At 72.0% G+C, this 112428-nt stretch carries 105 protein-coding genes and 1 riboswitch (1 of these 106 only partly in view); of the genes, 59 read left to right on the forward strand and 46 right to left on the reverse strand.

What is annotated here, in order from left to right; genetic code table 11:
* Positions 1-164 precede the first annotated feature (164 nt).
* A complete protein-coding gene (locus tag ACFWBN_RS23665) occupies positions 165-1676 on the reverse strand; it encodes a YfcC family protein (RefSeq protein WP_385178895.1) in 1512 nt (503 codons plus the stop codon).
* Positions 1677-1801: 125 nt separating this feature from the next.
* Here ACFWBN_RS23665 and ACFWBN_RS23670 point away from each other — a divergent pair, with 125 nt between their 5' ends.
* Positions 1802-2221, forward strand: a complete 420-nt coding sequence (locus ACFWBN_RS23670) for a DoxX family protein (RefSeq protein ID WP_385178896.1) — start codon at positions 1802-1804, stop codon at positions 2219-2221.
* Between the two features lie 127 nt (positions 2222-2348).
* Here the strand turns inward: ACFWBN_RS23670 and ACFWBN_RS23675 are convergent, their stop codons facing one another.
* Positions 2349-3011 carry a response regulator transcription factor gene (locus ACFWBN_RS23675; protein ID WP_385178897.1) on the reverse strand — a complete coding sequence of 221 codons (663 nt, stop codon included), beginning with the start codon at positions 3009-3011 and terminating at the stop codon, positions 2349-2351.
* Between the two features lie 562 nt (positions 3012-3573).
* Here ACFWBN_RS23675 and ACFWBN_RS23680 point away from each other — a divergent pair.
* Both ACFWBN_RS23680 and ACFWBN_RS23685 read left to right on the forward strand, forming a co-directional pair.
* Positions 3574-3906, forward strand: coding sequence for a winged helix-turn-helix transcriptional regulator (locus tag ACFWBN_RS23680; RefSeq protein ID WP_385178898.1), 333 nt, complete (start codon positions 3574-3576; stop codon positions 3904-3906).
* 296 nt (positions 3907-4202) lie between these two features.
* The gene (locus ACFWBN_RS23685; RefSeq protein ID WP_385178899.1) at positions 4203-6134 is read left to right on the forward strand and encodes a multicopper oxidase family protein; all 1932 of its coding nucleotides are present in this window, start codon (positions 4203-4205) and stop codon (positions 6132-6134) included.
* Between the two features lie 73 nt (positions 6135-6207).
* Here the strand turns inward: ACFWBN_RS23685 and ACFWBN_RS23690 are convergent, their stop codons facing one another.
* The 3 genes from ACFWBN_RS23690 to ACFWBN_RS23700 are packed head-to-tail and all read right to left on the reverse strand — an operon-like array spanning position 6208 to position 8845.
* Positions 6208-7311 (reverse strand): NAD(P)/FAD-dependent oxidoreductase, encoded by a 1104-nt coding sequence (locus tag ACFWBN_RS23690; RefSeq protein ID WP_385178900.1) that lies wholly within the window; start codon positions 7309-7311, stop codon positions 6208-6210.
* A gap of 47 nt (positions 7312-7358) precedes the next feature.
* A complete protein-coding gene (locus ACFWBN_RS23695; protein WP_385178901.1) occupies positions 7359-8447 on the reverse strand; it encodes a questin oxidase family protein in 1089 nt (362 codons plus the stop codon).
* A complete protein-coding gene (locus ACFWBN_RS23700; protein WP_385178902.1) occupies positions 8444-8845 on the reverse strand; it encodes a hypothetical protein in 402 nt (133 codons plus the stop codon). Before ACFWBN_RS23700 ends, ACFWBN_RS23695 begins: the two co-directional genes overlap by 4 nt.
* Positions 8846-9062: 217 nt before the next feature.
* Here ACFWBN_RS23700 and ACFWBN_RS23705 point away from each other — a divergent pair, with 217 nt between their 5' ends.
* The 3 genes from ACFWBN_RS23705 to ACFWBN_RS23715 are packed head-to-tail and all read left to right on the forward strand — an operon-like array spanning position 9063 to position 11621.
* On the forward strand, positions 9063-9827 hold the full coding sequence (locus tag ACFWBN_RS23705) for an SDR family NAD(P)-dependent oxidoreductase (protein WP_385178903.1): 765 nt from the start codon (positions 9063-9065) through the stop codon (positions 9825-9827).
* Positions 9828-9852: 25 nt separating this feature from the next.
* Positions 9853-11427: an acyl-CoA carboxylase subunit beta gene (locus tag ACFWBN_RS23710; protein ID WP_385178904.1), complete on the forward strand. Its 1575-nt coding sequence runs from the start codon at positions 9853-9855 to the stop codon at positions 11425-11427.
* A complete protein-coding gene (locus ACFWBN_RS23715) occupies positions 11424-11621 on the forward strand; it encodes an acyl-CoA carboxylase subunit epsilon (protein WP_385178905.1) in 198 nt (65 codons plus the stop codon). The genes ACFWBN_RS23710 and ACFWBN_RS23715 overlap by 4 nt, the downstream gene beginning before the upstream one ends.
* Before the next feature lie 69 nt (positions 11622-11690).
* On the opposite strand, the gene ACFWBN_RS23720 is transcribed toward ACFWBN_RS23715, so the two are convergent.
* Genes ACFWBN_RS23720 through ACFWBN_RS23765 form a run of 10 tightly spaced genes read right to left on the reverse strand, consistent with a single transcriptional unit; the run spans position 11691 to position 21414 of the window.
* A complete protein-coding gene (locus ACFWBN_RS23720; protein WP_385178906.1) occupies positions 11691-12431 on the reverse strand; it encodes a DUF427 domain-containing protein in 741 nt (246 codons plus the stop codon).
* Positions 12432-12472: 41 nt separating this feature from the next.
* The gene (locus tag ACFWBN_RS23725) at positions 12473-13351 is read right to left on the reverse strand and encodes an alpha/beta hydrolase (RefSeq protein WP_385178907.1); all 879 of its coding nucleotides are present in this window, start codon (positions 13349-13351) and stop codon (positions 12473-12475) included.
* Entirely contained in the window at positions 13348-14805 is a 1458-nt protein-coding gene (locus ACFWBN_RS23730; RefSeq protein WP_385178997.1) for an FAD-dependent monooxygenase, read from the reverse strand. The genes ACFWBN_RS23725 and ACFWBN_RS23730 overlap by 4 nt, the downstream gene beginning before the upstream one ends.
* Positions 14806-14855: 50 nt before the next feature.
* Positions 14856-16442: an FAD-dependent monooxygenase gene (locus ACFWBN_RS23735; RefSeq protein ID WP_385178908.1), complete on the reverse strand. Its 1587-nt coding sequence runs from the start codon at positions 16440-16442 to the stop codon at positions 14856-14858.
* A 2-nt stretch (positions 16443-16444) separates the two neighbouring features.
* A complete protein-coding gene (locus ACFWBN_RS23740; protein ID WP_385178909.1) occupies positions 16445-17398 on the reverse strand; it encodes an aromatase/cyclase in 954 nt (317 codons plus the stop codon).
* A gap of 46 nt (positions 17399-17444) precedes the next feature.
* Entirely contained in the window at positions 17445-18230 is a 786-nt protein-coding gene (gene fabG, locus ACFWBN_RS23745) for a 3-oxoacyl-ACP reductase FabG (protein ID WP_385178910.1), read from the reverse strand.
* A gap of 45 nt (positions 18231-18275) precedes the next feature.
* A complete protein-coding gene (locus ACFWBN_RS23750; RefSeq protein WP_385178911.1) occupies positions 18276-18536 on the reverse strand; it encodes an acyl carrier protein in 261 nt (86 codons plus the stop codon).
* Between the two features lie 54 nt (positions 18537-18590).
* The gene (locus ACFWBN_RS23755) at positions 18591-19817 is read right to left on the reverse strand and encodes a ketosynthase chain-length factor (RefSeq protein ID WP_385178912.1); all 1227 of its coding nucleotides are present in this window, start codon (positions 19815-19817) and stop codon (positions 18591-18593) included.
* A complete protein-coding gene (locus ACFWBN_RS23760) occupies positions 19814-21088 on the reverse strand; it encodes a beta-ketoacyl-[acyl-carrier-protein] synthase family protein (protein WP_385178913.1) in 1275 nt (424 codons plus the stop codon). The genes ACFWBN_RS23755 and ACFWBN_RS23760 overlap by 4 nt, the downstream gene beginning before the upstream one ends.
* A complete protein-coding gene (locus ACFWBN_RS23765) occupies positions 21085-21414 on the reverse strand; it encodes a TcmI family type II polyketide cyclase (RefSeq protein WP_385178914.1) in 330 nt (109 codons plus the stop codon). The genes ACFWBN_RS23760 and ACFWBN_RS23765 overlap by 4 nt, the downstream gene beginning before the upstream one ends.
* A 627-nt stretch (positions 21415-22041) precedes the next feature.
* Between ACFWBN_RS23765 and ACFWBN_RS23770 the strand changes: the two genes are divergently transcribed.
* Positions 22042-22632, forward strand: a complete 591-nt coding sequence (locus tag ACFWBN_RS23770; RefSeq protein WP_385178915.1) for a hypothetical protein — start codon at positions 22042-22044, stop codon at positions 22630-22632.
* Positions 22633-22678: 46 nt separating this feature from the next.
* The gene (locus ACFWBN_RS23775) at positions 22679-23455 is read left to right on the forward strand and encodes a hypothetical protein (RefSeq protein WP_385178916.1); all 777 of its coding nucleotides are present in this window, start codon (positions 22679-22681) and stop codon (positions 23453-23455) included.
* 11 nt (positions 23456-23466) lie between these two features.
* On the opposite strand, the gene ACFWBN_RS23780 is transcribed toward ACFWBN_RS23775, so the two are convergent.
* From ACFWBN_RS23780 to ACFWBN_RS23790, 3 genes are all read right to left on the reverse strand, one after another.
* A complete protein-coding gene (locus ACFWBN_RS23780) occupies positions 23467-24654 on the reverse strand; it encodes an MAB_1171c family putative transporter (protein WP_385178917.1) in 1188 nt (395 codons plus the stop codon).
* On the reverse strand, positions 24651-25208 hold the full coding sequence (locus ACFWBN_RS23785) for a toxin-antitoxin system, toxin component (RefSeq protein ID WP_385178918.1): 558 nt from the start codon (positions 25206-25208) through the stop codon (positions 24651-24653). Before ACFWBN_RS23785 ends, ACFWBN_RS23780 begins: the two co-directional genes overlap by 4 nt.
* A 64-nt stretch (positions 25209-25272) precedes the next feature.
* The gene (locus ACFWBN_RS23790) at positions 25273-25941 is read right to left on the reverse strand and encodes a helix-turn-helix domain-containing protein (protein WP_385178919.1); all 669 of its coding nucleotides are present in this window, start codon (positions 25939-25941) and stop codon (positions 25273-25275) included.
* A 218-nt stretch (positions 25942-26159) separates the two neighbouring features.
* Here ACFWBN_RS23790 and ACFWBN_RS23795 point away from each other — a divergent pair, with 218 nt between their 5' ends.
* The 3 genes from ACFWBN_RS23795 to ACFWBN_RS23805 all read left to right on the forward strand — a co-directional run bounded on the left by ACFWBN_RS23795 (position 26160) and on the right by ACFWBN_RS23805 (position 30754).
* The gene (locus ACFWBN_RS23795; RefSeq protein ID WP_385178920.1) at positions 26160-27146 is read left to right on the forward strand and encodes a helix-turn-helix domain-containing protein; all 987 of its coding nucleotides are present in this window, start codon (positions 26160-26162) and stop codon (positions 27144-27146) included.
* Positions 27147-27265: 119 nt separating this feature from the next.
* The gene (locus tag ACFWBN_RS23800) at positions 27266-28621 is read left to right on the forward strand and encodes a 6-phospho-beta-glucosidase (RefSeq protein WP_385178921.1); all 1356 of its coding nucleotides are present in this window, start codon (positions 27266-27268) and stop codon (positions 28619-28621) included.
* 36 nt (positions 28622-28657) lie between these two features.
* On the forward strand, positions 28658-30754 hold the full coding sequence (locus tag ACFWBN_RS23805) for an MDR family MFS transporter (protein WP_385178922.1): 2097 nt from the start codon (positions 28658-28660) through the stop codon (positions 30752-30754).
* Positions 30755-30823: 69 nt separating this feature from the next.
* Here the strand turns inward: ACFWBN_RS23805 and ACFWBN_RS23810 are convergent, their stop codons facing one another.
* A complete protein-coding gene (locus ACFWBN_RS23810; protein WP_385178923.1) occupies positions 30824-31321 on the reverse strand; it encodes an NUDIX domain-containing protein in 498 nt (165 codons plus the stop codon).
* A gap of 213 nt (positions 31322-31534) precedes the next feature.
* Between ACFWBN_RS23810 and ACFWBN_RS23815 the strand changes: the two genes are divergently transcribed.
* A complete protein-coding gene (locus ACFWBN_RS23815; protein ID WP_385178924.1) occupies positions 31535-32935 on the forward strand; it encodes an NAD(P)/FAD-dependent oxidoreductase in 1401 nt (466 codons plus the stop codon).
* A gap of 92 nt (positions 32936-33027) precedes the next feature.
* On the opposite strand, the gene ACFWBN_RS23820 is transcribed toward ACFWBN_RS23815, so the two are convergent.
* The gene (locus tag ACFWBN_RS23820; protein ID WP_385178925.1) at positions 33028-34110 is read right to left on the reverse strand and encodes an ATP-dependent DNA ligase; all 1083 of its coding nucleotides are present in this window, start codon (positions 34108-34110) and stop codon (positions 33028-33030) included.
* 75 nt (positions 34111-34185) lie between these two features.
* Between ACFWBN_RS23820 and ligD the strand changes: the two genes are divergently transcribed.
* The 6 genes from ligD (at position 34186) to ACFWBN_RS23850 (ending at position 41086) form a co-directional block, all read left to right on the forward strand.
* Positions 34186-35205, forward strand: coding sequence for a non-homologous end-joining DNA ligase (ligD, locus tag ACFWBN_RS23825; RefSeq protein ID WP_385178926.1), 1020 nt, complete (start codon positions 34186-34188; stop codon positions 35203-35205).
* Positions 35206-35382: 177 nt separating this feature from the next.
* Entirely contained in the window at positions 35383-36648 is a 1266-nt protein-coding gene (locus ACFWBN_RS23830; protein WP_385178927.1) for a serine hydrolase domain-containing protein, read from the forward strand.
* 121 nt (positions 36649-36769) lie between these two features.
* A complete protein-coding gene (locus tag ACFWBN_RS23835) occupies positions 36770-37348 on the forward strand; it encodes a carboxymuconolactone decarboxylase family protein (protein WP_385178928.1) in 579 nt (192 codons plus the stop codon).
* A complete protein-coding gene (locus tag ACFWBN_RS23840; protein WP_385178929.1) occupies positions 37345-38214 on the forward strand; it encodes an RNA polymerase sigma-70 factor in 870 nt (289 codons plus the stop codon). The genes ACFWBN_RS23835 and ACFWBN_RS23840 overlap by 4 nt, the downstream gene beginning before the upstream one ends.
* A gap of 239 nt (positions 38215-38453) precedes the next feature.
* Complete coding sequence (locus ACFWBN_RS23845; protein ID WP_385178930.1) at positions 38454-39551, forward strand: alpha/beta fold hydrolase; 1098 nt, start codon at positions 38454-38456, stop codon at positions 39549-39551.
* 173 nt (positions 39552-39724) lie between these two features.
* Positions 39725-41086: a DHA2 family efflux MFS transporter permease subunit gene (locus ACFWBN_RS23850; protein ID WP_385178931.1), complete on the forward strand. Its 1362-nt coding sequence runs from the start codon at positions 39725-39727 to the stop codon at positions 41084-41086.
* Here the strand turns inward: ACFWBN_RS23850 and ACFWBN_RS23855 are convergent.
* Positions 41070-41732, reverse strand: coding sequence for a TetR/AcrR family transcriptional regulator (locus tag ACFWBN_RS23855; protein ID WP_385178932.1), 663 nt, complete (start codon positions 41730-41732; stop codon positions 41070-41072). The two genes, ACFWBN_RS23850 and ACFWBN_RS23855, sit on opposite strands and share 17 nt — an antisense overlap.
* Before the next feature lie 130 nt (positions 41733-41862).
* Between ACFWBN_RS23855 and ACFWBN_RS23860 the strand changes: the two genes are divergently transcribed.
* On the forward strand, positions 41863-42657 hold the full coding sequence (locus ACFWBN_RS23860) for a VOC family protein (RefSeq protein WP_385178933.1): 795 nt from the start codon (positions 41863-41865) through the stop codon (positions 42655-42657).
* A 57-nt stretch (positions 42658-42714) separates the two neighbouring features.
* Complete coding sequence (locus tag ACFWBN_RS23865; protein ID WP_385178934.1) at positions 42715-42963, forward strand: WhiB family transcriptional regulator; 249 nt, start codon at positions 42715-42717, stop codon at positions 42961-42963.
* Here the strand turns inward: ACFWBN_RS23865 and ACFWBN_RS23870 are convergent, their stop codons facing one another.
* The 7 genes from ACFWBN_RS23870 to ACFWBN_RS23900 all read right to left on the reverse strand — a co-directional run bounded on the left by ACFWBN_RS23870 (position 42964) and on the right by ACFWBN_RS23900 (position 47988).
* A complete protein-coding gene (locus tag ACFWBN_RS23870) occupies positions 42964-43443 on the reverse strand; it encodes a hypothetical protein (protein ID WP_385178935.1) in 480 nt (159 codons plus the stop codon). It abuts the gene before it with no gap.
* 104 nt (positions 43444-43547) lie between these two features.
* Positions 43548-44093 carry a hypothetical protein gene (locus ACFWBN_RS23875; protein ID WP_385178936.1) on the reverse strand — a complete coding sequence of 182 codons (546 nt, stop codon included), beginning with the start codon at positions 44091-44093 and terminating at the stop codon, positions 43548-43550.
* A gap of 80 nt (positions 44094-44173) precedes the next feature.
* Positions 44174-45310, reverse strand: a complete 1137-nt coding sequence (locus tag ACFWBN_RS23880; protein ID WP_385178937.1) for a hypothetical protein — start codon at positions 45308-45310, stop codon at positions 44174-44176.
* Positions 45303-45602 carry a hypothetical protein gene (locus ACFWBN_RS23885; RefSeq protein ID WP_385178938.1) on the reverse strand — a complete coding sequence of 100 codons (300 nt, stop codon included), beginning with the start codon at positions 45600-45602 and terminating at the stop codon, positions 45303-45305. The genes ACFWBN_RS23880 and ACFWBN_RS23885 overlap by 8 nt, the downstream gene beginning before the upstream one ends.
* A 108-nt stretch (positions 45603-45710) precedes the next feature.
* A complete protein-coding gene (locus ACFWBN_RS23890; protein ID WP_266939876.1) occupies positions 45711-46682 on the reverse strand; it encodes an acyl-ACP desaturase in 972 nt (323 codons plus the stop codon).
* Positions 46683-46892: 210 nt separating this feature from the next.
* A complete protein-coding gene (locus ACFWBN_RS23895; RefSeq protein WP_385178939.1) occupies positions 46893-47105 on the reverse strand; it encodes a hypothetical protein in 213 nt (70 codons plus the stop codon).
* Positions 47106-47136: 31 nt separating this feature from the next.
* Positions 47137-47988, reverse strand: coding sequence for a helix-turn-helix domain-containing protein (locus ACFWBN_RS23900; protein ID WP_385178940.1), 852 nt, complete (start codon positions 47986-47988; stop codon positions 47137-47139).
* Between the two features lie 227 nt (positions 47989-48215).
* On the opposite strand from ACFWBN_RS23900, the gene ACFWBN_RS23905 reads away from it, so the two are divergent.
* Positions 48216-48677, forward strand: coding sequence for an ATP-binding protein (locus tag ACFWBN_RS23905; RefSeq protein WP_385178941.1), 462 nt, complete (start codon positions 48216-48218; stop codon positions 48675-48677).
* Between the two features lie 57 nt (positions 48678-48734).
* Here ACFWBN_RS23905 and ACFWBN_RS23910 read toward each other — a convergent pair whose 3' ends face one another.
* On the reverse strand, positions 48735-50375 hold the full coding sequence (locus tag ACFWBN_RS23910) for an ABC-F family ATP-binding cassette domain-containing protein (protein WP_385178942.1): 1641 nt from the start codon (positions 50373-50375) through the stop codon (positions 48735-48737).
* Positions 50376-50565: 190 nt separating this feature from the next.
* Positions 50566-50982 (reverse strand): SsgA family sporulation/cell division regulator, encoded by a 417-nt coding sequence (locus tag ACFWBN_RS23915; RefSeq protein WP_385178943.1) that lies wholly within the window; start codon positions 50980-50982, stop codon positions 50566-50568.
* 307 nt (positions 50983-51289) lie between these two features.
* On the opposite strand from ACFWBN_RS23915, the gene ACFWBN_RS23920 reads away from it, so the two are divergent.
* Positions 51290-52381, forward strand: a complete 1092-nt coding sequence (locus ACFWBN_RS23920) for a WD40/YVTN/BNR-like repeat-containing protein (protein ID WP_385178944.1) — start codon at positions 51290-51292, stop codon at positions 52379-52381.
* A gap of 43 nt (positions 52382-52424) precedes the next feature.
* Here the strand turns inward: ACFWBN_RS23920 and ACFWBN_RS23925 are convergent, their stop codons facing one another.
* The gene (locus ACFWBN_RS23925; RefSeq protein WP_385178945.1) at positions 52425-52724 is read right to left on the reverse strand and encodes a YciI family protein; all 300 of its coding nucleotides are present in this window, start codon (positions 52722-52724) and stop codon (positions 52425-52427) included.
* 26 nt (positions 52725-52750) lie between these two features.
* Here ACFWBN_RS23925 and ACFWBN_RS23930 point away from each other — a divergent pair, with 26 nt between their 5' ends.
* On the forward strand, positions 52751-53431 hold the full coding sequence (locus ACFWBN_RS23930; protein WP_385178946.1) for an endonuclease V: 681 nt from the start codon (positions 52751-52753) through the stop codon (positions 53429-53431).
* A gap of 10 nt (positions 53432-53441) precedes the next feature.
* On the opposite strand, the gene ACFWBN_RS23935 is transcribed toward ACFWBN_RS23930, so the two are convergent.
* A complete protein-coding gene (locus tag ACFWBN_RS23935; protein WP_385178947.1) occupies positions 53442-54650 on the reverse strand; it encodes a saccharopine dehydrogenase family protein in 1209 nt (402 codons plus the stop codon).
* 93 nt (positions 54651-54743) lie between these two features.
* Here ACFWBN_RS23935 and ACFWBN_RS23940 point away from each other — a divergent pair, with 93 nt between their 5' ends.
* From ACFWBN_RS23940 to ACFWBN_RS23965, 6 genes are all read left to right on the forward strand, one after another.
* Positions 54744-55145 carry an MmcQ/YjbR family DNA-binding protein gene (locus ACFWBN_RS23940; protein WP_385178948.1) on the forward strand — a complete coding sequence of 134 codons (402 nt, stop codon included), beginning with the start codon at positions 54744-54746 and terminating at the stop codon, positions 55143-55145.
* A 94-nt stretch (positions 55146-55239) separates the two neighbouring features.
* Positions 55240-56370: a CaiB/BaiF CoA transferase family protein gene (locus tag ACFWBN_RS23945; protein WP_385178949.1), complete on the forward strand. Its 1131-nt coding sequence runs from the start codon at positions 55240-55242 to the stop codon at positions 56368-56370.
* Positions 56370-57395, forward strand: a complete 1026-nt coding sequence (locus tag ACFWBN_RS23950; RefSeq protein ID WP_385178950.1) for an LLM class F420-dependent oxidoreductase — start codon at positions 56370-56372, stop codon at positions 57393-57395. The genes ACFWBN_RS23945 and ACFWBN_RS23950 overlap by 1 nt, the downstream gene beginning before the upstream one ends.
* Positions 57396-57406: 11 nt before the next feature.
* On the forward strand, positions 57407-58549 hold the full coding sequence (locus ACFWBN_RS23955; protein ID WP_385178951.1) for an acyl-CoA dehydrogenase family protein: 1143 nt from the start codon (positions 57407-57409) through the stop codon (positions 58547-58549).
* 22 nt (positions 58550-58571) lie between these two features.
* Positions 58572-59786 carry an acetyl-CoA C-acetyltransferase gene (locus ACFWBN_RS23960; RefSeq protein ID WP_385178952.1) on the forward strand — a complete coding sequence of 405 codons (1215 nt, stop codon included), beginning with the start codon at positions 58572-58574 and terminating at the stop codon, positions 59784-59786.
* 108 nt (positions 59787-59894) lie between these two features.
* A complete protein-coding gene (locus ACFWBN_RS23965; protein WP_385178953.1) occupies positions 59895-62066 on the forward strand; it encodes a 3-hydroxyacyl-CoA dehydrogenase NAD-binding domain-containing protein in 2172 nt (723 codons plus the stop codon).
* A 64-nt stretch (positions 62067-62130) separates the two neighbouring features.
* On the opposite strand, the gene ACFWBN_RS23970 is transcribed toward ACFWBN_RS23965, so the two are convergent.
* From ACFWBN_RS23970 to ACFWBN_RS23985, 4 genes are all read right to left on the reverse strand, one after another.
* A complete protein-coding gene (locus ACFWBN_RS23970; RefSeq protein WP_385178954.1) occupies positions 62131-63102 on the reverse strand; it encodes an antibiotic biosynthesis monooxygenase in 972 nt (323 codons plus the stop codon).
* Positions 63099-65825, reverse strand: a complete 2727-nt coding sequence (locus ACFWBN_RS23975; RefSeq protein ID WP_385178955.1) for a molybdopterin-dependent oxidoreductase — start codon at positions 65823-65825, stop codon at positions 63099-63101. Before ACFWBN_RS23975 ends, ACFWBN_RS23970 begins: the two co-directional genes overlap by 4 nt.
* The gene (locus ACFWBN_RS23980; protein WP_385178956.1) at positions 65822-66649 is read right to left on the reverse strand and encodes an FAD binding domain-containing protein; all 828 of its coding nucleotides are present in this window, start codon (positions 66647-66649) and stop codon (positions 65822-65824) included. Before ACFWBN_RS23980 ends, ACFWBN_RS23975 begins: the two co-directional genes overlap by 4 nt.
* A 155-nt stretch (positions 66650-66804) precedes the next feature.
* Positions 66805-67536 (reverse strand): MerR family transcriptional regulator, encoded by a 732-nt coding sequence (locus tag ACFWBN_RS23985; RefSeq protein WP_385178957.1) that lies wholly within the window; start codon positions 67534-67536, stop codon positions 66805-66807.
* Between the two features lie 85 nt (positions 67537-67621).
* Here ACFWBN_RS23985 and ACFWBN_RS23990 point away from each other — a divergent pair, with 85 nt between their 5' ends.
* The gene (locus tag ACFWBN_RS23990; RefSeq protein WP_385178958.1) at positions 67622-69454 is read left to right on the forward strand and encodes an AMP-dependent synthetase/ligase; all 1833 of its coding nucleotides are present in this window, start codon (positions 67622-67624) and stop codon (positions 69452-69454) included.
* Positions 69455-69541: 87 nt separating this feature from the next.
* On the opposite strand, the gene sph is transcribed toward ACFWBN_RS23990, so the two are convergent.
* Positions 69542-70558, reverse strand: coding sequence for a sphingomyelin phosphodiesterase (gene sph / locus ACFWBN_RS23995; protein ID WP_385178959.1), 1017 nt, complete (start codon positions 70556-70558; stop codon positions 69542-69544).
* A 157-nt stretch (positions 70559-70715) separates the two neighbouring features.
* Between sph and ACFWBN_RS24000 the strand changes: the two genes are divergently transcribed.
* Positions 70716-71618, forward strand: coding sequence for an oxygenase MpaB family protein (locus ACFWBN_RS24000; protein WP_385178960.1), 903 nt, complete (start codon positions 70716-70718; stop codon positions 71616-71618).
* Positions 71619-71672: 54 nt separating this feature from the next.
* On the opposite strand, the gene ACFWBN_RS24005 is transcribed toward ACFWBN_RS24000, so the two are convergent.
* The gene (locus ACFWBN_RS24005; protein WP_385178961.1) at positions 71673-73199 is read right to left on the reverse strand and encodes a M1 family metallopeptidase; all 1527 of its coding nucleotides are present in this window, start codon (positions 73197-73199) and stop codon (positions 71673-71675) included.
* Between the two features lie 140 nt (positions 73200-73339).
* Complete coding sequence (locus ACFWBN_RS24010; RefSeq protein WP_385178962.1) at positions 73340-73951, reverse strand: LysE family translocator; 612 nt, start codon at positions 73949-73951, stop codon at positions 73340-73342.
* Positions 73952-74005: 54 nt separating this feature from the next.
* On the opposite strand from ACFWBN_RS24010, the gene ACFWBN_RS24015 reads away from it, so the two are divergent.
* The 6 genes from ACFWBN_RS24015 (at position 74006) to ACFWBN_RS24040 (ending at position 82245) form a co-directional block, all read left to right on the forward strand.
* The gene (locus ACFWBN_RS24015; protein ID WP_385178963.1) at positions 74006-75454 is read left to right on the forward strand and encodes a PLP-dependent aminotransferase family protein; all 1449 of its coding nucleotides are present in this window, start codon (positions 74006-74008) and stop codon (positions 75452-75454) included.
* A 643-nt stretch (positions 75455-76097) separates the two neighbouring features.
* Positions 76098-76961 (forward strand): hypothetical protein, encoded by an 864-nt coding sequence (locus tag ACFWBN_RS24020; protein WP_385178964.1) that lies wholly within the window; start codon positions 76098-76100, stop codon positions 76959-76961.
* A gap of 101 nt (positions 76962-77062) precedes the next feature.
* A complete protein-coding gene (locus ACFWBN_RS24025; protein WP_385178965.1) occupies positions 77063-79528 on the forward strand; it encodes a Tex family protein in 2466 nt (821 codons plus the stop codon).
* 250 nt (positions 79529-79778) lie between these two features.
* Complete coding sequence (locus tag ACFWBN_RS24030) at positions 79779-80273, forward strand: hypothetical protein (protein WP_385178966.1); 495 nt, start codon at positions 79779-79781, stop codon at positions 80271-80273.
* A complete protein-coding gene (locus ACFWBN_RS24035) occupies positions 80270-81460 on the forward strand; it encodes an MAB_1171c family putative transporter (protein ID WP_385178967.1) in 1191 nt (396 codons plus the stop codon). Before ACFWBN_RS24030 ends, ACFWBN_RS24035 begins: the two co-directional genes overlap by 4 nt.
* Entirely contained in the window at positions 81457-82245 is a 789-nt protein-coding gene (locus ACFWBN_RS24040; RefSeq protein ID WP_385178968.1) for an SDR family NAD(P)-dependent oxidoreductase, read from the forward strand. Before ACFWBN_RS24035 ends, ACFWBN_RS24040 begins: the two co-directional genes overlap by 4 nt.
* A gap of 71 nt (positions 82246-82316) precedes the next feature.
* On the opposite strand, the gene ACFWBN_RS24045 is transcribed toward ACFWBN_RS24040, so the two are convergent.
* Both ACFWBN_RS24045 and abc-f read right to left on the reverse strand, forming a co-directional pair.
* Positions 82317-82571 carry a hypothetical protein gene (locus ACFWBN_RS24045; protein WP_385178969.1) on the reverse strand — a complete coding sequence of 85 codons (255 nt, stop codon included), beginning with the start codon at positions 82569-82571 and terminating at the stop codon, positions 82317-82319.
* 246 nt (positions 82572-82817) lie between these two features.
* Positions 82818-84455 (reverse strand): ribosomal protection-like ABC-F family protein, encoded by a 1638-nt coding sequence (gene abc-f, locus ACFWBN_RS24050; protein ID WP_385178970.1) that lies wholly within the window; start codon positions 84453-84455, stop codon positions 82818-82820.
* 93 nt (positions 84456-84548) lie between these two features.
* On the opposite strand from abc-f, the gene ACFWBN_RS24055 reads away from it, so the two are divergent.
* Together ACFWBN_RS24055 and ACFWBN_RS24060 are read left to right on the forward strand one after the other, a co-directional pair.
* Entirely contained in the window at positions 84549-85508 is a 960-nt protein-coding gene (locus tag ACFWBN_RS24055; protein WP_385178971.1) for a GlxA family transcriptional regulator, read from the forward strand.
* A 199-nt stretch (positions 85509-85707) separates the two neighbouring features.
* Positions 85708-86343, forward strand: a complete 636-nt coding sequence (locus tag ACFWBN_RS24060; protein WP_385178972.1) for a DJ-1/PfpI family protein — start codon at positions 85708-85710, stop codon at positions 86341-86343.
* Here ACFWBN_RS24060 and ACFWBN_RS24065 read toward each other — a convergent pair.
* Complete coding sequence (locus ACFWBN_RS24065; RefSeq protein ID WP_385178973.1) at positions 86336-87094, reverse strand: enoyl-CoA hydratase/isomerase family protein; 759 nt, start codon at positions 87092-87094, stop codon at positions 86336-86338. The genes ACFWBN_RS24060 and ACFWBN_RS24065 overlap by 8 nt on opposite strands.
* A 71-nt stretch (positions 87095-87165) precedes the next feature.
* On the opposite strand from ACFWBN_RS24065, the gene ACFWBN_RS24070 reads away from it, so the two are divergent.
* Both ACFWBN_RS24070 and ACFWBN_RS24075 read left to right on the forward strand, forming a co-directional pair.
* Positions 87166-87861 carry an HdeD family acid-resistance protein gene (locus ACFWBN_RS24070; protein WP_385178974.1) on the forward strand — a complete coding sequence of 232 codons (696 nt, stop codon included), beginning with the start codon at positions 87166-87168 and terminating at the stop codon, positions 87859-87861.
* Positions 87862-87955: 94 nt separating this feature from the next.
* On the forward strand, positions 87956-88495 hold the full coding sequence (locus tag ACFWBN_RS24075; protein WP_385178975.1) for an ATP-binding protein: 540 nt from the start codon (positions 87956-87958) through the stop codon (positions 88493-88495).
* Between the two features lie 44 nt (positions 88496-88539).
* Here the strand turns inward: ACFWBN_RS24075 and idi are convergent, their stop codons facing one another.
* From idi to ACFWBN_RS24090, 3 genes are all read right to left on the reverse strand, one after another.
* Positions 88540-89139: an isopentenyl-diphosphate Delta-isomerase gene (gene idi, locus ACFWBN_RS24080; protein ID WP_385178976.1), complete on the reverse strand. Its 600-nt coding sequence runs from the start codon at positions 89137-89139 to the stop codon at positions 88540-88542.
* A 143-nt stretch (positions 89140-89282) separates the two neighbouring features.
* Complete coding sequence (locus ACFWBN_RS24085; RefSeq protein WP_385178977.1) at positions 89283-90590, reverse strand: GNAT family N-acetyltransferase; 1308 nt, start codon at positions 90588-90590, stop codon at positions 89283-89285.
* Positions 90591-91012: 422 nt separating this feature from the next.
* Positions 91013-91150, reverse strand: coding sequence for a hypothetical protein (locus tag ACFWBN_RS24090; RefSeq protein WP_385178978.1), 138 nt, complete (start codon positions 91148-91150; stop codon positions 91013-91015).
* Here ACFWBN_RS24090 and ACFWBN_RS24095 point away from each other — a divergent pair.
* The 15 genes from ACFWBN_RS24095 (at position 91127) to ACFWBN_RS24165 (ending at position 108495) form a co-directional block, all read left to right on the forward strand.
* Positions 91127-92752, forward strand: a complete 1626-nt coding sequence (locus ACFWBN_RS24095) for a DUF5941 domain-containing protein (RefSeq protein ID WP_385178979.1) — start codon at positions 91127-91129, stop codon at positions 92750-92752. The two genes, ACFWBN_RS24090 and ACFWBN_RS24095, sit on opposite strands and share 24 nt — an antisense overlap.
* Positions 92749-93501, forward strand: a complete 753-nt coding sequence (locus ACFWBN_RS24100) for a sugar phosphate nucleotidyltransferase (protein ID WP_385178980.1) — start codon at positions 92749-92751, stop codon at positions 93499-93501. Before ACFWBN_RS24095 ends, ACFWBN_RS24100 begins: the two co-directional genes overlap by 4 nt.
* On the forward strand, positions 93489-94550 hold the full coding sequence (locus tag ACFWBN_RS24105) for an iron-containing alcohol dehydrogenase family protein (protein WP_385178981.1): 1062 nt from the start codon (positions 93489-93491) through the stop codon (positions 94548-94550). The genes ACFWBN_RS24100 and ACFWBN_RS24105 overlap by 13 nt, the downstream gene beginning before the upstream one ends.
* Positions 94528-95307 (forward strand): CDP-alcohol phosphatidyltransferase family protein, encoded by a 780-nt coding sequence (locus tag ACFWBN_RS24110; protein ID WP_385178982.1) that lies wholly within the window; start codon positions 94528-94530, stop codon positions 95305-95307. Before ACFWBN_RS24105 ends, ACFWBN_RS24110 begins: the two co-directional genes overlap by 23 nt.
* An 8-nt stretch (positions 95308-95315) precedes the next feature.
* Positions 95316-96188 (forward strand): glycosyltransferase family 2 protein, encoded by an 873-nt coding sequence (locus ACFWBN_RS24115; protein WP_385178998.1) that lies wholly within the window; start codon positions 95316-95318, stop codon positions 96186-96188.
* Positions 96189-96282: 94 nt separating this feature from the next.
* Entirely contained in the window at positions 96283-97212 is a 930-nt protein-coding gene (locus ACFWBN_RS24120) for an ABC transporter permease (RefSeq protein WP_385178983.1), read from the forward strand.
* Positions 97205-97987 (forward strand): ABC transporter ATP-binding protein, encoded by a 783-nt coding sequence (locus ACFWBN_RS24125; protein ID WP_385178984.1) that lies wholly within the window; start codon positions 97205-97207, stop codon positions 97985-97987. The genes ACFWBN_RS24120 and ACFWBN_RS24125 overlap by 8 nt, the downstream gene beginning before the upstream one ends.
* A 381-nt stretch (positions 97988-98368) precedes the next feature.
* Complete coding sequence (gene hpnC, locus ACFWBN_RS24130; protein WP_385178985.1) at positions 98369-99298, forward strand: squalene synthase HpnC; 930 nt, start codon at positions 98369-98371, stop codon at positions 99296-99298.
* Complete coding sequence (gene hpnD, locus ACFWBN_RS24135; protein ID WP_385178986.1) at positions 99295-100260, forward strand: presqualene diphosphate synthase HpnD; 966 nt, start codon at positions 99295-99297, stop codon at positions 100258-100260. The genes hpnC and hpnD overlap by 4 nt, the downstream gene beginning before the upstream one ends.
* Positions 100261-100630: 370 nt before the next feature.
* Complete coding sequence (gene hpnE, locus ACFWBN_RS24140; RefSeq protein ID WP_385178987.1) at positions 100631-102010, forward strand: hydroxysqualene dehydroxylase HpnE; 1380 nt, start codon at positions 100631-100633, stop codon at positions 102008-102010.
* A gap of 56 nt (positions 102011-102066) precedes the next feature.
* Positions 102067-103167, forward strand: coding sequence for a polyprenyl synthetase family protein (locus tag ACFWBN_RS24145; protein WP_385178988.1), 1101 nt, complete (start codon positions 102067-102069; stop codon positions 103165-103167).
* A gap of 126 nt (positions 103168-103293) precedes the next feature.
* Entirely contained in the window at positions 103294-105390 is a 2097-nt protein-coding gene (gene shc / locus ACFWBN_RS24150) for a squalene--hopene cyclase (RefSeq protein ID WP_385178989.1), read from the forward strand.
* On the forward strand, positions 105390-106043 hold the full coding sequence (locus ACFWBN_RS24155; protein ID WP_385178990.1) for a 1-hydroxy-2-methyl-2-butenyl 4-diphosphate reductase: 654 nt from the start codon (positions 105390-105392) through the stop codon (positions 106041-106043). Before shc ends, ACFWBN_RS24155 begins: the two co-directional genes overlap by 1 nt.
* A gap of 5 nt (positions 106044-106048) precedes the next feature.
* Positions 106049-107080: an adenosyl-hopene transferase HpnH gene (gene hpnH / locus ACFWBN_RS24160; RefSeq protein WP_385178991.1), complete on the forward strand. Its 1032-nt coding sequence runs from the start codon at positions 106049-106051 to the stop codon at positions 107078-107080.
* Positions 107077-108495, forward strand: coding sequence for an aspartate aminotransferase family protein (locus ACFWBN_RS24165; RefSeq protein WP_385178992.1), 1419 nt, complete (start codon positions 107077-107079; stop codon positions 108493-108495). Before hpnH ends, ACFWBN_RS24165 begins: the two co-directional genes overlap by 4 nt.
* A gap of 81 nt (positions 108496-108576) precedes the next feature.
* On the opposite strand, the gene ACFWBN_RS24170 is transcribed toward ACFWBN_RS24165, so the two are convergent.
* On the reverse strand, positions 108577-109395 hold the full coding sequence (locus ACFWBN_RS24170; RefSeq protein WP_385178993.1) for a tyrosine-protein phosphatase: 819 nt from the start codon (positions 109393-109395) through the stop codon (positions 108577-108579).
* 277 nt (positions 109396-109672) lie between these two features.
* Positions 109673-109881: riboswitch (cyclic di-AMP (ydaO/yuaA leader) on the forward strand.
* 4 nt (positions 109882-109885) lie between these two features.
* Between ACFWBN_RS24170 and ACFWBN_RS24175 the strand changes: the two genes are divergently transcribed.
* From ACFWBN_RS24175 to ACFWBN_RS24185, 3 genes are all read left to right on the forward strand, one after another.
* Positions 109886-110848 (forward strand): LysM peptidoglycan-binding domain-containing M23 family metallopeptidase, encoded by a 963-nt coding sequence (locus ACFWBN_RS24175; RefSeq protein WP_385178994.1) that lies wholly within the window; start codon positions 109886-109888, stop codon positions 110846-110848.
* 160 nt (positions 110849-111008) lie between these two features.
* Positions 111009-111794 (forward strand): SGNH/GDSL hydrolase family protein, encoded by a 786-nt coding sequence (locus tag ACFWBN_RS24180; protein ID WP_385178995.1) that lies wholly within the window; start codon positions 111009-111011, stop codon positions 111792-111794.
* 109 nt (positions 111795-111903) lie between these two features.
* Positions 111904-112428, forward strand: partial view of an MBL fold metallo-hydrolase gene (locus ACFWBN_RS24185; protein ID WP_385178996.1) — the 5' portion only. 675 nt of this gene lie beyond the right edge of the window; the window shows 525 of its 1200 coding nt (coding positions 1-525); its start codon is at positions 111904-111906; its stop codon lies off the right edge, out of view.

Raw genomic sequence — 112428 nt, forward strand, 5'->3', positions numbered from 1 at the left:
TACTTGCGTGGTCCGACAACGCGGCGAGGTGCCGTGCCTGGGGGTACCTCCCAGCGGTAGCTGGGGGAGCGCCGCGACCCGGTGAACCTTTCCGGCCACAGCACTAGGGGCGGTGTCCCGCCCGGTGCGGGCCTGAGGCGGGAACGGCTGGGGGCGCGGGCGCCTCACATGGCCGCGCCCAGGGCCAGGAAGCCGCAGAGCAGTGCGAAGAGGATGGCCAACAGGGGCCAGACGAAGCGCAGGTACTTGTCGTAGCCGACCTTGGCCAGGGCGACGCCGCCGACCACCACGGCCGTCGTGGGGACCCAGAGGTTCATCCAGCCGCTCGCCGACTGCCAGGCCGTGACCACCAGCGCGCGGGAGACGCCGGCGAAGTCGGCGAGCGGGGCCAGGATCGGCATGGCGAGGGTGGCGTGGCCGGAGGTGGAGGGGATCAGGAAGGCCAGCGGGAGGTTGACCACGAAGACCATCACCGCGAAGGCCGCGGACGAGGTGCCCTCGACCACGCCCTCGATGGAGTGCAGGACGGTGTCGGTGATCTTCGAGTTGTTCATGATGACCGTGACCCCGCGCGCCAGCATGATCACCAGGGCCGGCGAGATGAAGTCGGCGGCGCCCTGGATGATCGTGGAGCTGAGCTTCGCCTCTCCCATCCGTGCCACCAGACCCACCAGCACCGCCGCGCACATGAACAGCGCCGAGAGCTGCGGGAAGGACCAGTCCAGCTCCCAGGAGTACGGGGTCGCGTCCGCCTCGCCGGTGAGGGCGCCGGACCAGGGGACCACCGAGAAGATCATGAAGGCGAAGACCAGGACGAGCAGGACCAGCACCGTCTTGTGCAGGCGGGACAGCTCCGGCTCCTCCTGCTCGGCTCCCGTCGCCCTCTGCTCGCGGTCGCCCGGCAGGAACCCGCACAGGGACTTGGCCGGGTCCTTCTGTACGCGCCTGGCGTACCGGACGACGTAGAGGATGGTGACGGCCGTCAGCACCGCCCACATCACGAAGCGGAGCACGATGCCGTCGCCCAGCGAGATGTCGGCGGCCGAGGAGGCCACGCCCGTCGCGAACGGGTTCACGGTGGAGCACAGCACGCCGATGCCCGCGCCCAGGATCGAGGCGCCGACGGCGACGAGCCGGTCGTAGCCGAGGGCCAGCATCATCGGCACCAGCAGGCCGTAGAAGCCGAGGGTCTCCTCGGCGAAGCCCTCCACCGTGCCGAGGACGGAGAAGACCAGCATCACGGCGGCGATCAGCAGCGCGCCGCGGTCGCGCAGCCGGTGGGCGAGGCGGGCGATGCCGCGGTCGAGGGCGCCGGTGGCGAAGACGACCGTGATGAAGGCGCCGATGGCGAGGACGAAGAGGAAGACGCCCGCGCTGCCGTAGAGGTCGCCGGCGAAGCTCGGGCCCACCTCGCCGGTCTTCGCGTCCTGGATTCCGTAGAGGCCGTTGACGGGGGAGAGGAAGAGGTCGTTCAGGCGCTCGGTGAAGCTCTGGGTGTCGTGGACGCGGTGGTAGGTGCCGGAGACGGGGGAGCCGCTTTCGTTGCGGTCGTACCGGCCGGCCGGGACGAGGAAGGCCAGCAGCCAGACCGCGACGGTGACGAGGGCCAGGATGGTCAGCGCGCTCGGGAAGGTGAACTTCTTGGCGGGCGCCTCGTACGGGTCCTGGGGCTCCATGGTCCGATCATGGGGCGGGGGAGAGGCGGGCGCCGTGGCGGGATGGGCCGGACGGGTGAATCATGGGAAGGGGAGCACCGGGCCCTCACCGGGCCCGGCATGTGTGATGTTCCAGGGAGGTCACGATGGACGTCCTCGTGCTGATCGGCCGCCTGCTGTTCATCGGCCTCTTCGTCGCCTCCGCCACGGCGCACCTGACCAAGACCCAGCAGATGGCGGGGTACACGGCGTCCCGCGGGGTGCCCATGCCCGTCGTGGCCACGGTCGTCAGCGGTGTGGTCATGCTGGCGGGTGCCGTGAGCGTGGCGGTCGGACTGTGGGCCGACCTCGGGGTCCTGGCACTCGCGGCCTTCTGCTTCTCCGCCGCCGTGCTGATGCACGCCTTCTGGAAGGAGAGCGACCCGCAGGCGCGGATGATGGAGCAGACGCAGTTCTTCAAGGACATCGGGCTCGGCGGCGCGGCCCTGGTGATGTTCGCCTTCTTCGCCTACGCGGGCCACGACCTGGGCCTCATGGTCACCGGCCCCGCCCTCTCGATCAGCTGACGCGCAGACAGGCTCGCCTGACGCGCAGACAGGCTCGCCTGACGCGGAGGCCGGCTCGCCGCGCCGGAACTAACCGTCCGGAGCCTGTGGGAGCCGCCCGCCGAGGGCGGCTCCCGGCCGGTTCCGGTCAGGCGTGGCCGATGCGGAAGCCGACGCCGCGGACGGTGAGGATCCAGGCGCTGCCGCCGAGCTTGCTCCGGAGGCTGCTCACGTGGGTGTCGACGGTACGCCGGGACCAGGAGTCCCCCCACACCTCGTGCATGATCTGCCGCCGCGGGACGACGGAGTCCGGCTGGGAGGCGAGGAGCAAGAGGAGGTCGAATTCCTTTCGGGTCAGGTCGATGCGCTGGCCTCCCAGCTCCACTTCGCGTGAACCGGTGTCGATGGTGAGCGGCCCGTGCGAGATACCGCGGACGGAATTCGCCGTCGCCGGCGGCGCCGCCGGCCGCGCGCGCCGCATCACCGCTTCCATACGGGCCAGCAATTCGCGGAATCCGTACGGCTTGACGACGTAGTCGTCGACCCCGGCCTGGAATCCCAGCACGCGGTCCAGTTCCGAACCCCGGGCCGTCACCGCGATGATCGGTACGTCGCAGCCCGACCGGATGATCCGGCAGACCTCCAGGCCGTCCAGGTCGGGCAGTTCGAGATCCAGCAGCACCATGTCGACGTTCCGGTACTGCGCCAGTGCCTCCGTACTCGTCTTGGCGTTGTCGACGGTGTGGCCATTGCGCCGCAGCCCCCGAGTCAGGGCCTCCCTGTCGCCGATGTCGTTCTCGACGACCAGCACTCGGTACGCCGTCGAAGAATTAGGCAGGCGATCGGATCGACTCGGAATGCCGGGTGTATCGATGGTGCCCCTGATCATTGCGCTCCCCCGTTCTTGATCACTGCGCGCTCCCCCTCGCACTGTTCTCGCGTCAACCGAGCCCACGATCGGGCGAATCAAGAATGCGATCGCCCTGGGACCTCGCGGTCGGCGAACCAGTCGAGTCCTCACGATGGACTGCGTTTCCGGGCGGCGGCGGGTCACGTTCGACAAACGGATCGACAGCACGAGTCGTGGTCGGAAATAGGCCGTTGGAGCGACTGATCCGTTGGTGAACGAGCCGCAGGCAAGGGGTTGGAGTTTCGGCGGTGAAGCCCCGCCCTCACTGTGCCCGTGGCTCAGAGGCTAGACCAGGTCTCTTCTGGAAACAAGGGTTCCATGTGAGACCTGGGTGGGTAGGCTGCTCAACATGCCTACCGACAAAGCCACTTCATCCACCCCCTCACCTGACGGTTCGTCCGGAGACCCGTTCAGCGCCGGTTGTGAGCCACGTGTCCTGCTTCACACTGCGGGGGACAAGTGGGTGATCCTCGTCGTGAACATGTTGGGCGACGGAGACGCCCGCTTCTCCGAACTGCAGCGGACCGTTGGCGGAGTCAGCCGCAAGATGCTCACCCAGACGCTGCGCACCCTTGAGCGCGACGGCCTGGTGGCCCGCACGGTATACGCCAACACCCCGCCCCGCGTGGTCTATTCGCTCACTCCGCTCGGCCGGACGCTGCTGGTGCCGCTGCGGGCCGTACGGGCCTGGTGCGAGCAGTACGTCGGCGACGTGAGCTCCGCCCAGGCCGCCTTCGACGCGCGCGGGCGGGACCAGCTCGCCGTTCCCGGAACCGCGGTGATGGCCGCCGGCTGATCCGCCGCTCCGGTCCGTCCGGCCGGAACGGTGAATTTCGGGTGACGTCGGCGTCAGGTTATCCGGCCCCAGTGTCAGGGGAGTTGCAACCGGAGTACCCGACCTGCCCGTCACAGCCGCCACCCGCGCACCATCGGGGTGGCGTTCACCTGCCCGGACCGGGACGCCGATCCGGGCGGAACGCCCTGTTCAGCGGGGCAGCGGAGCGCAGGGGACGAACTTTGTCCGCTGCGCTTTCGCCATGCCAGTCTGCCGCGACATCAGTCACGCGCAGCAGACATGACGGGGGTCAGGGCATGGTGGAAGACATTCGAGGGGACCGGGGCCCGGGGGTCACCCGCAGGGTGGTGACGGCCGGAGCCTTCTTCGGGGCGCTGGCCCTGGGCACGGGCATCGGCCGCACGCCGACGGGCGCCGCCGCATCCCCCGCAGGTGTGGCCGAGGCCCCCGACGCCGCACCGGCCGGCCCGAACTGGGGCCTCACCAAGTTCCTCGACCCGCTGCGCATACCCTCGGTGATCCGGGCGGCCGGCAGCCTCACCGAGGCCAAGATCAACCTGACCGGCGCCCAGGTGCAGCTGCACTCCCAGCTGCCGCCGACGACCGTCTGGGCCTACAACGGCCAGTACCCGGGCCCGACCATCGACGTCCCCAGCGGCAAGGACCTGCGGGTCAGCTGGACCAACAACATCGCGACCCGCATCCCGCTGGTCGCCGTGCAGGCCCCGGCCCCCGCCAACCCGACGGCGAGCCCCGGCTACCGCGATCCGGGCGGCGCGCTCCGGCCGGGCCACTCCATCATCGAGGGGGTGGCCGATCTCCCCTCCTGGACGGTCACCCACCTGCACGGGGCGCCCAACAACGGCGGCAGCGACGGCTGGCCGCACAACGGCGGGCTGATCGGCACGAGCCAGGTCTCCCAGTACCCGAACCTCCAGCCGTCGGCCGCGCTCTTCTACCACGACCACGCGATGGCGATCACCCGGTACAACGTCCACGCCGGACTGGTCGGCATGTACCTCATCCGCGACGCGGAGGAGAAGGCGCTGGCCCTCCCCACCCGCGAGGTGCCGCTGATCCTCTGCGACCGCAACCTCGACACCGACCCCGCCACCGGCGCGCTCACCGGACAGCTCCTGTTCAAGATCCCCGCCGTGCCGTTCGGCGACCACGTGGTCCCGGCCGGGTTCACCGGCCCGTTCAACACGGTCAACGGGGTGATCTGGCCCTACCTGAACGTCGAGGCCCGGTGGTACCGCTTCCGGCTGCTCAACGCCTCCAACGGGCGCATCTACACCCTCAACGTCGTCGACGAGAACGGCAACGTCCACAACGACGCCATCCGGCTGATCGGCACCGACGCCGGCCTGCTGCCCGCGGCCGCACCGGTCCCGGCCGGCGGCCTGGTCGTCGCCCCCGCCGAACGGTTCGACGTACTGATCGACTTCAGGCAGCTGAAGGGACTCAGGCTCCGCCTCACCGACGCGCGGACGGCCGGCGGGCCCACGGACCCCGACCTGATGCAGTTCCGGGTCGAGGACCGCACCCGGCTGGACAACTACACCGTCCCGGCCGTCCTCTCGCCCTCCTACTACCGGGTCGAGCACGGCAGGACGCTGCCGGAGGACCACGACCACGTATGGGTGGCGCTGGTGATGAACCAGCAGGGCCACCCGGAGATGTGGGACCTCGAGGAGCTCGCGAGCGACCCCGGCGGGCCGGGCATCATCCAGATCACCGATCCGGAGACCGGGGCCACCCGGACCTTCCGCAAGCTCGGCGCCCTCTTCGACGACACGGTCGGGATCTACATCAACCACAACCGCTGGGCCGTGTGGAACTTCATCCACGTGGGCCCCATCGGACCGGTGCACCCGATGCACATCCATCTCACCCGCTTCCAGGCCATGTTCCGGCGCAACTTCACCACCACCTACGACATCCCCACCGCCCGGACCACGGCCCCGATCACCGGGTTCACCGACGTCCCGCTGGAGAAGTACGAGGAGGGCTGGAAGGACACCGTCCTCGTCAACCGGGGCCAGTGGGTGGCCGTCGCCGGCAAGTTCGACGGCGGCACCGGGCAGTTCGTCTACCACTGCCACACCCTGGACCACGAGGACGACGGCATGATGCGGCCGTTCGTGGTCCACCCGGCCGAAGTCGCCCGGTTCCACGCCCACAGCGGCCCGGGCCACCACGAGCACGGCGCCGCGGCGAAGGGCTGAGACAGGCGTGTGGGGTTGTCCGTACGCACGGACCGCGCGACGGACAACCCCGCTCACCGTACGGCTCCTTCGCTCAGCCCTGGTCGGCGGCCGGCCGGACCACGCCCAGCAGCTCCTCGTAGAACGTGGTCCGCAGGTCGGCGCTCTTGGCGCGGGAGACCATCTCCGCACCCAGCACCCCGCGCTCCGGTATGAAGCCGGCGCCGCCGTTCGGCCCGAGCGACAGGGCGATCATGGGGCCGCCGGCCCGGTAGGTCTCCAGCTCCGTCTCGCCCGCGATCAGCTTGCGGATGTTGTTCGCGATCACGACCGCGTGGTCCTCGGCGGCCTTGGCCTTCTTGGCCTCGGGGATCGAGGTGACGTCCCCTAGCGCGAACACCCGCTCCTGACCGGGCAGCTGCAGGGTGTCCCGCACCTCGACCAGCCCGCCGGACTGCCGGTTGGCGGCCAGGCCGGCGCCCAGGCAGTCGGTGGCAGGGGCCGCGCCGAAGCAGCGGAACCAGATGTCGGCCGTCACCTCGGCGCCGGTCGTCAGCTTCGCCGTGAACGTCTTGGCCCGGCCGGGCTCGGCCGGCGGCTCCTCCACCAGCGAGGCACCGAGGACGATCTCCACCCCCAGCTCCTCCAGCTGGCGCCGCACCTCGGCGCGCAGCTCGTCGGGGAAGTCCCCCACGATGACGTCCGAAGCGGGATCGACGATCGTGATCCTCTTCTCCGGCCACGCCGCCCGGATCTCGCCCGCGAACTCCAGCCCCACCGGGCCCGCGCCCAGCAGCAGCACCGAATCGGCGGCCTGGAGGGCGGTACGGGTCTCGGCCAGCCTGGCCTTCGCCCCGGCGGCGTCGTCGATGTCGAACTTGGCGGGGAAGGGGTAGGTCGAGCCGGTGGCCAGGACCACGAAATCGGCCTCGATCCGCTCGCCCGTGGACAGGGTGACGGAGCCGGGCTCCACCCGCTCGGCGCGGGCGTGCACGATCCGCCCGCGCGACAGCAGACCGTCGTAGGACAGGAACAGGCGCTCGCTCCACGCGGGATCGACCACTCCGCGCAGGGCGGCGACGTTGTGCACGAAGGAGTCCTTCTGCTCCACCAGGATCACCTCCGCCACCTCGTCCAGGGTCTTGGCCACGGTGGTACCGCCGTATCCGCCACCGACGACGACAACAGTCGAACTCATGATTCCTCCAGCTAAAGGGGTGATGACGCGGCGACGGCGAAAGCCGTCTACCGGGGGTCGATGCGCGACAGCGCCGCGAAGGCCGCCGCGGGGAAGCGCCGGTCGGGCCGGAGCATGTGCTCGCGCAGGCACGCCTCGGTGAACTTGATGACGTGCTCGTCGCCGTGCTCGACGGCGCGCGCGCTCAGCTCGTCGAAGGAGGGCAGATCGCTGTCCGTGGCCGCCGCGATCGCCTCCTGCTCGCCCCTGCGGTCCCGGGTGAAGGCCAGCAGGAAGGCGGTGTGGACCTGCCACAGGGCCGCGACGGAGGGTTCGTGCAGCTCGACGGGAAGATGGGGGAGGACCAGGCGGACGGCCGCGGGGGCGGTGACCGCGTGGACCATGGGCACGGCGTAGATCTCGTCGTGGGCCAGGTAGACGCCCGCGAACTCCGCGGTCATCTCGCTCAGCAGCCACTGGGCCTCGTTCGGCGCGACCGCGTCCAGCGCCTCGAAGTAGCCGGGCATCGCGTCGAGCCGGGTGAACCGCCCGCGCGCGACGGCGGGCGTCACCGCCTCCTCGCCGCGGAGCCGGGGCAGGGCGGCGACGGCGCCGGCGATGTCGTGGCCGCCCCGCAGCCGGGGCTCGCCCGGCAGGCGGGTGTAGCGCGCGGCCCAGTACGCCAAGGCCCGTGCCAATTCGGTGAGTTGCCGCGAGCTGGGCTCCCGGGAGGCCGCGATGCTCCGGACGGCGTGTGCCGTACGGATCGCCCCGTGGGTCAGCCCCGCGAGCAGCCCCGGCAGCAGCTCCGGCCACCAGCGGGCCAGCACCGTACGCCACGGGGCCTCGGCAAGCTCCCGTACGAAGAGCCGCTCCCAGTCGCCCGCGCGCTCGAAGGCGCCGAGCGCCGGCCGCCACGAGGACTCGTCGGAGGCGTCGAGCGCGAACCGGGCGGCGGGGGGCTCGTGGTGGGGCATCGCGGTGCGGTAGCCCTCGACCCAGGCGGCCACCTTGTCCGCGTGCCCGAGGACGGCCAGGGTCTCGGCACCCATCGGCCCGTGGTTGGCCAGGTCGCCCTGGGCGCCGCGCTCGTACCCCAGGTCGTCGAGGCGTTCGAGGGCCTCGTTGACGGCGTCCTCGTAGCCGATCTTCGTCATGCGCGACCGTCCTCCCGCCTGGCGGACACGTCCGCCGTCACGGACGCCAGCCGGGTGCCGCTCACGGCCCAGATCACGGAAGCCCCCGAGCTGGTGAACGCCGGCCCCGACAAGGCCGCGTCCTGCTCGATGTCCACCCAGCCGGGCAGCCCCGGCTTGTCGTCGAAGACCTCCTTGACCCGGTAGCTGAACCGCGCCCCGTCCTGGTCCGACCGGGTCCAGGTGCCCTCGCCCGTGCTCACGGAGGTGGCGAGGCGGACCGATCCGTCCGGCTCGAAGGTCAGCTGCACCTCGGCCGTCTTGTCTCCGTAGACCACACTCGCCGACCAGGAACCGATCGGGGAATTCCGGCCAGTTGTCTCATTCAGCGCTTCGGATGAAGCCGTGTTGTGTTCCATGACTTCGAAGCTAGCCGCAGCCGGATACCTCTCGACAGCGGCGGATCGCGGAACTGACGGAGATCTGACATTGCCGTGACATTCGCCGGAGGAAGAGCCGGTCCGTCATTCGAAACATGACCGAACCCTGGAATCTCCGGCCTTGAACGGCCCTTCTCGGCCACCCACCATGAGACGGAAAGAGACCGGAAGAATTCATCGGGGGAAAGGCCGAGCGATGAGCAGGCTAGCGAACAAAACGGCGCTCGTCACCGGAGCGAGCCGCGGTATAGGGCGGGCGATCGCCGAACGGCTGGGCCGCGAAGGCGCACTCGTCGCCGTGCATTACGCGCACGACAGGGAAGCCGCCGAGAATACGGTGAAGGCCATCACCGCCGGCGGTGGCAGGGCATTCACCCTGCGCGCCGAATTCGGTGTTCCCGGAGATGTCGACACGCTCTTCGAGCAGCTCCGCACCGGGCTGGAGACCCTCTGCGGCACGGGCGAGCTGGACATTCTGGTGAACAACGCGGGAATCAACACCACCGGGGCGAGCCCCGAGGAAACCACTCCCGAATTGTTCGACCGGCTCATGGCCGTGAACGCGAAAGCGCCCTTCTTCATCGTGCAGCGCGCACTGCCGATCCTCCGGGACGGCGGCCGGATCATCGGCATCTCGTCCGGCCTCACCCGTTTCGCGAATCCGAGGGAAGTGGCCTACGCCATGACCAAGGGCGCCGTGGAGATGATCGGGCTGCACTTCGCCCGCCACCTGGGCCCGCGCCGGATCACCGTCAACACCGTGTCGCCCGGCGTCACCGACACCGGCCACGCGTTCCTGGACGTCCCGGAGGTACGGGAGGCCCTGTCCGGCCTGGCCGCCCTCGGCGGCATCGCCCAGCCCTCCGACATCGCCGACGTCGTGGCCTTCCTCGCCTCCGACGACGCGCGCCGGATCACCGGCGCCGTCCTCGACGCCACCGGCGGCTCGCTCCTCGGCTGACACCGCACACCTGAAGGGAACCTGCATGGACACCGTCAAACGCGACCGGCAGCAAGAGCCGCCGATCGGCATCCCCGAACTGGAGGAGCTGCGCCGCACCCTCCTCGAAGGCGATCCGGCCGCCACCGAACGGCAGCGCGCCAAGGGCAAGTTGACCGCGCGTGAACGGATCGACCTGCTCCTCGACGAAGGGTCCTTCAGCGAACTGGAACCGCTGCGGCGGCACCGGGCGAGCGGCTTCAACCTCGAACAGAACCGGCCCCACACCGACGGGGTCGTCACCGGCTGGGGCACCGTCCACGGCCGCACCGTCTTCGTCTACGCCCACGACTTCCGCATCTTCGGCGGGGCGCTCGGCGAGGCCCACGCGCAGAAGATCCACAAGGTGATGGACCACGCCCTCGCCGCCGGCGCGCCGCTCGTGTCGCTGAACGACGGCGCGGGCGCCCGGATCCAGGAGGGCGTCTCGGCGCTGGCCGGCTACGGCGGGATATTCCAGCGCAACACCCGCGCCTCCGGGGTCATCCCGCAGATCAGCGTGATGCTCGGACCCTGCGCGGGCGGGGCGGCGTACTCCCCGGCCCTGACGGACTTCGTGTTCATGGTCCGCGAGACCTCGCAGATGTTCATCACCGGCCCGGACGTGGTGCAGGCCGTGACCGGCGAGAAGATCAGCCAGAACGGGCTGGGCGGCGCCGACGTGCACGCCGAGACCTCGGGCGTCGCGCACTTCGCGTACGACGACGAGCGGACCTGCCTGGAGGAGGTCCGCTACCTGCTGTCCCTGCTGCCGCAGAACAACCGGGAGAACCCGCCCGCCGCCTCGGCCGAGTACCCGCCCGGGCGGAGCTGCGAGGCACTGCGCGACATCGTCCCGGCCGACGGGAACCGCCCGTACGACATGCGCGCCGTCGTGCAGGAGATCGTCGACGACGGCGAGTACCTGGAGGTCCACGAGCGCTGGGCGACGAACATCATCTGCGCCCTCGGCAGGCTCGACGGCGAGGTCGTCGGCCTCGTCGCCAACCAGCCGCAGTCCCTGGCCGGCGTCCTCGACATCAAGGCCTCGGAGAAGGCGGCCCGCTTCATCCAGATGTGCGACGCCTTCAACATCCCGCTCGTCACGCTGCTCGACGTGCCCGGCTTCCTGCCGGGCGTGGACCAGGAGCACGGCGGCATCATCCGGCACGGCGCCAAGCTGCTCTACGCCTACTGCAACGCCACCGTCCCGCGGATCTCGGTGATCCTGCGCAAGGCGTACGGGGGCGCGTACATCGTCATGGACTCGCAGTCCGTGGGCGCCGACCTCACCTACGCCTGGCCCACCAACGAGATTGCGGTGATGGGGGCCGAAGGCGCCGCGAACGTCATCTTCCGCCGGCAGATCGCGGCCTCCGAGGACCCCGGGGCCACCCGTGCCCGCCTGGTCAAGGAGTACAAGGCCGAGCTGATGCACCCGTACTACGCCGCCGAGCGCGGCCTGGTGGACGACGTCATCGCCCCGGCCGACACGCGCGGCGCCCTCATCCGGGGCCTGGCCATGCTGCGGGCCAAACACGTCGACCTGCCGGCGCGCAAGCACGGCAACCCGCCGCAGTGAGCGGGGACGCGGCGGAGCCCCTGCTGCGCATCGAACGGGGCAGGGCGAACACGGAGGAACTCGCCGCTCTGACAGCGGTCGTGCTCGCCCGGGCGGCTCAGCGGGGGGCCGCCCGGGCCGAGCCCCCACGACGCGCGGACACCGTCCGGTGGCGGGCGCCCCGGTTCACCGGTGCCCGCAGCTGGACGGACTGACCGGGACGTGGACACGACGGAGGGCCGCATTCGGCGAATGCGGCCCTCCGCGCGTGGCTCAGGAGAAGATCAGCGGCGCTTCGGATCCACCTGGAGCACGCCGTCCACGTAGATGTCCACCTTGTAGAAGGCGATGAGGCCGGCGGCCTTCTGGCTCTCGGGCAGCGGCGTCGGGTACGACCACGCCAGATCGGTGTGGAGCCGGTCGCCGGCCCGGATCGACCAGTACCGCGCGGTGCCCTTGTACGGGCAGCGGGTGACGGTGTCGGACCGTTCGAGCAGGTCCATCCGGACATGGGTCTGCGGCACGTAGTAGCGCGTCGGAAGGCCGGTCTCGAAGAGCAGGCGCGCGTTGCGGGTCTCGGCGATCGTGACGCCGTCGATGTCCACGCGTATGTGGCGCGAGCTGGGCAGTACGTCGATCCGCGTGTGCGGGGACCGGACGTGGACGAATATCTCCTCGTCCTCCTCGAACCAGGAGTCCATGGCCTCCCACTCGAAGCGGAAGTGCCCCCGCAACTCCTCGACCGGGGAGGCTTCGTAGTGCTGCGCGGCGCCCCGCGCCGCGGCCGGGCCGACCTTGACGGTGAACACCTCCGCGTCGCCGCGCTCGGGCGAGTGCGCGGTCTCCCCGTCCGCGACCAGCAGGTCCCGGTCGACGTCACCGGCCGGGAAGTAGTACGTCGGGTAGTAAGGGTTCTCCCACACCAGCAGCGGCCGGCTGCTGTCGGCCACCGGACGGCCACCCAGGTACACCCTGACCCGCTTCGCACTGGGCTCGACCCGGACGCCGTTCTGAGCGGTTGTCATATCCGTTCCAGTCCCCTCGTTTTGTACGATCCGACCAAGGCTCAACCGTACGTGACGCCCTGTTGGAGCAGACAGTCCTCGAAGAAGCCGAGGCAGCGCAGGTGGTAGGAGCGGGCCGCGTAGCCCAGGCTGATGTTGTGGCCCGCCATCGGCTGGCGCTCGATGCACAGCCGCGGCGCGGCACTGAGCCGCGACCGCAGCTCCGCCAGCGCCTCCGCGTCGTGCCGCCACCACTCCTCGTGCTCCGCGAAGGTGAACCGTACGGGCACGCGGACGCGGCCCGCGGCGCCCCGGAACACCTCCGGCCAGCGGACGATGTCCGCCTGCTCCAGGGCCGGGACCGGTGCCACGATCGAACCGCTCGTGGTGAAGGTGCTGGGCGGGTAGAGGCGCAGCGGCCCCCAGCTGCGCCTGCCTCCCCGGGCCGCTTCCGTGCCCGAGAGGGCATCGGGCGCGTACCGGTGGCCGCAGCCGGAGATCTCGACGCCGAGCAGATCGGGCGCGGGGTGGTCGGCGGCGGTGAGCAGCGCGACCTTCCCGCCGAACGAGTGGGCCAGGAGGAACAGGCCCGCCCCGGTGGGGAAGCGGGTGCGGTAGTCGCGCAGGGCGGCGGCCAGGGTGACCGCCTGCCGGGCGAGCGCCTGACCCTCGGGGAGCAGGCCCGCGGACCGTCCGTAGCCCGGCCGGTCGACGGCCAGGACCGTGAACCCGAGCCGCGCCCCCAGGGTGAGCAGGGACAGGTCGGGCAGGGCTTGGCCGTCGAAGTAGCCGGCGCTCATGCCGGCCCCGTGCACCGCGACCACCGTCGCCCGCGGCGCGCAGTCCCGGGGGGCGCAGAGCAGGGCCGACAGCGGTGTGCCGTCGGCGTCCAGGCTGATCCGGCGTACTCCCCGGGACAGGGCCGCGGGCGCGGTGGTCATGCCGCCGGCACCGCGTCGAGGGCGGCCGGCGTGCCGAACCACCGGTGCAGGGCCTCGGCCAGCCCGTCGCAGACGCCGACGGCGGTGGTGTCGGAGCCGGCCCAGGCCACGTACCCGTCGGGCCGTACGAGCAGGGCCGCGGCGCCGCCGAACGTCCCCGGATCCTCCGGTACGGCCACGGTGACGTCGACCCGGCCGGCCCACGCCTCCGCGATCTCCGGCGCGTGTTCGTCGTCGGTGAGGACGAGCAGCACGCCCCGCCCGGCGTGCAGCAGCGCGGTCGTGGTGGTGGGTCCGAACGCCGTCCGCAGACCCCGGGGCGGCAGGCGCCGCCCGGCGAGCGGATGGGCCGGGCCGCCGACGTCGTAGCGGATGTCCAGGCCGCTCACGGTGCCCGAGAGGTGTCGTTTGACCACGTCGTACTCCAGCAGCTCGGTCAGCAGGTTCCGCAGCGGGTCAGCCTCCTCGCCGCCGAGGAACACCGTGCCCTGGGCGCGGGTGTTCATCAGCAGCCGGGCCCCGACCGGGTGCCGTTCCCCGTGGTAGCTGTCCAGCAGCCCCTCGGGCGCCAGGCCCCGGACGGTGGCGGCGAGCTTCCAGCCGAGGTTGGCGGCGTCCTGGACGCCGGTGCTCAGCCCCTGCCCGCCGGCCGGGAGGTGGATGTGCGCCGCGTCGCCGGCCAGCAGGACGCGGCCGCGCCGGTACTCGGTGACCTGGCGGGTGGCGTCGGTGAACGAGCTGACCCACTCGGCGGCGCCGCCGTGGAGGGACTCGCCGGTGATCCGCTGCCAGGCGTCGGCGATCTCCTCGAAGTCCGGGGACTCGCTGCGGGCGCCCGGCGGGGTGCCGTGCTCACAGACGATGACGCGGTCCACGCCCTCCTTCAGCGGGGCCGCCATCACCATGCCGTTCGGCAGCCGTTCGCCGAGGAACCGGGGGCGCAGGTCGCAGCCGACCACGTCGGCGAGGTACATGTCGCGGGTCGCGGGCGTGCCGGGGAAGTCGAAGCCGAGGGCCTTGCGGACGGTGCTGTGGCCCCCGTCGCAGCCCACCAGGTAGGCGGAGCGCAGCTGCCGTACGCCGTCCGGGGTGTTCAGGGTGACGCGTACCCCCTCGTCCCCCTCGTCGGCGATGTCCACCAGGTCCCAGCCCCGGTGGAGGTCCGCGCCCAGCTCGGTGGCCCAGGACTCCAGGACCGCCTCGGTCAGGGACTGGTGGACGCCGCGGGCCCCGAAGTGGGAGTCCTCCAAGGCGGTGTAGTCGAACTGGACCCCGCCGAAGTGGCCGAGGGGGCTCTTCTCCAGCGTGCCGAACCGCGGCAGCAGCCCGCGCTGGTCGAAGATCTCCATGGCGCGGGCCGTGAAGCCGAGACCGCGGGACTGGCCGGTGGGCTCGGCCAGCCGCTCGGTCACGATGACGCCCACGCCGCCGAGGCGCAGTTCGCCCGCCAGCATGAGACCGGTCGGCCCGGCGCCGACGATGATGACGTCCGTGTCCACGGGAATTATCCTCTGCTCGGATTTTCGGATTCATGGCGTGACGCGCCGAACCAACGGCGCAGGACCCGGGAAAGCGGGACGGCCCGCGAGGTCGCGGCCCATACGACGTGGCCGTCCGGGCGGACGAGTACGGCCTCCGCGCCCGGGCCGTCCGGGCCGTCCAGGCCGCCCGGCGCGGCCGGGTCCGTAAGCGCTGCCACCGCCGTGACCCGGTCGGCCCACGGCTCGGCGGTCCGGCCGAGCGCCGCCGTCGGATCGCCGCTCAGGTCCAGCAGCAGACCCCGCCCGGTGCGCAGCAGCTCCGTCGTCGTGGTGGGGCGACCCGGCCCGCCGGGCGCACCGGGCACGGTCAGAGCCAGCTCCGGCAGCCGTGCGCCGAGCCACGGGTGGTCGCCGCCTTCGTCGCCCTCGTCGACCGGGTACCGGATGTCGAGGCCGCTGATCATCCCGGCCAGGCGGGCGCGGTTCTCCTCGGCGGCCACCAGCAAGGTCATCAGCGTCCGCAGCGGCTCCACCTCCGCGTCGCCGAGCAGCAGCAGCGCCTGGGCCCCGATGTTCTCCAGCACCCGCGCCCCCACCGCGTGCCGCTCCGAGTGGTAGGTGTCGAGCAGGCTGTCGGGTGCCAGGCCGCGGACCCGCAGGGCCAGCTTCCAGCCCAGGTTCACCGCGTCCTGGACGCCGAGGTTGAGGGCCTGGCCGCCGATGGGCATCTGCTGGTGGGCCGCGTCGCCGGCGTAGAGCACCCGGCCCTCGCGGTACCGGGCCAGCTGCCGGTTGGCGTCCCCGAAGGAGTTGACCCACAGCGGTCGCCCACCTGCGATGTCCTCGCCGGTGACGCGCTTCCACACGTCGGCGACCTCCGCGAAGTCCGGCTCGCGGGTACGGGAGCGGGCGCTGGTGCCGAACTCGTGCACCATCACCCGGGTGACGCCCTCGGGACCGCGCGCCGCGACGGTCATCCCGCGCTCCAGGCGCTCGAACCGCCGGCCGGGGACCTCGATGCCGGCCACGTCCGCGCGCAGCAGCTCGCGGACCGTGCGCCGGCCGGGGAAGGGGGCCCCGGTCAGCGCACGGACCGTACTGTCCTCGCCGTCGCAGGCGACGAGGTAGGAGGCGCGGATCCGTACGGGACCGCGCGCGGTGTCGGCGGTGACCAGGACCCCCTCGCCGTCCTGGGCCAGCTCCACGACCTCCCAGCCGCGCCGGACGTCCGCGCCGAGCGCGAGCGCCCACTCCTGGAGCAGCTGTTCGGTGCGGAACTGCGGGACCTTCCACTGGCCGGGGTAACGGCCGGGGAGGGTCAGGTCCAACGGGATCCCGCCGAAGTGCCCCCGGCGCTCGTTCGGCGGTTCGCCGAGCGCGTCCCGCAGGCCGCGGCTGTCGAGGATCTCCATCGTGCGGGCGTGGAGGGTGGAGGCGCGCGACTCCGTGGTGGGGGAGGTGCGGCGCTCCAGCACCACCACGTCCGCTCCGCCCAGGCGCAGCTCGCCGGCGAGCATCAGCCCGACGGGTCCCGCGCCCACGACGACGACCTGGGTGTCCGGGCGCTGTCCATCCGGGTGCTGGGTGGTCACGTGCCGGGCGTCGGCCATGGTCAGCGCCGGCCCTCGGCGTAGTCCTTCGCGTGGCCCAGCGTGGCGCGGCTGTTGGTGCTGAGCGCGCTGTGCACGTACTCCCGGGCATCGGCGACGGTCGCGTCCTCGCCCAGGATCCGGGCGATGTTGGCGGTGTTCAGCACCACGGTGTGCTGGGAGGACGCGGCGACACCCTCCGCGTCCTCGGTGAAGGTCCAGTAGCCGGTGTGCAGGGTCATCAGCGCGGGCAGGGTCACCTGCTTGTAGGCGATCCTGTGGTGCGGGAAGGTCACCCGGTACGACTTGGTGGTGTGGGTGGAGCCGTCCTTGGCACGGGTGTCCATCTCCAGGGTCTGCAGGCCCGGCACGTCCTCCGTGAGCCGGATGCTCGCCACGTGCGGCAGCCGCTCGGCCCACAGGTTCGCCTCGTTGACGAAGTCGTAGACGTCCTTGGCGGATCCGTTGATGTGGACGGTGTCCTCGAAGGAGAACGTCAGCTCCTCCGCGCGGTGCGCGGACTCGATGTTGGCCTTCAGAGCGGCGAGTTCGGAGCGCGAATTGCGGTCGACGGCCTCCTCGATCCAGGCGAGGCCCTCCGGATCGTCGTCGATCGCGCGGTAGTCGTGCAGCAGGCGCACCCGCGACTCGGTCTCCGACAGCGGCTCGATCACCCAGGCGCCGCCCATCGAGGCGACCGGGGGAGTGGAGACCTCCTGGCGGAAGTCGATCCGCAGGCCCTCGGGGTCCAGGATCCGGCGCGAAGTCCAGTTCTTGGCCTCGCCGTTGGCGGTGGCCCAGATGCGTATGCGCTCCTCCCCGGTGCCCTTGGCGACGTGGTCGACGTAGATGGTCGGCGGGAAGATGCGCGGCCAGTTCTCCACCTCGGCGATCAGCCGGTACACGGCTGCCGCCGGGGCCGCGATGGTGACGTCGTGCTCGGCCTCGTGCGGCCGGGACCGCTCGGACGCGGACATGCGGTGCTCCTTTCGGGGAACGGGTGGGGATCGCCCGGGCGAGGGCTCAGAAGTTGCCCAGGCCGCCGCAGACGTTCAGGGCCTGCGCGGTGATGGAGGCGGCGGTGTCGGAGGCCAGGTAGCCGACGAGGCCGGCGACCTCCTCCGGGGTGGAGTAGCGGCCGAGCGGGATCTTCGCCTGGAACCTCTCCAGGATGGTGTCCTCGGTGGTGTCGTAGGCGGCGGCGTAGCCCTGCCGGACCCGCTGGGCCATCGGGGTCTCCACGTATCCGGGGCAGACCGCGTTGACGGTGACCCCGGTCGGCGCCAGCTCGTTGCCGAGCGCCTTGGTGAAGCCCACCACGCCGTGCTTGGAGGCCGAGTAGGGGGCGCCGAGGACCACGCCCTGCTTGCCCGCCGTGGAGGCGATGTTGATGATCCGGCCGCGGCTCCTGTGCCGCATGCCGCCCGTGTTGAGCACCTCCCGGGTCAGCCGGAAGACGCTGTTGAGGTTGGTGTCGATCACGTCGTTCCACAGTTCGTCGTCGATGTCGGCGGTGACGCCGCCACCGCTGCGCCCGGCGTTGTTCACCAGCACGTCGATGGGGCCGAACCGGTCGACGGCGGCCCGCACGAAGGCGTGGACCCCTTCGTTGGAGCGGACGTCGACGGCGCTGCCGTCGACGTCGAGCCCCTCCTCGCGCAACTGCTTGACGGTCGAGGCGACGTTCTCGGCGGTACGCGCGCCGATGAACACCCGGTGCTGCCGGTCGGCCAGCAGCCGGGCGACGGCGAGGCCGATCCCGCTGGTGGCCCCGGTGACGAGTGCGACCCGCTGACTCTGCTGCGGCATGTCTGTCTTCTCCAATGAGTGGATGATCGTGCGGGTGACGGCTGATCAGACGGACGTGCTCAGCAGGGAGTTGACGGAATCGATCAGCGACTGCGGCGTGCTCTGCGCGGTCAGCGGGTCGTCGTCGAGCGAGATGCCGTACTCCCGCTCGATCCGGCCGCTGATCTCCAGCAGGGCGAGCGAGTCGTAGCCGAGCGCATCGAACTCCGTGGTGAGCTCGGCCCCGAAGTCGGCGCCCTGGTCGCCGGCGGCGGCGAGCAGGATGGCCGTGAGGTCGTCGAGGGTGAAGGCGGCGGTGGTGGCCATGGCGGATGCCTCTCTGTCGGCAACAACGGTTTCTGTACGGTGGGAAGCCGGTGCTCAGCGGTGCCCGCAGGCGACGTCGCGGACGACCATGGCGGAGTTGAATCCGCCGTGCCCGCGGGCCAGGACCAGGGCCGTGCACACGCTCGCGGCGCGCGGCCGGTCGACGACGAGGTCGAGGTCGTACTCGGCGGCGGGCGCCACGTTGATGGTGGGCGGGATCAGCCCGTCCTCGATGGCCAGGAAGGCCGTCGCCAGATCCAGCGGCGCGGCCCCGGAGTACAGCCGCCCGGTCATGGTCTTGGGCGCGGTGACCGGAACCCCGCGCGGACCGAACACCTGGGTGATCGCCTCGGCCTCGACCCGGTCGAGCTCGCAGATCGCCGCGGCGTCCGCGAAGACCACGTCCACCTCGGCGGGCCGCACCCGCGCGTCGGCCAGCGCCAGCTCGATCGCCCGGCGCAGCCCCGGCACGCGCCCGCGGTCCGGCCTCGGGTCGAAGGTCGCCCCGTAGCCCGCGATCTCCCCGTAGATCCGCGCGCCCCGCTCCAGCGCCGCCTCGTGGGACTCCAGGATGAGGATGGCCCCGCCCTCGCCGGGCACGTGCCCGTTGGCGGCCGGGTCGAAGGGCAGGTACGCCGTCCCCGGATCGGCGCTGGTGCTCAGACGGTCGCCGGCCAGCTGCGCCACCCAGCCCCACGGGCAGATGGAGGCGTCCACCGCCCCGGAGACGATCAGGTTCGTGCCCTTGCGGATCTGCCGGCGCGCCTGCGCCACCGCGTCGAGCCCGCCCGCCTGATCGCTGACCAGGACGCCGCTGGGGCCCTTCATGCCGTTGCGGATCGAGATCTGGCCGCTGTTGACGGCGTAGAACCAGGCGAAGGACTGGTAGGCGCTCACGTACTGGCGCCCCTTGGCCCACAGGTTCTGCAGCTCGCCCTGGCCGAACTCGAACCCGCCCGCCGAACTGGCCGTGATCACGCCCATGTCGAACTCGGGCAGGTCCTCGGGCCGGATGCCCGCGTCGGCGAGCGCCCAGTCCGTGGCCACCAGCGCCAGCCTGGTCATCCGGTCCGTCTGCGGCAGCAGATTCCTCGGCAGGTGGTCCTCGGCCGTGAAATCGGTGATCTGGCCGGCCAGCGTGGCCGGGTACTGGCCCGGCTCGAAGCGGGTGACCCGGCCTATGCCGCTCTTCGCGGCGCGGGTCGCGGCCCAGAACTCCTGCACCCCCAGGCCGTTGGGAGCGGTGATGCCCAGCCCCGAGACCACTGCTTTGACGGTCATGCCGCTGCCTTCCTGTCCGGCCGGGCCAGCACCATGGCGCTCTGGAACCCGCCGAAGCCGCTGCCCACGGTCAGCACGGCGTCGGTGGCGTGCGACCGGGCGGTGAGCGGCACGTAGTCGAGATCGCATTCGGGATCGGGCGTGTGCAGGTTCGCGGTGGGCGGCACGACGTTGTGCTGGAGCGCCAGCACCGACGCCGCGATCTCGATCGACCCGATCGCGCCGAGCGAGTGCCCGACCATCGACTTGATGGAGCTCACCGGGACCCGGTAGGCGTGCTCGCCCAGCTGCTTCTTGAAGGCGGCCGTCTCGTGGCGGTCGTTCTGCTTGGTCCCGGACCCGTGCGCGTTGACGTAGTCGATCTCGTCGCCGTTCATCCGCGCCTCGTCCAGGGCCAGCCGGATCGCCTCGGCCATCTCCGCCCCGTCCGGGCGCAGTCCGGTCATGTGATAGGCGTTGCTGCGGGTGGCGTAGCCCGCGATCTCGGCGTAGATGCGCGCGCCGCGGCGCCTGGCGCTCTCCAGCTCCTCCAGGACGAACACGGCCGCCCCCTCGCCGAGCACGAAGCCGTTGCGGCTCCCGTCGAAGGGCCTGGAAGCCGTGCCCGGGTCGTCGTCGCGGGGCGTGGTCGCCTTGATCGCGTCGAAGCAGGCCATGGTGATCGGGGAGATCGGGGCGTCGGAGGAACCCGCGATCATGATGTCGGCGCTGCCCTCGCGGATCAGCTCCACCGCGTACCCCACGGAGTCGATGCCGGAGGTGCAGCCGGTCGACACCACCGTGCTCGGCCCCTCCGCGCCCACCGTCAGCGCGACCTCGGCCGCGAAGGAGCTGGGGACCATGTAGTTGTACAGGTGCGGTACGGCGTACTCGTGGTCGACCAGGTGCAGCCGGCCCGCGTCGCTGACCGTCCGGTACTCCTCGTCGAGCCCCATCGTGGCGCCGACCGCCGTGCCGATCGTGACGCCGATCCGGTACGGGTCGTAGGCGCCGGGGTCGATCCCGCTGTCGGCGACGGCTCCGCGTGCCGCGACCACGGCGAACTGCGCGGCCCGGTCCATCCGGCGGACCTCCTGCGGTGTCAGCAGGAACTCCTCCGGGTCGAAGTCGATCTCGGCCGCCACCCGGGAGCGGAAGGGGCCGGGGTCGAAGAAGGTGATCCGCCGGGTGGCGGTGCGGCCCTCGCTGATCAGGTCCCAGAAGCTCTTCGTGCCGAGGCCGCCGGGCGCGAGGACCTCCATCCCCGTGATGACGACGCGCCGGCCGGTCATTTGCCCGCCTCCCAGTCGTAGAAGCGGGTGGCCATCGCGTCGGCGGGGGAGCGCCAGGTCGCGGGGTCGTAGGCCTCGATGAAGGGCTTCAGGTCCTCGCTGATCCGGATGAAGCGCGGATCGGTCTTGGCCCGCTCGATGAGGGCGCCGCCGTTGTCCTCGTCGAAGTCCTGGAGGTGGAAGTACAGGCCGCGGTACGAGAACAGCTGCCGGCGGCGGGTGCCCATGAGGTGGGGCATCTCGGTGCCGTCGAACTCGGCGAAGAGCTTGGCGACGTCGGCGCCGGCGGCCAGGTCCATCCTGGCGACGATGAGGGTGCTGTGCATGATGTCGGTGTCCTATCCCTTGATCTCGCAGAGCGTGGATCCGCTGCTGACGGGCCGGCCGATCTCGGCGGTGAGAATGCCTTCTCCCTTGGACTGTGCGTCCCATACTCTGCAATTCGAGAGGGCCGAACAAGACGGGTCCATGCAGGGTTCGGTCAGGTTTTGCAAGGTCGGCTGCGGATTTCTCCCGAGAGGGTCAAATCGACGTCAGGTCGTGTACATAAGGCCAGGTCGGGCGGGGGTTAGGGGGATGGTGGAATTGCGGAGAGCCGGTATTCCGCAAACCGCTGGCGAATTCTGGCGCGACCATTTTCGCGTGGGTTAGCCGTTATCGGTGCCGCGCGGAAAGACGGAAGTCCGGTCCGGTCCGGTCCGGTCCGTTCCGGTGCGGGAAGTCGCGGGATGCGGGATCGGGTTCGAACCGCTCGATGCCGAGGAGCGCCGGCGGGCCCGGGCCGCCTCCCGGAGGTCCCCGCCCGCGTCGCCGCCGGCCGTTCCGGTCGGCCGGTGGCCTGAAGTCACCCCTCCGTCAAGGATCTTGACCTGTCTGCCGCGTATCGAACCCGGGCCGTGATCGTTTCTTCAGCCGTAACCCTCATATGTGCTGCGGAATCGGGAGGACACGCGGTGACCGCTTGGCAGTACTTCGCCGGAGCGGGTCTGGTGGCGGCGCTCTGCCCGCTGCACGGCCACGTGGCGGTCGCGGGCGACGGCCACGGCCGTGGCGCCCGCGTCGACGTGTGCGTTCCGGCCGGGCGGACCGAGCCGCCCGTCCCGGGGCCGCCCGAGGCGCGGCCGGGCGTGCCCTCGGTACGGGTGACCGTGCCCGGGGCCGACCGGCCCACCGTGCACCACCCGGGGCGGCCCCCCGCGCCGGGGCCGGCTCCCGCTCGCGCTCCGGAGCCGCCGGGATCGCCGGGGTCGCCGGACGGTCCGGGGCCTTCGGCGGAGGCCGGGGCCGGGGGGTCGGAGCCACCGGCACCCGGGGCGGCTGCCGGGCCCGGGGCCGGTCCGGAGCCGGCGGACGCACCCGCCCCGCCCCTGCCCAGGGCCGCCGCCGCGCCCGTGTCCGCCTTTCACGTGCGTCCGTACCACTCGGCGGCCTTGGAGCGGCGGGGCCCGGACGGGATGTCCACCATGATGCTCATGGTCGTCGTCACCACCCCGGCCGTCCTCGCCGCAGCCGCCCTGCGCCCCCGTTCCAAGAGCCGCGGCTGACCGCCGCCGGCCCATCCATCCACCGATCCACCACGGGAGAATCCACGTGTCCGAATGGCTGGTCCTGGCCATCGCCATGGTGCTCGTCTGCGCCATCGTCCTCGCCGCCACCGCGATCCGGCACCGCCGGGTCGCGGATGACGAGGACACCAGCGAAACCCCCGATGTCATCGAGTACATGACCATGATGGTGGGCGTGGTCTACGCGATCGTGCTCGGCCTGGCCATCGCCGGCGTCTGGGAGGCGCGCAGCGCCGCCGAGGACAGCGTGCGCCGCGAGGCCCAGTCGCTGTACGAGGTCACCCAGCGCGCCGACGTCTACCCGGCCCCCGTCCGAGACCGGATCCGCGGCGAGGTGAACGCGTACGTCTCCCACACGGTCGCCGTGGACTGGCCGCTGCTGACCTCCGGGGAGGGCGCCTCGGCCGAGGGGGCCCAGCTGCTCGGCAAGCTGCGCAGCGACGTCACCCACCAGAACCCCGGCACCGAACTCCAGGCGCAGGCCTACCAGCCGCTGCTGGACCACATCGCGGCCGCCGACGACGCCCGCCACTCGCGGACCCAGAGCTCGGAGTCCACGCTGCCGGGAGTGGTGTGGTTCGGGCTGCTGGTCGGCGGGGTGGTCACGGTCGGGCTGATCTTCACCCTGCAGATCCGCCGCTCCGGGCGGGAGCTGCTGCTGGCCGGGCTGTTCAGCGCGCTGATCGTGTTCCTGCTGTTCATGGTGTGGAGCTTCGACGCGCCCTACGGACGGGACGGGATCGACTCCGCCGGCCCCTTCCAGGAACTGTTCCCCGCGACGGCCGTCGCCGCCGCGCGCTGATCCAGGGGCGCCTACGCGAGTCCGCTCGCGGACAGCGCCGCCTGCTGCCGGACCGCCTGGACCACCGGCGAATGCCGCAGGGCGTGGGAGATCAGCAGGAGGTCGCGCGGCCCGTCGGGGATCTCGAACACGCTCTCCTCGCCTGCCCCGATGACATCCCCCTCCGGGTCCGCGGAACGGGCCTGCACGGCGGCCGCGACCATGGCGGCGTCGGCGACGGCACGCGCGGTCCCCTCGTCCGCCCCCTCCGCGACGGCGCGCTCGTAGGCGCCGTCGTGGAGGCTCCGGTCGAAGTACGGCCCCAGGTGCAGGAACCCGTCGTGGATGTCCGACTCGCGCTGGATCACCCGCAGCTCGGCCGCGGACCACCAGGACATCCGTACGCCGGGGGTGCAGCTCTGCGTGCACATCCGCACCTCCTGCCAGAGGGCGCCGAGCTTCCGGTACGTCGTCCAGGTCCGCCAGTTGTCCGACAGCCGCTGGCACACGAGGGGGACGACGAAGCCCGTCGCGCTGATCAGCGCGCCCACGGCGGCGAGCGGCGGGGCGACGAAGGTGCTCAGGTCGTCCAGGTCGTGGCCGAGCCAGCGGGCGACGACCGCGGACATCTTGGTGGCGTCGTAGGTGAGGTTGAAGATGTAGCCGGAGACGATGATCATCAGGCCGACCCGCAGCCAGCCGCGCACCTGCAGGGACCAGCGCCAGCACAGCGACACCATCACGACCGCGGCCACGTGGTGCGCCAGCAGGTAGAGGGCGATCATCTGCCCCAGGTAGGGGGTGTTGGCGTAGTAGGTGTCGAAATCGCGCAGCCGCTCGACCGGGGCCTCACCGAGGGCGAACAGCACGATCAGGGCCGCGATGACCGCGCCGTAGCCCAGGATCCAGCGCCGGGAGACGCGGCGGGTCTGCTCCGGCGGGCCGCCCCGCCAGTTGACCATCAGGACCAGGCAGGAGGCGCTGAAGGCGGTGATCAGGCAGTAGACGAGCGGGGCGGAGAAGTTGGTGATCCCGGTCCAGCGGTTGACCGCCTCGATGGTGGGCGGGGCGGCGAAGGTGAACACGGCGGCGGCCAGGGTCAGCAGGGCGCAGACCGAGCGCAGCAGCGGATCGCGCCAGTTGGTGCGCAGCGTCGGCAGCTTGAAGGCCAGGGAGATGGCCAGCGCGATGGCCGGTATGTAGTAGTCCTCGCCGCTCAACGGTCGTTCCTGTGCCCCCGGTAGCCCAGCGATGCCTCGATCCGGCCCGCCAATTCGTCGCGCTGCGCCGGTGCCCGGTGGCCTGCCGAACCGGCCAGCCAGCTCCTGCACCGGGCGCCCAGCAGTAAGCCGAACGTCTCGGCCTCGGTCTCCTCCTGTACGTCGGCGCGCGTGCGCGCGGCGACCCGGCGGACGGTCTCGCCGATGTCGGCCTCGTCGGACAGCAGCCGGGCGGCGACGGCGGCGCCGTCGACGTGGTGGCTGCAGTGGCCGGCCTTCATGTGCCACAGCTCGTGGCCCAGGATCACCAGCTGGTGGTCGGGCGCTGTCCGTTCCTCGACGACCACGAGATCGCGGTCCGCCATGTCGAGCCACAGGCCGCTGGCCGTCCCCGGCGGGAACGAGGCCATGCGGAACTCCACCCGGCGGCCGCGGTGTCTGCTCATGCCCTCGCAGAGGGCGGCGTAGAGGTCCACAGGCTCCACGGGCGCCGTCAGCCGGATCCCGGCCACCAGCTCCCCGCACAACCGCCGCTGCTCTCTGCCTATGCTCACCGTTCTCCCCGTCGGCGCGGATCCGGATCAGGACTCAAGGATCAGACCCAGACTCTCGACTGGGTCAGGATTCGTTCGGTTTGACGCTTTCCAGCAGCATGTCCAGCCATTCGGTCACCTTGTCCCGGTGCTTGTCGCTGGGCAGTTGGGCGGCTCGCCACGCGATGCCCCGTACGCCGTGGTTCTGCAGGAGTCTTGCCAGCGGATCGCCGGCCGAAGCGGCCGCGGCCGGGGCGGTTTCCCTCGCCCGCCCCGCGAAGTCCTGGAGCAGCTGCTGCTCGGTGCGCTGGAGGGCGTCGGTGAGGGCGTCCGCGTCGTGCGCGGTGAGGAAGCCGGCGTGCACCCCGAAGAAGCGCTGGATCGCGTCACAGTGCTCCATGGTGGGGCGGCGGTCGCCATTGATGAGGGCCCCGGCCTGCTGCCGGGACATGCCGGCGCCGTCGGCGATCTCCTGCTGCGTGTAGCGTCGGCCGTTGGGTTTGACCCGGGTGCGCCGGAGCAGGTCCAGGCGCTGCAGGAAGCGGGTCTGGAGGTCCGGTTCGCCGGCCGGCCTGCCGTCGAGCAGGGTTCTGACCACGTCCGCCGGTACGCCGGAGGCCTCGGAGAGGCGCCGCAGATCGAAGACCTGATTCAGGTCGCGGCCCATCTTGCCCGCGAGTTCGGCGACACGCGTGATGGTGGCTGCCAGGGGTGCGTGGGCCACCGCGACGGGAGCCGGGAAGCCGTCTGTCACCAGTGGTTCTCCTAGATCGCGCGAAGTCGGTACGGGCACGTGGTCGGCTTCTGGAATCTATCCGTTCCCGCTCCGAAGGGCTAGAACGTGCCACAGCTGTGGCGGGAATGAGCTGTCAAGAGGCTTGAATTGCCACAATAGTTGACACTCGAATGATGTCGGTAGCAGGATCGCCACACGGAAATGAAGATCCAGACCGTGAGGAGGGGGAGCTCTCGGTGCCACATCTCGCAGCGGTGGGCCCGTCCGATGGCTTCGCCCGAGCCGGTGAGGAGCGCCTGGCGGGCGATGAGCCCGCACGCGGCGCCGTGCGGTCGGAGCGACGCAAGGAGATTTTGCGCCAGCGCCGCGAGGAGCTGGGGCTCAGCCAGGAGGACCTCGCGGCCCGGCTCCGCATCAGCGTGCGTGCGTACGGCAACTGGGAACGCGGCCTGGTCAAGGAGTGGACGGACCGCAAACTGCTCGCCCTCGCCGAGGCGTTGGAGATGAGCGAGCGGCAGTGCTTCTGGCTCTTCCGGGTCATGGTCGACCGCGACCCGCCGCCCACCTGGCGGGCCGCCGAGGAGAACCGGCTGCCCGATGACCCCGCGCAGCGCGACTACCTGTGCGACTACGCGGCCCTCATGGAGGCCGTCCCCTACCCGAGCTTCCTGGTGGACCACCGCTGGGACGTCGCGCTGACCAACTCGGCCTTCGACCAGCTCTTCCAGTCGGTACGGCCGCATCCGACGGCCCTGCCGGACGACAACTTCCTGCGCTTCGTGCTGTTCCACCCGGACGCGGCGGGCGTGCTGGAGGACCACGAACCGGCCTGGTGCGTCCCCCTGCTGGCCCAGTTCGCCACCGCGCTGGCCGGCGCCCCGGAGGACGAGGGGCTGCGCAGCATCCGCCAGGAGGTGGCCCGTGATCCGTTCATGGAAGCGGCCTACCGGTACGGCGTGCCGCACTGGCTGAGCATGCGCGGGGCCGAGGCCGCCGAGCAGGACGGGGCGGTGCGGACCGTGCGCCACCCCGACCCGCGCTGGGGTCTGGTGCGCTGCCGGATGGTGGCCGAAACGAGCCGGATGCTGGACGCGATGGGGCTGACCCGGATCACCCTGATCCTCTCGGCCCCGCAGGGCACGCCGGCGGGCTTCGTCCCGGGCGGCGGGTCCACCCACCAGCAGGGCGCCAGGCTGCGCGCCGTGCCGTCGCCGGCGGAGTGAACCGCCGGGGGAGACTGGTGCCCTGACTCCGGCGCGCCGACCGCGCGGCGGCGGTGTGCCGGCCGCGTGCCACCCGGCACGCCACGGGGCACCGGGCACGGGCGAAGGGCGGTAGGGGCGTGCGGCTGACGATCCTCGGCGGGGGCGGTTTCCGGGTACCGCTCGTCTACGGAGCACTGCTCGGCGACCACGCCGAGGGCCGGGTGACCCGGGTGACGCTGTACGACGAGGACGCCGGGCGGCTCGCGGCCATGGCCCGGGTGCTCGCGGACCAGGCGGCCGCCGCCGGGGTGCCGGACGCCCCGGCCGTCACCGCCACCGGGGACCTCGACGAAGCCCTGCGCGGGGCCGATTTCGTCTTCTCCGCCATCCGCGTCGGAGGCTTGGAGGGACGCGCCGCCGACGAGCGGATCGCGCTGGCCGAGGGCGTGCTGGGCCAGGAGACGGTGGGCGCGGGCGGGATCGCGTACGGCCTGCGGACCGTGCCGGTGGCCCGTGAACTCGCGCGCAGGATCGCCCGTACCGCCCCCGAGGCGTGGGTCATCAACTTCACCAACCCGGCCGGGCTGGTCACCGAGGCGATGGCCGAGGAGCTCGGCGAGCGCGTGATCGGCATCTGCGATTCCCCCGTGGGACTCGGGCGGCGCATCGCCCGGCTGCTGGGCGCGCGGCCCGGGGAGGCCTGGATCGACTACGTCGGCCTCAACCACCTGGGCTGGGTGCGCGGGCTGCGCATCGGCGGCCGGGACGAGCTGCCCAGGCTGCTCGCCGACAGCGAGGCCCTGGAGTCCTTCGAGGAGGGCCGGCTCTTCGGGGCCGAGTGGCTGCGCTCGCTCGGCGCGATCCCGAACGAGTACCTGCACTACTACTACTTCAACCGTGACACAGTACGGGCCTACCAGGAGGCCGAGCAGACGCGCGGAGCCTTCCTGCGCGACCAGCAGCACGGCTTCTACGCCGAAGCCGGCCGGGCCGGGCTGCCGGCCGGGGCGGCGCTGGCCGCCTGGGACCGGACCAGGGCCGAGCGCGAGGCCACGTACATGGCCGAGAACCGCGAGGCGGCGGGCGCCGGCGAGCGCGAGGAGAGCGATCTGGAGTCCGGTGGCTACGAGAAGGTCGCGCTCGCCCTGATGCGGGCCATCGCGCGCGACGAGCAGGCCACGCTGATCCTGAACGTCCGCAACGGCTCCACGCTGTCCGTCCTGGACGCCGAGGCGGTCATCGAGGTGCCCTGCCTGGTCGACGCGAACGGCGCCCACCCGGTGGGCGTCGCCCCGCTGCCGCTGCACGCGGTCGGGCTGGTGACCTCGGTGAAGGCCGTGGAGCGGGAGGTCCTCGCCGCCGCGGCGAGCGGCTCGCGGGCGGCCGCCGTGAAGGCCTTCGCACTGCATCCGCTGGTGGACTCGGTGGGGGTGGCCCGGCGGCTCCTTGACGGCTACGCCTCCGCTCACCAGGGCCTGGCCTACCTGCGCTGATCCGGCGGCGGGGTCGCCCGTACGGCCCCGTGCCGCATGCGGCGCGGCGGGCGTGCTGTGAGAGTGCGACATGTGACCACTGCCCCCGCCGCCATGGCCGCGCCACCCGTGCTGGACCGGCGGCGGCGCAATGTCATCTTCGGCACGATCATGCTGGGCGTACTGCTCGCGGCCCTCGACCAGACGATCGTGGGCACCGCCCTGCCCACGATCGTGGCGGATCTGGGCGGCGCGGACCACATGTCGTGGGTGGTGACCGCCTACCTGCTCGCGGAGACCGTGGCGACGGTCCTGGTCGGCAAGTTCGGCGACCTCTTCGGACGGAAGCTGATCTTCCAGGTCTCCGCCATCGTGTTCATCAGCGGCTCGTTCCTGTGCGGCCTGTCGAGCAACATGACGCTCCTGATCCTGTGGCGCGGCGTCCAGGGCATCGGGGCCGGCGGCCTGATGGTCACCGCCATGGCACTGATCGCCGATGTCGTCCCGCTGCGCGAACGCGGCAAGTACCAGGGCATGATCGGCGCCGTCTTCGGCGTCGCCACCGTCATCGGGCCGCTCCTCGGCGGGCTCTTCACCGACCACCTGACCTGGCGCTGGTGCTTCTACGTCAACGTCCCGATCGCGATCCTCGTCGTCATCGCGGCCGCCCGGACGATCCCCTCGGTACGGGCCGAGGGAAAACCGGCCATCGACTACCTGGGCATCGCCCTCGTCGCGGTCGGCGCGAGCGCGGTGATCCTGGCCACCAGTTGGGGCGGGAACGAGTACGCCTGGACCTCACCGACGATCATCGGCCTGTTCGCGGGCGGCGCGGTCGCGCTGGCGCTGTTCTGCCTGGTCGAGACGCGGGCCGCCCAGCCGATGCTGCCGATGCGGCTCTTCCGCAACCCGGTCTTCGCCGTGTGCTCCGTCCTGAGCTTCGTCGTCGGGTTCGCGATGCTCGGAGCGCTGACGTTCCTGCCGACCTACCTCCAGTACGTGGACGGGGACTCGGCCACGGTCTCGGGCGTGCGGACCCTGCCCATGGTCTTCGGGCTGCTCCTCGCCTCCGTCTTCAGCGGCAACGCCACCAGCAAGACCGGCCGGTACCGGATCTTCCCGATCGTGGGCAACGCGGTCATGGGGGTCGGCCTGTACCTGCTGTCGCGGATGGGGCCGGAGACCGGCACCCTGCTGGAGTCGCTCTACATGTTCGTGCTCGGTACGGGCATCGGCCTGTCCATGCAGGTGCTGACGATCGCCGTGCAGAACACCGTCGACTACGCCGACCTCGGCACGGCCACCTCCGGGGTCACGTTCTTCCGTACGCTCGGCAGCTCCTTCGGGACGGCGGTCTTCGGGACGATCTACGCGAACAGCCTCGGGCCGGAACTGAAGGCGGCGGTCGCGGAGTCGGCGCGGCTCACCGGTGAGGACCCGGCGGCGCTGGCCAAGGCCGCGTCGAGCCCCGAGGGCGTGCACCGGCTCGATCCGGCGGCCGCGGGTCCGGTCATCGACGCGTACGCGCAGGCCCTGCACACGGTGTTCCTCTGGACCGTACCGGTGGCGGTGGTCGGGTTCGTCGTCGCGCTCTTCCTCAAGCAGGTCAAGCTGCGCGACAGCGCCCGGGCCGGATCCACGGACATGGGCGACGGCTTCGCCTCGCCCGCCACGGCCTCGGGGGACTCGGCCAAGCTGCTGGAGCTGGCGGTCGGGAAACTCGTACGGAACATGGGGCCGGAGCAGGCGCGCGCGATCGTCGAGGCCTCCGACACCAGGCTGGACATCGCGGGCGCGTGGGCGGTGATGCAGGTGGACCTGCTGACCCGGACGGTCGGCCACGCCAGCCTGGGGCTCATCGCGAACCGCCGGTCCGTGCCGCCGGAGGTGCTGCTGCCGGTCTTCGACCGGATGGTCGACGAGGGCTACCTGACGCGGGAGGGCAACTTCCTCGCGCACACCTCGGCCGGGGAGCGGGAGGCCGCGGTCATCTCGCGCGCGTGGGCGGACTGGCTCGGTGACCAACTGGAGAAGGACCGGGGCCGGCCGCAGAGCGCCGAACTGCGGGTGGCGGCGGACGCGATCGCGAAGCGGCTGCTGGCCGAGGACCTGGGCGAGGGGAACTTCGCGCCGCGGGCGGTCGTGCGGGGGTAGGGCGGCCGGAACCGGTCCGCCTGCGCGGGCCGAGCCGCCCCCACGGGCCGAGCCGCCCCCCACGGGCCCTCAGGCGCTCGTGGCCGGGCTCACGGTCGGGTAGTCGTAGGAGGAGGGCACGTGCGGCAGGGCAGTGAGCTCCGGGCGCCAGGTGCGCAGGACCGCCGCCGAAGGGGCGTAGAGCGCGGCCGGGATCTCGGCCGGGGCGAACCACTGCCAGCGGACGATCTTGTGGGGCTCGGTGACGGCGGGCACGCCCTGCGCGGTGGTGGTGACGGCGGCTGCCGTCACCCGGGTCACGCCGGACTTCGCGTCGATCCGGACGGACAGGACCCGGATCCCCTCGGGGGCCGCCCGTAGATCCGTCTCCTCGGCCAGTTCCCGGGAGGCGGCCTGCTCGAAGCCCTCCCCGGGGTCGACCTTCCCGCCGGGCAGTTCCCAGCGGCCGTCGTGCGCCTGGCCGAGCAGCACCCGGCCGTCCTGGCCGACGACGACCAGCCCGACGCCGACGACGGCGTTGGGCTGGGGGGCGGCCCGCTCGGGGCGTTCGCCGGTCGTGGGGGTCATGGACGCTCCTCGGTGGTGGCCATCGCTCCATTTCCCGCTTCGGCAACATCATTTGTCAAGCCGGGCCCGCGGTCGGAGCCCTGTCGGAGGCCGGATGCGTACCGCCCCGCCCGGGGACGCCGTAGGACACCTGTGCGGGTTTCGGCCGCCGTCCGTCCGCGCAGGCTCTGGGCGGTGTGATCGTCGTACGGTTCATCGGCTCAGGGGGGCGCAATGGCACATGTGCTGGTCATCGGCGGAGGCATCGGGGGAGTGGCCACGGCCCTGCTCGCGGCGCGACGGGGGCACACGGCCGAACTCTTCGAGCGCGACACGCGGGCCCCGGGCACCGCGCTCGACCGCGACTTCTTCGGCTGGCGGCGGCCGGCCGTACCGCAGGCGACCCAGCCGCACGCGCTGCTGGGAGCCGCCCGCAACCTGCTGCGCGACGAACTGCCGGACGTGCACCAGGAGATGCTCCGGCTCGGGGCCCGCGAACGGCACGAGCTGGACTGGTTCGACGTACGCCCGCCCGCGCGCCCCGGCGACGAGGACCTCGTCATGCTCCAGGCCAGGCGCATCGTGCTGGAGAGCGCACTGGCGAGCGCCCTGCGCGCCGAACCGGGCGTCGTGGCGCGGTACGGGGAACCGGTGACCGGACTGACCACGGCCCGGGACGGCGGCGACGGGGGCGCGATCCGGGTGACGGGAGTGACCACGGGCGCCGGGAGTTACGAGGGTGGCCTCGTGGTGGACGCGGGCGGGCGGCGCGGCGGCGCCGAGCGCTGGCTGGCCGCCGCGGGCAGCCGCCCACCCGTCGTGGAGCGGCACCGCACCGGGCTCGCCTACTTCTGCCGCTGGTACCGGCTGCCCGAGGGCATGGACGAAGGGCCGCGCCGTCCCTGGGCGGTCACGGGCGGCGCCTTCGCCGGATGTGCGGTCTTCCCCGCCGACAACCGGCTCTTCGCCGTGACGCTGTTCGTGCACACCGCGGACACCACGCGCTCCGCCCTGCGCGATCCGGCCGTCTTCGAGGCCGCCGCCCGTGCGTTCCCGCCCGGCGCGGCCTGGCTGGCCCTGGGCGCCGAGCCCCGGTCGGAGGTGCTGGCCACCGCGAGCCTCGACAACCGGTGGAGCGCGCTGGTCGACGAGCGGGGCCCGGTGGTGAGCGGGCTGGTGCCGGTCGGGGACGCGATCACGCACACCAACCCCACCCTCGGGCAGGGCACCTCGCTCGCGCTGTGGGCCGCGCGCAGGGTGGCCCGTACGGCGCACCTGGACCCGGGCTCGGAGCGGTACGCCGCCGACCACCACGCGTGGGCGGTGCGCACCCTGAAGCCGTGGTTCGACTTCCAGGTCGTCGCCGACGCGGCCATCGGGGAGCGGTTCGCGACCCGGGCCGTGCGTACGGGGACGGCGCGCGAGGTGGCCGCGCTGTTCGACTGCGCGCTGGAGGATCCCGAGGTGATGCGGGCGCGGGCCAGGGTCCGGCACCTGGCCGAGCCGCCGGAGCGGGCGTACGCGGATCCGGAGATCCGGGCCCGGGTGGCGCGCTGGCTGGCCGCGCGGCCGGACTACGCGCCGAACGCGGCGGGCCCGGGGCGGGCGGAGTGGGAGAAGCTGACGGCGGGGTGAGGGGCGTGAGGGCGGTGAGGGGGGCGAGCGGGATGAGCGGAATGATCGGGATGAGGGGGATCGGGGCGAGGGGATGGCGGCGCGGTGACGGTTCAGCGGGCGGCGGCGCCGGGGGGCGGGCCGAGGACGTCGGCGAGGTCGTAGCCGACGACCTCCTCCAGCTGGGCGTAGGTGCAGCTCTCCGGCGCCCGGTCGGGCCGCCAGCGGCGGAACTGGGCGGTGTGCCGGAAGCGGTCGCCCTCCATGTGGTCGTAGGCGACCTCGACGACCCGTTCGGGGCGCAGCGCCACCCACGACAGGTCCTTCTTGCCGGTCCAGCGGCTCTGTGCACCCGGCAGCCGGGCGCTCTCGTGGGCGGACTCCTCGGCCCAGGCGGCCCACGGATGGCCCGCGGGGTCCGGCATGCGCAGGGGTTCGAGCTCCTCGACCAGTTCGGCGCGGCGCTTCATGGGGAAGGCGGCGCACACGCCGACGTGCTGGAGGCCGCCGTGGCCGTCGTACAGGCCGAGGAGCAGCGATCCGACAATCGGACCGCTCTTGTGGAAGCGGAAACCCGCGACGACGACATCGGCCGTACGCTCGTGCTTGATCTTGAACATGAGGCGGGCATCGGGCCGGTAGGGGAGATCGAGGGGTTTGGCGATCACCCCGTCGAGCCCGGCGCCCTCGAACCGCTCGAACCACTCCTGCGCGAGCGCGGGATCGGTGGTCGCGGGCGCGAGGTGGACGGGGGGCCGAGCGGTGGACAGGGATTGGGCGAGGGCGCTGCGGCGGTCGGCCAGCGGAGTGTCGAGGAGCGCCTCGTCACCGAGCGCGAGCAGATCGAAGGCGACGAAGCTGGCCGGGGTCGTCTCGGCGAGCATCTTCACGCGGGATGCCGCGGGGTGGATCCGCTCGGTCAGCCGGTCGAAGTCGAGGCGCCCGCCCTGCACGATCACGATCTCGCCGTCCACGACGCAGCGGGTGGGCAGGTTCTCCCTCAGGGCCGCCACCAGCTCGGGAAAGTACCTGGTCAGGCTCTTCCCCGTCCGGCTGCCGATCTCGACCTCGTCGCCGTCGCGGTGCACGACGGCACGGAAACCGTCCCACTTGGCCTCGTACTGCATGCCGGGCGGGATCTTCGCCACGGACTTCGCGAGCATCGGCTTCACGGGCGGCATCACTGGCAGATCCATGCCTCCGATTCTGCGGTGGTACGTCCGGCCCCGCCCGGTGTGCGCGCCCGGCCGGGCCCGCCTACCGTGGCGCACATGGGTGCTGCGGGCAATGCCATCGAGCTGGACGCGGGCGGGCGGACGGTACGGCTGTCCAGCCCGGACAAGGTGTACTTCCCGGAGCGCGGCCTCACCAAGCGGGATGTGGCCGAGTACTACCTGGCCGTCGCGGACGGCATCACGCGCGCCCTGCGCAACCGGCCGACGACCCTCGAACGGTTCCCGGACGGCGTGGAGGGCGAGTCCTTCTTCCAGAAGCGGGCCCCCAAGAACCTCCCCGACTGGATCCCGACGGCCCACATCGCCTTCCCCAGCGGGCGCAGCGCCGACGAGATCTGCCCGACCGAGCCGGCCGCCGTCCTGTGGGCCGCCAACCTGGGCTGCCTCACCTTCCACCCCTGGCCGGTGCGGCGCGAGGACACCGACCGGCCCGACGAACTGCGCATCGACCTGGATCCGCAGCCGGGCACCGACTACCACCACGCGGTGGCCGCCGCCCACGAACTGCGCGCCCTGCTGGAGGAGCTCGGCCTGCGCGGCTGGCCCAAGACCTCGGGCGGACGCGGGCTGCACGTCTTCGTGCCGATCGAGCCCCGCTGGACGTTCACGGAGGTCCGGCGGTGCGCCATCACCCTCGGCCGCGAGCTGGAACGCCGGATGCCGGGCAAGGTCACCACGGCCTGGTGGAAGGAGGAGCGAGGCGAGCGGATCTTCGTCGACTACAACCAGACGGCGCGCGACCGCACGATCGCCTCCGCCTACTCCGTCCGCCCGCGCCCGCACGCCCCGGTGTCGGCGCCGCTGCGCTGGGAAGAGGTGGACGACGCCGAGCCGCGCGACTTCGACATCGTGACGATGCCGGCCCGCTTCGCCGAATTGGGCGACCTGCACGCGGACATGGACGAGCACGCCTTCAGCCTGGAGCCCGTACTGGAACTCGCCGACCGCGACGAGCGCGAACACGGGCTGGGCGACATGCCCTACCCCCCGGACTACCCGAAGATGCCGGGCGAACCGAAGCGCGTCCAGCCGAGCCGCGCGAAGCACGAGGACTGACCCGTCGGCTTCGGGCACGGCCGTACCTGTGCCCGCGCGGGCACACGTACGGCCGCACGGACACGGCCGTCCCGCCCGCCCCGCCCAGCGGGGGCCCGGTGTGCTCGTCTCGCGACCCCGATGGTGCGGGCCTACGCTGAGTCTGGCGCCTTGGTCCCGTACGACGGGAGGCATGTCGTGAGTTCGACGCACATTCGGCTGCGCAGGGGCTGCGCGGTGGCCGCCGCCGCAGGCTTGTTCCTCACCCCGGCCCTCGCGGGATCCGCGTACGGGTCGGCCGGCATCCAGGCGCAGATCGTCCTCGCCGCCCCCACACCTCCCACTCCCCCCACCCCACCGACTCCACCCTCCCCGGACGGCAACGCATTCCCAGAGCTCACTCCGGCCGTCGCGGCGCAACTGGACGCCGCCGTACAGCAGGTGCTGCGCGAGGCGCGGGTGCCGGGAGTGACCGTGGGGCTGTGGGCCCCCGGCAAGGGGAGCTACGTGAGGAACTTCGGGGTCGCGGACAAGGCGACCGGCGCTCCCATGCGGACCGATTTCCACATCCGCATCGGCAGCGAGACGAAGACGTTCACCGTGACCGCCCTCCTGGAGCTGGTCGACCAGGGCAAGATCGGCCTGGACGACACCATCGGAACGTACATCGCCGGCGTTCCGAACGGGGACCGCATCACTCTGCGTCAACTCGCCGGTATGCGCAGCGGGCTGTTCAACTACTCCGAGGACGAGGGCTTCAACAAGGCCCTCACCACTGACCCCAAGCAGCCTTTCACGCCACAGCAGTTGCTCGACTACTCCTTCAAGCACCCGGTGCAGTTCGGGCCGGGCGAGAAGTGGGAGTACTCGAACACCAACCTGATCCTGCTCGGTCTGGTGGTGGAGAAGATCACCGGCCGGCCGCTCCACGAGGTCATCGCCCAGGACGTCCTGAAGCCGGCCGGTCTGCGCCGCACGCTCTTCCCGACCGGGGCGGAGTTCCCCGCACCGCACGCGCAGGGCTACACCGACGAGTCGCCGACGGGCGAGATCGTGGAGGCGACGGACTGGAACCCCTCCTGGGCCTGGGCCGCGGGAGCGATGATCTCCGACCTGCAGGACCTGCGCAGTTGGGCACGCACGCTCGCCACCGGCACGCTGCTGACGCCCGCCACCCAGGCCGAGCGCCTGAAGACCACCTCGATCGGCATCCCGGGCGCCGGCTACGGGCTGGGCATCTTCAACGTCCAGGGCTGGATCGGGCACAACGGCTCACTGCCCGGGTACGAGACGCTGACCGTCTACCTGCCGCAGGCGCAGGCGACCATGGTCATCCTCCTCAACACCGACGTCCTGCACGAAGGCCAGGAACCCAGCACCCTCTTCGGTGAGGCCGTCACCCGCATCGTGACCCCCGACCACGTCTACCCCGGCCACAAACCGACGGCCCCGAAGCAGGGTTGAGGCGGACGAGGCGGACCCGTCCTGTCCCAACGGGTGTCACATTCGCGAGCCCGGTGGTGTCTTCATGCCGAACGGCCGAACTTCCGAACGGCCGGACAGGCAATCCACTGAGGAGAACACCATGGCGCTCCGCGTTCCGAAGGCCGAGCTCCCCACCGAGCTCAGCGAAAACATGATCAAGCAGCTCGGCGCCGTGGCCGAGCCCGTCGAGGTGGTGTGGCACAACCCCAAGGTCGCCACGTCCAACCTGGAGTTCTCGGCCAAGCTGGCCGCATGGGACGCGGCCGACGCGAGCCTCAAGTCGTTCGCGCACATGGCCGTCGCGTCCCAGGTCGGCTGCGGCTGGTGCCTCGACATCGGCTACTTCCAGGCACAGAACCAGAACCTGGACCTGGCCAAGGCCAGCCAGGTGCCGCGTTGGCGGGAGTCGGAAGTGTTCACGCCGCTGGAGCGGGACGTCCTCGAGTACGCCGAGGCCATGACGAACACGCCGCCGACCGTGACCGACGAGCAGTACGCGGGCCTGCTCGACCGGCTCGGTGCGGCGGCGATGGTCGAGCTCACCGCGTACATCGCCTTCGTGAACATGGCGACCAGGAACAACAACGCGAACGGGATCTCATCGCAGGGCTTCTCCGAGGCCTGCGAGATCCCCCTGGCCGCGCGCCCTCAGAGCTCCGGTGTGGCGTCGGCGTCATGACGGCCGAGGATCCCTTCGTCGCCCATCGCAGCCTGCTGTTCACCGTCGCCTACGAGATGCTCGGGTCGGCGGCCGACGCGGAGGACGTGCTGCAGGAGTCCTGGCTGCGGTGGGCCGATGTCGACCGGTCGCAGGTGCGCGAGCCGCGTGCGTACCTCGTCAGGACCGTCACGCGGCAAGCACTCAACCGCCGGCGCACAGTGTCGCGCAGCCGCGAGGAATACGTGGGCGAGTGGCTGCCGGAACCGCTGCTGACCAGCCCTGATGTAGCCGAGGACGTCGAACTCGCGGAGAGCGTCTCGATCGCGATGCTGACCGTCCTCGAAACGCTCGGGCCCACCGAGCGGGCGGTGTTCGTGCTCCGCGAGGTCTTCGAGATGCCGTACGGCGAGATCGCCGAGGCCATCGGGAAGTCGGCGGCCACGGTGCGGCAGATCGCGCGGCGGGCCCGGGACCATGTGGCGGCCCGGCGGCCACGGGTGCAGGTGAGCCGGACGGAGCAGCAGGCCGTGGTGGAGCGCTTCCTGGCCTCGCTGCGAACCGGGCAGTTGCAGGAGCTGCTGGAGGTCATGGCGCCGGACGTGGTCCTGATCGCCGATGGCGGCGGGCTCGCGGCCGCCGCTCTGGCTCCGATCCATGGTGCCGAGCTGGTGGCGACGGTACTCGCGCGCGCGAACCGGCTGGTGGCCGCGTTCGAGACGACGCCGGTGTGGCTCAACGGCGCGCCGGCGGGCCGGTTCGAGATCGACGGCGAGCCGACCGCGGTGAGCCTCGTGGTGGAGAACGGGCGGGTCACCCGGGTCTACCTGATGAGAAATCCGCTGAAGCTGACGCGGCTCGATGAACCGGCCGAACTCACCAGGTAGGCCCGCTGCTGCTCCGGCATCGTGAGTGTTCCGGGTGGTGAGACCGCCCGGAACACTCACGCCCGGTCCACACGCGTGGAGCATGCAAGCTCGGAGACGAGGCCGACGTGCCTGCCGACTTGGCGCCTTCGACCCAGAAAAAGTACACGAACGATCGTGCTAATATCTCCTCATCATCCTGCCGGGCGCCACCTGGCCGCCTGACCGCAGGCCATCTGAGGAGATCCGGAGAACCGGGCATGCATCCCACGGCTTCACTCCTGAGCACCACCCTCAACGTCACCGCCCGGCTCGCCCCGGGCCTGGTCGGACCCCGCGCCTTCGCACTCTTCGTCCGCCCCCTCGGCCGCCCACGACTCCGCCCCGACGAGGCGGAGGTGATGGCGCAGGCCCGGACGGGCCGACTGATAGTGCGCGGCGTACCCGTCACCACGTACCGGTGGGGCGACGGTGAACGTCCCGTCCTGCTGGTGCACGGCTGGACCTCGCGCGCCTCGCGGTTCGCCGGCTTCGTCGAGGCCCTCCGCGCCGAGGGGCACACGGTGGTCGCCTTCGACGCCCCCGGCCACGGCGAGTCCGGCGGCCGGGCCTCCACGATCCTCGACTACCGGCACATCCTGCGGGACTTGTACGCGGAGCACGGCGACTTCTCCGCCGTCGTGGCCCACTCCTTCGGCGTGCTCGCGACCCTCTTCATGCTGCGGGAGGCCGACGGCATCCGGGCCGACCGGTTCGTCGGCATCGGGGGCATCGCCGACTTCGAGTACCTCCTGGACCGGTTCCGCGCCCAACTGCGGCTGGGCGAACCGGCCATGCGCGTGCTGCGCGACCATGTCGAGCACCGCCTCTTCGCCGGCGAGCCCGACATCTGGCAGCGCCTCGACGCCGCCCACCGCCCCGTCGATCAGCAGATGCCGCTCCTCCTCGTCCACGACAGGGACGACGATGTCGCGGCTCCCGGCCAGTCCCGCGCGATCGCGGCGACCTACGGCTCCCGGGCCCGCCTGATCGAGACGGGCGGCCTGGGCCACCGGCGCATCCTGGCCGACCCGGACGTCATCGCGGCGGCGGTCGAGTTCGCCACGCCGCTTGCGCGGCCGGTGCCGGCGGTACGGTTCCCGCAGCCCTCACAGCCTGCGCCGTCCGGGCCGTCCGGGCCGTCCGGGCCGTCCGGGCCGTCCGGGCCGTCCGGGCCGTCCGGGCCGTCCGGGCCGTCCGGGCCGTCCGGGCCGTCCGCGCCGTCCGCGCCCTCCGCGCCGTCCGCGCCCTCCGCGCCCTCCGCGGCGCCCAGGCCGCCCGCGCCCTCCGCGACCGATGCCTCGGCGGTGGCCCGATGACGCGCTCCGCTCCGCATACCACCGGCTCTGACCCATCCGGCATCGCCCCCACGGCCGGGGATCGTCCCCGCGCGCAGCCCGCTCGCGGCGGCCCGGCCCCCGGCGGCCCGGTCCCTGACCCCCGGCGGGCCCGCGCGGAGCCCGCCCGCGGCGGCCCGGCCCCCGAGGGCCCGGTGGCAGACCCCCGGCGGGTTCTCCTCCTCGCCTGTGCCGCCACCTTCCTCGCCTTCCTCGACACCACCGTCGTCAACGTGGCCTTCCCCGACCTGCGTCGCGCCTTCCCCGAGGTGTCCCTGGCCCGCCTCACCTGGGTGGTCAGCGCCTACGCCGTGCTGTTCGCCGCCCTGCTGGCCGCCGCCGGACGGCTCGCCGACACCCTCGGCCGGCGCGCCCTCTTCCTCGGCTCGACCCTCGCCTTCACCCTCACCTCGCTCGCCGCGAGCGCGGCCCCCACCGCCGAACTGCTGATCCTCGCCCGCGCCCTCCAGGGGGCCGCGTCCGCCGGCATGATCCCGGCCGCGCTGGGACTCGTACTCGCCCACACGCCACCCGCCCGGCGGGCCGCGGCCCTCGGCGCCTGGGGCGCCGCGGGCGGGCTCGCCGGCGCCGTCGGCCCCAGCGTCGGCGGACTGCTCGTCGAGGCGTGGGACTGGCGTGCGATCTTCCTCGTCAACGTGCCGCTGGGCCTGGCGGTCTGCTGGGCCGCGGCCCGCTCCCTGCCCCGCGACACCCGTACCGCACGCCAACTGCCGGATCCCATCGGTGCGTTCGCCCTGGCGCTCGGCATCGGAGCCGTCGTGACCGGCCTCTCCCAGGGCGAGGACTGGGGCTGGACCGACCCCGTGGTGCTCGCACTGCTGGTCGGCGGAGCCCTGTCCGCCGCCACCGCGCTCCACCGCTCGCGCCGCCACCCGGCCCCGGCCGTCGACCGCGACCTGTGGCGCGACCCCGTCTTCGCCCGCGCCAACATCGGCGCACTGCTCTTCGGCGCCGCGATGTACGCATGGCTGCTGGCCGGGCCCTCCTACCTGATCGCCCGGTGGAACTACTCGGTCCTGGAAGCCGGTTTCGGCGTCACGCCGGGAGCGCTCATGGGCGCGGCCGGAGCCTTGATCGTCGGCCGCCGCGTCCCCGCCCGCATGCAATGGGCCGCGGTCGCCCTCGGCTCCCTGCTGTTCGCCGCCAACGCCCTGCTGCTGTGGGGCTGGGCCGATGCCTCGACCTCGTACGCCCAGATCTTCCTCCCGGCCGGCCTGTTGGGCGGACTCGGCATCGGAATGACCCTGACCGCCCTGTCCACGGCGGCCTCGGCCGCCCTGCCGCCGGAGCGGTTCGCCGCGGGCACGGGCCTGCTGATGACGGCCCGTCAACTCGGCGGCGCGCTGGGCGTCGCGGCTGCCGCGGCCCTGCTGACCGGGGCCGGTGACCACTGGCGTGCGGTGTTCCTGATGGCGGCGGTCGCCGCACTGGGCGCGGCGGCCGCGGGCTCGTCGATGCGGGTGCGCGTACGGGGCGGTGTCAGGAAGGGGAGTTGAAGGCGGGGGGCCGTTCCGGGAGTTCCTCCGGGGCGGCCGCCACCGCCCGCAGCCGGTCGAGGATGCCTCGGCCGGCCCTCTCGTACGCCACCGGGTCGTCGTGCAGGACGGAATGCGCGTTCGCCAGCTCCATCAGGGCGATCATCTCGAAGGCGAGCTGCGGCACGTCCGCCGCGTCGACCCCGTCGCGGAACGCGCCCGCCAGGCGTGCCTCGTCCAGGACCCGCTCGATGAAGCGCGTCCAGTCGGAGCCCACCTTGGCGACCTCGTCGCGTACGGGGCCGGGGCGCGAGTCGAACTCCGCGGAGACGGAGTAGAAGAAGCAGCCGCCGGGGAAAATGCGGCGCCCGGAGTAGTCGAGCCAGCGCTCGCACACCCTCCACACCTTGGCCATGCCGGCGGGATCCTCGCGTACGGGCCGGACCACCTGCTCGACGAACACGTCCACGGCGGCGCGGACGGTGGCCAGCTGAAGGTCCTCCTTGGAGCCGAAGAGCGCGAAGACACCGCTCTTGCTCAGGCCCAGATCCGCGGCGATCTTCCCGAGGGACAGGCCTTCGAGGCCGTCCACGGAGGCGATGCTCATCGTCCGGTCGAGAACGGTCCGTCGCGTCTGGTTCCCGCGTTCCACGCGTCCGTCTGCCATGTCGCCATCTTACCGAACGCACGGTCGTGCACTCTGTGGGACGTGCGCCGGGCCGCTGTCAGTGGGGGGTGCGATCCTCGAAGAGGAGAGGACAGAGAGAGGACAGTACGGGCGGGAAGGAGTGCGGACCATGCTCACCACGGACTACAAGGACGGCTCCCCGAACTGGGTGGACCTCGGCACGCCGGACATCGGCGGCGCCGCCGGGTTCTACGGGGGACTGTTCGGCTGGGACTTCCTGGCGGGCGGCGAGGAGGTCGGCGGGTACGGGATGTTCCGCCTCGGCGACAAGACGGTCGCGGGCGGCATGGCCGTCCCGGCGGACCAGGGCCCGTGCGCCTGGCAGGTGTACTTCCAGACCTCCGACACGGACGCGACGGCGGCGGCCGTGACCAAGGCGGGCGGCACGGTGACGTTCGAGCCGATGGACGTCATGGACTTCGGACGGATGGCGATATTCGCCGATCCGGCGGGAGTGGGCTTCGGGGTGTGGCAGCCCCGGAAGAACAAGGGCCTGGACGCGGTGTCGGACGTGGGCACGATGTGCTGGACGGAGCTGTACACGGGCGACGTGGCCGCGGCGGCCGCCTTCTACGGCACGGTCTTCGGCTGGGAGATCAGCGAGATGCCGTTCGAGGGTGGCGCGTACACGATGGTCCGGCCGGCCGGAACGACGGACGAGGCGGCCTTCGGCGGCCTGGTCCCCATCGCGACGGACCCGGTGGAAGATATCGAACGTCCCTACTGGACCCCGTACTTCGAGGTCGCCGACTGCGACGCGACGGCGGCGAAGGCGGAGGAGTCGGGCGGCAAGGTCCGCCTGACGCCGGTGTTCATGGAGGGCGTCGGCCGCTTCGCCAAGCTGGCGGATCCCTTCGGGGGACGGTTCGCGATCATAGCCAGCGCCCCGCCGGCGGGGGCGTGACACGGTATTGATCAGGCGTTGATCGGACGTCCATCGGCGGCGGTCAGTATCTCCGGCATGTCGATGAACACCACTGCCGCAGCCACCGCCACCGCCTGGTACGACCTCGCCCTGTGCGCCCAGACGGGCCCGGGCTTCTTCTTCCCGGAGCCGGGCTCGTCCCTGCGGGACGCGAAGCGGTTGTGCGGGGCGTGCGAGGGGCGGGCGGCGTGCCTGGAGTACGCCCTGGCCAACGACGAGCGCTTCGGCGTCTGGGGCGGCCTCTCGGAATCCGAACGCCACGCCTTGCGCTCCCGCCGCCCCTGATCAGGTGCGCGTCCCCTTCCCGCTCCGCCGGACGAGCCCTACTCGCAGGGCGAGATCGAACCCGTCGCCTCCGGCGTCCTCCCGCCGGGGCACATGGGCCACCACTCGCACGGGGTAGTGTCCCCCGACCGGAGACACGACCCCACCGAAGCGGGGGTCGCCCGCGAACCAGATCCGGTCCGGGTGGTCGTTCTCCACCTCGGCGAGCAGGACAGGGAACGGGACGATTCGGAACACGGCCGTGAAGTCCTCCCGGAACGGGATGGCGATGGTCGCCGGACTCCCGCTCGCATAGCGCGGATGTCGGCACGTCAACTCACGCCAGGGGTACGACTGGAGGACGGTTTTGACGCGGAGGCGCCTGAGGAAGGCGATGGCAACCCACGGAAGCCAAGGTACGGAGACGAAGAAGATCACGAAGAAGGCGCTCGTGGCCAGGGTGAGATCACCGAGAACGAGGCACGTCACGGCGAGCAGCATGAGCGTGGAGAGGCTGCACAGCCAGACTGCTCGGCGCCGGACCAAGCGCCTGTACCCAGTGACGGTCGGGGGGTGATCCCAAGCAACCTTGGCGAGCAAGAGTTTCACAGGAGTACCTCCAGGATGCGCGAGGTCTTTGGCGGGCTTGGCGGGCTTGGCGGACTGGGGTCGGGATCCGAGAAGCTGATGGTGTGGGTGATGGCCTCGACGATGTCCGTGTACGCGTCCGCGTGCTGGATTGCCGCGCTGGTCAAGTCCAGGACGAGAATGTGCAGTCCATCCGCATGGGCCGTGGCTACTTTGGCTTGAAACAGGTGTTGCTCCGTGCCGGGGACCGAGATGGAACCCGCGATCAAGTAGCACGGGAGCGTCGATGTCAAGTCGATGAGTCGGCGCATCGAGGTGTTCCACAAAGCGGATTGGGCGATGGCGAGCGCCATGCGCGCGACATTGAGGCGAAGATTGCCGGGTTCGCAAGGCCGGACGGTCAAGGAAAACAGCGAGGTTGAGACTCCACCCGGCTCGTCAGGATGCATTCCGAGGGCTGTGTACACGACGTGGTGTTCGGCGAGTTCTTCCAAGCCGTCCATGAGTGCCGCGAGATCCTGCTGAGCCTTCGGGCTGCCGAGAGCAGCGGCGATGTCGTCCAAAGCGGCCCGATCGTTCGCAGAGATATCGTGGAAGCCGGGTGGCAGCCGGAACCACACAGGCGGTGAGTTCCCATCGATCATCATGGCCTCATCACCGACCAGGCCTGCTTCGACTTCGCGAAGGCTGAAGGGGTGTCGTCAGCGGTGCTGCGAACACCGTCAGCGGCAGTCGAGGCGTGCTCGACCGTGTCGTTCTCCGGACCGTAGTCGAGGACGGCCGTTGCAAATCCCATGGCTGGCGGCACCAGGTTCACAGAGTTCCTCACCACTGGATTCGTCGTCCGCACAGCCCAGGTGATCAGCGGGTTCTCGACTTGCTGGATGGCCAGGCCGGTCGACCAGGTCGTGCTGCGGAACGCGGTGCCTCCCGTGCTCAGGGACGAGAGGGCGCTGGCCTCAGGGGCCGCGACCATTGCCGCGCGGGCAGCCGCCGTGCCGGCTTTCGCGCCGGAGGCGACCACTGCCAGGCCGGGGACCGTGCCTGCGGTGTCGCCGAGCAAGGTCACGCCGCTCTTCCAGAAGTCCGCGTCGAACTCGCCCTTCGTGGCACCGTCGATCAGCGGCTTGCGGAACTTTGGGTCCGCCAGGTGAGTCGTCAGAGCCGCCAAGGACAGGCCCCCGGCCACCAGCATCACCGCCAGGCCCGCCGGCGGGCAGGCGAGGGCCACCGCGGCCCCGATCGCGCCCAGGATCGCCGACGCGTTGGAAAGGGCGTCTCCCGGGTCGTCGACGATCTTGTGCCAGGTCGAGGCCAGGAATCCCGGTTCCTTGGGGGCCAGGCGGTCCGCGGCCGTGTTCAGGGTGTGGGCGACCCGGCGTGCAGCCGCACCGTGTTCGGCGGCCAGTTCGCGGGCCAGGCGGCGGGCGTCGGCGAGGGCCTCGGGGGTTTTGGCCGCCGCGGCCTGGGACGCGTAGCGGGCCGCCAGTGCGCGGTGCGCGACCAGCGTGTCGTGCCACTGCGTGAGCCGGCGGGCGGCCTCCGCGAGGGAGGTGTGGGCCGAGCCCAGGTAGCGGGGGAGGTCCTGCGAGAGGGAGGCGCGGAAGGCGGTGGCGGCCTCGCCCTGCCAGGAGGAGCTGTGGGAGACCAGCGCCTTCACGACGCGCGAGGCCTCGCCCAGGGAGGCCGCCGAGGCCGAAAGCTTCTTGGTCAGGGCCAGGACGGCCGCCGGATTCCCGGGCGCGGGGTCGAAGCCCAGCGATGCGGCGGTCTCACCCATGGGCCGCCGCCTGGCGGAAGGCGGCGCGGATGGCCTCCTCCAGCTCCGCGAACTCCGCGGCGCTGCGGTCCACGCCCTCCCGCACCGTCTTGACCCGCTTGGTCAGCTCCCGCGTGCCGTGCGCCCATCTCTTCTGGAAGCCGTCGCACGCCGCGTCCAGGTCCGCCGTGCCCAGCTGGTCGGCCCGTACGTGGTCCAGCGCCCGCCGGGCTTCCCGCAGGGAGAGCAGCGAGGAGTCCAGGGCGCGGGTCAAGCGGGTCAGCTGGTCGATGTCCACCCGGAGCGAGGTCATGACGCGAAACCCTGGCAGAGCGCGGCTCTGCCAGGGCAATCGGCGTCACTCGGGCGAGCGAGCGGGAATCGGTCAGGCCCCGGGGGACGGGGCCCAGGTCAGGCCGGGTCAGGCCTTGCGGGCCGCGATGCGCGCCGCGCGGGCGGCCAGGCGCTCGTCGAACTTGCGGGCCTCGGAGTCCAGGCCGTTCATGAAGAGGCCGAGCTCCTCCTGGGCCTTCTGGCCCTCCGGGCCCAGGCCGTCGATGTCCATGATCTTCAGGAAGCGGATCACGGGGCTCAGTACGTCGTCGTGGTGGATCCGCAGGTTGTAGACCCCGCCGATCGCCATCTGCGCGGCCATCCGCTCGAAGCCGGGCATGCCGTGTCCGGGCATCCGGAAGTTGACCACGACGTCCCGCACCGCCTGCATGGTCAGGTCCGGGGCCAGCTCGAAGGCCGCGCCCAGCAGGTTGCGGTAGAAGACCATGTGCAGGTTCTCGTCCTGCGCGATGCGCGCCAGCATCCGGTCGCAGACCGGGTCACCGGACTGGTGGCCGGTGTTGCGGTGCGAGATGCGGGTGGCGAGCTCCTGGAAGGCCACGTACGCCACGGAGTGCAGCATCGAGTGGCGGTTGTCGGACTCGAAGCCCTCCGACATGTGCTGCATCCGGAACGCTTCCAGCTTGTCCGGGTCCACGGCGCGCGAGGCCAGCAGGTAGTCGCGCATCACGATGCCGTGGCGGCCCTCCTCGGCCGTCCAGCGGTGCACCCAGGTGCCCCAGGCGCCGTTGCGGCCGAAGAGCGAGGCGATCTCGTGGTGGTAGCTGGGGAGGTTGTCCTCGGTCAGCAGGTTCACGACCAGCGCGATCTTGCCGATCTCGGTGACCTTGGACTGCTCCGGGTCCCAGGCCTCGCCGTCCTCGAAGAAGCCCGGGAAGTTCCGGCCGTCGCTCCACGGGACGTACTCGTGGGGCATCCAGTCCTTGGTGACCTTCAGATGGCGGTTGAGTTCCTTCTCGACCACCTCTTCCAGCGCGAACAGCAGCTTGGCGTCGGTCCACGCCTCCGAGCTGCCGAGGTGGGGAGAGGTGATCGTCACGGGTACTCCTGGGTGTAAAGCGAACTACCTACGGTTCCGTAGCCTACGGAGTCGTAGGTTAAGCGCCGCATTAAGACCCAGCCAAGCCCCAGGCATACCTATGTCCGGTTACATCCAGTTATCTGTGCAGTTTGAGAGGGGCCTGAGGGCGAAGCGGAAGACGAAAGTCGTGCCGGAAACGCCCGTGGGCGCGCCCTGGTCAGAGCACGGTCACACCAGGAGGTGGTCCGCCGCTCCCGCCTTGACGGCGGAGATCAGAGCCCGGAGGGCGTCGATGGAGTCGGTGACGTAAGCGGCGGACTCCGTGGTTCCGATGTACGCCTTCCCCTCGGCGTCGCGGCCGAAGCGGAAGCAATTGGCTCCCTCGCTGCAGAAAGCCTCGTCCCAGGCGATATCGGTCGTGGCGGTGGCGGTCGTGCTCATGTCGTTCTCTCGTCTCCTCGTCGGGATCCGGTCAGAGGCCCTGTGCGATGGCGTGGATGAAATCGCGGGAGGCGGCGGCCGGCAGCGCCAGCGAGCGCAGCCGCTCCAGCAGCCCCCGGTACCGCTGCAGCTTCATGTGCGAGTCGAGCAGCATCGAGCCGTGCGAGCTGTCCAGCTGCACGGTGTCCAGCCGGATCGTCGCCGCCGCGGCGTACGTGAAGGACTGCCCGGCGCCCGGGAAGCCGCCCGCGGTGAACGGGATGACCAGCACCGTCGTACGCGCCCGCTCCGACTGCTCCACCATGTGCTCCAGCTGCGCCCGGGCCACCTTCGGCCCGCCGAACTGCATCCGCAGCGCCGCCTCGTGCACCACGGCCTCGTACAGCGGCGGCCGCTCCCGCGTGAACACCCGCTGGCGGCTCATCCGCAGGGCGAGCCGCGCCTGCAGGTCCGGCTGCGGCAACGGCGGGTCGGCGGTGTCGAAGACCGCCTGTGCGTGCGCCTCGGTCTGGAGCAGGCCGGGTATGTGCGTGGTGACCGCGGTGTGCAGGGCGACCGAGTGGTGCTCCAGCTCGCAGATGTCGAGCAGTCCGGGCGGCAGCATGCCCCGGTGCTGCTCCCACCACCCCTTGTCCCGCTCCTGGGCCATCGCCGCGAGCAGGTCGACGAGCCCCGTGTCGGGGCAGTCGTAGTTGAAGGCGAGCGTGCGGACGCGCTCGGCGCTGATGCCGATCCGGCCGGATTCGATGTTCGGGATACGGGTGCGGTCGACCCCCAGGAGAGCCGCGGCCTGCTGGACCGTCATGCCCGACTCCTCGCGGAGTTTGCGCAGCTCGGCGCCGAGGCGCTGCTGCCTCGCGGTCGGCGTACTCCTGGGTGGCACGGTTCCCCTTTCGCCCGGTCGGGGCAGGCCGGTGCCCGGACCCGTCCGGAAATGCCATGAGAAGTCATCAGGTGGTCGTACAAGTAGGAGCACTGTGCACCGGGTTGCGCTACGGTCGGTAGCGCAAGTCTCACACGGGGCGACCTCGTGGCCCCGTATGACCACTCCACGACCACCCGGTCTTTGATCACATTGCTGTCGATCACACCCATATTTGGAGCAGCACGATGACGGGCACTCTCCGTGGCCTGAGGCCGGTCCACGAGATTCGGCAGATCCCGCCCGAGGCGGAGAAACTGAACTACTCGATAGGCCTGCCCGGCGGCGCCTACTGTGCGGGCACCGCCCGCTCCGTCGTCCGGTCCCTGCTCACCCGGCACGCCCTGTCGGACCTGTGTGAGACCGCGGCCCTCGCCGCCTCCGAACTCGTCGCGTGCGCACACCGGTTCACGCCCGACAAGGAGCTGATGCTGAAGATCCGCCGGCAGTTCGACGCGCTGCGGATCGTCGTCTACGACCAGCACCCGGCGCACTCCTCGCCCGAGGCGAGCGAGGAGTGCCGGCACCGGCGCAGCCGCGGGATGTGGCTGCTGGCCGCGGCCGTCGAGGCCTGCGGCGGGGACTGGGGGCTCACCCCGGTCCTGACCCCCCTGGGGGGAACCAAGTCCTGGGCGTTATTGCCCCGCTAGCCCGATCGCCTGTGCCGTCTGTCCCAGCCGGTCACCCGTGTCGCCCGTGTCGCCCGATCATCCGTGCCACAGCGTCTCCCGGACCTCCTCCGCCGTGGTCGGCCGCAGTTCGCCGTCCAGCAGCAGCCACCGGGTGATGCCGATCGACTCGAGGAACGGCACGTCGTGGCTCGCCACCACCAGCGCGCCCTCGTAGGCGTCCAGCGCGTCCGTCAACTGCCGCACGCTCGCCAGGTCCAGATTGTTCGTCGGCTCGTCCAGCATCAGCAGCTGCGGAGCGGGCTCCGCCAGCAGCAGCGCCGCCAGCGCCGCCCGGAAACGCTCGCCGCCCGACAGGGTGCCGGCCGGCCGGTCCGCGCGGGCGCCCCGGAAGAGGAAGTGCGCGAGCCGCGCCCGGATCAGGTTGTTCGTGGCCTGCGGGGCGAACCGCGCCACGTTCTCCACGACCGAACGGCTCTCGTCGAGCACGTCCAGCCGCTGCGGCAGGTAGCGCGCGGCCACATGGGTCACCGCCGAGCCCGACTCCGGCGCGACCAGCCCCGCGATCGTGCGGAGCAGCGTGGTCTTGCCCGACCCGTTGCGGCCCACCAGCGCGATCCGCTCCGGACCCCGCAGCTCCCACTCGCCCCGTACGGCGGCCCCGTGGACCAGGCGCAGATCGCTCAGGGTCAGGACGCGCCGCCCCGGCGGGACCTGGGTGGCGGGCAGTTCGATCCGGATGGCGTCGTCGTCGCGCACCGCCTCCACCGCCTGGTCCAGCCGCTCCTTCGCCTGCGCCAGTTTTTCGGTGTGCATGATGCGGTGCTTGCCGGCCGATTCCTGCGCCGCGCGCTTGCGGGCGCCCATCACGATCTTCGGCTCGCGCTTGGTGTCGTTCATCTTCTGGCCGTAGCGCTTGCGGCGCGCCAATTTGACCTGTGCGTCGACCAGTTCGCGCTTCTGGCGCTGTACGTCGGCCTCCGCGACCCGGACCATCCGCTCGGCCGCATCCTGCTCGGCGGCGAGCATCTCCTCGTAGTCCGTGAAGTTGCCGCCGTACCAGCGGACTTCGCCCTCGCGTAGATCGGCGATCTGGTCGACCCGCTCCAGCAGCTCCCGGTCGTGGCTGACCAGGACCATCACCCCGGTCCAGGACTCGACCGCCGCGTACAGGCGGCCCCGGGCCCGCAGGTCCAGGTTGTTGGTCGGCTCGTCCAGCAGCAGGACGTCGGGGCGCGCGAGCAGCAGGGCGGCCAGCCGCAGCAGGACTCCCTCGCCGCCGGACAGCTCCCCGACCGTACGGTCCAGCCCGATCCGGGCGAGCCCGAGCTGGTCGAGCGTGGCGCGGGCCCGCTCCTCCACGTCCCAGTCGTCGCCGACGGCGGCGAAGTTCGCCTCGGTGGCCTCGCCCGCCTCGATGGCGTGCAGGGCGGCGCGGACGCGGTGGATGCCGAGCGCCTCGTCCACGCGCAGGGCGGTGTCGAGGGTGATGTTCTGCGGGAGGTAGCCGACGGTGCCGGCCGTGGACAACTGGCCCTCGGAAGGGGTCAGTTCGCCGGCGATCAGCTTCAGCAGGGTGGATTTCCCGCAGCCGTTGAGCCCGATCAGTCCGGTGCGGCCGGGGCCGACGGAGAGCTGGAACCCGTCGAAGACGGGGGTGCCGTCGGGCCAGTCGAAGGACAGCGCGGAGCAGGTGACGTAAGCAGGGGGATGACTCATGGAGGCCTCCAGGTTGCGTGAGTGGTGCGTGCAACGCGGGGAGACAGCCGACGGTCGGTCAGTGGCCGGTGGTGGTCGGTGTCTCGGACCTCAGACGAGCAATGTCCTGCTCCGTTTCGACGGCAATGGGATACCTGTGAAGCTACGGGCGGCCGGAGCCGCCCGCAATCGAATTACGGACCGGCGCCGCTCAGCAGGTGTCGCGCATCAGCTCGGCCAGGCTGTGGTCCATGTCGAGGTAGAGGTGCTCCAGGCCCGGCGGGACCACGGTCGAGGCCCGCTCCAGGAACCGGTGCAGCTCGGCCGTCATCATGAGCACGACCGCCACGCCCTCCGGCGCGTGGAACTCGATCGTGGTCCGGTCGGCGTCGTACGGGCGCACGCGCACGTCGCCACGGCCCGACGGGCGGTCCAGCCCGGACTCCAGCAGCTCGCGCGCGAAGGTCCAGGACACCTCGATGCCCTCCAGCGTGGCCGGGGCGGGGAACGCCATGCGCACGGCGAACGGATCCGCGCGGTCGTAGCAGAGGGTGACGGGAACGGTCTCGACCTTCGGCGCGGTGGCGACCAGACGGGCCTGTACGGCCTGCTCGATGACAGTGATCAAGGCTCACTCCCTTGCGGCGGATCTGCTGCCGGGTTGGGGGGTGGAACCCGGCAACCCGATAGACGCCGGAATCGGCAAATCCGTGCAGGGGAGGTGACGTGAGCTGTGTCACGGATTGGCTGGAATCAACCTGTGTGATCGCACAGAGTGACCGATGGGGGAGAGGGGGCGGACGGCGGGCCGGTCGGTTCCACCGGTTCCGGAGGGCCGCAAAAGGGCTGGTTACCGCTCACTCCACAGGCCCAAAGGGCCCTCAGGAGGACGCACCCTGGACGCGGAATCGGGGGGTGCGTTAGCTTCCGGCGCCATGAGACTTCTGGGAGTGGGAGTGGGCCTGTGCGCCGCGGCGCTGGTGGTGGGGCTGTCGGCCGCACCCGCGCAGGCCGACGGGGAATTACCGGACCTGAAGGGCGGCGGCGGCGCGGGCTGGGCGCTGAAGGACACCGGCAAGGACGCCCGGTTCCGCGGGCTGGCGGCGGTCAGCCGGAGCACGGCCTGGGTGGCCGGCTCCAAGGGGACGGTGCTGCGCACGCTGGACGGCGGGCGCAGCTGGCAGGACGTCTCGCCACCGGGCGCGGTCGCCGAGGGGCTGGAACTGCGCGACATCGAGGCCTTCGACGCGCGGCGGGCCGTGGCCCTGTCGATCGGGGAGGGCGAGGCCTCCAGGGTGCTGCGCACCGAGGACGGCGGCGCCACCTGGACCGAGACCTTCCGCAACCCCGACCCGCGGGCCTTCTACGACTGCCTCACCTTCTTCGACTCCCGGCACGGCCTGGCGATGAGCGACCCGGTGGACGGGAAGTTCCGCATCCTGTCGACGGACGACGGCGGCCGCAGCTGGCGGGTCCTGCCCACCGAGGGCATGCCGGCCGCGCTGCCGGGCGAGGCGGGCTTCGCGGCGAGCGGCCAGTGCCTGGTGTCCGCGGGCCCGCGCGACGCCTGGCTCGCCACCGGCGGCGGGGCCACCGCACGGGTGCTGCACTCCGCCGACCGCGGCCTGACCTGGCGGGCCGCCGAGGCGACCGTCCCGGCCGGGGACCCGGCGCGCGGGGTCTTCGCCCTGGCCTTCCGCGACCGTACGAAGGGCCTCGCGGTCGGCGGCGACTACCGCACCGGCCAGGCCTCCCCGCAGGCCGCGGCCGTGTCCTCCGACGGCGGCCGCACGTGGAGCGGGGCGGCCACCCCGCCGCCGGCGTACCGGTCCGGCGCGGCCTGGTACCCGTACAGCCGCGGCACGGCGCTCGCGGTGGGCCCGACGGGCACGGACGTGACGCTGGACGGGGGCCGCACCTGGCGGACCCTGGAGGCCGGCTCGTTCGACACCGTCGACTGCGCGCCGGACACGGGCTGCTGGGCGGCGGGCGAGAAGGGCCGGGTGGCCCGGCTGGAACGCCGCTGACCGGATTGCGGGCCGGGGGCGCGAGCCCCCGGCCCCCACAGCGCTAGAGCACCGGGCTCTCGCGGACCGTCGACAGGTCCGCCGAGGTCTTCGTCGCGAGGAACTCCGTGATGCGGTAGGCGCAGACGCCCGCCACCGTGAAGGGGTCCTCGGCCGCGATCTTCTCGATCTCCGCGCGGGAGACCCCGCCGGCCAGGATCACGCCGCCGTCGCGCGGCACCTTGCGCCCCGACGCGAGGAAGACGCCGGCGGCGTAGTGGCCGTCCAGCCAGGCGATGTGGGCGTCCATCTCCTCTTCGACGGCTTCGACGGGCGCGGTGTAGGTGAGCTCCATGACGAACATGATCGCCAGGCTACTCTCGCACCATCATGACGAGTGTGAAGACTCCCGCCGACGAGGCCGAGGCCCGGGCGATACAAGACGAACTACGCCATCAGGTGGTGCTCACCGAGCCCGGCCCGCCGCCCGGCCGCGGACTGGTCGCGGGGGTCGACGTGGCCTACGACGACGAACGCGACCTGGTCGCCGCCGCGGCCGTGGTGCTCGACGCCGCCACCCTGGAGGTGGTCGAGGAGGCCACCGCCGTCGGGCACGTCAGCTTCCCCTACGTGCCCGGGCTCCTCGCCTTCCGCGAACTGCCGACCGTACTGGCCGCCCTCGACTCCCTCGCGGCCGTGCCCGGCCTCGTCGTCTGCGACGGCTACGGGCTCGCCCACCCCCGCGGCTTCGGCCTCGCCTGCCACCTCGGCGTGGTCACCGGCATCCCGGCCATCGGGGTGGCCAAGAACCCCTTCACCTTCACGTACGAGGAACCGGGCGCCCGGCGCGGCGACGCCGCCCCGCTGCTCGCGGCCGACGGCACCGAGGTCGGCCGGGCGCTGCGGACCCAGGACGGCGTCAAGCCGGTCTACGTCTCCGTCGGCCACCGCGTCTCGCTCGACAACGCCTGCGCCCACACCCTCGCCCTCAGCCCCCGCTTCCGCATCCCGGAGACCACCCGGCACGCCGACTCCCTGTGCCGGCGCGCCCTGCGCGAAGCCGTCGGGTGACCCGTGCCGCTCAGTCCACGTCCCGGGCGTCCACCACGCGGAAGCCGATCCCTGCCTTCCGCAGGCGGTCGATCAGCGCGTCTCCCATCGCCACGGCCGTCGTCAACTGCCCGGCGGCCTCCGGCAGGGCGTCGTAGGCCAGGCAGAGCGCCGACTCCGCCAGCATCTTCGCCGTCTCCCCGTACCCCGGGTCGCCGCCCGACACCTCCGTGAACACGCGGCGGCCGCCGCCCTCGCCCACGAACCGCACCGAGAACCAGCTGCGCGCCCGTCGCTCCGCGTCCGGCCCCTGCCCCGCCTCCCAGCGGTTCATCAGCCACCGCCGGGCCGGCGGAACCTGGGCCAGGGCCACCGTCGCGCCCACCGCCGCCGCGCCGCCCACCGCGAAGGGCAGGTGCTTGACCGAGGCGTAGTGCCGGTAGCGGAAGTCGGGGCCGTAGCGCTCCAGGGCGGCCGCCGAGCGGGCCACCACCGCCGGGTCCAGCACGGGCAGCGGCAGCGCCCACGTGCCGGTCTCCCGGCTGAACCGCGGCGCCCCCACCGGCCCGCGCGCCCGCCGCCCCAGCAGGCGGGGCTCGTGCAGCCGGCGGGCGTGCGCGGCCGCGAGGGTCTGCGGGCCGCGGCTGACCGCCGTGAGCGCGGAGGCCAGCGTGCCGCCGGAGAAGAGCGCGTTGGACCGCAGGAACGCGTCGACCCGCAGCGGCACCCCCTCCGGGAGCTGCCCCACGGTGAAGTACGCCCCCAGGTCGGCCGGGATCGAGTCGAAGCCGCAGGCGTGCACGAGCCGCGCCCCGGTCTCCCGGGCCCGCGCGTCGTGCTCGACGTACATGCGGTCCACGAACTCGGGCTCCCCGGTCAGGTCCACGTAGTCCGTGCCCGCCTCCGCGCAGGCGGCGACCAGCTCCGTGCCGTACCAGACGTACGGTCCCACCGCCGTGGCCAGGACCCGCGTGGAGGCGGCCAGTTCGCGCACCGCCGCCGGATCGGAGGCGTCCGCCCGCAGCAGCTCCAGCCCCGCGCAGGCCGGATCGAGCACGGCGAGGCGCTCGCGCAGCCGCTCCAGCTTCGCCAGGTCCCGGCCGGCCAGGGCCCACCGGCAGTCGGCGGGCGCGTGCGCGGCGAGGTACTCCGCCGTCAGTGCCCCCACGAACCCGGTCGCCCCGAACAGCACGACGTCGTAGGGCCGTTCCTGTTGGTCCTGTCGAACCCGTGCGTTCATGACCGCTCCTCCCAGCTGTTGTCGGGGGCTGAGGCTAGCGTGAGGAGAGGCTGTCCGTGCGGGCAGGTGTGACCATCGGTGGCGGGAGGCGTCATGAAGGCCGGGCAGGCTGCGGTGCGCAAGTGGGAAGCGGTGCGGGAGTTCGCGCTGGGGCTCCCGGAGGCCTTCGAGGACCATCCGTGGGGCCCCGAGGACTGTGTGATGAAGGTCAACAAGAAGATCTTCGTCTTCCTGGGCCAGGCGGACGGGCCCCGGCCGCCGGGCCTCTCCGTGAAGCTCAAGGACGAGGCGCTGCACGGGCACGCGATGACCGCGCCCGGCGCGGAGCCCACCGGATACGGCCTGGGCCGGTCCGGCTGGGTCTCCGTACCGCTGGGCGTGAAGGAGGCGCCCTCGCTCCAGGTGCTGTGCGAGTGGGTGGAGGAGAGCTACCGCACCGTGGCCCTCAAACGGCACGTCAAGGAACTGGACGCCCGGATCGAGGCAAACGGCTAAGCGCTTGCTCTTGTGCTGAGCGGGCCACGTTCCTAGCATCGCTGGTGTTACATCAGTTGTGTCACACCGTGCGACCAACAACGCTGGGGGCTCGATGGCAGTGACAGGGAACGGCCCGCTCGCCGGAGTGCGCGTCGTCGAACTGGCGGGGATCGGCCCCGGTCCGTTCGCCGCCATGCTCCTCGCCGACCTGGGCGCCGATGTCGTACGGGTGGACCGGCCCGGCGGTGGCGGGCTCGCGGTGAATCCGGCCTACGACGTCACCAACCGCAACAAACGCTCCGTACTGGTCGACCTCAAGTCCGCCGAGGGCCCCGCCCGCGTCCTCGACCTGGTCGAGCGGGCCGACATCCTCATCGAGGGCTTCCGCCCCGGGGTCGCCGAGCGGCTCGGCGTCGGCCCGGCCGACTGCCACGCGCGCAACCCGCAGCTGGTCTACGGCCGGATGACCGGCTGGGGCCAGTGGGGCCCCCTCGCCCACACCGCCGGGCACGACATCGCGTACATCGCCGTGACCGGGGCGCTCGGCATGATCGGCAACCCGGGCGAGCCCCCCGCCGTGCCCGCCAACCTCGTCGGCGACTACGCGGGCGGCTCCCTCTACCTGGTGATCGGCGTCCTCGCCGCCCTCCAGCACGCCCGCACCCCCGGCGGCGCCGGGCAGGTCGTCGATGCCGCGATCGTCGACGGGACCGCCCACCTCACCGCGATGATCCACGGGATGGTGGCGGCCGGCGGCTGGCAGGACCGGCGCGGGGCCAACCTCCTCGACGGCGGCTGCCCCTTCTACGGCACCTACGAGACCTCCGACGGCCGGTACATGGCCGTCGGGGCGCTGGAGCAGCAGTTCTACGACACCTTCGTGGAACTCCTCGGCATCAAGGACGAGGCCCCGGCCCGCAAGGACCTCGCCCGCTGGGGCGAGCTGCGCGAGGCCGTCGCCGCACGCTTCAAGTCCCGTACGAGCGAGGAGTGGACGGCGGTCTTCGAGGGCACCGACGCCTGCGTGGCGCCCGTGCTCTCGCTGCGCGAGGCCCCGCACCACCCGCACCTCGCCGCCCGCGGGACCTTCACCGACTTCGGCGGGATCACCCAGCCCGCCCCCGCGCCGCGCTTCTCGGCGACCCCCGGCGCGGTCACGAGCGGCCCCGCCCAGCCGGGGGCGGACACCGCGTCCGTGGCCGCCGACTGGGACGTACCGGCCCTGCTCGGGAAGGAGGCGTGATGGAACTGTCGATGATGCTCGACTACGCGGGCGACCCGCGCCGGGCGGCCGACCAGGCGGCGGAGCTCGAATCGGCCGGACTCGACGCCGTGTGGGTGGCCGAGGCCTGGGGCTTCGACTCCCCGACGATCATGGGCTACCTCGCCGCCCGCACCGAGCGGATGAAGATCGGCTCGGCCATCCTCAACGTCTACTCGCGCACCCCCGGCCTCATCGCCCAGACCGCCGCCGGCCTGGACGCGGTCTCCGCGGGCCGGGCCCTGCTCGGCCTCGGCGCCTCAGGACCGCAGGTGGTGGAGGGCTGGCACGGGAAGCCGTACGACAAACCGCTCGGCCGCACCCGCGAGACCGTCGAGCTGTGCCGCCGCATCTGGCGCCGCGAGACGATCGACCACCACGGCATCACCGACATGCCGCTGCCGACGGAGCAGGGCACCGGGCTCGGCAAGCCGCTGAAGATCCTCACCCGGCCGGTCCGCGACGCCATCCCCGTCTACATCGCCTCGCTCGGCCCGGCCAACGTACGGCTGACCGCCGAGATCGCGGACGGCTGGCTGCCCACCCTCTTCATCCCGGAGAAGGCCGCGGCGGTGTGGGGGAGCGCCCTCGCCGCGGGCGCGGCGAAGCGGGCGCCGGAGCTCGGCCCGCTGCAGACCGTCGCCGGGGGCCTGCTCGCCATCGGCGAGGACGCGGCCGCCGTACGGGACCTCGCGCGCCCGCAGATCGCCCTGTACGTCGGCGGCATGGGCGCGGTCGGCAAGAACTTCTACAACGACCTCGCCGTGGCCTACGGCTACGAGGAGGAGGCCCGGAAGATCCAGGAGCTCTACCTCTCCGGCCGCAAGCGCGACGCGGCGGCCGCCGTCCCGGACGAGTTCTGCGAGCTGATGACGCTGTGCGGGCCCGAGGGCTACGTGCGCGAGCGGGTCGAGGCCTTCCGGGAAGCGGGCGTCACCATGCTCAACGTCACGCCCGTCGGCCCCGAGCCGGCCCGGCTGATCGAAACCGTCAAGAACTGGCTTTAGGGAGCCGACCGATGAAGCGCCAGATCTTCGACGCCGACCACGAGGCGTTCCGCGAGACCGTCCGCACCTTCCTGAACAAGGAGGTGCTGCCGCACTACGAGCAGTGGGAGAAGGACGGCATCGTCAGCCGCGAGGCCTGGCGGGCCGCCGGCCGGCAGGGGCTGCTGGGCCTGGCCGTCCCGGAGGAGTACGGGGGCGGCGGGAACACCGACTTCCGCTACGCCGCCGTGATCGCCGAGGAGTTCACCCGGGCCGGGGCCGCCGGGCTCGCCATCGGCCTGCACAACGACATCATCGGCCCCTACCTGACCTCGCTCGCCACCGAGGAGCAGAAGCGCCGCTGGCTCCCCGGATTCTGCTCCGGGGAGACCATCACCGCCATCGCGATGACCGAGCCGGGCGCGGGCTCCGACCTTCAGGGGATCCGCAGCACCGCCGAGGACCGCGGGGACCACTGGGTGCTCAATGGCTCCAAGACCTTCATCTCCAACGGGATCCTCGCCGACCTGGTGATCGTCGTCGCGAAGACCACGCCCGAGGGCGGGGCGCACGGCCTGTCGCTGCTGGTCGTCGAGCGCGGCACGGAGGGCTTCGAGCGCGGCCGCAACCTCGACAAGATCGGCCAGAAGGCGCAGGACACCGCCGAGCTGTTCTTCCACGACGTACGCGTCCCCAAGGAGAACCTGCTCGGCGAGCTGAACGGCGCCTTCGTCCACCTGATGACCAATCTCGCGCAGGAGCGGATGGGCATCGCGATGGCCGGCATCGCCGCCGCCGAGTACCTGCTGGAGATCACCACCCAGTACGTCAAGGAGCGCGAGGCCTTCGGCCGGCCCCTCTCCAAGCTCCAGCACATCCGCTTCGAGATCGCCGAGATGGCCACCGAGTGCGCGGTCACCCGCGCCTTCCTCGACCGGTGCATCACCGACCACTCCAACGGCGAACTGGACCACGTCCACGCCTCGATGGCCAAGTGGTGGGCCACCGAACTCCAGAAGCGCGTGGCCGACCGCTGTCTGCAACTCCACGGCGGATACGGATACATGACCGAATACCGGGTCGCGCGGGCCTTCACCGACGGCCGCATCCAGACCATCTACGGCGGCACGACCGAGATCATGAAAGAGATCATCGGCCGTTCCCTGCTCGGCTAACTCCCCTCGAAAGGCTTGACCAGTGAGCACCGAAGCTTACGTATACGACGCGATCCGCACCCCGCGCGGCCGCGGCAAGGCCAACGGCGCCCTGCACGGCACCAAGCCGATCGACCTGGTCGTCGGCCTCATCCACGCCCTGCGCGAGCGCAACCCCGGCCTGGACCCGGCCGCCATCGACGACATCGTGCTCGGCGTCGTCGGCCCGGTCGGCGACCAGGGCTCCGACATCGCCCGGATCGCGGCCATCGCCGCCGGGCTGCCGGACACCGTGGCGGGCGTACAGGAGAACCGCTTCTGCGCCTCGGGCCTGGAGGCCGTCAACCTGGCCGCCGCCAAGGTGCGTTCCGGCTGGGAGGACCTGGTCCTGGCGGGAGGCGTGGAGTCCATGTCCCGCGTCCCCATGGCCTCCGACGGCGGAGCCTGGTTCGCCGACCCGATGACCAACTGGGACACCGGCTTCGTCCCGCAGGGCATCGGCGCCGACCTGATCGCCACCATCGAGGGATTCTCCCGGCGCGACGTGGACGAGTACGCCGCCCTCTCCCAGGAGCGGGCCGCGACGGCGATCAAGGACGGCCGCTTCGCGCACTCCGTCGTCCCGGTGACCGACCGCAACGGCCTGGTCGTCCTGGACCACGAGGAGTTCGTCCGCCCCGGCACGACGGCGGACACCCTGGCCAAGCTCAAGCCCTCCTTCGCCGACATCGGCGACCTCGGCGGCTTCGACGCCGTCGCGCTGCAGAAGTACCACTGGGTCGAGAAGATCGACCACGTCCACCACGCGGGCAACTCCTCCGGCATCGTCGACGGCTCCGCGCTCGTCGCCATCGGCTCCCGCGAGGCCGGCGAACGAAACGGCCTGCGGCCCCGCGCCCGGATCGTCTCGGCGGCCGTCTCCGGCTCCGAGCCCACCATCATGCTCACCGGCCCCGCCCCCGCCACCCGCAAGGCCCTCGCCAAGGCCGGCCTGACCATCGACGACATCGACCTCATCGAGATGAACGAGGCCTTCGCCGGCGTCGTCCTGCGCTTCGTCAAGGACATGGGCGTCTCCCTGGACAAGGTCAACGTCAACGGCGGCGCCATCGCGCTGGGCCACCCGCTCGGCGCCACCGGCGCGATGCTGCTCGGCACCGTCATCGACGAACTGGAGCGCCAGGACAAGCGCTACGGGCTCGTCACCCTCTGCGTCGGAGGCGGCATGGGCGTCGCCACCATCGTCGAACGCCTCTAGCCGTGCGGCGCAGCGAAGGCCCGACCCCCGCGTAGCGCCCGAGCCGGGACCACCCCGGCCCCCTTCCGCCCGGCCCTGCCGAACCAGACTTCCACGGAGACCCACCCCATGACCGAGACCCGCACCATTCGCTGGGAACAGGACGAGACCGGCGTCGTCACCCTGGTCCTCGACGACCCCGGCCAGTCCGCCAACACGATGAACCAGGCCTTCAAGGACTCCATCGCGGCCGTCGCCGACCGCGCCGAGGCCGAGAAGGACTCCATCCGCGGCATCATCTACACCTCCGCCAAGAAGACCTTCTTCGCGGGCGGCGACCTCAAGGACATGATCCGGCTGCGCCCCGAGCACGCGCAGCTGGCCTTCGACACCGGCACCGAGATCAAGCGCTCGCTGCGCCGCATCGAGACCCTCGGCAAGCCCGTGGTCGCCGCCATCAACGGCGCTGCCCTGGGCGGTGGTTACGAGATCTGCCTGGCCTCCCACCACCGCGTCGCCCTCGACGCGCCCGGCTCCAAGATCGGCCTTCCCGAGGTCACCCTCGGCCTGCTCCCGGCCGGCGGCGGTGTCACCCGTACCGTGCGCCTGATGGGCATCGCCGACGCGCTGCTCAAGGTGCTGCTCCAGGGGACCCAGTACAACCCGCAGCGCGCCCTGGACAACGGCCTGGTCCACGAACTGGCCGCCACCCCCGAGGAGATGCTCGCCAAGGCCCGCGCCTTCATCGACGCGAACCCCGAGTCGCAGCAGCCGTGGGACGTCCCGGGCTACCGGATCCCCGGCGGCACGCCGTCGCACCCGAAGTTCGCCGCCAACCTCCCGGCCTTCCCCGCGAACCTCAAGAAGCAGCTGAACGGGGCCCCGTACCCGGCCCCGCGCAACATCCTGGCCTGCGCCGTCGAGGGCTCCCAGGTGGACTTCGAGACCGCCCTGACCATCGAGGCCCGCTACTTCACCGAGCTGGTCACCGGTCAGACCGCCAAGAACATGATCCAGGCGTTCTTCTTCGACCTCCAGGCCGTCAACGCCGGCCGCAGCCGCCCGCAGGGGATCGAGGCACGCAAGGTCCGCAAGGTCGCCGTCCTCGGCGCCGGCATGATGGGCGCGGGCATCGCGTACTCCTGCGCCCGCGCGGGCATCGAGGTGGTCCTCAAGGACGTCACCGCCGAGGCCGCGGCCAAGGGCAAGGCGTACTCGCAGAAGCTGCTCGACAAGGCCGTCTCCCGGGGCCGTACGACCGAGGCCCAGCGCGAGGAGCTGCTCGCCCGGATCACGCCGACCGCCGAGGCGGCCGACCTGGCGGGCTGCGACGCCGTCATCGAGGCCGTCTTCGAGGACACCGCCCTCAAGCACAAGGTGTTCCAGGAGATCCAGGACGTCATCGCCCCCGACGCGCTGCTCTGCTCCAACACCTCCACCCTGCCGATCTCCGGGCTCGCGGAGGGCGTGAAGCGGCCCGTCGACTTCATCGGGCTGCACTTCTTCTCGCCCGTCGACAAGATGCCGCTGGTCGAGATCATCAAGGGGGAGCAGACCGGCGACGAGGCCGTCGCCCGCGCCTTCGACCTGGTCCGCCAGATCAACAAGACCCCGATCGTGGTCAACGACTCGCGCGGCTTCTTCACCTCGCGGGTCATCGGCCAGTTCATCAACGAGGGCGTGGCCATGGTCGGCGAGGGCATCGAGCCCGCCTCCATCGAGCAGGCCGCCGCCCAGGCCGGGTACCCGGCCAAGGTGCTCTCGCTGATGGACGAGCTGACCCTCACCCTCCCGCGCAAGATCCGCAACGAGACGCGGAAGGCCTTCGAGGCCGAGGGCCGGGCGTGGGCCGAGCACCCCGCGGACACCGTCATCGACCGCATGGTCGACGAGTTCGGCCGCCCGGGCCGCAGCGGCGGCGCCGGCTTCTACGAGTACGACGAGAGCGGCAAGCGCGCCCGCATCTGGCCCGGCCTGCGCGAGCACTTCGCGAAGCCGGACGCCGAGATCCCCTTCGACGACATGAAGGAGCGGATGCTCTTCTCCGAGGCCCTGGACACCGTCCGCTGCCTCGACGAGGGCGTGCTGACCTCCATCGCCGACGCCAACATCGGCTCCATCATGGGCATCGGCTTCCCGGCCTGGACCGGCGGAGTGATCCAGTACATCAACGGCTACCAGGGCGGCCTGCCCGGCTTCGTGGCCCGCGCCCGCGAGCTCGCCGAGAAGTACGGCGAGCGCTTCACCCCGCCCGCCTCCCTGGTGGAGAAGGCCGAGCGGGGCGAGACGTACACCGACTAGTGTGCTGATCCGGAAGGCGGGCCGGCTTGCTCCCGGCCCGCCTTCCCCTGCCACCGCACCCGGGTCAGGGCAGGGTCCAGAACTGCCGCGTCACGAGGTAGAAGACGACGGCCCAGAACGTGAGCGCCGCGGCGACGATGCCCAGTCCGACGAGGTTGGTCCGCACCGGCGGTGCATCCGGTGCGGGCCACAGCCACCGCTTGAGCAGCCGGTTCACGTAGTACGGCATCGTGATGAAGCTCATGGCGAAGCTCGACAGCAGGTTGCCCACGAGCAGACCGAGCCAGATCGGCAGCTTCAGCGGCGACAGGGCGAGCGCCAGCAGCACGACGGTCGGGTACAGGCCGACCCAGACCGCGATGGAGGTCTTGGTCTCCGAGGGCGGCGGCACTTCCCTGCCGTTCTCCTCGAAGGCGAACCAGCTGCCGAACGAGTTGTCGATCGTGCGCAGTTTGAAGTCGTTGAACTTCTCCCCTTCGGCCAGCACCTGACGCCGCTTCTCCGACGTCAGCCAGGCGTCGAGGTGTTCGGCGTTGTCGTAGCGGTACAGGGTGGTCCACTCGTCCTGGAGGCCCTCGATGGGGCGGAAGATCTCGGTGCCGCGGAACCCTTCGAACCTGCTCTCCTCCTGGCTCATCCGCCGCTGCCAGTCGAGGAAGTCGTCGACGTGGTCCGGGCGGACGCGGTGGGTCACCACGACCGTCACGAGCGGGTCGGTGGGCTGCTTGCCGCCGCTGATCACCTGCTGGGTCGCCGGCCCGTCGAAGTACTTCTGGCCGGCGTCGAGCAGTCGCTGGCGGGTGGCGCCGTTCATCCACGCCTGAAGATGGGCCACCGAGTCGAACCGGTAGACGACGACCCAGTCGGGCTGCAGGTCCGTGGGCGGGGAGATCTCGGCGCCGAGGTGCCCGGCGTACCGGGCGGCGGCGGCGTTGACCCCCTCCTGCCACCGCTCGTACTCCCGCTCCATGCCGGGCCGGACCTTGCGGCCGATGATGACCGTGGCCGCGGCGTCCGCACGCTCTTCGGTGGTCATCGTCCCGGGCCCGTCCGCGCCGACTGGCTCTCACCGAGCCGGCTGTAGATCCGTTCCGGGGTCAGGGGCAGCTCGCGGTAGCGGACACCCGTGGCATCGCGGAGCGCGTTCGCCAGCGCGGGGGCCACCGGGTTGATGCAGCATTCCGCCATCCCCTTCGCGTGCATGGGCCCGACGGAGTCCGACGAGCCCACCAGGAGCAGCTCGTTGCGGGGGACGTCGGCGTAGGTGGGGATCCGGTAGTTGCGGAGGTTCGGGTTGGCCATGGTGCCGTCCGCGTCGATCCGGTAGTTCTCGGTGAGCGCGAATCCGATGCCCTGGGCGAGGCCGCCGTCCACCTGTCCCCGGACCTGCTCGGGGTTGATGAGCACACCGGCGTCGGCCGCGTGAACGCTGTGCAGGATACGGATCTCACCCGTCACCCGGTGGACGGCGATGCGGAAGCCCTGCGTATTGGAGGTGACGCTGCGGGGCGAGCCGTACGCCTTGCGGGCGGCGGTGAACCGGATGCCGCGCGCTCGCGCCAGGGCGACGAGCTCGGCCAGCGGGACGCGCTCGTCCCCGCAGACGACGTGCTCGTCGTCCATCGAGCACATCACGACGTGGATGCCCGTATGCGCCGCGGCGAACTCCATGATGCGGTCGCGCAGCGCGTTGGAAGCCTTGAGGACCGCGTTGCCCGCCACGAAGAGCCCGGCGCTCGCGAAGGCGCCGGTGTCGAATCCCGTGCGGTCGGTGTCCGACTGCACCAGGCGGATCCTCGACGGGGTCGTCCCCAGCTGGTTGGCCGCGATCTGGACGTGCGCGGTCGAGGTGCCCTCACCGAACTCGACGGTGCCGACGGCCAGTTCGTAGACGAGGTCGTCGCCGAGCGTGATCCAGGCCTCGGATATGTGGTCGGTGGGGGGCGCGGTCTCGTGCAGGGAACTCGCGACGCCGACCCCGACGAGCCACCCGGGGCCGGGGGAGGGCTGATCGGCCGTACGGGCCAGGGAGCCGGCCACGAGGTCGATGCACCGGGCGAGTCCGTCCTCGTTGAACATCACGTCGTCGGGGCCCTCGTGCATCGCGACGAGCTGGTCGCCGGGGCGCACGATGTTGCGGCGCCGCAGTTCGAGCGGATCCATGTGCAGGGCGAGGGCCAGCTCGTCCATCGCGCACTCCACGGCGAAGGCCGGCTGGGTCATGCCGTAGCCCCGCAGCGCCCCGCTCGGAACGGTGTTCGTGTAGACGGAGAAGGCGTCGTACTTCTTGTTGGGGCAGCGGTAGATCATGACGGCGGCGCCGCCCGCGTAGAGCGTCTCGCCGCCGTGGTTGCCGTAGGCGCCGGTGTTGGACACGTTGCGCACCTGGAACGCCGTGAGCGTGCCGTCCGCCTTCGCGCCGAGCCTGACCGTCAGCTTCATCGGATGCCGGGGGGACGCCGTGGTGAACTCCTCCTCGCGCGTGTACTCGAAGCAGACGGGCCGGCCGGTGTCCAGGGCGGCGAGCGCGGCCAGGTCCTCCGAGATGACCTCCTGCTTGCCGCCGAAACCGCCGCCGACGCGCTTGCAGAACACGCGCAGCTGGTCCGGGCGCAGCGCGAACAGATAGGCCAGTTTGACCTTCGCGATCGACGGCGACTGCGAACTGGTGCGGACGTTCAGTCGGCCGTCCTCCATCCAGGCGATGGAGCCGTGGGTCTCCAGGTGCGCGTGCTGCACGCGCGGTGAGACGTACGTGCCCTCGTGGATCACATCGGCCGCGGCGAACCCCGCCTCGACATCGCCGATGTGCGAGTGGATCTCCAGCAGGAGGTTGTGCACGGAGTCGCGGACGAACGGGTCCTCCGAGCCGTGCAGTTGCGGTGCCCCGTCGGCCATGGCCTCCTCGGCGTCGAAGACCGCGGGCAGCACCTCGTACTCCACGGCGACCTTCCGGCAGCCCTCCTCGGCCGCCCCGACCGTGTCGGCGAGCACCGCGACGACGCGCTGGCCGACGAAGCGGACCGTGTCGTCGAGGATGTAGGTGTCGTCCGGATCGACCAGGTGGTCGGTGTGGATCGCCGTGGTGAAGCGCCTGCGCGGCACGTCCTCCCAGGTGTAGACGCGATGCACGCCGGGGACGGCGAGGGCGGCCGACTTGTCGACCGAGACGATCCGGGCGTGCGCGTGGGGCGAGTGCAGCACCTTGAGGTGCAGCATGCCCTCCATGCGGGTGTCCATCGTGAACTCGGCCCGGCCGGTCACCACGTCCTCGGCCGCCGGGGCGCCGACGCTCGTTCCGACGGCCTTGCCCGGTGCGGCCGTCCGCACGGCGGTGACGCCCTTCACTGCGTCCTCGATCGAGCGGTAGCCGGTGCAGCGGCAGAGGTTGCCCTTCAACGACCGTGGCAGGTCCGCCTTCTGGGCCTCGGTGAACGTCGCCGACGTCATGATCATCCCGGCGGTGCAGAAGCCGCACTGGAAACCCGGGGCATCGCGGAACTGCCGCTGCACCGGATGCAGGTCGCCGGGCGTGCCCAGACCCTCGATCGTGGTGACCTCATGGCCTTCCGCGCGGAAGGCGGGGGTGATGCAGCTGTGCACCGGACTGCCGTCCAGCCACACCGTGCACGCGCCGCAGTCGCCCGCGTCGCAGCCCTTCTTGACGCCGAAGTGGCCCAGCGCCCGCAGGAAGGTGCGCAGGCACTGGCCGGGCTCCGGCTCCACGGCGAAGCTCTTGCCGTTCACGCTGTACGTCATGCCGGACCCCCAGCCATGAGTTCGCGGCGGATCTCTTCGGCGAAGTGCCGTGTCAGGTGGCGACGGTGGTCGGGCGTCCCGTTGGGGTCGTCGAACCAGACGTCGGCGGGAATGGCGTCGATGCTCTGCCGCAGGGTGGGGGCATCGGGCATGGACTCGAAGGCGAACCGGACCGGCCGGGTGGTGCCGGCCGTGACGGTGAGCAGCAGATTGCTCGTTCCCGGCGTGTGCGTACCGATGAGGAACACGGTCGAACGGCCGAGGTGGGTCAGCGTGAAGCGGCGGTGCGCGGGACGTTTGCGCAGGGCGTGCGCCGGTATGTCGATCCGGCGCAGCACCTCTCCCGGCGCCAGGACGTTGCGGTTGTTCCCGGTCACGAAGTCGAGGGCGTCCACGGTGCGCACGGACCCGTCGCGCGCCCACAGCTCGTAGCGCGCCTCCAGCGCGACCGACAGCGTGATCATCGGGCCGGCCGGCAGGGACATGCAGATGTTCCCGCCGACGGTCGCCGCGTTCCAGACCTTGAACGAGGACAGGAACGCCTCGCAGGCCGTCGGGATGAGGGTGCCCGCGGTCCAGTCGCCCGGCGGTGCGAAGGCGTACAGGTCACGGATGGTGCAGGTCGCACCGATTTCGAGGCCGGCGTCACTGGGGACCAGGGGCTCCCAGGGCAGGGCCGTCAGGTCGACCAGGCGGCGCAGATCCGGCTGCTCGGCGGAGAACAGCCAGGTGCCGCCCGCGAGCCAGGCGTCGCCCTCGCGCCAGTCCGTGCCCGGCCGGTCCGCGGGCCGCCGGACGACTTCGGTGATGGTGTTGAGGTCCATGGGAATTGATCTCCCTCACGAAGACGATCGTGAACTGCTGGAGGGAGGGCCGACCCGGCGCGGAGATCCACATCCAGCGTACCCAGAGCCGACCGGCCCCGCTCGTCAGGACCGGCCGGGACCGGCCCCGGCGCCCGCGCACCGCCGCAGGGGGTTCAGGACGTCTCGCCGGAGACGAAGGCCGCCCGCAGCTCCTCCTTCAACGACCGCTGGAAGGCCGTCACCAGGGCCTGCACCACCATCGGCTGCATGTGCGCCGACAGCGCCTTCATCGACTCCACCCGCTCCGGATCGCTCTCGCCCTCCGTGAACGGCCCCCACACCTCGTCCCGGAACAGCGCCGTCAGTTCGTGCGCCGCCGACCTGGTGTGCTCCATCAGCACCCTGCGCGCCGCCAGGATCGTCTCGTGCGCGATCGGCACGTCGAGCAGCGCCACCCCCAGCCGCAGCAGCCCCACGTCCACCCGGAACCCGTCCCCCGAGGCCGCGAGCACGTTCATCGCCGTCAGCCGCCGCACATCGGAGTCGGACAGGCTCCGCCCGGCCCGCTTCTCCAGCTCGGCCCTGGACACCTCCTGCGCCGAGTCGGGTGCCCAACTGGCCACCATCGCCCGGTGGATCGCCAGATCGTGCGCGCTCAGATCGTCCGGCAGCGCGTCCAGATAACGTTCGATGGCCGACAGGGTCATGCCCTGGTGCTGCAACTCCTCGATCAGGGCCAGCCGGGAGAGGTGCTCCGGGCCGTAGTGGCCCACTCGACGAGGGCCGATCACGGGAGGGGGCAAAAGTCCGCGCGTGCTGTAAAACCGTACGGTACGGACGGTGACGCCCGCCCTGGCCGCCAGCTCGTCGACGGTGAGCATCGGCTCGGGTGCCTGGTCGGCCATCGTCTGCGCCTCGCTCTCTGCTCCACAGCTTGGGTTCAACAGTATTGCTGTCGCACCAACGATGTGAAACGGCCAGGAGCTGCCCATGACCACGAAAACGCGACTGCCCGGACGCCCCGAGGAGATCACCCTCCCCGCCCTGCTGGCCCGCAATGCCGCCGAGTACGGGGAACTGCCCGCCCTCTCGTGGCGCGCCGCCGCGGGCTGGGAGACCCTCAGCTGGAGCGAGGTGCGCCGCAAGGTCGCCGTCCTCGCCTCCGGCTACGCCGCCCTCGGCGTCGAGCGCGGCGACCACGTCCTGCTGATGATGGGCAACCGCCCCGAGCACTGGCTCAGCGATCTGGCCCTCGTCCACCTCGGCGCCGTCCCCGTCACCGTGTACGGGACCTCCGCGCCCGAGCAGATCGCCCACATCGCCCGCCACAGCCGGGCCAGGGTCGCCGTCGTCGAGGGCGCCCGCGAACTCGCCCGCTGGGAGCCGCTGCTCGCCGAGCCCGACGTGCCCCTGGAGCGGCTGGTCGTGGCCGAGGCCGCGGAGGCCGGCCCGCACCGCACCTACGGCTCCCTGCACGCGAGCGGCGCCCGCCTGCACCGCCCCGACGCCTTCGAGAAGGCCTGGCAGGAGACCCGCCCCGAGGACCCGCTGACCGTCGTCTACACCTCGGGCACCACCGGCGACCCCAAGGGCGTCCGGCTGACCCACCGCAACATCCTGCTCCAATCCGTCCGCCTCGACCGGAACGTGGACCTCCCCGAGCACGCCGAGCACATCTGCTACCTGCCCTTCGCGCACATCGCCGAGCGGGTGCTGGGCATCTACCTGCCCCTGCTGCGCGCCGCGCACGTGCGGCTGTGCGCCGACCCCACCGCCGTGTCCGGGGCGGTCCGCGAGCTGCACCCGGTGCAGTTCTTCGGCGTCCCCCGCGTGTGGGAGAAGCTCGCCGCCTCCGTACGGGCGGTCCTCGCGCAGCTCCCGCAGGAGCAGCGGGAGGCCATCGAGGCCGCGAACGACCTCGCCCGGGCCCGGGCCGGCCACCGGGAGCGGGGGCAGGCGATACCGCCCGCGCTCGAAGCCTCGTACGCCCGGGCGAAGGAGCAGGTGCTCGACCCGCTGCTGGGCCTGGCGGGCCTGGACCGGCTCGTCTGGACGGCCAGCGCGACCGCGCCGATGCCGATCGACGTGGTCCGCTTCTGGGCGGGCTGGGGGATCACCATCATGGACGCCTGGGGGCTGACCGAGACCTCCGGCGTGTGCACGGTCAACAGCCCGGACGGCTTCCGGCTGGGCTCGGTGGGCCGCCCGATCGAGGGGCTGGAGCTGAGGCTCGCCGAGGACGGCGAGGTCCTCACCCGCGGCGCGACCGTCTTCGGCGGCTACCTGCGGCCGGACGGCACGGTGGAGAGCGCCTCCGACGCGGAGGGCTGGTTCCCGACCGGGGACGTGGGCCGGATCGACGAGGACGGGTTCCTCTGGCTGACGGACCGCAAGAAGGAGCTGATCATCACTTCGAACGGCAAGAACGTCTCGCCGGCGCTCGTGGAGAACACCGTCAAGGAGCACCCGCTGATCGGCCAGGCCCTGGTCCACGGCGACGGCCGCTCCTACCTCGTCGCCCTGCTGGTCCTGGATCCGGAGCTGGCCCCGGCCTGGGCCGCCGCCCGCGGGATCGAGGCCGCCTCCCCGGCCGAGCTCGCCGAGGACCCCGCCGTCCGGGCGGAGATCGCCCGGGCCGTCGAGGCGGCCAACGCGCGGCTCAACCGGACCGAGCAGATCAAGCGGTACCGGCTGCTGACCGAGGAGTGGGGGCCCGAGACGGGTGAGCTCACCCCCTCGCTCAAGCTCCGCCGCCGGGTGATCCGCGAGAAGTACGGCGCGCTGATCGACGGACTGTACGAGGAACCGTACGGAGCTCCGTAGCCAGGGCCTCCGGCCGAACGCCGCACGCCGCTGAACGAGGCACGCCGCACCCGGGGGACGGACCGGGTGCGGCGTGCGCGGGGGTGCCTAGCGGCCGATCAGCGGGTAGTGGTCCGAGAGGTTGGTGTAGGTGTAGGAGGTGCCCCAGCTGGAGACCGTCCAGGGCGCCGACTGCTCCTTGACCACGTTGTTCTCCCAGCCCGCCGGACGGGCGTTGCCCTTGCGGTAGAGGACGTAGTCCAGGTCCTCGCGCGGGTCCGTCGGGTAGCGGTAGTTCGCGATCGAGTTCAGCGCGGTGTCGAAGGAGTACGGGTGGCCCGTGCGCGTGTCGGAGCCGGCCAGGTCGGCGTTGGCCAGCATCGAGGCGTACTCGGGGGTGCGCGAGTCGACGTTCATGTCGCCCGCCACGATGACCTGCTCGCTCGCCGGGATGTTCTTCCCGTCCAGGAACGCGTCTATCGCGCGGAACTGGCGGGCGCGCATCTCCGCCGCCTCGCCCGCGCCGCAGCCGGGGTCGGTGGACTGCGCGTGGGTGCCGACGACGTGCACCTTGGTGCCGTTCACGTCCAGCACGACGTAGGCGAAGCCCTTGTTGGACCACCAGTCGGCGCCGCAGGCGTCCTTGTAGACGACCTGCTCCTTGCGGACGATGGGCCACTTGCTCAGGATCGTGACGCCGCCGTCCTCCGGGGTGGTGGAGGAGTAGGCGCCGCCCGTGGCGTCCCAGCCGCTCTTGCTGCGGCCCACGACCGGGGTCTGGTACGGGTAGCGGTTGGCGGAGTTGGTCTTCAGCGCGTCCGAGGCGGCGTTGTCGAAGGCCTCCTGGAGCACGACCACGTCGTGGCCCTGGTAGAAGGAGGCCTTGGGGATCTCCGCGGCCCGGTGGTCCTGGCCCCAGTTCGGGTACAGGTTCTTGCTCATCAGGAACACGTTGTACGAGAGCACGCTCAGCCGCGGCGCGGACGCGGACTCGGACGCGACCGCAGTCGTGGCAGAGGGGGCGGCGGTGGCGGCGGGCGCGGTGGTGACGGCCAGCGCGCCGGCGGCGACCGCGGCGACGGCCGCGGCTGCGGCCCGGTGACGGCGGTGCGAGGTGTGCAGCATGAGGTCTCCATCGTTCCTGTGGGGAAGATCGGCTCCGTCATCCAAGCAGCCGCGGTTACCTCTGGGTAACACCCGTGACAAGACTTTCTGTCGGGCCCGGGACATCGTGGGGGCGCCATACTGGGAAGACAGCACGCAGCGCACTGGGGGCACGGAAATGAGCACCACGCAGGAGCCCGCGGAGCGGATCGCCCGGAGTGGGCCGGTCCGCCGGACGGACCCCGAGCCGCCCCCGCCCGGCGGGGTGCTGTGGACCATCGCCGGGGACGTCAGGGCGCTGCTGATGCTGCCCGCCGCCTTCACCATGCAGGTCGCACACCCCGCCATCGCGGCCGGGGTCGACGAGTACTCCGTCTTCCGCACCGACCCCTGGGGCCGCGGCGAGCGCTCGCTGCGGTCGGTCCAGCTGTGGGTGTACGGCGGGGAGGGCGCCGCCGAGGAGGGCCGCCGGGTCCGCCGCCTGCACCGGGAGATCCAGGGCACCGACACCCGCGGCCGGCGCTACCACTCCCTCGACCCCGCCTGCTACGCCTGGGTGCACGCCACCGGGTTCCCGGTCTACATGTACGCCGGGCGCTACCTCCTGCGCCGCTTCACGCCCGCCCAGGAGCGGCAGCTGTACCGGGAGTGGCTCCAGGTGGGCCGGATCCTCGGGCTCCACGACCGGGACATGCCGCAGAGCATCGAGGAGTACCGGTCCTACTGGGGCCGGATGCTGGCCGAGGAGATCGAGCCGACCGCCGTCGCTCGCGAGCTGGTCGCCACCGATGTGCCGCTGCCCCGGCCCGAGGGCGGAGGGCCGGTCGTCCGGCTGCTGCTGCGGGCCACCTGGCCGGTGCTGCGGGCGGCGTTCCTGCGCTTCCGGGCCTTCGTCTCCGTCGGCTACATGCCGCCCGAGGCGCGCGCCGCCATCGGGCTGGAGTGGAGCCCCGCCCAGGAGCGCAGGCTCCGGCGGTTCAGCACGGCCGTACGGCTCCTCGTACCGCTGCTGCCGGAGCGGCTGAGGTACCTGCCGATCGCCCGGCGGGCGCGGGCCGAGTGGCGCGCCGGCGCCCGCTGACGGACACCGGCGCGCGAGGCCCCGTACGTCAGGGACCGGGGGCGGGACCGGGACTCAGTTCCGGTGCTCGTGCTCGTGGATCGTGTTCGTCTCCGCGATCTTCTTCCAGGACTTCGGCTCGGCGGCCGGCTTGACCGGGGCCGCCTGGAACGAGCGGGCCGCCGGGGCCTTCGCCGTGCCGTTCAGGGCCGAGGCCGCCGGCTTGCCCGGGGTGTACAGCCAGGTCTCGAAGAGCTGGGCCAGCGGCTTGTTCGAGACCTTCTCCGCGTAGCGGACGAAGTCGCCGACCTTGGCGTTGCCGTAGGCCCGCTCGGTCGGCCAGCCCTTGAGGATCGCGAAGAACTTCTCGTCGCCGATCTCGTTGCGCAGCGCCTGGAGCGCGATCGCACCGCGGTCGTAGACGGCCCCGTGGAACTGGTTCTCCGGGCCCGGGTCACCCGGCTTGACCTGCCAGAACGGGTCCTCGGCCGCACGCTGGGAGTACGCCCAGTCGGCGAGCTCCTGCGCGGTGCCCTCGCCCTCCTTCTCCGACCACAGCCACTGGCTGTAGCGGGCGAAGCCCTCGTTGATCCAGATGTCCTTCCAGCCCTCCACGGACACGCTGTCGCCGTACCACTGGTGGGCGAGCTCGTGGACGACCACCGAGACGTTGGCGCCGTTCGAGAACTGCCGCGGACCGTAGAACGGACGCGTCTGCGTCTCCAGCGCGAAGCCGGCCGTCACGTTCGGCACGTAGCCGCCCAGCGCGTTGAAGGGGTACGGGCCGAAGACCCCCTCCAGCCACTCGGCGACCTCGCCCGTCCGCTCCACGCTCGCCCGGGCCGCGCCCGCGTTCTCGCCGAGGTCCTTGCTGTAGGCGTTGAGGATCGGCAGTCCGTTCGCCGTCTTGTCGGTGGTGATGTCGAACTTTCCGACGGCGAGGGTGGCGAGGTACGTGGCCTGCGGCTTGTTGGAGCGCCAGTTGTACCGGGTCCAGCCGAGCCGCGAACTCTGCGACTGCAGCACGCCGTTGCTGATCGCCTGCGTGCCGTCCGGGACGTTCACGGAGACGTCGAAGGTGGCCTTGTCGAGCGGGTGGTCGTTGCTCGGGAACCACCAGGCCGCCGAGTCCGGCTCCTGCGCCGCGACCCCGCCGTCGGGCGTGCGGTGCCAGGCCGTCCAGCCGTCCACCTTGAACTCCGACGGCTTGCCCGCGTACTTGACGACGACGGTCAGCGGGGTGTTGCGCGCGAGGGGCTTCGCCGGGGTGACCTCCAGCTCCTGCGTGCCGGAAGTGGCGAACTTCGCCTTGGCGCCGTTGACCCGGATCTCGCTGACCTGCAGGCCGAAGTCGAGGTTGAAGCGGGACAGGTCCTGCTTGGCGGTGGCCAGGAGGGTGGCGGTGCCTTCGAGCAGGTCCGTCTTCGGCTGGTACTGCAGGCGCAGGTCGTAGTGGGACACGTCGTATCCGCCGTTGCCGCTGGCCGGGTAGTAGGGGTCGCCGATACCCGGGGCGCCCGGACCGGAACTCGCCGCCGACGCCGGGATCACCAGCAGCAGGGAGGCGGCGAGCACGCTCGGGGCGATGACTTTGCGGTGCACGAAGGGCTCCAAGTGGTAGGGGAGACACATCGGTTCAAGGTCTCGTCGTTCGACCGTATTCACGCGTGTGTCCCACGTCATGTCCATGGCCCCCGCTGTCACACGATCGCCATTCGGCCGTCACACCGTCGCCGCCCTGCTCACAGGCCGGTGGGCAGGGCGGCGAGCGCGCCGAGCACCAGGTACACGGAGCCGACCGCCCGGTTCTGCCGGGCCAGAGCCGCCGGGCGGCGCCGCAGCCAGCGGCTCACGGCCGCGCCGGCGCACGCGTAGCCGACGTCGAAGAGGGCCCCGAGGCCGAGGAAGACCGCGCCGAGCAGCCACATCCGCTCCCGCGGATCGCCCGCGGAGGGGCTGACGAACTGCGGAAGAAAGGCCAGAAAGAACAGGGTCACCTTCGGGTTGAGGAGATTCACCGCGGCGCCTTCGAGGTAGGCGCGACCCGCGCGCACCGGGGGAGCGAGCCCGGCTTCGGGGAGGAACGGCCCGGCGCGCAGGGCCCGTACGCCCAGGAACAGGAGGTAGGCCGCGCCCGCGTACTTGAGGACCAGGAAGGCGGTGGGAGAGCGGGTCACCAGCTCCGCCACCCCCGACACGGCGACGCCGATGTGGACGACGGTGGCGGACTCCACACCGGCCGCGGTGGCCAGCCCGGCCCGCCGGCCCTGGGCGGCGGCGCGCGTGACGATCAGGATGAGATTGGGACCGGGGACGAGGATGAGCGCCGCCGAGGCGGCGACGAAGGCGATCATGACGTCTAGCCTGGTCGGGACGGGTGGAGTGGACCCGGGCCAATGGAGGGCGAAGTGGATCGTTCTGTGCCGCGCGCCTGGTCGCCGGCCGAGCTGGACGGGGTGCTCGGCGCCTGGCCCACCGGGAGCGGCCCGCTGTACCGGCGCCTCGCCGCGGCCCTGCAGGGTGCCGTCCGTACGGGCGAACTCGCGCCCGGCGACCGGCTGCCCGCCGAGCGGGCCCTCGCGGCCGCCCTCGGAGTGAGCCGGGCCACCGTGGTCTCCGCGTACGACGAACTGCGCGGTGCGGGCGCGGTGATCAGCGTGCGGGGGAGCGGTACGCGGGTCGCCCGGCTGCCCGGCGGGGCGCTGCGGCCCGTGGACGGGCGGGTCCGCGGGGGCACCGCCTCGGCCCTGGTGCAGCGGCTGGTGGACGGCCCGGCCGAGGTGATCTCCCTGTCGGTGGCCTCGGAGGGGGCGGCGCCGGAGCTGCGGGAGGCCCTGGCCGAGCTCATGGCGGACGGGCTGGATCCGCTGCTGGCGGAGACCGGCTACCACCCGGGCGGCCTTCCGGAGCTGCGGGCGGCGGTCGCGGACCGGTACACGGCCGGGGGGCTGCGGACGGCGCCCGGGCAGATCCTGGTCACCACCGGGGCAACCCAGGCCCTGGCCCTGGTGGCCCAGCTGTACGTACGGCGCGGCTCGGCGGTGGTGGTGGAGACGCCGAGCTGGCCGGGGTGCCTGGACGCCCTGCTGGCCGCCGGGGCACGGCCGCGGCGGGTGCCGCTGGACGAGGACGGGGTGGGGGTGGCGGGCTTCCGGGCGGCTCTACCCGGAGCGGTGCTGGCGCATGTCACGCCCACCTTCCACAATCCGACCGGGGTGTTGATGTCCGCCGCGCGGCGGGAGCGGATCGGGGCGCTCGCGGCCCGGGAGGGCGTGCCGGTGGTGGAGGACCTGGCCTACGACACCCGGCTGTGGGACACGCCGGAGCCGGGCCCGGTGGCCGCGCACGCCCCGCCCGGGGCGGAGGTGCTGACCATCGGCTCCCTCGCGAAATCGGTCTGGGGCGGGCTGCGGATCGGCTGGCTGCGCGGGCCGTCGGAGGTGGTGGAGCGGCTGGCCCGGCTCAAGGCCCTGGCCGACCTGGGCAGCCCGCTGCTGGACCAGGCGCTGGCCGTGCGGTTGCTGCCGCGGGTGGACGGGCTGCGGGCGGCCCGGGCGGTGGTCCTGCGGAGCCGGCTGTCGGTCCTGGAGGACCTGCTGGCCCGCGAGTTGCCGCAGTGGACCTGGCAACGCCCGGCCGGCGGCGGCGCGTTGTGGGTCCGGCTCCCCTCCGGCGTGGACGCCGCCGTCTTCGCCCGGGTGGCGCTTCGCCACGGCGTCGAACTGGTGCCCGGCGCGGCCACCGACCCCTCGGGCGCCCACGACACCCACGTCCGCCTCCCCTTCACCCTCCCCCCGCCCCGCCTGGAGACCCTGACCTCCCGCCTCGCCACGGCCTGGTCCGCCTTCGCGCCGTGACGTCTGCGGCACCGTTGCCGGGGGGCCAGCCCCCGGACCCCCGCGCCTCAATCGCCGGCGGGGCTGGTTGTGGCTGGGCCTGCGCTTGTGCGCGGCGCCGTTGCCGGGGGGCGGTCCCAGCACCCCCGCCGGCGGGGCTGGTTGTGGCTGGGGCTGTGCTTGTGCGCGCGGCGCCGTTGCGGGGGCGCTGCCCCCGAGCCCCCGCGCCTCAAACGCCGGCGGGGCTGGTTGTGCCGCTGCCGTCCCGCAGGTGCGGGCCGAGTCCGCCTCAAACGCCGGCGGGGCTGGAATTGCCCTGCGGGCAATCAAGCCGCGCCTGGCGGGACGGCGGCGGCCAGATCAAGCCCCGCCTGGCGGGACGGCAGCGGCCAAATTCGGCCGCGCCTGGCGAGACGGCAGCGGCAAATCCAGCCCCGCCGGCGTTTGAGGCGCCGCCGGAGGCAAATCAAGCCTCGCCGGCGTTTGAGGCGCGGGGTCTGGGGCGGAGCCCCGGGAAGCGGTGCCGCAGGCAGCAGCGGGCCTCGCCTGGGGCTCACGGGGCGGAGCCCCGGGCTGGGGCCGGGCCCCAGGGCGGCGGTGCTGCCGAAGCCGCGGACGCGAAACCGCCTTCCGGACATACTGAGCAGTCGGTAACCTGCGCCGCATGACTCTTCCCGCGCTCGCCGCCCGGCACGCCTGGCACGGTGCCATCAACCCGCTGCACTCCACCGTGTACTTCTCCCCGGACTACTTCAAGGAGCTCGCCGCCCTCGGGATCGACGACCCCAACGCCGCCAATCTGGCCGGCCGGGCAGCCGCCATGGGCCCCGTCGGGCCCGGAGTCGTGGCGGCCACCTTCTACAACTACCGCTACGACCACCTCGCCCGGCACCTGCCCGCCGTCTGGGACACCGTCTCCCCCGAGCAGGTCATCGCCGCCCGCTACCGCGCAGCCGACAGCACCCTGCGCCGACTGCTCGGCGACGAGACCGTCGAGTCCCCCGAGCTGGCCGAGGCCGCCGAGCTGGCCCTGCGCGCCACCGAGGGCTGTACCCGGCACGCCCGCACCCTCTACGCCGCCCACGCCGACCTCCCCGTGCCCGAGCAGCCGCACCTGCGGCTCTGGTACGCCACCACCCTGCTCCGCGAGCACCGCGGCGACGGCCACCTCGCGGCCCTGCTCATCGTCGGGCTCGACCCGGTGGAGGCCCTCGTCAGCCACGGTGCCACCGGCAAGGGCATGACCTCCAAGTGGGTCAAGGCCACCCGGGGCTGGGACCAGTCCGACCTCGACGCCGCCACCGAGCGCCTGCGCGCACGCGGTGCGCTCGACGCGGCCGGGGAGCTGACCGGCGAGGGCAAGGCCCTGCGCGAACGACTGGAGACCGAGACCGACCGCCTGGACGCCGCCCCGTACGAACACCTCGGCGCGGAGGGCCTGGCCCGCCTGGCCGAGCTGGGCGGCGGCTTCGTCCTGAAGGCGGTCGCCGCCGGCGCCTTCCCGGCCGACCTCCGCGGCAAGGGCTGACGGGCCGGGGCGGCCCAACGGCAGGGGTCCCGCCGACCGCGGCCGCCACCTGCCACAATTGGCAGCCTTCCAGTGCAAACGAAGGCAGGCGGGACCCGATCGTGACGATGTCCATCGAAGGCAGGATCGCCGAGGAGCTCGGCGTACGGGAGCGGCAGGTCAAGGCCGCCGTCGAGCTGCTCGACGGCGGCTCCACCGTGCCGTTCATCGCGCGCTACCGCAAGGAAGCGACCGAGATGCTCGACGACGCCCAGCTGCGCACCCTCGAGGAGCGGCTGCGCTATCTGCGCGAGCTGGAGGACCGGCGCGCCGCGATCCTGGACTCCGTACGGGAGCAGGGCAAGCTCGACGCCGAGCTGGAGGCGCGGATCAACGCGGCCGACACCAAGGCCCGGCTGGAGGACATCTACCTCCCCTTCAAGCCCAAGCGCCGCACCAAGGCCCAGATCGCCCGCGAGGCCGGCCTGGAGCCGCTCGCCGACGGTCTGCTCGCCGACCCCTCGGTGGAACCGGCCGCCGCGGCGGCCGCGTTCGTCGACGCCGACAAGGGCGTCGCCGACCCGGCCGCCGCCCTGGAGGGCGCCCGCGCCATCCTCACCGAGAAGTTCGCCGAGGACGCCGACCTCATCGGCGAACTCCGCGAGCGCATGTGGGGCCGCGGCCGGCTCGCCGCGAAGGTCCGCGAGGGCAAGGAGGAGGCGGGCGCCAAGTTCGCCGACTACTTCGACTTCGCAGAGCCGTTCACCGCACTGCCCTCGCACCGCGTCCTCGCCATGCTGCGCGGCGAGAAGGAGGACGTCCTCGACCTCACCCTGGAGCCGGAGGAGCCGAGCGAAACGCCCGGCCCGTCCACGTACGAGGGGATGGTCGCCCGCCGCTTCGCGATCGGCGACCGCGGCCGGCCCGGCGACAAGTGGCTCGCCGACACCGTCCGCTGGGCCTGGCGCACGAAGATCCAGGTGCACCTCGGCATCGACCTGCGCATGCGGCTGCGCTCCGCCGCCGAGGACGAGGCCGTACGGGTCTTCGCCGCGAACCTGCGCGACCTGCTGCTCGCCGCGCCCGCCGGCACCCGCGCCACGCTCGGCCTCGACCCGGGCTTCCGTACCGGCGTGAAGGTCGCCGTCGTGGACGCCACCGGCAAGGTCGTGGCCACCGACGTCATCTACCCGCACGTGCCCGCCAACAAGTGGGACGAGTCCCTCGCCAAGCTCGCCCGCCTCGCCGAGCGGCACGCGGTCGACCTGATCGCCATCGGCAACGGCACGGCCTCCCGCGAGACCGACAAGCTCGCCGGGGACCTCATCACCCGCCACCCCGAGCTGAAGCTCACCAAGGTGATGGTCTCGGAGGCGGGCGCCTCCGTGTACTCGGCCTCCGCCTTCGCCTCGCAGGAACTCCCCGACATGGACGTGTCCCTGCGCGGCGCGGTCTCCATCGCCCGCCGCCTCCAGGACCCGCTCGCCGAGCTCGTCAAGATCGACCCGAAGTCGATCGGCGTCGGCCAGTACCAGCACGACCTGGCCGAGGTGAAGCTCTCCCGCTCCCTCGACGCCGTGGTCGAGGACTGTGTGAACGGTGTCGGCGTGGACGTCAACACCGCCTCCGCGCCGCTGCTCTCGCGCGTGTCCGGCATCAGCGGCGGCCTCGCCGAGAACATCGTGGCCCACCGCGACGCCAACGGCCCGTTCCGCAGCCGCAAGGGGCTCAAGGACGTGGCCCGGCTCGGCCCGAAGGCGTACGAGCAGTGCGCGGGCTTCCTGCGGATCCGCGGCGGCGACGACCCGCTGGACGCCTCCGCCGTGCACCCCGAGGCCTACCCGGTGGTCCGGGCCATGGGCAAGACGGCCGGCGGCGAGGTGGCGGCCCTGATCGGCAACACCGGTGTCCTGCGCTCCCTGCGGCCCGAGCAGTTCGTCACCGAGGCCTTCGGCCTGCCCACCGTCACCGACATCCTGCGCGAGCTGGAGAAGCCGGGCCGCGACCCGCGCCCCGCCTTCAAGACGGCCACCTTCAAGGAGGGCGTGGAGAAGATCGGCGACCTGGCCCCCGGGATGATCCTGGAGGGCGTCGTCACGAACGTGGCCGCCTTCGGCGCCTTCATCGACATCGGCGTCCACCAGGACGGGCTGGCGCACGTCTCGGCGCTCTCGAAGACCTTCGTCAAGGACCCCCGCGACGTGGTCAAGCCGGGCGACATCGTCCGCGTGAAGGTCATGGACGTGGACATCCCGCGCAAGCGGATCTCGCTCACCCTGCGCCTGGAGGACGAGGCGGACCGTACCGCCGGTGCGCCCCGGCAGCGCGAGGAGCGGCAGGAGCGGCGCGGCGGCGGCCGTCCTCCCCAGCAGCGCGGCGGTACGGGCACCCCCCGCGAAGGCGGCCAGGGCCAGGGCCAGGGCCAGGGCCAGGGCCAGGGCCGGCGGAACCAGGGCCAGCGCGGCCAGGGCCAGAGCCAGGAACGCCGGCAGGGCGGCGGCAGCGCCCCCGCCCCGGCCAACAGCGCCATGGCCGACGCCCTGCGCCGGGCCGGCCTGACCGGCCCCGAGGAGCGGCGAAAGCGCTAGTCAGCGCAGGTGTGCGCAGGTCTTCCCGGCGAATGGCCGAATAGGTTCCCTGGATCGGAGGGCGCCTTGCCAACTCGCGTACAAGATCTGTAGGCATGGTGGAACGCCCGTTCGTCACCCGGCGGACGGGCCTCCGCATTTCCCCTCAGGACCGCATTTCCCCGAGGCCGCCTTGAAGGCACAGGACACCATGCCCATGCCCACGCACGCCTACCGACGCTGCCCGAGAAAGGGTCCGAAGAGGGATCACATGTCCCACCGGCAACTCAGCCTGCGCAAACGGTGCGAGAACATTCTCGGCCATCTGGACCTGACCCACCCGTTCTCCCTCGACGTGCTGTGCAGCCGAATAGCCGAGCAGCGCGGCCGCCCCATCCGGCTGCACCCGCTCCCCAAGGAGGCCGCCGAATCCGGCGTCTGCGGGCTGTGGGTGGGCACCGCCACCGTCGACTACGTCTTCTACGAGGCCCAGACCACCCCGCTGCACCGCGAGCACATCGTGCTGCACGAGCTCGGCCACATCCTCTTCGGCCACCACTCGCTGGAGGGCGAGGAAGCCGACGGGGCCGCCCCGACCGTGCTCGGGCGCACCAACTACACCACCCGCCAGGAGCAGGAAGCGGAAATGCTCGCCAGCATGATCCGCATCCGCACCGCGAACTCCGGTCCGTACACGGCCGCCCGGGCCGGGGGCACCCTGGCCCGGCTGGAGTCCGCCATGGGCTACGAGCGGGGAGAGAGATGACCGCCGCCGACCTGACCGACTTCGGCAACTCGCTCGCCGTCCCGAGCGTGGTGGTCCTGTGGATCGCGGTCCTGCTCCGCGCCCCGGGCGCCCTGCGCTCCCCGCAGCAGCGCGGCCTGTGGCTGGCCGTCGCCACCGCCGCCGCCGCGATGACCCTGAACCTCCCGGACGTCGTCGCGTACGCCATGAACCGCGGCACCGAGTACGCCCACACCATCGGCCTCGTCCGCAACCTCATCGGCGTGTTCTCCGCGGGCGCCGTGATCTACTTCGTGGCCGCCACCACCCGCGGCCGCCGGCTCCAACTCGCCTCGTGGATCGCCACGGTGTGCTGGCTCGCCGCACTGATCGCCCTGGACCTGGCCGCTCCGGCGCACGGCACCCACACCATGCCGCCCGTCGGCGATCCGGTGCCCTCGCTCGCCTACTGGCTGGTGCTGATCTCCGCGCACGTGGTCGCCAACACCATCTGCGTCTCGCTGTGCTGGCGCTACAGCCGCCGCGCCGAGAGCCGCGGACTGGCCGCCGGGCTGCGGCTCTTCGGCCTCGGTACCGCGCTCGCCGGCCTGTTCTGGTTCGCGTACCTGCTCAAGGCCCTGTTCGGCAGCACCTGGGCGATGCCCGCCCTGCCGCTGCTGATGAACCTGCACGGCCTGCTGCGCGCCGCCGCGATCCTCGTGCCGACCCTGTTCACCTTCCGCCGCACCGCGGCCGACATCGCCACGGCCTGGCGGCTGTGGCCGCTGTGGCGCGATCTGGTCCAGGCCGTCCCGCACGTGGCCCTCAACAAGCCCCGGGCCGGCCGGGTGGTGGAGCTGCTGTGGCCGCCGGTCCCGCGCGACATGCTCGTCTACCGCAAGGTCATCGAGACGCGCGACGCGATCCTGATCCTGGGGGAGCACGTCGCCCCGGGCGCCCTGGAGCTCGCCCGCGGCCAGGTCGCCGGGCGCGGCATCCCCGAGCAGCGGCGCACCGCGGCCGCGCTGGCCTCCGTGCTGAAGGAGGCGCGGCGGGCCAAGCTGGCCGGACTGCCCGGGCACGCGGGGGAGTCGGCCGGGCTGGAACTGCCCGCCGCGATGCAGAGTTCGCACGAGGGCGGTGACCTGGCGGACGAGGCGCGCTTCCTCGTCGACGTCGCCCAGGCCTACACCTCGGCGACCGGTACCGAGGAAGTGAAGGCGTCGTGAGCACCACCGTACTGATCACCGGGGCCAGCGCCGGACTGGGCGCGGCCTTCGCCCGGGGCTTCGCCGCCAAGGGCTGCGACCTGGTCCTGGTCGCCCGCGACAAGGACCGGCTGGAGGCCGTCGCGCGGGAGCTGGGCCGCGAGTTCGGCACGGTGTCCGAGGTGCTGCCCGCCGACCTGCTGGACGCGGCGGACTGCGCGGCGGTCGCCGAGCGGCTCGCCGACCGGGCCCGGCCCGTGGACATCCTGGTCAACAACGCGGGCTTCGGACTGCCCGCGCCCTTCCCGTACAGCCCCGTCGAGGACGAGGAGCGGATGCTCGACCTGCTGGTCAAGGTCCCGCTCCGGCTCACCCACGCGCTGCTGCCGGGGCTGCGCGCACGGCGCCGCGGGGCCGTCCTCAACGTCTCCTCGGTGGCCGGACTCCTGCCGACCGGCACCTACGGCGCCGCCAAGGCCTGGGTCACCGCCTTCAGCGAGTCCCTGCGGGTGGACATGGAGCCGTACGGGGTCCGGGTCCTGGCGGTGGTCCCCGGCTTCACCCGCACCGAGTTCCAGGAGCGCGCCGGGATGGACGTCAGCTCCCTGCGCGAGGCGGTCTGGCTGGAACCGGAGGCCGTGGTCGACCGGGCCCTGCGCGATCTCGCCCTGCGCCGCCCGCTCAGCATCACCGGCCGCCGCTACCGGGTGTACGCCCTGGCGGCGCGCCACCTCCCGCGCGCCTTCGTGGCGCGGAAGATGGCCCGCACGAGGCGCGCTCCGGAGGACCGGCCGGACGCGCGCTGAAGTCACCGCGGCACACCGATGCGCGGCCCGGTTGCGGGGCCGCGCACGCCTGGGGTGAAGGGAGGGGCGGGTCAGCAGTCGCCGTGGCCGCCGTGGCCGCCGTGGCCGCCGTAACCTCCGTAGCCGTAGTCGTCATCGTCGTCCCAGCCGCCGTGGTGCCAGCCGTAGTCGTCGTCATCGTCGTCCCAACCACCGGCGACGTAACTGACGTGCTGGGCCGGGGCCGCCGCCGAGGCGGTGCCCGCCGTGCCGAGTGCGAACCCGCCGGCCATCAGAAGACCGGCGGCCGAGACCGCGAAGAGGCGCTTCGCTCGCTGTACGAACATGAGAAATTTCCCTTTCCTTCCACCCTCCTCGCACCTCTCCGAGGCACAAGGGAGGCGGAACCGCGGCCGCAGACGAAAAATGCGCAGCGCGGATCGGATACAGGGCCGCCGGAAATGCGGAAGCACATATCCGCTCACCCGTGGTGATGTGGAACTCCGGCCACGGGGGCGTGCTCCGCTGTTGCGGCTCTCACTCACAAAGGCTAGTCGGGCCCCTGCCGTTCGGCATCTTGGCCCGGCTCCGGTCTAGACCTCGGTGACCCGGCCGTCCTCCACCCGGAGGCGGCGGGTCACCGAGACGGCGTCCAGCATGCGGCGGTCGTGGGTGACCAGGAGCAGCGTGCCCTCGTACGTCTCCAGGGCGGACTCCAGCTGTTCGATGGCCGGGAGGTCCAGGTGGTTCGTGGGCTCGTCCAGGACCAGCAGGTTCACCCCGCGGCCCTGGAGCAGCGCCAAGGCCGCACGGGTGCGCTCGCCGGGGGAGAGGGTGGCCGCCGGGCGCAGGACGTGGGCCGCCTTGAGGCCGAACTTGGCCAGCAGGGTGCGGACCTCGGCCGGCTCGGTGTCCGGGACCGCCGCGCAGAAGGCCTCCAGCAGCGGTTCGTCGCCGAGGAAGAGGCCGCGCGCCTGGTCGACTTCGCCGATCAGGACCCCGGAGCCGAGCGTTGCCGAGCCGGAGTCGGGCTCCAGCCGGCCGAGCAGGACGGCCAGGAGGGTGGACTTGCCCGCGCCGTTGGCGCCGGTGATCGCCACCCGGTCGGCCCAGTCGATCTGCAGGCTGGCCGGGCCGAAGACGAAGTCCCCGCGCTTGACGGCCGCCTCGCGCAGGGTGGCGACCACCGAGCCGGAGCGCGGGGCCGCCGCGATCTCCATGCGCAGCTCCCACTCCTTGCGCGGCTCGTCGACGACGTCCAGCCGCTCGATCGCCCGCTGCGTCTGGCGGGCCTTGGCGGCCTGCTTCTCGCTCGACTCGCCCCGCAGGTTCTTGCCGATCTTGTCGTTGTCGCTCGCCTTGCGGCGGGCGTTGCGAACGCCCTTGTCCATCCAGTTGCGCTGCATCTGCGCCCGGCCTTCGAGCGCGGACTTCTTGCCCGCGTACTCCTCGAACTCCTCGCGGGCGTGGTTCCGGGCCCGCTCGCGCTCCTCCAGGTAGGCCTCGTAGCCGCCGCCGTAGAGGTTGATCTGCTGCTGGGCCAGGTCGAGTTCGAGGACCTTGGTGACGGTCCGCGTCAGGAACTCGCGGTCGTGGCTGATCACGACCGTGCCCGCGCGCAGCCCCTTGACGAACTGCTCCAGCCGCTCCAGACCGTCGAGGTCCAGGTCGTTGGTGGGCTCGTCGAGCAGGAAGACGTCGTAGCGGGAGAGGAGGAGCGAGGCGAGGCCGGCGCGCGCCGCCTGGCCGCCGGAGAGCGCCGTCATCGGGAGGTCCAGGCCCACGGTGAGGCCGAGCTCGGCGGCGACCTCCTCGGCCCGCTCGTCGAGGTCGGCGCCGCCGAGGTTCAGCCACTGGTCCAGGGCCGTCGCGTACGCGTCGTCCGCGCCCGGCGTGCCGTCCACCAGGCCCTGCGTCGCCTCGTCGAGCTCCGCCTGCGCGGCGGCCACGCCCGTACGCCGGGCCAGGAAGTCCCGTACGGACTCCTCGGGCCGGCGCTCCGGCTCCTGCGGGAGGTGGCCGACGGCGGCGGTGGGCGGGGAGAGCCGCAGCTCACCGGTCTCGGGGGTGTCCAGCCCGGCGAGCAGGCGCAGCAGGGTGGACTTCCCGGCGCCGTTGACGCCGACGAGGCCGATGACGTCGCCGGGAGCGACGACGAGGTCGAGATCGGCGAACAGCGTGCGCTCACCGTGCGCGGCGGTGAGCTTCTTGGCGACGAGGGTTGCAGTCATGATCTGCCGATCCTATCCGCGACGGGGCCCATGGCCGTAAAGGTGGGAAGCACGTCATTGCGGCCATCGGGGTCCACGTCACACCATGAGGCCATGTCGTTGCGAAACGTGCTCGTCGTCCTCTACGACGGGGTGCAGAGCCTGGATGTGACCGGCCCGGTGGAGGTGTTCGCCGGCGCCGCCCGGTTCCCCGGCCGGGCGGGGTACGAGATCCGGACGGTGTCCCTCGGGGGCGCGCCGGTCCGGACGAACAGCGGGCTCACGCTGCTGCCGGACGGGGAGCTGGAGAGCGCCCGGCCGGGGGCCGGGACCACGCTGCTGGTGCCCGGGGGCCACTACACGGCCGACTTCTCGCCGCGGATCGTGGAGTGGCTGCGCGCCCACGGGAGCCGCGCGGAGCGGTTGGTGTCCGTGTGCACGGGAGGGCTGCTGCTGGCGGAGGCCGGGCTGCTGGACGGGCGGCGGGCGACGACGCACTGGAACGCGTGCGAGGGGATGGCGCGGGACTATCCGGCGGTGCGGGTGGAGCCGGACCCCATCTACGTCCGCGACGGGCCGGTCTCCACCTCGGCCGGGGTCACGGCCGGGATCGACCTCGCGCTGGCGCTGGTGGAGGAGGACCACGGGCGGGACGTGGCGCTCACGATCGCCCGGCACCTGGTGGTGTTCCTGCGGCGGCCCGGCAACCAGGCGCAGTTCAGCGCCCAGCTGGAGGCGCAGACCGCGCGGCGGGAGCCGCTGCGGGACGTGCAGCAGTGGATCACGGAGCACCCGGACGGCGACCTGAGCGTGGAGGCCCTCGCCGCGCGGGCCCGGCTCTCCCCGCGCCACTTCGCCCGCGCCTTCCAGTCGGAGACGGGGGTGACGCCGGGCCGCTACGTGGAACGGGTCCGCGTGGAACACGCCCGCCGCCTCCTGGAGGACAGCGGGGCGGGCGTCGCGCAGATCTCCCGCGCCTGCGGCTACGGCACCCCCGAGGCCCTCCGCCGCGCCTTCGTGAAGGCCCTGGGCCAATCCCCGGCCGAATACCGCCGCCGCTTCGGCCCCCGCTGACCCCCTGCGCGGAGCCATCCCCCACCCCGCCCCACCGCTGGGAGGTGCCTCCCAACAACCGGGGCTTCGCCCCGAAGCCCGGGCTGTGCCCGAAAGCCCCCGGGCTTCGCCCGGACCGCCCGGGCTGTGCCCGAAATACCCGGGGCTTCGCCCCAGACCAGCCGCCCCCCGCCGGGAGGCAAGACGCTCCGGAGGAGCCATGCAGATCGCCGTACTACTCTTCGACCGCTTCACCTCGCTCGACGCCGTCGGGCCCTACGAGACCCTAGGGCGGCTGCCCGGGGCCGAGACCGTGTTCGTCGCCGAGCGGCCCGGGCCCGTGCGCAACGACTCCGGGTCGCTCGCGCTCGTCGCGGACAAGGCGCTCGGCGACGTGCCGAACCCCGACATCATCCTGGTGCCCGGCGGCCCCGGGCAGAGCGACCAGATGGAGAACGAGGTCCTCCTCGACTGGCTGCGGACCGCCGACGCCACCAGCACCTGGACCACCTCGGTGTGCACCGGCTCGCTGCTGCTGGCCGCAGCCGGGCTGCTCCGGGGGCGCCGGGCCACCTCCCACTGGCTCGCCCTCGACCAGCTCCCGGCCTACGGGGCCCTGCCCACCGGGGAGCGGGTCGTCACCGACGGGAAGTACGTGACCGCCGCCGGGGTGTCCTCCGGCATCGACATGGGGCTGACCCTGCTCGGCCGGATCGGCGGGGACCGGCTGGCCCAGTCCGTGCAGCTGCTGACCGAGTACGACCCCCAGCCGCCCTACGACGCGGGCTCGCCCGACAAGGCCCCGGCCGACATCGTCGAGGAGTGGCGCGGCAAGAGCCGCTTCATCCTCAAGTAGTCCAGGTCCAGGTGAAGCGGGGCTCGCGACGCTCCAGGAACGCGGCGACACCCTCCTCGGTGTCGCCGCTTCCGGCCGCCTGGGCCGTCCAGTACGCGTCCCGGTCCGTCCGGCCGTCCGCGAACTCCTTCGCCGCGGCCTGGGTGAGCTGCGAGCGCGCGACCAGCGTGCGGGCGAAGTCCGCGACCCGCTTGTCCAGTTGGCCGGCCGGCACCAGCTCGTTCAGGAACCCGGCGCGCAGGGCCGCGTCGGCCCCGATCAACTCCGCGGAGAACAGCAGGTACTTGGCCCACGCCGGGCCGACCACCGAGGCCAGCCGCCGGGTGGAGGACGCCGGGTAGACGATGCCCAGCTTCGCCGGGGTCACCCCGAACGACGCCCCCTCCTCCGCGAACCGCAGGTCACACGCGGCCGCCAGCTGGCTGCCGCCGCCCACGCAGAAGCCCCGGATCGCCGCCAGCGTCGGCTTGGGGAAGGCGGCCAGCGCCTCCTCCGCCGTCACGGCCAGGGCCTGCGGGTCATCGTCCCCGCCGATCGAGGAGATGTCGGCCCCCGCGCAGAAGGTCGGTCCCGCCCCGGTCAGCACGAGCACCCGTACGGCCGGGTCGGCCGCGAGGCCCGCCAGCAGCTCGGGGAGCGCCCGCCACATGGCGGCCGTCATGGCGTTGCGCTTGGCGGGGTGCGAGATGACGACGGTGGCGACCCCGTCGGAGACCGTGTGCAGGAGGGCTGCGTCCCGGGCTGCGTCCATGCGCCGGATGCTATCCCGGGCCGCCGATCCTATGATCAAGGGGGATCGCGGGGGTGCGAGGAGGCAGGCTCATGGCCGCAGACCGTACCGACGGCAAGGGCGCGGGCGGCGCCAGGGGCCGGGAACCACAGCGGGAGAAGAAGCAGCTCAACCGCAGTTTCGGGCTGCTGGCCCTGCTCGGGGTGATTCTCGTGCTGGCCGGTCTGGTCGGCTTGGTCTACAGCGGTGTGGCCACCCTGACCTCGATGTTCCTCTTCGGCTGGCTGCTGCTGATCGGCGGTGTCGTGGGCCTGGTCCACGCCGTGCAGTCGCGCAGGAGCAACTACTTCTGGCTCGCCGTCATCGTCGCCGCGATCAACCTGGCGGCCGGCTTCGTGATCCTGCGCCGCCCGGAGGCGAGCGCCGAGGCCCTGACGATGTTCGCCGCGCTGCTCTTCCTCACCGGCGGGGTGTTCCGGCTGGCCGGCTCCGTGGTGGTGCGCGGTCCGAACTTCGGGCTCTCGCTCGTCCAGGGTGCCTTCGGCATCCTGCTGGGCATCCTGATCCTGTGGAACTGGCCCGGCAACAGCCTGTACGTGATCGGTACCTTCTTCTCCCTCGCCCTCCTGTTCGACGGGCTGAGCCTGGTGGCCCTGGGCATGGGCGCCCGGCGCATCCTGGGGTTGGTCAGGGACGACGAGGCGGAGCCCGGTCCGGATGCGGCGGCCGATGCGAGCCAGGCGGCCGAGAAGCGCCCCACGGAAGATCAGGAACAGTCGAACAACTGACTCTGTCATACGCCAGTGGTCAGAAAGTGTCCGATTGACGCTGACTTCTGGTCAGCGGTCCGGTCAGGACCAGCCTGTTCCCCACTCTGGAGGCGTGGAGACGATCGAGCGTGAAGACGGGGGACGGAAGATGGATGTCAGCGGGAGCGTCCCGCCAGCCAGGGAGCCGGAGCCGCAGGCTCCGGCCGACCCCCTCGCGTACGAGGGAGTGTGGCGGTTCACCGCTCCCGCAGTAGAAGAATCCGTTCCGCAGGCGCGCCGCGCGGTCCGGGACCTGCTCGGGCGCCAGGGGGTGCCGGCCCACCAGGACCTCGTGTACTCCCTGCTGCTGATCGTCTCCGAGCTGGTGACGAACTCGGTCCGGCACGCCGCCCTGCTCTCGCCGGAGGTCGCCGTCGAGGTCGCGATCGGCCGCGAGTGGGTACGGGTGGCCGTCGAGGACAACCACCCCTACCGCCCCAAGGCGCTGGAGGCCGATTTCGGCCAGACCGGCGGCCGCGGGCTGCTCCTCGTACGGGAGGTCACGCTGGAGGCCGGCGGGGTCTGCGACGTCGAACACACCTCGACCGGCGGCAAGGTCATCTGGGCGGCCCTGCCGCTCACCGCACCGGCCCCCGCCACCCCCGTCGTCTGAACGACGCGGGCCGGGGGCCGGAAGGCCGGCGGCCACGACAGCGGCTACCAGCCCGCGGCTTCACCCGTCAGCTCGCGGATCGCGGGCCGCGCCGCGTCCAGCACGGTCATGAACCAGGCCGAGAACGGCACTTCGGCGTGCCGCTTCGCAAGCTCCTCGGCGGTCACGAAGGCGGTGTCCTCGACCTCCTCCGGATCCGGCCGCAGGACCGACTGCGCGAGTCCCACGAAAAGGTGGTTGAACTCCTGCTCCACCAGACCCGACGCGGGGTCCGGGTGGTTGTAGCGCACGGTCCCCGCCTCCGCCAGCAGCGAGGGCGACAGCCCCAGCTCCTCGTGGGTCCGCCGGGCCGCCGCCGCGAACGGAGACTCACCGGGATACGGGTGACCGCAGCACGTGTTCGACCAGACACCGGGGGAGTGGTACTTCCCGAGCGCCCGCTGCTGGAGCAGCAGGCGGCCCTGCTCGTCGAAGAGGAACACGGAGAACGCCCGGTGCAACTGCCCGGGCGCCTGATGGGCGGAGAGCTTCTCCGCCGTGCCGATGGTGTTCCCGGACTCGTCGACCAGTTCGAGCATGATCGGTTCTTGAGTTCCGGTGCCGTTGGTCGCGCTGTTCGCGGCGGTGGCTGGTGTGGTCGGCATACCCATCCTTCGCTTCGGACTTCGGCCTTCAGTCTGCCGTACAAAAGCGGCTTGCCCGCACTTACGCGTTCCGCGCATGTCTGCCCCCCGCCGCGTGATAAGCGGCGGGGGGCAGACACCCATCGCGTATTCCGCTTCCCGCGTCAGACCCCGAACGGAGCCGGATACCGGATGGTGCCCGACGGCACCGGAACGGAATCGTCCAGCACCAGCGCCATCAGCGCCTCGTCCGGGACCTCGAAGGGAGCCCGGATCCCGAAGCGCGAGGCCGGTACGAAACCGAAGCGCGGGTAGTACGCCGGGTGGCCCAGCACGAGGACCAGGGACTCCCCGCGCTCCCGGGCCGCCGCGAGCAGCGCCCGTACGACGGAACTGCCGGCGCCCGAGCGCTGCCGCGCCGGATCGGCGGCCACCGGGGCGAGCGCGAGCGCCCGTACCCCGTCGACCTTGCACACGGTGAGCAGGGCGTGCGCCGCCACCGACCCGTCCGGGCCCTCGGCCACGTACGACAGCCCGGGCACCCAGGAGTCGTCCGCGCGCAGCGCGTCCACGAGATCCGCCTCCAGCGGTGTCCCGAACGCCGCCAGGTTGACGGCCCGTACGGCGGCCGTGTCGGCCGCGGTCTCCGGGCGGGCCGGCCAGGCGTCCCCGTCCCCGGCGGTCACCGGGCGCAGGACGTAGCCCGTGTACCCGTACTCGTGCCCGTGGCGGGCCCGTACGTCGAGCTCCTCGCGCGTGGCGGCCAGCGCGGCCGCCATCGCGGGGGTCGAGGGCCCGGTGGACCGGGCCCGCCCGGCGAGGGGACCGTAGTACTCGGCCCAGTCGGAGTCGGGCAGGTGGTGCACGCCGAGCACCTGGTACCCGGCGGCCTGGGCGGCCGCGAGGTTCCGCGCGGTGGAGCGCAGCGGGTACTCCCGGTCCCAGAAGGCGCGCGCCCCGGCGGACGGCTCCCCGACGGTCCACTCGCACTCGGTCAGCACGAGGGTGCCGCCCGGGGCGAGCAGCCGCTTCCACCGCGCCAGCGCGGCGGCGAAGCCGATGATGTAGGCGGAGCCCTCCGCCCACACGAGGTCGAAGGAGCCGTCCTCGTAGGGGAGCGCGCCCATGTCCCCCTCGACGGGGAGGACGCGGTCCGCGAGGCCGCGGGCCTCCGCGGCCGTGCGGAGCTCTTCGAGGAAGGGGCCGTGGCGGTCCACGGCGGTCACCTCGGCGAGGCCCGCCCCGCCCGCCTCGGCGGCGAGCAGCAGGGCGCTGCGGCCCGGACCGCAGCCCAGGTCGAGGACGCGCGGCCGCTCGGGCAGCGGTCCGCACAGGGACAGCAGGTGCCGGGTACTGGCGCTGGAACCGGGGGCCTGCCGGGGCAGGCCGTGGTGCAGCTCGAAGAACGCCTCCCAGAAGGCGGCGCCGGAGAAGGCGGTGGTGTCGGTGTGACTGTGGGTGTTGTCGGTCAACGTGAACCCTTGGAACGGGGGCCCCGGCCGACGAGGCACACCCCAGCGGTGGCTGGGGGAGATCAGCGGATGATCAGGCCTGGCCGGATGCCCGGAGGAGAGGGGGGATGCACCGGAGTTCGCTGCGCATGGCCGCGACCACTACGACGGTCATCAACCCACCTCTTTCCACTCGGCTCGATCAGGGGCGTGTCCACCGTAACACCGACGCCGTTTGTGGTACCGCGCGGTGATCGTCAATGATGACCCGGCAGGCCCGGAGCCCCGGGACGTACGGCTTATCGGGGTGTAAACGGGCGGTGAACCCCCGCTTCCATTCATCCGATAGCCTCTGCCGACGCGCCGCCGCCCCCCGAGGCGCCCGTTACAAGGAGTGAGTTCGTCTGCCGACCGCCATCCTCACCGGCCTGCCGGTTCCCGGATCACCGCTCGCGGACGAGCTGCGCTCCCTCGGCTTCGAGGTCCGCCCCGCAGCGGGTCCCGAGGACGTCGCCGCCGCTCTGGGCGCCGTACCCGCCGACCAGCGGGTGGCCGTCGTGGACAGCGCCTTCGTCGGACACCTGCACGCCCTGCGCCTCGCGCTGACCGACCCCCGCTTCGACGCCTGCGCCGTCACCGGCGCCCTCGCCGTGCAGCCGGGTGCCCGGGCCGCCCTGGACCGGGCCGCCGCGACCGCGGGCCGCGGCCGGGTTCCGTACCCCGACCTGCTCGCCGCCGAAGTGGAGGCCGCCGGGACCGCCGTCCAGCGGCCGGAGCTCGGCACGCTCGTCGCCGCCGTCCCGGCCACCGACGAGGAGCACCGCACGGCCGCCGCCGCGGTCGCCGCGGTCGACGACGAGGCCGTACGCCTGCGGACCGCCGTGAAGTCCCGCGACGGCTTCTTCACCACCTTCTTCATCAGCCCGTACTCGCGCTACATCGCCCGCTGGTGCGCGCGCCGCGGCCTGACCCCGAACCAGGTCACCACCGCCTCGCTGATCACCGCGCTGATCGCGGCCGGCTGCGCCGCCACCGGCGAGCGCTGGGGCTACGTCGCCGCCGGCGTGCTGCTCCTCGTCTCCTTCGTCCTGGACTGCACCGACGGGCAGCTCGCCCGCTACTCGCTCCAGTACTCGACGATGGGCGCCTGGCTCGACGCCACCTTCGACCGCGCGAAGGAGTACGCCTTCTACGCGGGCCTCGCGCTCGGCGCGGCGAGGAGCGGCGACGACGTATGGGCCCTCGCGCTCGGCTCGATGATCCTCATGACCTGCCGGCACGTCGTCGACTTCTCCTTCAACGAGGCGAACCACGACGCCACGGCCAATACGAGCCCGACGGCCGCCCTGTCCGACAGGCTCGACAGCGTCGGCTGGACGGTCTGGGTCCGGCGCATGATCATCCTGCCGATCGGCGAGCGCTGGGCCATGATCGCGGTGCTGACCGCCACGACCACCCCCCGCATCGTCTTCTACGCCCTGCTCGTCGGCTGCGCCTTCGGTGCGCTCTACACCACCGCGGGCCGCGTCCTGCGCTCCCTGACGCGCAAGGCCACCCGGACCGACCGGGCCGCCCAGGCCCTCGCGGACCTCGCCGACTCCGCCGTGCTCGCCTGGACCGGCCCGGCCCGTCGCACGAAGCGGCGGCCGAACTTCGAAGCGGTGGGGCTGGCCCTGGCCGGCTCCGTACTGATGGCCGGCGCCGCCGTGACCCGAGACTTCGCCACCCCCTGGCTGATCGGGACCGCCGTGGCCTACGTCTGCTTCGCCGGGGCGGCGGTCTCGGGCCCCCTCAGGGGCCCCCTCGACTGGCTCGTCCCGCCTCTCTTCCGGTTCGCCGAGTACGTGACCGTCCTCGCCCTCGCCGCCAAGGCGGACGTCCCCGGGGCCCTTCCCGCGGCATTCGGACTGGTCGCGGCCGTCGCCTACCATCACTACGACACGGTCTACCGCATCCGCGGTGGCTCGGGCGCGCCCCCGCACTGGCTGGTGCGGGTGATCGGCGGTCACGAGGGCCGGGTCCTGCTGACCGTGGTCCTGGCCGTCGTCCTGCCCCGGGACGCGTTCCCCGTCGCGCTCACGGCCATGGCCGTGTTCGTGGCACTGGTGGTGCTCGTGGAGAGCATCCGCTTCTGGGTCTCCTCCGGAGCACCCGCCGTACATGACGAAGGAGAACCAGCATGATCGGCCTTGTACTCGCGGCCGGTGCCGGACGCCGCCTGCGTCCCTACACCGACACCCTCCCCAAGGCCCTCGTGCCCGTCGGCCCCGAGGGCCAGGAGGAGAGCCTCACGGTCCTCGACCTGACGCTCGGCAACTTCGCCGAGGTCGGCCTCACCGAGGTCGCCATCGTCGTCGGCTACCGCAAGGAGGCCGTCTACGAGCGCCGCGAGGCGCTGGAGGCCAAGTACGGCGTCAAGATCACGCTGATCGACAACGACAAGGCCGAGGAGTGGAACAACGCCTACTCCCTGTGGTGCGCGCGTGACGTCCTCAAGCAGGGCGTGATCCTCGCCAACGGCGACACCGTCCACCCGGTCTCCGTCGAGAAGACCCTGCTCGCCGCCCGCGGCAACGGCCAGAAGATCATCCTCGCCCTCGACACGGTCAAGCACCTGGCCGACGAGGAGATGAAGGTCATCACCGCCGACGGGCAGGGTGTCCGGAAGATCACCAAGCTGATGGACCCGGCCACCGCGACCGGCGAGTACATCGGTGTCACCCTCATCGAGCCCGAGGCCGCCGAGCAGCTCGCCGAGGCCCTGAAGACCACCTTCGAGCGCGACCCCGACCTCTACTACGAGGACGGCTACCAGCAGCTCGTCAACGACGGCTTCACCATCGACGTGGCCCCCATCGGCGACGTCAAGTGGGTCGAGATCGACAACCACGACGACCTCGCCAAGGGCCGGACGATCGCATGCCAGTACTGACGAGGCTCATCCCCTCGCCGGTCGTCGTCGACATCAGCTGCGGGGCGATGGACAAGCTGGTCGGCATCCTGGCCGACCAGCGGATCTCCGCGTCCGGCACGCTCGCGATCGCGATCAGCGGCGGCTCCGGCGTCGCACTGCGCGCCAAGCTGGAGCCGGTGCTGCCGAACGCCGACTGGTACCCCGTCGTCGACGGCACCATCGACTCCGCGGTCAAGCTGGCCGACGACATAAAGGGCCGCCGCTACGACGCCGTCGTGGGCCTGGGCGGCGGCAAGATCATCGACGTGGCGAAGTACGCCGCGGCGCGGGTCGGGCTGCCCATAGTGGCCGTCGCCACCAACCTTTCGCACGACGGCATCTGCTCGCCGGTGTCCATCCTGGACAACGACAACGGACGCGGCTCCTACGGCGTCCCGACGCCGATCGCCATGGTCATCGACCTCGACGTGATCAAGGAAGCCCCGGTGCGGTTCGTCCGCGCCGGCATCGGCGACGCGATCTCCAACATCTCGGCCATCGCCGACTGGGAGCTCTCGCACCGCGTCAACGGCGAGCCCGTCGACGGCCTGGCCGCCGCCATGGCCCGTACGGCCGGCGAGTCCGTGCTGCGCCACCCCGGCGGCTGCGGCGACGACGAGTTCCTCACCGTGCTCTCCGAGGCCCTCGTCCTCTCCGGCATCGCCATGTCGATCAGCGGCGACAGCCGCCCCTCGTCCGGTGCCTGCCACGAGATCAGCCACGCCTTCGACCTGCTCTACCCGGGGCGCTCCGCGCTCCACGGCGAGCAGGTCGGCATCGGCGCCGCCTTCGCGATGCACCTGCGCGGCGCCGAGCAGCAGTCCGGGCTCTTCGTCGAGGTGCTGCGGCGGCACGGCCTGCCGGTGCTGCCCGACGAGATCGGGTTCAGCGTCGACGAGTTCGTCACGGCCGTCGAGTACGCCCCGCAGACCCGCCCCGGACGCTTCACGATCCTGGAGCACCTCAACCTGTCCGCCGCCGAGATCAGGGACGCGTACGCCGACTATGCCCAGACCATCCGTAGCTGAACTCCGGCCCGTCGTCCACCCGCCGGGCGTCAAGGACCGGCGGAGCGGCGAGCACTGGGGCGGGCGCCTCTACATGCGCGAGATCTCCCTGCGCATCACCCGCTTCCTGGTCACCACCAAGGTCACGCCGAACCAGCTGACCTACGTGATGACCCTCGCCGGCGTGCTCGCCGCCCCGGCCCTGCTGGTGCCGGGCGTCTGGGGCGCGGTCCTCGGCGTGGTCGCGGTCCAGATGTACCTGCTGCTCGACTGCGTCGACGGGGAGGTCGCCCGCTGGAAGAAGCAGTTCTCGCTGTCCGGCGTGTACCTGGACCGGGTCGGCGCCTACCTGTGCGACGCGGCGGTCCTGGTCGGCTTCGGCCTGCGCGCCGCGGACCTGTGGGGCGGCGGCCGGATCGACTGGCTGTGGGCCTTCCTGGGCACCCTCGCGGCGCTCGGCGCGATCCTGATCAAGGCCGAGACCGACCTGGTCGGCGTCGCCCGGCACCAGGTCGGCAAGGAGCCGGTCAAGGAAGCGGCGTCCGAGCCGCGCTCGTCCGGCATGGCGGTCGCCCGCCGGGCCGCGGCCGCGCTGAAGTTCCACCGCCTGATCCTCGGCATCGAGGCCTCCCTGCTCATCCTGGTACTGGCTGTCCTGGACCAGGTCCGGGGCGACCTGTACTTCTCCCGGCTCGGCGTCGCCGTGCTGGCCGGCATCGCGCTGCTCCAGACGGTGCTGCACCTGGTGTCGGTCCTGGCCTCCAGCAGGCTCAAGTGACCGCGCCGATGCGGCTGGGCGCCGTGATCATCACCATGGGCAACCGGCCGGACGACCTCAAGGCGCTCCTCGACTCGGTCGCCCGCCAGCAGGGCGACCCCGTCGAGGTCGTCGTCGTGGGCCAGGGCGTCGAGGTCACCGGACTCCCCGAGGGCGTGCGCAGTGTCTCGCTGCCCGAGAACCTGGGCATCCCCGGCGGCCGCAACGTCGGCATCGAGGCCTTCGGCCCCGGCGGCCGCGAGGTGGACGCCCTGCTCTTCCTGGACGACGACGGGCTGCTGGAGCGCACCGACACCGCCGAGCTGTGCCGCCAGGCCTTCACCGAGGACCCGGGCCTGGGGATCATCAGCTTCCGGATCGCCGATCCGGAGACCGGCGAGACCCAGCGCCGGCACGTGCCGCGGCTGCGCGCCTCGGACCCGATGCGCTCCTCCCGCGTGACCACCTTCCTGGGCGGCGCCAATGCCGTCCGCACGACGGTGTTCGAGCAGGTCGGAGGATTGCCCGGGGAGTTCTTCTACGCTCACGAGGAGACCGACCTGGCCTGGCGGGCGCTCGACGCGGGGTGGTCGATCGACTACCGGGCGGACATGGTGCTGCTGCACCCGACGACCGCCCCCTCCCGGCACGCGGTCTACCACCGTATGGTTGCCCGTAACCGGGTGTGGCTCGCCCGCCGCAACCTGCCCGCACCGCTGGTGCCGGTCTACCTGGGCGTCTGGCTCCTGCTGACGCTCCTGCGCAGGCCTTCCGTACCGGCGCTCAAGGCCTGGTTCGGCGGGTTCAGGGAGGGGTGGACCACTCCCTGCGGTCCCCGCCGCCCCATGAGATGGCGTACGGTCTGGCGGTTGACCCGACTGGGCCGACCACCTGTCATCTGACGAGCCCGCGTCTGGGAACATGGCGCGATCACGGGCCTCGCGCCACCAGCCTGATGCCCTTCCTGCCGCATCTTGAAGACGAAAGTTTCAACTTGTGAGTGACACAACCCACGATGGCGCACTTGCCACGAGCAGGCCGCCGTCCGCAGACGCGGGGCTGAGCCCTGCGGAGCTCGCCAGGAAGTACGGCCTCTCCGTGAGCGGAGCCCGGCCGGGTCTCGGCGAGTACGTGCGGCAGCTCTGGGGCCGGCGCCACTTCATCATGGCCTTCTCCCGGGCCAAGCTGGTCGCGCAGTACAGCCAGGCCAAGCTCGGCCAGGTCTGGCAGGTGGCGACACCACTGCTGAACGCCCTGGTCTACTACCTGATCTTCGGCCTGATCATGAACGCGGGCCGGGGTATGGAGAAGGGGGTCTATATCCCCTTCCTGGTGGTGGGCATCTTCGTCTTCAGCTTCACCCAGAGCTCGCTGATGGCGGGCGTCCGTGCCATTCCGGGCAACCTCGGACTGGTCCGCGCCCTGCACTTCCCGCGGGCGTCGCTGCCGATCTCCTTCTCGATGCAGCAGCTCCAGCAGCTGCTCTACTCGATGATCGTCGTCGTCATCGTCGTGGTGTCCTTCGGGAGCTTCCCGAAGCTGTCGTGGCTGCTGGTGCTCCCGTGCCTGGTGCTGCAGTTCGTCTTCAACACGGGGCTCGCGCTGATCTTCGCGCGGATGGGCTCCAAGACCCCCGACCTCGCGCAGCTGATGCCGTTCGTCACGCGTACGTGGATGTACTCCTCGGGCGTCATGTTCTCGATCAACGAGATGCTCAAGGGCAAGCCCTCGTGGATCGCCGACGTGCTCCAGTGGAACCCCGCGGCGATCTACATGGACCTGATCCGCTTCGCGCTGATCGACAACTACGGCGCGGAGAACCTGCCCCCGCACGTGTGGGCCTTCGCCGTCGGCTGGGCCGTCGTGATCGGCCTCGGCGGTTTCGTGTACTTCTGGAAGGCTGAGGAGCGTTACGGCCGTGGCTGAGAACACCCAGGGGCGCGTCCCCACCGTCATCGCCGACGACGTGCACATCGTCTACCGCGTCAACGTAGGCAGCTCCGGCAAGGGCAACGCCACCGCGGCGCTGAACAAGATAATCCGCCGGGGCAAGGGCGACGCACCGGGCGTCCGCCGGGTCCACGCCGTGCGCGGTGTCTCCTTCACGGCCTACCGCGGCGAGGCCATCGGCCTCATCGGCTCGAACGGCTCCGGCAAGTCCACCCTGCTGCGCGCCATCGCGGGCCTGCTGCCCTGCGAGGCCGGCAAGGTCTACACCGACGGCCAGCCCTCGCTGCTGGGTGTCAACGCGGCGCTGATGAACGACCTGACCGGCGAGCGCAACATCGTCCTCGGCGGCCTCGCGATGGGCATGACCCGCGAGCAGATCAAGGAGCGCTACCAGGACATCGTCGACTTCTCCGGCATCAACGAGAAGGGCGACTTCATCTCCCTGCCGATGCGCACCTACTCCTCCGGCATGGGCGCCCGCCTGCGGTTCTCCATCGCCGCGGCCAAGGACCACGACGTCCTGATGATCGACGAAGCCCTGGCCACCGGCGACCGCAGCTTCCAGGTGCGCTCGGAGAACCGCATCCGCGAACTGCGGCAGAAGGCCGGCACGGTCTTCCTGGTGAGCCACAACAACAAGTCCATCCGCGACACCTGCGACCGGGTGCTGTGGCTGGAAAAGGGCGAACTCCTGATGGACGGGCCCACGGAGGAAGTCGTCTCGGCGTACGAGAAGGCGTCCAACGGCTGACCGCCGCGCCGCCCCCGGGCCGACCGCCCGAGGCCCCCGCCGCTCCGTGCGGCGGGGGCCTCGGCGTGTCCGCGACGTGCACCGCGCCGCTTCCGCCGCCGGGACGCCGGCGCCGTGCCGGCGACATGAGGTGGCGGAGCGAATACCCGAGAGGCCTCCGCGGCGTTGTACAGCGTAAGCTGAAGCAGTCCTGAATCGCGGCAAGAGGGGACGATTCCCCGCAGGTGAACGGCCCTGGGGGAGCCCCCGGGAAACCGCGGCGGCGTGTCCGAAATAGGATGTATTGGGTCGGCAGTGTAGAACGGGAGATGTGACGGCAATGGCTACGGGAATTCTCCGGCCCCCAGGCATTACGGCCGTCCCCGCCCCGGGCGGCGGGCGGTGACCCCGGGGCACGGCATCCGTCCCCAGTCCGACACGGCCCACGCGCGCGCCACCCTCGACAAGGCCGCGACGGAGAACTTCCCCGTCGCCCCCGCCTTCCTCCCCCGCGCCTGGCGGGATGGCCTGATGGCGGTGTACGGATACGCCCGACTCGTCGACGACATCGGCGACGGCGACCTCGCCCCCGGCGGCCGCGACGCCGTCCTGCTCGGCCTCGACCCGGCCGCCGCCGACGACCGCCCCGCCATGCTCGACGCCTTCGAGGCCGACCTGCTGCGCGTGTTCGGCGGCACCGACGGCCCCCCGCGCCACCCCCTGCTCCTCGCCCTGCAGCCCGTCGTCCGCGAACACGGCCTCGCCCCCGAGCCGTTCCTCGCGCTGATCGAGGCCAACCGCCAGGACCAACGGATCGCGCGCTACGAGACGTACGGGGACCTCCTCGCCTACTGCGAGCTCTCCGCCAACCCGGTGGGCCGCCTCGTGCTGTCCCTCACCGGCACCGCCACCCCCGAGCGGATCCGCCGCTCCGACGCGGTCTGCACCGCCCTGCAGATCGCCGAACACCTCCAGGACGTGGCCGAGGACCTCGGCCGGGACCGGATCTACCTCCCCGCCGAGGACATGCGGCGCTTCCACGTCGGCGAGGCCGATCTGAAGGCCCCGACCGCCGGCGCGTCCGTACGCGCCCTGGTCGCATTCGAAACTGAACGCGCACGCGAGCTCCTGAATGAAGGCACCCCGCTCGTGGGTAGCGTGCACGGCAGACTCCGACTGCTCCTCGCGGGCTTCGTGGGAGGGGGGCGGGCAGCCCTGCGAGCCGTCACCGCCGCCGGCTTCGACGTACTTCCCGGCCCGCCCAAGCCCACCAGGAGCGGTCTGCTCCGCGAGGTGGCCGCCGTCCTGCGCACAGCGCCGAGAAAGGGGTGAGCCCGGTGGAGGGCCCCACACACGCGTCCGCACCGACCGCACTGTCCGCACCGGTTTCGGCGGCGTACAGCTACTGCGAGGCCGTCACCGGATCACAGGCGCGCAACTTCGCGTACGGGATCCGGTTGCTGCCGACCGACAAGCGGCAGGCGATGTCCGCGCTGTACGCCTTCTCCCGGCGGGTCGACGACATCGGCGACGGCACGCTGGCGCCCGACGCCAAGCTGGCCCGCCTGGAGGAGACCCGCGCCCTGCTCGGACGGATCCGGGCCGAGGAGATCGACGAGGACGACACCGACCCGGTCGCCGTCGCCCTCGCGCACGCCGCGCGCCGCTTCCCCATCCCGCTCGGCGGCCTCGACGAGCTCATCGACGGCGTCCTGATGGACGTGCGCGGCGAGACCTACGAGACCTGGGACGACCTCAAGGTCTACTGCCGCTGCGTGGCCGGGGCCATCGGACGGCTCTCGCTCGGCGTGTTCGGCACCACGGCCGGAGCGCGCGACGCCGACCGCGCCGGCGAGTACGCCGACACGCTCGGCCTCGCCCTGCAACTCACCAACATCCTCCGGGACGTTCGCGAGGACGCCGGCAACGGGCGCACCTACCTGCCCGCCGAGGACCTCGCCAAGTTCGGCTGCTCGGAAGGCTTCCACAGCGACCGGGCTCCCGAAGGCTCCGACTTCGCCGGGCTGGTCCACCACGAAGTCCGGCGCGCCCGGGCCCTGTTCGTCGAGGGCTACCGGCTGCTGCCGATGCTCGACCGGCGCAGCGGCGCCTGCGTGGCCGCCATGGCCGGCATCTACCGCCGCCTCCTCGACCGCATCGAGCGGGAGCCGGAGGCGGTGCTGCGGGGCCGCGTCTCGCTGCCGCCGCACGAGAAGGCGTACGTCGCCGTGCGCGGGCTCTCCGGCCTCGACGCCCGGACCATCTCCCGTCAGAGCACCCGGAGGCGGATCTGATGCCGCCGATCACCCGGCCCCCGGCCACCCGGCCTCCGGCCCCGACCTGCTCGTCCCCGGCTGCCGCCCCGGGGGCGCGCGCGGGCGTGTTCCCTGCGTGCGCGACCGCCGTGCCGCACCCGCGGCCGGCGGGTCGTCCCGGCGCAGGCCGTGCCCGGGCAACCACCGCGGCGGCGGGCGCGTCTCTTCCGGCGGGCTTCGCAGTCGCCGCAGGCGGAGCCGGGCCGTCGAGCGCGCCCGAACCCGCGCTGCACTCGGCCCGGGCCGACCGGTTCGGGCACGCGGCGGAGCCGGCCAGGGCCACGCCACGACACGCGTGGCACCGATGGACCGCCGCTCCGGCGGGCATCGACAGGACGGGGGAGGGTGCATGAGCGACAGCGACAACCGCGCCGTCGTCGTCGGCGGCGGACTCGCCGGGGTCACCACCGCCCTCGAACTCGCCGACGCCGGACTGCGAGTCACCCTGCTCGAAGGCCGCCCGCGGCTCGGCGGGCTCGCCTTCTCCTTCAAGCGCGGCGACCTCACCGTCGACAACGGCCAGCACGTCTACCTGCGCTGCTGCACCGCCTACCGCTGGTTCCTCGACCGCGTGGAAGGCGCCGACCTGGCCCCGCTGCAGGACCGGCTCGACGTGCCCGTCCTCGACGTCGCGCACCCCGGCGGCCCGCGCCTGGGACGGCTGCGCCGCAGCGCCCTGCCCGTCCCCCTGCACCTGGCCGGCTCCCTCGCCCGCTACCCGCACCTCTCCCTCGCGGAGCGCCTGAGCGTCGGCCGCGCCGCCCTCGCGCTGCGCCGCCTGGACCCCGCCGACCCGGCCCTGGACGGCCTGGACTTCGCGACCTGGCTCGGCCGCTACGGCCAGTCCCCGCGCACCATCGAGGCCCTGTGGGACCTCGTCGGCATCGCCACGCTCAACGCCACCGCCGAGCAGTCCTCGCTGGGCCTGGCCGCCATGGTCTTCAAGACCGGCCTGCTCTCCGAGAACGGCGCCGCCGACATCGGCTGGGCCCGCGTACCGCTCGGCGACCTGCACGACACGCTCGCCCGCAAGGCCCTCGACGCGGCCGGCGTACGGACCGAGCTGCGCACCCGGGTCACCGCCATCTCCCGTACGCCCGAAGGGAACTGGCGCGTCGACACCGAGGACGAGTCCCTCGACGCCGGCACCGTCGTCCTCGCAGTCCCGCAGCGCGAGGCACACGGACTGCTCCCGGCCGGGGCACTGCCCGACCCGGACAAGCTCCTCGACATCGGCACCGCGCCCATCCTCAACGTCCACGTCGTCTACGACCGCAAGGTGCTCAAGCAGCCCTTCTTCGCGGCGCTCGGCTCCCCGGTGCAGTGGGTCTTCGACCGCACCGACTCCTCCGGACTCCCCGACGGCGGCCAGTACCTCGCGCTCTCGCAGTCCGTCGCCCAGGACGACATCGACGAACCCGTCTCCGTCCTGCGCGCCAAGTACCTGCCCGAGCTGGAGCGGCTGCTGCCGGCCGCGCGCGGCGCCAAGGTACGGGACTTCTTCGTCACCCGGGAGCGGACGGCGACCTTCGCCCCCACCCCCGGCGTCGGCCGGCTGCGCCCCGGGGCGCGGACCGACACGCCGGGGCTCTACCTGGCCGGTGCGTGGACTGCCACCGGTTGGCCCGCGACCATGGAGAGCGCCGTCCGGAGCGGACTGAGCGCGGCGCACGCCGCACTCGCCGCGCTCGGCCGCCCCCGCGAACACCCTCTGCAGGAGGCGGCATGACGACGATCACCACCAGCACGACCGGCACAGCACGTACAGGAACAAGAGGAGAGCCAGTGAACCCGGGGAATCCGGCTGTCGAGAACACGGATGCCAGTGTGGGCACAGCCGGCGGGGGAGCGGAGAAGGCGGACACGATCGCCCTCCTGGAGCGCGGCCGCGCGCTGTCGACGCCCGCGCTCCGCGCCGCCGTCGACCGGCTCGCCGCGCCCATGGACACCGTCGCCGCCTACCACTTCGGCTGGATCGACGCCCAGGGCAACCCGGCGGACGGCGACGGCGGCAAGGCCGTCCGGCCCGCCCTCGCACTGCTCTCCGCCGAGGCCGCCGGCGCCACCGCCGAGGTCGGCATCCCCGGTGCCGTCGCCGTCGAGCTCGTGCACAACTTCTCGCTGCTGCACGACGACCTGATGGACGGCGACGAGCAGCGCCGCCACCGCGACACCGTGTGGAAGGTCCACGGCCCCGCCCTCGCGATCCTGGTCGGCGACGCCCTCTTCGCCCTCGCCAACGAGGTGCTGCTGGAGCTCGGCACGGTGGAGGCGGGCCGCGCGGCACGCCGGCTGACCACCGCCAGCCGCAAGCTCATCGACGGCCAGGCCCAGGACATCTCCTACGAGCACCGCGAGCGCGTCAGCGTCGAGGAGTGCCTGGAGATGGAGGGCAACAAGACCGGCGCCCTGCTCGCCTGCGCGGTCTCCATCGGGGCGGTGCTCGGCGGTGCGGACGACCGTACGGCCGACAAGCTGGAGGAGTACGGCTACCACCTGGGCCTCGCCTTCCAGGCCATCGACGACCTGCTCGGCATCTGGGGCGACCCGGAGTCCACCGGCAAGCAGACCTGGAGCGACCTGCGCCAGCGCAAGAAGTCCCTGCCCGTCGTCGCCGCCCTCGCGGCCGGCGGCCCGGCCTCGGTCGAACTGGCCGAGCTGCTCGCCGCGGACGCCAAGAGCAACGACTTCGAGAACTTCTCCGAGGAGGAGTTCGCGGCCCGCGCGGCGCTCATCGAGGCGGCCGGCGGCCGCCAGTGGACCGCCGACGAGGCGCGTCGGCAGCACGCCGTCGCGATCAGGGCCCTGGACGACGTCGACATGCCGCAGAAGGTCCGCGACCAGCTCGTCGCCCTCGCCGACTTCGTCGTCGTACGCAAGAGGTGAACGCCGCGTACAAGAGGATATGAATCGCGAGTCGCCGGCCGGTGCCACTTCTTCGGACTGAAGGCGCGGCACCGACCGACGGCAGACCCCAGCACAGCAGAGGACAGACTGCACGAAGGGGAAGCCATGACAGCGACGACCGACGGCAGCGCCGATGGCGCTGGCGCTGGCAGCGAGACCGCCCCGGGCACCGCGCCGCCCGCCCGGGTGCACGTGAGCGCGCTCACGGAACGGCCCGCGGACCTGCGGCCGGAGCGGCCCGACCCCGGCCGGGAGGCGGCCGGCCCGCGGGCCGCCGCGGGTCCGCCCGAACCGCCCGACGGGCAGGGGCCGGAAGGGGTCCGGGAGGCCGCCGCGCGCGCGACCCGGCACCTGCTGGAGCGGCAGGACCCCGAGGGGTGGTGGAAGGGCGACCTGGAGACCAACGTCACCATGGACGCCGAGGACCTGCTGCTGCGGCAGTTCCTCGGGATCCGGGACGAGGCCACCACACAGGCCGCCGCCCTGTTCATCCGCGGCGAGCAGCGCGAGGACGGCACCTGGGCCACCTTCCACGGCGGGCCGCCCGAACTGTCCGCCACCATCGAGGCGTACGTCGCCCTGCGCCTCGCCGGGGACGCCCCGGACGCCCCGCACATGGCCCGCGCCTCCGCCTGGATCCGGGCCCACGGCGGGATCGCCGCCGCCCGGGTCTTCACCCGGATCTGGCTGGCCCTCTTCGGCTGGTGGAGCTGGGACCACCTGCCCGAACTCCCGCCCGAGCTGGTCTTCCTGCCGCCCTGGGTCCCGCTGAACATCTACGACTTCGGCTGCTGGGCCCGCCAGACCATCGTGCCGCTCACCGTGGTCTCCGCGCTGCGCCCCGTCCGCCCCGCGCCCTTCGCCCTGGACGAGCTGCACACCGACGCCCGGGCACCGTACACCGCCAAACCGCCCGCCCCGCTGGCCAGTTGGGACGGCGCCTTCCAGCGGATGGACAAGGCCCTGCACGTCTACCGCCGGTTCGCCCCGCGCCGGCTCCGCAAGGCGGCCGTGGCCACCGCCGGCCGGTGGATCGTCGAACGCCAGGAGAACGACGGCTGCTGGGGCGGGATCCAGCCCCCCGCCGTGTACTCCGTGATCGCCCTGCACCTGCTCGGCTACGACCTGGGCCACCCGGTGATGCGGGCCGGCCTGGAATCCCTGGACCGGTTCGCGGTGTGGCGCGAGGACGGCGCCCGCATGATCGAGGCCTGCCAGTCCCCGGTCTGGGACACCTGCCTCGCCGCGATCGCGCTCGCCGACGCGGGCCTGCGCCCCGACCATCCGGCGCTGGTCAAGGCCGCCGACTGGATGCTCGGCGAGGAGATCGCCCGCAGCGGGGACTGGGCGGTACGGCGGCCCGGACTCGCCCCCGGTGGCTGGGCGTTCGAGTTCCACAACGACACCTACCCCGACATCGACGACACCGCCGAGGTCGTGCTCGCGCTGCGCCGCATCAAGCACCCCGACCCCGCCCGCGTCGAGGCGGCCATCGCCCGCGGCGTCTCCTGGAACCTCGGCATGCAGTCGAAGAACGGCGCCTGGGCCGCCTTCGACGCCGACAACACCAGCCCCTTCCCGAACAGGCTGCCCTTCTGCGACTTCGGCGAGGTCATCGACCCGCCCTCGGCCGACGTCACCGCCCACGTCGTCGAGATGCTCGCCTTCGAGGGCAGGGCGGGCGACGCCCGCACCCGCCGCGGCATCGCCTGGCTGCTCGCCGAACAGGAGCCGGAGGGCGCCTGGTTCGGCCGCTGGGGCACCAACTACGTCTACGGCACCGGGTCGGTGGTCCCGGCCCTGACCGCCGCCGGCATCGCCCCCTCGCATCCCGCGATCCGGCGGGCCGTGCGCTGGCTGGAATCCGTACAGAACGAGGACGGCGGGTGGGGCGAGGACCAGCGCTCCTACAAGGACCGGTCGTGGGCCGGGAAGGGCGCCTCCACCGCCTCGCAGACCGCGTGGGCGCTGATGGCCCTGCTCTCGGCCGGCGAGCGTGACGGCAAGGCCGTCGAACGCGGCATCGAGTACCTCGTACGGACGCAAGAACCGGACGGATCCTGGGACGAGCCCTGGTTCACCGGCACCGGCTTCCCCTGGGACTTCTCCATCAACTACCACCTGTACCGCCAGGTGTTCCCGCTCACCGCGCTCGGCCGCTACCTGTACGGGGAACCGTTCGCCCCCTCCGGGGAGTCCTGATGCCGGCCGCCAGGGGCGAGAGAGCCGGGAACCCGGACCCGCTGCTGGTCGCCTGCGCCCTGCGCATCGAGCAGGCGGCCCTGCGCGGCGCGCCCCGCGGCGCGCCCGAGGCGTACGGGCTGCTGCGCACCGGGATGGGCCCCCGCGCGGCCGAGCGGGCCGTCGCCCGGGCCCTGGAGCGGCCGGGGATGGACCGGGCCGCCGTCCTCGCGACCGGATTCTGCGCCGGGCTGGTCCCCGGCATGCACCCCGGCGACCTGGTCGTCGCCGAGGAGACCCGGGACCCGCAGGGGACCGTCCCCTGCACCGGCACCACCCTGCTCGCCGAGGCACTGGCCCGGGCCGCCCCGGGCCGCACCGTGCACCTCGGCGCACTGACCGGATCCGACCACGTCGTCCGCGGCCAGGAGCGCGCGCAGCTGCGCGCCACCGGCGCCATCGCGGTCGACATGGAGTCCGCGGCCACCCTGTGGGCCGCCACCCGCGCCGGCAACCGCCCTGTTGCGGCCGTCCGGGTGATCGTGGACGCTCCGGAGCATGAGCTCGTCCGTATCGGCACGGTCCGCGGAGGAATATCGGCCTTCCGCGTTCTGCGTGCCGTACTGCCCGCGTTTTATGACTGGCACCGTTCTTTGCTGCTCCCCAGGAGGTGAGCCAGATGGCCATGCCGCTGCGCCAGACCATCAGGGTCGGGACCTATCTTCTCGAACAGAAGCTCCGCAAGCGTGAGAAGTTCCCCCTGATCGTCGAGCTGGAACCGCTCTACGCCTGCAACCTCGCGTGTGAAGGCTGCGGGAAGATCCAGCATCCGGCCGGGGTGCTCAAGCAGCGCATGCCGGTCGCCCAGGCGGTCGGGGCCGTGCTGGAGTCCGGCGCGCCCATGGTGTCCATCGCGGGCGGCGAGCCCTTGATGCACCCGCAGATCCACGAGATCGTGCGCCAGTTGGTGGCCAAGCGGAAGTATGTATTCCTCTGCACCAATGCGATGCTCCTGCGCAAGAAGATCGAGAAGTTCACCCCGTCCCCGTATTTCGCCTTCGCCGTGCACATCGACGGCCTGCGCGAACGCCACGACGAGTCGGTGGCCAAGGAAGGCGTCTTCGACGAGGCGGTCGCGGCCATCAAGGAGGCGAAGCGGCGCGGATTCCGGGTGACCACCAACTCCACCTTCTTCAACACGGACACCCCGCAGACCATCATCGAGGTGCTCAACTACCTCAATGACGACCTCCAGGTGGACGAGATGATGATCTCGCCGGCCTACGCCTACGAAAAGGCCCCCGACCAGGAGCATTTCCTCGGCGTCGAACAGACCCGCGAACTCTTCAAGAAGGCCTTCGCGGGCGGCAACCGCAGGCGGTGGCGGCTCAACCACTCGCCGCTCTTCCTCGACTTCCTGGAAGGAAAGGCCGATTTCCCCTGCACGGCCTGGGCCATTCCGAATTACTCCCTCTTCGGCTGGCAGCGCCCCTGCTACCTGATGAGCGACGGCTACGTGCCCACCTACCGGGAACTCATCAACGACACCGACTGGAGCAAGTACGGCCGCGGCAAGGACCCGCGCTGCGCGAACTGCATGGCGCACTGCGGCTACGAGCCCACCGCCGTCCTCGCCACCATGGGCTCCCTCAAGGAGTCCCTGCGCGCGGCCCGGGAGACGATCGGCGGGAACCGGGAGAAGTCGGCATGACGCCGGCCGGACAGGGGGAGGAGGGCGGCCGGGGCAAGGGCTTCGACCTCGGCGCCCTGCTGGCCGAGCGCGGCGGGGAGCGCTACGAACTCCACGCCCGCCACCTCAACCACCAGCTCCCCCGGATGCTGCACACCATCGGCTTCGACAAGGTCTACGAACGGGCCGAGGGCGCCCACTTCTGGGATGCCGAGGGCAACGACTACCTCGACATGCTGGCCGGCTTCGGGGTGATGGGCCTGGGCCGGCACCACCCGGTGGTCCGCCGCGCGCTGCACGACGTCCTGGACGCCCAGCTCGCCGACCTCACCCGCTTCGACTGCCAGCCGCTGCCCGGGCTGCTGGCCGAGAAGCTGCTCTCGTACAGCCCGCACCTGGACCGGGTCTTCTTCGGCAACAGCGGCACCGAGGCGGTGGAGACGGCCCTGAAGTTCGCCCGGTACGCCACCGGGCGGCCCAGGATCCTCTACTGCGACCACGCCTTCCACGGGCTCACCACGGGGTCGCTGTCGGTGAACGGGGAGGGCGGCTTCCGGGACGGCTTCGCGCCCCTGCTCCCCGACACGAAGATCGCGCTCGGCGACCTGGCCGCCCTGGAGCAGGAGCTGAAGCGCGGGGACGTGGCCGCCTTCGTCGTCGAACCGATCCAGGGCAAGGGCGTGCTGGCCGCCCCGCCCGGATTCCTGCTCGCCGCGCAGGAGCTGCTGCGCCGCCACAAGGCGCTGCTGATCGCGGACGAGGTGCAGACCGGCCTCGGACGCACCGGGGACTTCTACGCGTACCAGCACGAGCCGGGGGTGGAGCCGGACCTGGTCTGCGTGGCCAAGGCGCTGTCGGGCGGCTACGTGCCGGTCGGCGCGACCCTGGGCAAGGACTGGATCTTCAAGAAGGTCTACTCGTCCATGGACCGGGTCCTCGTGCACTCCGCGAGCTTCGGCTCCAACGCGCAGGCGATGGCGGCCGGGCTTGCGGTGCTGTCCGTCATGGAGGACGAGGAGGTCGTGGCCAACGCCCGGGCGATGGGCGACCTGCTGCGCGGGCGGCTCGCGGCCCTGGTGGACGAGTACGAGCTGCTGCACGAGGTGCGGGGGCGCGGGCTGATGATCGGCATCGAGTTCGGCCGGCCGTCCTCGCTGGGGCTGCGCAGCCGGTGGACCATGCTCCAGGCGGCCCGCAAGGGGCTCTTCGCCCAGATGGTCGTGGTGCCGCTGCTGCAGAAGCACCGGATCCTCACCCAGGTGTCAGGAGATCACCTGGAGGTCATCAAGCTCATTCCGCCGCTGATCGTGGACGAGCGGGACGTCGACCGGTTCGTCGGCGCCTTCCGCGAGGTCATGGACGAGGCGCACGGCGGCTCGGGGCTGATGTGGGACTTCGGCAGGACGCTGGTGAAGCAGGCCGTCGGCAACCGGTGACGGCCTGCCGGGGCCCTGTGGGGGAGTCGCGACGTACAGCTGGGCCGGAGGGGCGCTTCGCGCGCCCCTCCGGCCCGGTCCTCAGTCGAGCAGCCGGCCGCGGAGGCGGTCGAGCGCCTCGGGGGTGAGCCCGAGGCCCTGCTCCAGGTAGCGGTCCACGCCGCCCCAGTGCTCGTCGATGGTGTCGAAGGCGGCCGTCAGGTACTCGGCGCGGGCGTCGAAGAGCGGCGCCAGCAGCTCCATCACCTCGGGGGAGCGGGCCTCGGCCGACTCGCTGCTGCGGCGTACCCGGTAGCGGTTGTGCGGGGCGTTCGACTCCAGGTAGTCCGCCACGATCGCCTCGCGCGGGACGCCGAGCGCGAGCAGGGTGACGGCGATCGACAGGCCCGCCCGGTCCTTGCCGGCGGCGCAGTGCATCAGGGCCGGGACGCTGTCCTCGGCGAGGGCGTGCACCACCCGGCTGTGCTCGGCGGTGCGGTGCCGGATCATCCCGCGGTAGGAGTTCGACATCCGGGCCGCGGCCTTTCCGTCGCCCAGGAGCGAGCGGAGCTGGTCGAGGTCGCCGTCGCGGACCATCTTCCAGAACTCCCGGCCGTCGGCCGGATCCGACAGCGGGATGTTGACGTTGCGCACGCCCGGCAGTGCGACGTCCGGCCCTTCCAGGGAGTGGTCGGCCGCGTTGCGGAAGTCGAAGACGGTGTGCAGTCCGAGCGAACCGAGGAACTCTGCATCGGTTTCGGTGGCATGTGCGAGATGTCCGCTTCGGAACAGTCGTCCCGTCCTGACCCTTCGCCCGTCGGATGTCGGCAATCCACCCACATCGCGGAAATTGCGCACTCCGGTCAACTCCGGCTCCGGCTGCGGACTCACCGGCGGGGCCGGGGGTATCTGCTGGGTCAAGGAACTCCTCCGCTTCGTCGTAGGGTGTCCGAATTACACTACTTGGCGCCAACTTGCCATGAGCGGAGGCGAGATCGGGCACGTCCCCGTGAGCCAGATCATACGGTGACCGTGAGTGCCTGATCGCTAAAGCCGAAAGGCCCGGCCGGGGCGGTTGTTGACGGTGGGGAATGGACAGAGGGTGACCGGAATTCCGTTGATCCCTCATCCCTGTGATTCCGTCAGGGAATTCATGGCTTGTTAGGTGCGGCCGAACTCGATTACCTTCGCGATCGATCCGGGTGGACCGCCGAATCCTGCCGCCGCCCGGGAACCGCACCCGACTATTCACGCGCGCGGCAGGAGCGGGGGAACCAGGTAAGCCGCCGACCCGGATGTTTGATTCCGGGACGGCTCGGGGTGAAGCCGTACATGTTCCGTTCATGTGCGGCCGGACATCTCCAGTCCGAACCCGACAGCTCACCTCGCAGGCGCCGGAGAGGAATTCGCCATGCCTGCAAAGGGTAAGCACCGCCGTCCCAAGTCCCTTTCGATATCCCGCGGTTTCGCCGCCGCAGGCACCGGTGGCGCGGCCCTCGCGCTGCCGCTGATGGGCGCCGCCGGCGCCCAGGCGGCCGGCACCCCCGCCGCGGCTCCGGCCACGGCTCCCGCGGTGGCCCCCGCCGTCGCTCCGGCCGCGGCCCCGCAGGTTCCGGCCGCGCTCCAGGCCGCGCCGACCGTGTACACGGTCGTGCCGGGCGACTACCTCTCCAAGATCGCCGCCGAGCGCCACCTGTCCGGCGGCTGGGAGCAGCTGTACGCCGACAACCGCGAGGCCGTCGGCACCAACCCCTCCCTCATCCACCCCGGCCTGAAGCTGACGCTCGGCGCGAAGGGCGAGGCCGCTCCGGCCGCCGAGTCCGCCCCGGCCGAGGCCCCCGCGCCGGCCGAGGCCCCCGCCGACGAGGCCGCCGAGCAGGACGCGCCGGCGCCCGTCGCCCCGCAGCCGAAGCAGGCTCAGAAGCCGAAGAGCACCGGTTCGTCCACCGGGGCGAAGGCCCCGAGCGCCGCCGGCTTCGTGGCCCCCGTGGGCGGCGGGATCTCCACCCAGTACAAGGCCTCCGGCGCCATGTGGTCCTCCGGCTACCACACCGGTGTGGACTTCATCGCGAGCTCCGGCACCACCGTCAAGGCCGTCGGCGCGGGCACCGTGGTCTCCGCCGGATGGGGCGGCTCGTACGGCAACGAGGTCGTCATCCGGCACGCGGACGGCAAGTACTCGCAGTACGGCCACCTGTCCTCGCTCGCCGTCTCGGTGGGCCAGAGCGTCACCGCCGGCCAGAGCATCGGCCTCTCCGGCTCCACGGGCAACTCGACCGGCCCGCACCTGCACTTCGAGATCCGTACGGGCCCGTCCTACGGCTCGGACATCGACCCGCTCGCCTACCTCCGCACCAAGGGCGTCAGCATCTGACGGCACCCGCCGTCGGCGCACGGACACACGTCAGGCCGGGACCCGAGGGGGTCCCGGCCTCACGTGTACTTATTCCTTATCCCCCGGGTGGTATAGATCACGGTCCGTCAACCCCTCATTACGTTGGCGTAGGTTGGTTACGGGAGTGAAGGATGTTGTCGTGGCAGCGACGACGACGACATTCAAGACCATCGGCTCGTACGCGGCGATCGGGGACAGCTTCACCGAAGGCGTGGGGGACCCGGGGCCCGGTGACTCCTATCTCGGCTGGGCGGACCGGCTCGCCGTGCTCCTGGCCGATCGGCGGGACGAGCACGACTTCCGCTATGCGAACCTGGCCGTGCGCGGCCGGCTCCTCGACCAGATCGTGGCCGAACAGGTCCCGCGGGCCAAGGAGCTCGCCCCGGACCTCGTGAGCTTCTGCGCGGGCGGCAACGACATCATCCGGCCCGGCAGCGACCCCGACGACGTGGCGGAGCGGTTCGAGGCGGCCGTCGCCGACCTCACCGGGGCCGTCGGCCAGGTCATGATCACCACCGGCTTCGACACCCGGGGCGTGCCGGTCCTCAAGCACCTCCGGGGCAAGGTGGCGACGTACAGCGCGCACGTCCGCGCCATCGCCGACCGCTACGACTGCCCGGTGCTCGACCTCTGGTCGCTGAAGTCCGTACAGGACCGGCGGGCCTGGGACGCGGACCGGCTGCACCTGTCGCCCGAGGGGCACACCCGGGTCGCGCTGCGCGCCGCGCAGGTGCTCGGGCTGGAGGTGCCCACCGACCCCGACCAGCCGTGGCCGCCGCAGCGGCCGCGCGGCTCGGTCGACGTGACCCGGGACAACATCCAGTGGGCGCGCGAGCACCTGGTGCCGTGGATCGGCCGGAGGCTGCGCGGGGAGTCCTCCGGAGACCACGTGGAGGCGAAGCGACCGGATCTGCTGCCGCTGTAGGCGGGGCGGGAGGGGAGCGGGGGCCGCAAGCGGAATCCTTCGGGGCACGTGTGCGTTGGGATGGTCGTAGACCGACGACCATCCCGACCCCTTCCTCCCAGGAGGCGCCTTGACCGGCTCCAGTCCCCTGCGCCCTCGGCTGCGTGCCCTGCGGCCCGAAGCCTTCGGCGCGGACCCGTCCGGCGCCCGGCTGGAGCGGATCCGCCGCTCGCCGAACTTCGCCGACGGCGTCTTCCAGAACCCGGTCGGCGCCCGGACCAGGCCCTCCGGGTCGATGAAGGAGTTCGCCAAGATCTACTTCCACAAGGAGCAGCGCCTCCGGCGCAGCCCCGGCGCGCCGATCCCCGTGTACCCGACCACCCTCGCGGAGCTGGCGAAGCCGCCGGTCAGCGGGCTGCGGCTGACCTGGATGGGCCACTCCAGCGTGCTCGCGGAGATCGACGGGCGCCGGGTGCTCTTCGACCCGGTGTGGGGCGAGCGCTGCTCCCCCTTCCCCTTCGCGGGCCCCAAGCGCCTGCACCCCGTACCGGTGCCCCTCGCCTCCCTGGGCACGGTCGACGTCGTGGTCATCTCGCACGACCACTACGACCACCTCGACCTCCCCACGATCAAGGCCCTGGCCGGTACGGACACC

The sequence above is a fragment of the Streptomyces sp. NPDC059989 genome (genome assembly GCF_042736975.1).
GTDB lineage: Bacteria > Actinomycetota > Actinomycetes > Streptomycetales > Streptomycetaceae > Streptomyces.

Excerpts from the sequence above, each read along its gene's own strand:
- ACFWBN_RS23665 (WP_385178895.1), bottom strand. The coding sequence starts at position 1,676 with ATGGAGCCCCAGGACCCGTACGAGGCGCCCGCCAAGAAGTTCACCTTC.
- ACFWBN_RS23670 (WP_385178896.1), top strand. The coding sequence starts at position 1,802 with ATGGACGTCCTCGTGCTGATCGGCCGCCTGCTGTTCATCGGCCTCTTC.
- ACFWBN_RS23685 (WP_385178899.1), top strand. The coding sequence starts at position 4,203 with ATGGTGGAAGACATTCGAGGGGACCGGGGCCCGGGGGTCACCCGCAGG.
- ACFWBN_RS23690 (WP_385178900.1), bottom strand. The coding sequence starts at position 7,311 with ATGAGTTCGACTGTTGTCGTCGTCGGTGGCGGATACGGCGGTACCACC.
- ACFWBN_RS23695 (WP_385178901.1), bottom strand. The coding sequence starts at position 8,447 with ATGACGAAGATCGGCTACGAGGACGCCGTCAACGAGGCCCTCGAACGC.
- ACFWBN_RS23700 (WP_385178902.1), bottom strand. The coding sequence starts at position 8,845 with ATGGAACACAACACGGCTTCATCCGAAGCGCTGAATGAGACAACTGGC.
- ACFWBN_RS23705 (WP_385178903.1), top strand. The coding sequence starts at position 9,063 with ATGAGCAGGCTAGCGAACAAAACGGCGCTCGTCACCGGAGCGAGCCGC.
- ACFWBN_RS23710 (WP_385178904.1), top strand. The coding sequence starts at position 9,853 with ATGGACACCGTCAAACGCGACCGGCAGCAAGAGCCGCCGATCGGCATC.
- ACFWBN_RS23720 (WP_385178906.1), bottom strand. The coding sequence starts at position 12,431 with ATGACAACCGCTCAGAACGGCGTCCGGGTCGAGCCCAGTGCGAAGCGG.
- ACFWBN_RS23725 (WP_385178907.1), bottom strand. The coding sequence starts at position 13,351 with ATGACCACCGCGCCCGCGGCCCTGTCCCGGGGAGTACGCCGGATCAGC.
- ACFWBN_RS23730 (WP_385178997.1), bottom strand. The coding sequence starts at position 14,805 with ATGCTGGCGGGCGAACTGCGCCTCGGCGGCGTGGGCGTCATCGTGACC.
- ACFWBN_RS23735 (WP_385178908.1), bottom strand. The coding sequence starts at position 16,442 with ATGGCCGACGCCCGGCACGTGACCACCCAGCACCCGGATGGACAGCGC.
- ACFWBN_RS23740 (WP_385178909.1), bottom strand. The coding sequence starts at position 17,398 with ATGTCCGCGTCCGAGCGGTCCCGGCCGCACGAGGCCGAGCACGACGTC.
- fabG (WP_385178910.1), bottom strand. The coding sequence starts at position 18,230 with ATGCCGCAGCAGAGTCAGCGGGTCGCACTCGTCACCGGGGCCACCAGC.
- ACFWBN_RS23750 (WP_385178911.1), bottom strand. The coding sequence starts at position 18,536 with ATGGCCACCACCGCCGCCTTCACCCTCGACGACCTCACGGCCATCCTG.
- ACFWBN_RS23755 (WP_385178912.1), bottom strand. The coding sequence starts at position 19,817 with ATGACCGTCAAAGCAGTGGTCTCGGGGCTGGGCATCACCGCTCCCAAC.
- ACFWBN_RS23760 (WP_385178913.1), bottom strand. The coding sequence starts at position 21,088 with ATGACCGGCCGGCGCGTCGTCATCACGGGGATGGAGGTCCTCGCGCCC.
- ACFWBN_RS23765 (WP_385178914.1), bottom strand. The coding sequence starts at position 21,414 with ATGCACAGCACCCTCATCGTCGCCAGGATGGACCTGGCCGCCGGCGCC.
- ACFWBN_RS23805 (WP_385178922.1), top strand. The coding sequence starts at position 28,658 with ATGCGGCGCGGCGGGCGTGCTGTGAGAGTGCGACATGTGACCACTGCC.
- ACFWBN_RS23810 (WP_385178923.1), bottom strand. The coding sequence starts at position 31,321 with ATGACCCCCACGACCGGCGAACGCCCCGAGCGGGCCGCCCCCCAGCCC.
- ACFWBN_RS23815 (WP_385178924.1), top strand. The coding sequence starts at position 31,535 with ATGGCACATGTGCTGGTCATCGGCGGAGGCATCGGGGGAGTGGCCACG.
- ACFWBN_RS23820 (WP_385178925.1), bottom strand. The coding sequence starts at position 34,110 with ATGGATCTGCCAGTGATGCCGCCCGTGAAGCCGATGCTCGCGAAGTCC.
- ligD (WP_385178926.1), top strand. The coding sequence starts at position 34,186 with ATGGGTGCTGCGGGCAATGCCATCGAGCTGGACGCGGGCGGGCGGACG.
- ACFWBN_RS23835 (WP_385178928.1), top strand. The coding sequence starts at position 36,770 with ATGGCGCTCCGCGTTCCGAAGGCCGAGCTCCCCACCGAGCTCAGCGAA.
- ACFWBN_RS23840 (WP_385178929.1), top strand. The coding sequence starts at position 37,345 with ATGACGGCCGAGGATCCCTTCGTCGCCCATCGCAGCCTGCTGTTCACC.
- ACFWBN_RS23845 (WP_385178930.1), top strand. The coding sequence starts at position 38,454 with ATGCATCCCACGGCTTCACTCCTGAGCACCACCCTCAACGTCACCGCC.
- ACFWBN_RS23855 (WP_385178932.1), bottom strand. The coding sequence starts at position 41,732 with ATGGCAGACGGACGCGTGGAACGCGGGAACCAGACGCGACGGACCGTT.
- ACFWBN_RS23860 (WP_385178933.1), top strand. The coding sequence starts at position 41,863 with ATGCTCACCACGGACTACAAGGACGGCTCCCCGAACTGGGTGGACCTC.
- ACFWBN_RS23865 (WP_385178934.1), top strand. The coding sequence starts at position 42,715 with ATGTCGATGAACACCACTGCCGCAGCCACCGCCACCGCCTGGTACGAC.
- ACFWBN_RS23870 (WP_385178935.1), bottom strand. The coding sequence starts at position 43,443 with ATGCTGCTCGCCGTGACGTGCCTCGTTCTCGGTGATCTCACCCTGGCC.
- ACFWBN_RS23880 (WP_385178937.1), bottom strand. The coding sequence starts at position 45,310 with ATGGGTGAGACCGCCGCATCGCTGGGCTTCGACCCCGCGCCCGGGAAT.
- ACFWBN_RS23885 (WP_385178938.1), bottom strand. The coding sequence starts at position 45,602 with ATGACCTCGCTCCGGGTGGACATCGACCAGCTGACCCGCTTGACCCGC.
- ACFWBN_RS23895 (WP_385178939.1), bottom strand. The coding sequence starts at position 47,105 with ATGAGCACGACCGCCACCGCCACGACCGATATCGCCTGGGACGAGGCT.
- ACFWBN_RS23905 (WP_385178941.1), top strand. The coding sequence starts at position 48,216 with ATGACGGGCACTCTCCGTGGCCTGAGGCCGGTCCACGAGATTCGGCAG.
- ACFWBN_RS23910 (WP_385178942.1), bottom strand. The coding sequence starts at position 50,375 with ATGAGTCATCCCCCTGCTTACGTCACCTGCTCCGCGCTGTCCTTCGAC.
- ACFWBN_RS23920 (WP_385178944.1), top strand. The coding sequence starts at position 51,290 with ATGAGACTTCTGGGAGTGGGAGTGGGCCTGTGCGCCGCGGCGCTGGTG.
- ACFWBN_RS23925 (WP_385178945.1), bottom strand. The coding sequence starts at position 52,724 with ATGTTCGTCATGGAGCTCACCTACACCGCGCCCGTCGAAGCCGTCGAA.
- ACFWBN_RS23930 (WP_385178946.1), top strand. The coding sequence starts at position 52,751 with ATGACGAGTGTGAAGACTCCCGCCGACGAGGCCGAGGCCCGGGCGATA.
- ACFWBN_RS23935 (WP_385178947.1), bottom strand. The coding sequence starts at position 54,650 with ATGAACGCACGGGTTCGACAGGACCAACAGGAACGGCCCTACGACGTC.
- ACFWBN_RS23940 (WP_385178948.1), top strand. The coding sequence starts at position 54,744 with ATGAAGGCCGGGCAGGCTGCGGTGCGCAAGTGGGAAGCGGTGCGGGAG.
- ACFWBN_RS23945 (WP_385178949.1), top strand. The coding sequence starts at position 55,240 with ATGGCAGTGACAGGGAACGGCCCGCTCGCCGGAGTGCGCGTCGTCGAA.
- ACFWBN_RS23950 (WP_385178950.1), top strand. The coding sequence starts at position 56,370 with ATGGAACTGTCGATGATGCTCGACTACGCGGGCGACCCGCGCCGGGCG.
- ACFWBN_RS23955 (WP_385178951.1), top strand. The coding sequence starts at position 57,407 with ATGAAGCGCCAGATCTTCGACGCCGACCACGAGGCGTTCCGCGAGACC.
- ACFWBN_RS23965 (WP_385178953.1), top strand. The coding sequence starts at position 59,895 with ATGACCGAGACCCGCACCATTCGCTGGGAACAGGACGAGACCGGCGTC.
- ACFWBN_RS23970 (WP_385178954.1), bottom strand. The coding sequence starts at position 63,102 with ATGACCACCGAAGAGCGTGCGGACGCCGCGGCCACGGTCATCATCGGC.
- ACFWBN_RS23975 (WP_385178955.1), bottom strand. The coding sequence starts at position 65,825 with ATGACGTACAGCGTGAACGGCAAGAGCTTCGCCGTGGAGCCGGAGCCC.
- ACFWBN_RS23980 (WP_385178956.1), bottom strand. The coding sequence starts at position 66,649 with ATGGACCTCAACACCATCACCGAAGTCGTCCGGCGGCCCGCGGACCGG.
- ACFWBN_RS23985 (WP_385178957.1), bottom strand. The coding sequence starts at position 67,536 with ATGGCCGACCAGGCACCCGAGCCGATGCTCACCGTCGACGAGCTGGCG.
- ACFWBN_RS23990 (WP_385178958.1), top strand. The coding sequence starts at position 67,622 with ATGACCACGAAAACGCGACTGCCCGGACGCCCCGAGGAGATCACCCTC.
- sph (WP_385178959.1), bottom strand. The coding sequence starts at position 70,558 with ATGCTGCACACCTCGCACCGCCGTCACCGGGCCGCAGCCGCGGCCGTC.
- ACFWBN_RS24000 (WP_385178960.1), top strand. The coding sequence starts at position 70,716 with ATGAGCACCACGCAGGAGCCCGCGGAGCGGATCGCCCGGAGTGGGCCG.
- ACFWBN_RS24010 (WP_385178962.1), bottom strand. The coding sequence starts at position 73,951 with ATGATCGCCTTCGTCGCCGCCTCGGCGGCGCTCATCCTCGTCCCCGGT.
- ACFWBN_RS24020 (WP_385178964.1), top strand. The coding sequence starts at position 76,098 with ATGACTCTTCCCGCGCTCGCCGCCCGGCACGCCTGGCACGGTGCCATC.
- ACFWBN_RS24030 (WP_385178966.1), top strand. The coding sequence starts at position 79,779 with ATGTCCCACCGGCAACTCAGCCTGCGCAAACGGTGCGAGAACATTCTC.
- ACFWBN_RS24035 (WP_385178967.1), top strand. The coding sequence starts at position 80,270 with ATGACCGCCGCCGACCTGACCGACTTCGGCAACTCGCTCGCCGTCCCG.
- ACFWBN_RS24045 (WP_385178969.1), bottom strand. The coding sequence starts at position 82,571 with ATGTTCGTACAGCGAGCGAAGCGCCTCTTCGCGGTCTCGGCCGCCGGT.
- abc-f (WP_385178970.1), bottom strand. The coding sequence starts at position 84,455 with ATGACTGCAACCCTCGTCGCCAAGAAGCTCACCGCCGCGCACGGTGAG.
- ACFWBN_RS24055 (WP_385178971.1), top strand. The coding sequence starts at position 84,549 with ATGTCGTTGCGAAACGTGCTCGTCGTCCTCTACGACGGGGTGCAGAGC.
- ACFWBN_RS24060 (WP_385178972.1), top strand. The coding sequence starts at position 85,708 with ATGCAGATCGCCGTACTACTCTTCGACCGCTTCACCTCGCTCGACGCC.
- ACFWBN_RS24065 (WP_385178973.1), bottom strand. The coding sequence starts at position 87,094 with ATGGACGCAGCCCGGGACGCAGCCCTCCTGCACACGGTCTCCGACGGG.
- ACFWBN_RS24070 (WP_385178974.1), top strand. The coding sequence starts at position 87,166 with ATGGCCGCAGACCGTACCGACGGCAAGGGCGCGGGCGGCGCCAGGGGC.
- idi (WP_385178976.1), bottom strand. The coding sequence starts at position 89,139 with ATGCCGACCACACCAGCCACCGCCGCGAACAGCGCGACCAACGGCACC.
- ACFWBN_RS24100 (WP_385178980.1), top strand. The coding sequence starts at position 92,749 with ATGATCGGCCTTGTACTCGCGGCCGGTGCCGGACGCCGCCTGCGTCCC.
- ACFWBN_RS24105 (WP_385178981.1), top strand. The coding sequence starts at position 93,489 with ATGCCAGTACTGACGAGGCTCATCCCCTCGCCGGTCGTCGTCGACATC.
- ACFWBN_RS24110 (WP_385178982.1), top strand. The coding sequence starts at position 94,528 with ATGCCCAGACCATCCGTAGCTGAACTCCGGCCCGTCGTCCACCCGCCG.
- ACFWBN_RS24115 (WP_385178998.1), top strand. The coding sequence starts at position 95,316 with ATGCGGCTGGGCGCCGTGATCATCACCATGGGCAACCGGCCGGACGAC.
- hpnE (WP_385178987.1), top strand. The coding sequence starts at position 100,631 with ATGAGCGACAGCGACAACCGCGCCGTCGTCGTCGGCGGCGGACTCGCC.
- shc (WP_385178989.1), top strand. The coding sequence starts at position 103,294 with ATGACAGCGACGACCGACGGCAGCGCCGATGGCGCTGGCGCTGGCAGC.
- ACFWBN_RS24155 (WP_385178990.1), top strand. The coding sequence starts at position 105,390 with ATGCCGGCCGCCAGGGGCGAGAGAGCCGGGAACCCGGACCCGCTGCTG.
- hpnH (WP_385178991.1), top strand. The coding sequence starts at position 106,049 with ATGGCCATGCCGCTGCGCCAGACCATCAGGGTCGGGACCTATCTTCTC.
- ACFWBN_RS24165 (WP_385178992.1), top strand. The coding sequence starts at position 107,077 with ATGACGCCGGCCGGACAGGGGGAGGAGGGCGGCCGGGGCAAGGGCTTC.
- ACFWBN_RS24175 (WP_385178994.1), top strand. The coding sequence starts at position 109,886 with ATGCCTGCAAAGGGTAAGCACCGCCGTCCCAAGTCCCTTTCGATATCC.